The sequence below is a fragment of the Qipengyuania sp. 902 genome (assembly GCF_051195295.1).
Classification (GTDB): domain Bacteria; phylum Pseudomonadota; class Alphaproteobacteria; order Sphingomonadales; family Sphingomonadaceae; genus Qipengyuania.
This window is the reverse complement of sequence record NZ_JBNJLJ010000001.1, coordinates 326,701-435,001: the sequence shown is the minus strand read 5'-3', so window position 1 is coordinate 435,001 and position 108,301 is coordinate 326,701. Positions and strand designations below refer to the sequence as shown.

General features: G+C 64.4%; 122 protein-coding genes and 2 tRNA genes (2 of these 124 running past the window's edge). 69 read left to right on the top strand and 55 right to left on the bottom strand.

Annotated elements, in window-relative coordinates; all coding sequences use genetic code 11:
- On the bottom strand, positions 1-43 hold the 5' portion of the coding sequence (locus ACSH0F_RS02125; protein WP_305931466.1) for a UrcA family protein. It extends 233 nt beyond the left edge of the window; only the first 43 of its 276 coding nucleotides appear in the window; it begins with the start codon at positions 41-43; the stop codon falls past the left edge of the window.
- A 478-nt stretch (positions 44-521) separates the two neighbouring features.
- Here ACSH0F_RS02125 and guaA point away from each other — a divergent pair, with 478 nt between their 5' ends.
- From guaA to ACSH0F_RS02100, 5 genes are all read left to right on the top strand, one after another.
- Positions 522-2,096: a glutamine-hydrolyzing GMP synthase gene (guaA, locus tag ACSH0F_RS02120; protein ID WP_305931467.1), complete on the top strand. Its 1,575-nt coding sequence runs from the start codon at positions 522-524 to the stop codon at positions 2,094-2,096.
- 79 nt (positions 2,097-2,175) lie between these two features.
- Positions 2,176-2,622 carry a CHRD domain-containing protein gene (locus tag ACSH0F_RS02115; protein WP_435199444.1) on the top strand — a complete coding sequence of 149 codons (447 nt, stop codon included), beginning with the start codon at positions 2,176-2,178 and terminating at the stop codon, positions 2,620-2,622.
- A 14-nt stretch (positions 2,623-2,636) separates the two neighbouring features.
- The gene (locus ACSH0F_RS02110; RefSeq protein WP_435199442.1) at positions 2,637-3,353 is read left to right on the top strand and encodes an endonuclease III domain-containing protein; all 717 of its coding nucleotides are present in this window, start codon (positions 2,637-2,639) and stop codon (positions 3,351-3,353) included.
- A 46-nt stretch (positions 3,354-3,399) separates the two neighbouring features.
- A complete protein-coding gene (locus ACSH0F_RS02105; RefSeq protein WP_435199440.1) occupies positions 3,400-4,704 on the top strand; it encodes an NRAMP family divalent metal transporter in 1,305 nt (434 codons plus the stop codon).
- A complete protein-coding gene (locus ACSH0F_RS02100) occupies positions 4,701-5,357 on the top strand; it encodes an endonuclease III domain-containing protein (protein ID WP_435199438.1) in 657 nt (218 codons plus the stop codon). The genes ACSH0F_RS02105 and ACSH0F_RS02100 overlap by 4 nt, the downstream gene beginning before the upstream one ends.
- Here ACSH0F_RS02100 and ACSH0F_RS02095 read toward each other — a convergent pair.
- The 4 genes from ACSH0F_RS02095 to ACSH0F_RS02080 all read right to left on the bottom strand — a co-directional run bounded on the left by ACSH0F_RS02095 (position 5,347) and on the right by ACSH0F_RS02080 (position 8,193).
- Positions 5,347-5,898, bottom strand: a complete 552-nt coding sequence (locus ACSH0F_RS02095; protein ID WP_435199436.1) for a DUF924 family protein — start codon at positions 5,896-5,898, stop codon at positions 5,347-5,349. The two genes, ACSH0F_RS02100 and ACSH0F_RS02095, sit on opposite strands and share 11 nt — an antisense overlap.
- A gap of 13 nt (positions 5,899-5,911) precedes the next feature.
- Positions 5,912-6,331, bottom strand: coding sequence for a hypothetical protein (locus tag ACSH0F_RS02090; protein ID WP_435199433.1), 420 nt, complete (start codon positions 6,329-6,331; stop codon positions 5,912-5,914).
- Between the two features lie 77 nt (positions 6,332-6,408).
- On the bottom strand, positions 6,409-7,830 hold the full coding sequence (gene tldD, locus ACSH0F_RS02085) for a metalloprotease TldD (protein WP_435199431.1): 1,422 nt from the start codon (positions 7,828-7,830) through the stop codon (positions 6,409-6,411).
- 102 nt (positions 7,831-7,932) lie between these two features.
- Positions 7,933-8,193, bottom strand: coding sequence for a zinc-finger domain-containing protein (locus ACSH0F_RS02080; RefSeq protein WP_435199429.1), 261 nt, complete (start codon positions 8,191-8,193; stop codon positions 7,933-7,935).
- A 55-nt stretch (positions 8,194-8,248) separates the two neighbouring features.
- Here ACSH0F_RS02080 and ACSH0F_RS02075 point away from each other — a divergent pair, with 55 nt between their 5' ends.
- Positions 8,249-9,187 carry an ABC transporter ATP-binding protein gene (locus tag ACSH0F_RS02075; RefSeq protein ID WP_305931474.1) on the top strand — a complete coding sequence of 313 codons (939 nt, stop codon included), beginning with the start codon at positions 8,249-8,251 and terminating at the stop codon, positions 9,185-9,187.
- 18 nt (positions 9,188-9,205) lie between these two features.
- On the opposite strand, the gene ACSH0F_RS02070 is transcribed toward ACSH0F_RS02075, so the two are convergent.
- On the bottom strand, positions 9,206-9,394 hold the full coding sequence (locus ACSH0F_RS02070; protein ID WP_278329240.1) for a hypothetical protein: 189 nt from the start codon (positions 9,392-9,394) through the stop codon (positions 9,206-9,208).
- Positions 9,395-9,533: 139 nt separating this feature from the next.
- On the opposite strand from ACSH0F_RS02070, the gene nadB reads away from it, so the two are divergent.
- A complete protein-coding gene (gene nadB, locus ACSH0F_RS02065) occupies positions 9,534-11,129 on the top strand; it encodes an L-aspartate oxidase (protein ID WP_435199427.1) in 1,596 nt (531 codons plus the stop codon).
- Between the two features lie 227 nt (positions 11,130-11,356).
- Positions 11,357-11,848, top strand: a complete 492-nt coding sequence (locus ACSH0F_RS02060; protein WP_435199425.1) for an energy transducer TonB family protein — start codon at positions 11,357-11,359, stop codon at positions 11,846-11,848.
- 78 nt (positions 11,849-11,926) lie between these two features.
- Here ACSH0F_RS02060 and ACSH0F_RS02055 read toward each other — a convergent pair whose 3' ends face one another.
- The 4 genes from ACSH0F_RS02055 to ACSH0F_RS02040 all read right to left on the bottom strand — a co-directional run bounded on the left by ACSH0F_RS02055 (position 11,927) and on the right by ACSH0F_RS02040 (position 13,543).
- Entirely contained in the window at positions 11,927-12,157 is a 231-nt protein-coding gene (locus ACSH0F_RS02055) for a hypothetical protein (protein ID WP_435199423.1), read from the bottom strand.
- Positions 12,158-12,344: 187 nt separating this feature from the next.
- Positions 12,345-12,614, bottom strand: a complete 270-nt coding sequence (locus ACSH0F_RS02050; protein ID WP_435199421.1) for a hypothetical protein — start codon at positions 12,612-12,614, stop codon at positions 12,345-12,347.
- 25 nt (positions 12,615-12,639) lie between these two features.
- Entirely contained in the window at positions 12,640-13,104 is a 465-nt protein-coding gene (locus tag ACSH0F_RS02045) for a hypothetical protein (RefSeq protein ID WP_435199419.1), read from the bottom strand.
- Between the two features lie 109 nt (positions 13,105-13,213).
- Positions 13,214-13,543 carry a PilZ domain-containing protein gene (locus tag ACSH0F_RS02040; protein ID WP_435199417.1) on the bottom strand — a complete coding sequence of 110 codons (330 nt, stop codon included), beginning with the start codon at positions 13,541-13,543 and terminating at the stop codon, positions 13,214-13,216.
- 149 nt (positions 13,544-13,692) lie between these two features.
- Here ACSH0F_RS02040 and ACSH0F_RS02035 point away from each other — a divergent pair, with 149 nt between their 5' ends.
- The 3 genes from ACSH0F_RS02035 to ACSH0F_RS02025 all read left to right on the top strand — a co-directional run bounded on the left by ACSH0F_RS02035 (position 13,693) and on the right by ACSH0F_RS02025 (position 18,008).
- A complete protein-coding gene (locus ACSH0F_RS02035) occupies positions 13,693-14,580 on the top strand; it encodes an alpha/beta fold hydrolase (RefSeq protein ID WP_435199415.1) in 888 nt (295 codons plus the stop codon).
- A 307-nt stretch (positions 14,581-14,887) separates the two neighbouring features.
- On the top strand, positions 14,888-15,385 hold the full coding sequence (locus tag ACSH0F_RS02030; protein ID WP_435199413.1) for an energy transducer TonB family protein: 498 nt from the start codon (positions 14,888-14,890) through the stop codon (positions 15,383-15,385).
- Between the two features lie 604 nt (positions 15,386-15,989).
- The gene (locus ACSH0F_RS02025) at positions 15,990-18,008 is read left to right on the top strand and encodes a ribonucleoside-diphosphate reductase subunit alpha (RefSeq protein WP_435199411.1); all 2,019 of its coding nucleotides are present in this window, start codon (positions 15,990-15,992) and stop codon (positions 18,006-18,008) included.
- 99 nt (positions 18,009-18,107) lie between these two features.
- Here the strand turns inward: ACSH0F_RS02025 and ACSH0F_RS02020 are convergent, their stop codons facing one another.
- The 3 genes from ACSH0F_RS02020 to ACSH0F_RS02010 all read right to left on the bottom strand — a co-directional run bounded on the left by ACSH0F_RS02020 (position 18,108) and on the right by ACSH0F_RS02010 (position 20,240).
- Positions 18,108-19,322, bottom strand: a complete 1,215-nt coding sequence (locus ACSH0F_RS02020; protein WP_435199409.1) for a GGDEF domain-containing protein — start codon at positions 19,320-19,322, stop codon at positions 18,108-18,110.
- A 153-nt stretch (positions 19,323-19,475) separates the two neighbouring features.
- Positions 19,476-19,718 (bottom strand): DUF2171 domain-containing protein, encoded by a 243-nt coding sequence (locus tag ACSH0F_RS02015; RefSeq protein ID WP_435199407.1) that lies wholly within the window; start codon positions 19,716-19,718, stop codon positions 19,476-19,478.
- A 219-nt stretch (positions 19,719-19,937) separates the two neighbouring features.
- Complete coding sequence (locus ACSH0F_RS02010; RefSeq protein ID WP_435199405.1) at positions 19,938-20,240, bottom strand: hypothetical protein; 303 nt, start codon at positions 20,238-20,240, stop codon at positions 19,938-19,940.
- 209 nt (positions 20,241-20,449) lie between these two features.
- On the opposite strand from ACSH0F_RS02010, the gene ACSH0F_RS02005 reads away from it, so the two are divergent.
- Complete coding sequence (locus tag ACSH0F_RS02005) at positions 20,450-21,514, top strand: ribonucleotide-diphosphate reductase subunit beta (protein ID WP_435199403.1); 1,065 nt, start codon at positions 20,450-20,452, stop codon at positions 21,512-21,514.
- A 1-nt stretch (position 21,515) separates the two neighbouring features.
- On the opposite strand, the gene ACSH0F_RS02000 is transcribed toward ACSH0F_RS02005, so the two are convergent.
- Both ACSH0F_RS02000 and ACSH0F_RS01995 read right to left on the bottom strand, forming a co-directional pair.
- Positions 21,516-22,418, bottom strand: coding sequence for an Abi family protein (locus ACSH0F_RS02000; protein WP_435199401.1), 903 nt, complete (start codon positions 22,416-22,418; stop codon positions 21,516-21,518).
- Between the two features lie 253 nt (positions 22,419-22,671).
- Complete coding sequence (locus ACSH0F_RS01995) at positions 22,672-23,259, bottom strand: thermonuclease family protein (RefSeq protein WP_435199399.1); 588 nt, start codon at positions 23,257-23,259, stop codon at positions 22,672-22,674.
- A gap of 61 nt (positions 23,260-23,320) precedes the next feature.
- On the opposite strand from ACSH0F_RS01995, the gene ACSH0F_RS01990 reads away from it, so the two are divergent.
- Complete coding sequence (locus tag ACSH0F_RS01990) at positions 23,321-23,776, top strand: DUF1294 domain-containing protein (protein WP_435199397.1); 456 nt, start codon at positions 23,321-23,323, stop codon at positions 23,774-23,776.
- Positions 23,777-23,860: 84 nt separating this feature from the next.
- Positions 23,861-24,154 (top strand): zf-TFIIB domain-containing protein, encoded by a 294-nt coding sequence (locus ACSH0F_RS01985; RefSeq protein ID WP_435199395.1) that lies wholly within the window; start codon positions 23,861-23,863, stop codon positions 24,152-24,154.
- A 23-nt stretch (positions 24,155-24,177) separates the two neighbouring features.
- Here ACSH0F_RS01985 and ACSH0F_RS01980 read toward each other — a convergent pair whose 3' ends face one another.
- The 5 genes from ACSH0F_RS01980 to ACSH0F_RS01960 all read right to left on the bottom strand — a co-directional run bounded on the left by ACSH0F_RS01980 (position 24,178) and on the right by ACSH0F_RS01960 (position 26,251).
- Positions 24,178-24,606 (bottom strand): MarR family winged helix-turn-helix transcriptional regulator, encoded by a 429-nt coding sequence (locus ACSH0F_RS01980; protein ID WP_435199393.1) that lies wholly within the window; start codon positions 24,604-24,606, stop codon positions 24,178-24,180.
- Positions 24,606-25,265, bottom strand: a complete 660-nt coding sequence (locus ACSH0F_RS01975; RefSeq protein WP_435199391.1) for a hypothetical protein — start codon at positions 25,263-25,265, stop codon at positions 24,606-24,608. Before ACSH0F_RS01975 ends, ACSH0F_RS01980 begins: the two co-directional genes overlap by 1 nt.
- 45 nt (positions 25,266-25,310) lie before the next feature.
- Positions 25,311-25,637, bottom strand: coding sequence for a thermonuclease family protein (locus tag ACSH0F_RS01970; protein ID WP_435199389.1), 327 nt, complete (start codon positions 25,635-25,637; stop codon positions 25,311-25,313).
- Between the two features lie 189 nt (positions 25,638-25,826).
- The gene (locus ACSH0F_RS01965) at positions 25,827-26,030 is read right to left on the bottom strand and encodes a hypothetical protein (RefSeq protein ID WP_435199387.1); all 204 of its coding nucleotides are present in this window, start codon (positions 26,028-26,030) and stop codon (positions 25,827-25,829) included.
- Positions 26,027-26,251 carry a hypothetical protein gene (locus ACSH0F_RS01960; RefSeq protein WP_435199385.1) on the bottom strand — a complete coding sequence of 75 codons (225 nt, stop codon included), beginning with the start codon at positions 26,249-26,251 and terminating at the stop codon, positions 26,027-26,029. Before ACSH0F_RS01960 ends, ACSH0F_RS01965 begins: the two co-directional genes overlap by 4 nt.
- Before the next feature lie 112 nt (positions 26,252-26,363).
- Between ACSH0F_RS01960 and ACSH0F_RS01955 the strand changes: the two genes are divergently transcribed.
- From ACSH0F_RS01955 to ACSH0F_RS01930, 6 genes are all read left to right on the top strand, one after another.
- Positions 26,364-26,657: a hypothetical protein gene (locus ACSH0F_RS01955; protein ID WP_435199383.1), complete on the top strand. Its 294-nt coding sequence runs from the start codon at positions 26,364-26,366 to the stop codon at positions 26,655-26,657.
- Positions 26,658-26,734: 77 nt separating this feature from the next.
- Positions 26,735-27,640: an acetylglutamate kinase gene (gene argB, locus ACSH0F_RS01950; RefSeq protein WP_435199381.1), complete on the top strand. Its 906-nt coding sequence runs from the start codon at positions 26,735-26,737 to the stop codon at positions 27,638-27,640.
- 80 nt (positions 27,641-27,720) lie between these two features.
- Positions 27,721-28,014 (top strand): YggT family protein, encoded by a 294-nt coding sequence (locus ACSH0F_RS01945; RefSeq protein WP_278329263.1) that lies wholly within the window; start codon positions 27,721-27,723, stop codon positions 28,012-28,014.
- Positions 28,011-28,910: a bifunctional methylenetetrahydrofolate dehydrogenase/methenyltetrahydrofolate cyclohydrolase FolD gene (folD, locus tag ACSH0F_RS01940; protein WP_435199379.1), complete on the top strand. Its 900-nt coding sequence runs from the start codon at positions 28,011-28,013 to the stop codon at positions 28,908-28,910. Before ACSH0F_RS01945 ends, folD begins: the two co-directional genes overlap by 4 nt.
- The gene (locus ACSH0F_RS01935) at positions 28,907-29,647 is read left to right on the top strand and encodes a hypothetical protein (RefSeq protein ID WP_435199377.1); all 741 of its coding nucleotides are present in this window, start codon (positions 28,907-28,909) and stop codon (positions 29,645-29,647) included. Before folD ends, ACSH0F_RS01935 begins: the two co-directional genes overlap by 4 nt.
- Positions 29,644-30,267 (top strand): MarC family protein, encoded by a 624-nt coding sequence (locus tag ACSH0F_RS01930; RefSeq protein WP_435199375.1) that lies wholly within the window; start codon positions 29,644-29,646, stop codon positions 30,265-30,267. The genes ACSH0F_RS01935 and ACSH0F_RS01930 overlap by 4 nt, the downstream gene beginning before the upstream one ends.
- A 105-nt stretch (positions 30,268-30,372) precedes the next feature.
- On the opposite strand, the gene ACSH0F_RS01925 is transcribed toward ACSH0F_RS01930, so the two are convergent.
- Both ACSH0F_RS01925 and ACSH0F_RS01920 read right to left on the bottom strand, forming a co-directional pair.
- On the bottom strand, positions 30,373-30,990 hold the full coding sequence (locus ACSH0F_RS01925; RefSeq protein ID WP_422785403.1) for an LON peptidase substrate-binding domain-containing protein: 618 nt from the start codon (positions 30,988-30,990) through the stop codon (positions 30,373-30,375).
- Positions 30,987-31,901: a tetratricopeptide repeat protein gene (locus ACSH0F_RS01920; protein ID WP_435200519.1), complete on the bottom strand. Its 915-nt coding sequence runs from the start codon at positions 31,899-31,901 to the stop codon at positions 30,987-30,989. The genes ACSH0F_RS01925 and ACSH0F_RS01920 overlap by 4 nt, the downstream gene beginning before the upstream one ends.
- A gap of 195 nt (positions 31,902-32,096) precedes the next feature.
- Between ACSH0F_RS01920 and ACSH0F_RS01915 the strand changes: the two genes are divergently transcribed.
- Both ACSH0F_RS01915 and ACSH0F_RS01910 read left to right on the top strand, forming a co-directional pair.
- Positions 32,097-32,171 (top strand) — tRNA-Gly (locus ACSH0F_RS01915).
- Between the two features lie 122 nt (positions 32,172-32,293).
- On the top strand, positions 32,294-34,474 hold the full coding sequence (locus ACSH0F_RS01910) for a TonB-dependent receptor (RefSeq protein WP_435199372.1): 2,181 nt from the start codon (positions 32,294-32,296) through the stop codon (positions 34,472-34,474).
- A gap of 6 nt (positions 34,475-34,480) precedes the next feature.
- Here the strand turns inward: ACSH0F_RS01910 and ACSH0F_RS01905 are convergent, their stop codons facing one another.
- The 5 genes from ACSH0F_RS01905 to mtnP all read right to left on the bottom strand — a co-directional run bounded on the left by ACSH0F_RS01905 (position 34,481) and on the right by mtnP (position 41,937).
- A complete protein-coding gene (locus ACSH0F_RS01905) occupies positions 34,481-35,656 on the bottom strand; it encodes a saccharopine dehydrogenase family protein (protein ID WP_435199371.1) in 1,176 nt (391 codons plus the stop codon).
- Between the two features lie 99 nt (positions 35,657-35,755).
- Complete coding sequence (gene dcd / locus ACSH0F_RS01900; RefSeq protein WP_278329269.1) at positions 35,756-36,310, bottom strand: dCTP deaminase; 555 nt, start codon at positions 36,308-36,310, stop codon at positions 35,756-35,758.
- 59 nt (positions 36,311-36,369) lie between these two features.
- Positions 36,370-39,504: a bifunctional proline dehydrogenase/L-glutamate gamma-semialdehyde dehydrogenase PutA gene (gene putA / locus ACSH0F_RS01895; RefSeq protein ID WP_435199368.1), complete on the bottom strand. Its 3,135-nt coding sequence runs from the start codon at positions 39,502-39,504 to the stop codon at positions 36,370-36,372.
- Positions 39,505-39,559: 55 nt separating this feature from the next.
- Positions 39,560-41,068 carry a glycerol-3-phosphate dehydrogenase gene (gene glpD / locus ACSH0F_RS01890; protein WP_435199366.1) on the bottom strand — a complete coding sequence of 503 codons (1,509 nt, stop codon included), beginning with the start codon at positions 41,066-41,068 and terminating at the stop codon, positions 39,560-39,562.
- Positions 41,065-41,937 carry an S-methyl-5'-thioadenosine phosphorylase gene (mtnP, locus tag ACSH0F_RS01885; RefSeq protein ID WP_435199364.1) on the bottom strand — a complete coding sequence of 291 codons (873 nt, stop codon included), beginning with the start codon at positions 41,935-41,937 and terminating at the stop codon, positions 41,065-41,067. Before mtnP ends, glpD begins: the two co-directional genes overlap by 4 nt.
- 193 nt (positions 41,938-42,130) lie before the next feature.
- Between mtnP and ACSH0F_RS01880 the strand changes: the two genes are divergently transcribed.
- Entirely contained in the window at positions 42,131-44,911 is a 2,781-nt protein-coding gene (locus ACSH0F_RS01880) for a phosphoenolpyruvate carboxylase (RefSeq protein ID WP_435199362.1), read from the top strand.
- 59 nt (positions 44,912-44,970) lie between these two features.
- Positions 44,971-46,308, top strand: a complete 1,338-nt coding sequence (locus ACSH0F_RS01875; RefSeq protein ID WP_435199360.1) for a patatin-like phospholipase family protein — start codon at positions 44,971-44,973, stop codon at positions 46,306-46,308.
- Positions 46,309-46,340: 32 nt separating this feature from the next.
- Here the strand turns inward: ACSH0F_RS01875 and ACSH0F_RS01870 are convergent.
- Positions 46,341-46,428 (bottom strand) — tRNA-Leu (locus ACSH0F_RS01870).
- A gap of 112 nt (positions 46,429-46,540) precedes the next feature.
- On the bottom strand, positions 46,541-47,422 hold the full coding sequence (locus tag ACSH0F_RS01865; protein ID WP_435199358.1) for an MJ0042-type zinc finger domain-containing protein: 882 nt from the start codon (positions 47,420-47,422) through the stop codon (positions 46,541-46,543).
- A gap of 156 nt (positions 47,423-47,578) precedes the next feature.
- Between ACSH0F_RS01865 and ftsE the strand changes: the two genes are divergently transcribed.
- The 4 genes from ftsE to ACSH0F_RS01845 are packed head-to-tail and all read left to right on the top strand — an operon-like array spanning position 47,579 to position 50,448.
- Positions 47,579-48,304 (top strand): cell division ATP-binding protein FtsE, encoded by a 726-nt coding sequence (gene ftsE / locus ACSH0F_RS01860; RefSeq protein WP_435199356.1) that lies wholly within the window; start codon positions 47,579-47,581, stop codon positions 48,302-48,304.
- Entirely contained in the window at positions 48,301-49,233 is a 933-nt protein-coding gene (locus ACSH0F_RS01855) for a cell division protein FtsX (protein ID WP_435199354.1), read from the top strand. The genes ftsE and ACSH0F_RS01855 overlap by 4 nt, the downstream gene beginning before the upstream one ends.
- Entirely contained in the window at positions 49,230-49,760 is a 531-nt protein-coding gene (locus ACSH0F_RS01850) for a YdcF family protein (RefSeq protein ID WP_435199352.1), read from the top strand. The genes ACSH0F_RS01855 and ACSH0F_RS01850 overlap by 4 nt, the downstream gene beginning before the upstream one ends.
- A 7-nt stretch (positions 49,761-49,767) precedes the next feature.
- A complete protein-coding gene (locus ACSH0F_RS01845; RefSeq protein ID WP_435199350.1) occupies positions 49,768-50,448 on the top strand; it encodes a lysophospholipid acyltransferase family protein in 681 nt (226 codons plus the stop codon).
- 7 nt (positions 50,449-50,455) lie between these two features.
- On the opposite strand, the gene ACSH0F_RS01840 is transcribed toward ACSH0F_RS01845, so the two are convergent.
- A complete protein-coding gene (locus ACSH0F_RS01840; protein ID WP_435199348.1) occupies positions 50,456-51,241 on the bottom strand; it encodes an enoyl-CoA hydratase-related protein in 786 nt (261 codons plus the stop codon).
- A 118-nt stretch (positions 51,242-51,359) separates the two neighbouring features.
- Here ACSH0F_RS01840 and ACSH0F_RS01835 point away from each other — a divergent pair, with 118 nt between their 5' ends.
- The 6 genes from ACSH0F_RS01835 to ACSH0F_RS01810 all read left to right on the top strand — a co-directional run bounded on the left by ACSH0F_RS01835 (position 51,360) and on the right by ACSH0F_RS01810 (position 57,591).
- The gene (locus ACSH0F_RS01835) at positions 51,360-52,448 is read left to right on the top strand and encodes a CaiB/BaiF CoA transferase family protein (protein ID WP_435199346.1); all 1,089 of its coding nucleotides are present in this window, start codon (positions 51,360-51,362) and stop codon (positions 52,446-52,448) included.
- A 27-nt stretch (positions 52,449-52,475) separates the two neighbouring features.
- Entirely contained in the window at positions 52,476-53,894 is a 1,419-nt protein-coding gene (locus tag ACSH0F_RS01830) for an aldehyde dehydrogenase family protein (RefSeq protein ID WP_435199344.1), read from the top strand.
- Positions 53,894-54,346: a MaoC family dehydratase gene (locus ACSH0F_RS01825; protein WP_435199342.1), complete on the top strand. Its 453-nt coding sequence runs from the start codon at positions 53,894-53,896 to the stop codon at positions 54,344-54,346. Before ACSH0F_RS01830 ends, ACSH0F_RS01825 begins: the two co-directional genes overlap by 1 nt.
- Before the next feature lie 52 nt (positions 54,347-54,398).
- Positions 54,399-55,055: an exopolysaccharide biosynthesis protein gene (locus ACSH0F_RS01820; RefSeq protein ID WP_435199340.1), complete on the top strand. Its 657-nt coding sequence runs from the start codon at positions 54,399-54,401 to the stop codon at positions 55,053-55,055.
- Between the two features lie 80 nt (positions 55,056-55,135).
- The gene (gene ftsH / locus ACSH0F_RS01815) at positions 55,136-57,094 is read left to right on the top strand and encodes an ATP-dependent zinc metalloprotease FtsH (RefSeq protein WP_435199338.1); all 1,959 of its coding nucleotides are present in this window, start codon (positions 55,136-55,138) and stop codon (positions 57,092-57,094) included.
- A 215-nt stretch (positions 57,095-57,309) separates the two neighbouring features.
- Complete coding sequence (locus ACSH0F_RS01810; RefSeq protein WP_435199336.1) at positions 57,310-57,591, top strand: hypothetical protein; 282 nt, start codon at positions 57,310-57,312, stop codon at positions 57,589-57,591.
- Here the strand turns inward: ACSH0F_RS01810 and ACSH0F_RS01805 are convergent.
- Entirely contained in the window at positions 57,588-58,667 is a 1,080-nt protein-coding gene (locus ACSH0F_RS01805; protein WP_435199334.1) for a DUF3667 domain-containing protein, read from the bottom strand. The two genes, ACSH0F_RS01810 and ACSH0F_RS01805, sit on opposite strands and share 4 nt — an antisense overlap.
- A gap of 110 nt (positions 58,668-58,777) precedes the next feature.
- Here ACSH0F_RS01805 and ACSH0F_RS01800 point away from each other — a divergent pair, with 110 nt between their 5' ends.
- Positions 58,778-59,011 (top strand): DUF3072 domain-containing protein, encoded by a 234-nt coding sequence (locus ACSH0F_RS01800; RefSeq protein WP_435199332.1) that lies wholly within the window; start codon positions 58,778-58,780, stop codon positions 59,009-59,011.
- A 61-nt stretch (positions 59,012-59,072) separates the two neighbouring features.
- Here ACSH0F_RS01800 and rpoZ read toward each other — a convergent pair whose 3' ends face one another.
- On the bottom strand, positions 59,073-59,417 hold the full coding sequence (gene rpoZ, locus ACSH0F_RS01795) for a DNA-directed RNA polymerase subunit omega (protein ID WP_278329290.1): 345 nt from the start codon (positions 59,415-59,417) through the stop codon (positions 59,073-59,075).
- Between the two features lie 112 nt (positions 59,418-59,529).
- Between rpoZ and ACSH0F_RS01790 the strand changes: the two genes are divergently transcribed.
- A complete protein-coding gene (locus ACSH0F_RS01790; RefSeq protein WP_435199329.1) occupies positions 59,530-60,720 on the top strand; it encodes a phospholipase D-like domain-containing protein in 1,191 nt (396 codons plus the stop codon).
- Positions 60,721-60,723: 3 nt separating this feature from the next.
- Here the strand turns inward: ACSH0F_RS01790 and ACSH0F_RS01785 are convergent, their stop codons facing one another.
- On the bottom strand, positions 60,724-62,244 hold the full coding sequence (locus ACSH0F_RS01785; RefSeq protein WP_435199327.1) for a replicative DNA helicase: 1,521 nt from the start codon (positions 62,242-62,244) through the stop codon (positions 60,724-60,726).
- Positions 62,245-62,372: 128 nt separating this feature from the next.
- Here ACSH0F_RS01785 and ACSH0F_RS01780 point away from each other — a divergent pair, with 128 nt between their 5' ends.
- From ACSH0F_RS01780 to ACSH0F_RS01755, 6 genes are read left to right on the top strand one after another with little or no spacing between them, the layout of a single operon-like run.
- A complete protein-coding gene (locus ACSH0F_RS01780; RefSeq protein WP_435199325.1) occupies positions 62,373-62,876 on the top strand; it encodes a UPF0262 family protein in 504 nt (167 codons plus the stop codon).
- 4 nt (positions 62,877-62,880) lie between these two features.
- Entirely contained in the window at positions 62,881-63,606 is a 726-nt protein-coding gene (locus ACSH0F_RS01775; protein WP_435199323.1) for a glycoside hydrolase family 25 protein, read from the top strand.
- A gap of 10 nt (positions 63,607-63,616) precedes the next feature.
- The gene (locus tag ACSH0F_RS01770; RefSeq protein ID WP_435199321.1) at positions 63,617-64,021 is read left to right on the top strand and encodes a cytidine deaminase; all 405 of its coding nucleotides are present in this window, start codon (positions 63,617-63,619) and stop codon (positions 64,019-64,021) included.
- Complete coding sequence (locus ACSH0F_RS01765; RefSeq protein WP_435199319.1) at positions 64,018-65,037, top strand: S66 peptidase family protein; 1,020 nt, start codon at positions 64,018-64,020, stop codon at positions 65,035-65,037. Before ACSH0F_RS01770 ends, ACSH0F_RS01765 begins: the two co-directional genes overlap by 4 nt.
- A 55-nt stretch (positions 65,038-65,092) precedes the next feature.
- Positions 65,093-66,397: an amidohydrolase family protein gene (locus ACSH0F_RS01760; RefSeq protein ID WP_435199317.1), complete on the top strand. Its 1,305-nt coding sequence runs from the start codon at positions 65,093-65,095 to the stop codon at positions 66,395-66,397.
- On the top strand, positions 66,394-67,632 hold the full coding sequence (locus ACSH0F_RS01755; protein WP_435199315.1) for an amidohydrolase family protein: 1,239 nt from the start codon (positions 66,394-66,396) through the stop codon (positions 67,630-67,632). Before ACSH0F_RS01760 ends, ACSH0F_RS01755 begins: the two co-directional genes overlap by 4 nt.
- A gap of 18 nt (positions 67,633-67,650) precedes the next feature.
- Here the strand turns inward: ACSH0F_RS01755 and ACSH0F_RS01750 are convergent, their stop codons facing one another.
- Positions 67,651-68,007 carry a hypothetical protein gene (locus tag ACSH0F_RS01750; RefSeq protein ID WP_435199313.1) on the bottom strand — a complete coding sequence of 119 codons (357 nt, stop codon included), beginning with the start codon at positions 68,005-68,007 and terminating at the stop codon, positions 67,651-67,653.
- A gap of 99 nt (positions 68,008-68,106) precedes the next feature.
- On the opposite strand from ACSH0F_RS01750, the gene ACSH0F_RS01745 reads away from it, so the two are divergent.
- Complete coding sequence (locus ACSH0F_RS01745; RefSeq protein WP_278329301.1) at positions 68,107-68,295, top strand: hypothetical protein; 189 nt, start codon at positions 68,107-68,109, stop codon at positions 68,293-68,295.
- A 39-nt stretch (positions 68,296-68,334) separates the two neighbouring features.
- Here ACSH0F_RS01745 and ACSH0F_RS01740 read toward each other — a convergent pair whose 3' ends face one another.
- Positions 68,335-69,474, bottom strand: a complete 1,140-nt coding sequence (locus ACSH0F_RS01740) for a M14 family metallopeptidase (protein WP_435199311.1) — start codon at positions 69,472-69,474, stop codon at positions 68,335-68,337.
- Positions 69,471-70,082, bottom strand: a complete 612-nt coding sequence (locus ACSH0F_RS01735; protein ID WP_435199309.1) for a hypothetical protein — start codon at positions 70,080-70,082, stop codon at positions 69,471-69,473. Before ACSH0F_RS01735 ends, ACSH0F_RS01740 begins: the two co-directional genes overlap by 4 nt.
- Before the next feature lie 131 nt (positions 70,083-70,213).
- Here ACSH0F_RS01735 and galE point away from each other — a divergent pair, with 131 nt between their 5' ends.
- The 3 genes from galE (at position 70,214) to ACSH0F_RS01720 (ending at position 72,225) form a co-directional block, all read left to right on the top strand.
- Positions 70,214-71,227, top strand: coding sequence for a UDP-glucose 4-epimerase GalE (galE, locus tag ACSH0F_RS01730; protein ID WP_435199307.1), 1,014 nt, complete (start codon positions 70,214-70,216; stop codon positions 71,225-71,227).
- Positions 71,228-71,390: 163 nt separating this feature from the next.
- Complete coding sequence (gene ykgO / locus ACSH0F_RS01725; protein ID WP_050599643.1) at positions 71,391-71,516, top strand: type B 50S ribosomal protein L36; 126 nt, start codon at positions 71,391-71,393, stop codon at positions 71,514-71,516.
- Positions 71,517-71,619: 103 nt separating this feature from the next.
- A complete protein-coding gene (locus tag ACSH0F_RS01720) occupies positions 71,620-72,225 on the top strand; it encodes an HAD-IA family hydrolase (protein ID WP_435199304.1) in 606 nt (201 codons plus the stop codon).
- Between the two features lie 83 nt (positions 72,226-72,308).
- Here ACSH0F_RS01720 and ACSH0F_RS01715 read toward each other — a convergent pair whose 3' ends face one another.
- Positions 72,309-72,650, bottom strand: coding sequence for a CC_3452 family protein (locus ACSH0F_RS01715; RefSeq protein ID WP_435199302.1), 342 nt, complete (start codon positions 72,648-72,650; stop codon positions 72,309-72,311).
- Between the two features lie 186 nt (positions 72,651-72,836).
- Between ACSH0F_RS01715 and ACSH0F_RS01710 the strand changes: the two genes are divergently transcribed.
- Together ACSH0F_RS01710 and ACSH0F_RS01705 are read left to right on the top strand one after the other, a co-directional pair.
- Entirely contained in the window at positions 72,837-73,391 is a 555-nt protein-coding gene (locus tag ACSH0F_RS01710) for a winged helix-turn-helix transcriptional regulator (protein WP_435199300.1), read from the top strand.
- A 40-nt stretch (positions 73,392-73,431) separates the two neighbouring features.
- Positions 73,432-73,713: a hypothetical protein gene (locus ACSH0F_RS01705; RefSeq protein ID WP_435199298.1), complete on the top strand. Its 282-nt coding sequence runs from the start codon at positions 73,432-73,434 to the stop codon at positions 73,711-73,713.
- Here ACSH0F_RS01705 and ACSH0F_RS01700 read toward each other — a convergent pair.
- The gene (locus ACSH0F_RS01700; protein WP_435199296.1) at positions 73,689-74,489 is read right to left on the bottom strand and encodes a hypothetical protein; all 801 of its coding nucleotides are present in this window, start codon (positions 74,487-74,489) and stop codon (positions 73,689-73,691) included. The genes ACSH0F_RS01705 and ACSH0F_RS01700 overlap by 25 nt on opposite strands.
- A gap of 141 nt (positions 74,490-74,630) precedes the next feature.
- On the opposite strand from ACSH0F_RS01700, the gene ACSH0F_RS01695 reads away from it, so the two are divergent.
- Complete coding sequence (locus ACSH0F_RS01695; protein WP_305931540.1) at positions 74,631-74,978, top strand: hypothetical protein; 348 nt, start codon at positions 74,631-74,633, stop codon at positions 74,976-74,978.
- Between the two features lie 10 nt (positions 74,979-74,988).
- Here ACSH0F_RS01695 and ACSH0F_RS01690 read toward each other — a convergent pair whose 3' ends face one another.
- Complete coding sequence (locus ACSH0F_RS01690) at positions 74,989-76,497, bottom strand: YifB family Mg chelatase-like AAA ATPase (protein WP_435200517.1); 1,509 nt, start codon at positions 76,495-76,497, stop codon at positions 74,989-74,991.
- Between the two features lie 161 nt (positions 76,498-76,658).
- On the opposite strand from ACSH0F_RS01690, the gene ACSH0F_RS01685 reads away from it, so the two are divergent.
- From ACSH0F_RS01685 to yihA, 6 genes are all read left to right on the top strand, one after another.
- The gene (locus tag ACSH0F_RS01685; RefSeq protein ID WP_435199293.1) at positions 76,659-77,600 is read left to right on the top strand and encodes a hypothetical protein; all 942 of its coding nucleotides are present in this window, start codon (positions 76,659-76,661) and stop codon (positions 77,598-77,600) included.
- Positions 77,601-77,721: 121 nt separating this feature from the next.
- Entirely contained in the window at positions 77,722-77,856 is a 135-nt protein-coding gene (rpmH, locus tag ACSH0F_RS01680; RefSeq protein WP_278327865.1) for a 50S ribosomal protein L34, read from the top strand.
- Positions 77,857-77,943: 87 nt separating this feature from the next.
- On the top strand, positions 77,944-78,327 hold the full coding sequence (rnpA, locus tag ACSH0F_RS01675; RefSeq protein ID WP_435199291.1) for a ribonuclease P protein component: 384 nt from the start codon (positions 77,944-77,946) through the stop codon (positions 78,325-78,327).
- Positions 78,324-78,533 carry a membrane protein insertion efficiency factor YidD gene (gene yidD / locus ACSH0F_RS01670; RefSeq protein WP_278327863.1) on the top strand — a complete coding sequence of 70 codons (210 nt, stop codon included), beginning with the start codon at positions 78,324-78,326 and terminating at the stop codon, positions 78,531-78,533. Before rnpA ends, yidD begins: the two co-directional genes overlap by 4 nt.
- A gap of 69 nt (positions 78,534-78,602) precedes the next feature.
- Entirely contained in the window at positions 78,603-80,375 is a 1,773-nt protein-coding gene (yidC, locus tag ACSH0F_RS01665) for a membrane protein insertase YidC (RefSeq protein WP_435199289.1), read from the top strand.
- Entirely contained in the window at positions 80,375-81,019 is a 645-nt protein-coding gene (yihA, locus tag ACSH0F_RS01660) for a ribosome biogenesis GTP-binding protein YihA/YsxC (protein WP_435199287.1), read from the top strand. Before yidC ends, yihA begins: the two co-directional genes overlap by 1 nt.
- Here the strand turns inward: yihA and ACSH0F_RS01655 are convergent.
- The 3 genes from ACSH0F_RS01655 to ACSH0F_RS01645 form a co-directional block, all read right to left on the bottom strand.
- Positions 81,016-81,234 (bottom strand): hypothetical protein, encoded by a 219-nt coding sequence (locus ACSH0F_RS01655; RefSeq protein WP_435199285.1) that lies wholly within the window; start codon positions 81,232-81,234, stop codon positions 81,016-81,018. The genes yihA and ACSH0F_RS01655 overlap by 4 nt on opposite strands.
- An 82-nt stretch (positions 81,235-81,316) precedes the next feature.
- The gene (locus ACSH0F_RS01650) at positions 81,317-81,529 is read right to left on the bottom strand and encodes a cold-shock protein (RefSeq protein WP_435199283.1); all 213 of its coding nucleotides are present in this window, start codon (positions 81,527-81,529) and stop codon (positions 81,317-81,319) included.
- A gap of 217 nt (positions 81,530-81,746) precedes the next feature.
- Positions 81,747-82,166, bottom strand: coding sequence for a VOC family protein (locus ACSH0F_RS01645; protein ID WP_435199281.1), 420 nt, complete (start codon positions 82,164-82,166; stop codon positions 81,747-81,749).
- A 106-nt stretch (positions 82,167-82,272) separates the two neighbouring features.
- On the opposite strand from ACSH0F_RS01645, the gene ACSH0F_RS01640 reads away from it, so the two are divergent.
- From ACSH0F_RS01640 to ACSH0F_RS01620, 5 genes are read left to right on the top strand one after another with little or no spacing between them, the layout of a single operon-like run.
- Positions 82,273-82,932 (top strand): glutathione S-transferase family protein, encoded by a 660-nt coding sequence (locus ACSH0F_RS01640; protein WP_435199279.1) that lies wholly within the window; start codon positions 82,273-82,275, stop codon positions 82,930-82,932.
- Positions 82,932-83,801, top strand: coding sequence for a S1/P1 nuclease (locus ACSH0F_RS01635; RefSeq protein ID WP_435199277.1), 870 nt, complete (start codon positions 82,932-82,934; stop codon positions 83,799-83,801). The genes ACSH0F_RS01640 and ACSH0F_RS01635 overlap by 1 nt, the downstream gene beginning before the upstream one ends.
- Positions 83,798-84,931 carry a succinyl-diaminopimelate desuccinylase gene (gene dapE / locus ACSH0F_RS01630; RefSeq protein ID WP_435199275.1) on the top strand — a complete coding sequence of 378 codons (1,134 nt, stop codon included), beginning with the start codon at positions 83,798-83,800 and terminating at the stop codon, positions 84,929-84,931. Before ACSH0F_RS01635 ends, dapE begins: the two co-directional genes overlap by 4 nt.
- 24 nt (positions 84,932-84,955) lie before the next feature.
- Positions 84,956-86,194 carry a dicarboxylate/amino acid:cation symporter gene (locus ACSH0F_RS01625; protein ID WP_435199273.1) on the top strand — a complete coding sequence of 413 codons (1,239 nt, stop codon included), beginning with the start codon at positions 84,956-84,958 and terminating at the stop codon, positions 86,192-86,194.
- A gap of 9 nt (positions 86,195-86,203) precedes the next feature.
- Positions 86,204-86,602 (top strand): GFA family protein, encoded by a 399-nt coding sequence (locus ACSH0F_RS01620; RefSeq protein ID WP_435199271.1) that lies wholly within the window; start codon positions 86,204-86,206, stop codon positions 86,600-86,602.
- Positions 86,603-86,606: 4 nt separating this feature from the next.
- On the opposite strand, the gene nth is transcribed toward ACSH0F_RS01620, so the two are convergent.
- Genes nth through dapB form a run of 3 tightly spaced genes read right to left on the bottom strand, consistent with a single transcriptional unit; the run spans position 86,607 to position 88,329 of the window.
- Entirely contained in the window at positions 86,607-87,257 is a 651-nt protein-coding gene (gene nth, locus ACSH0F_RS01615; RefSeq protein WP_435199269.1) for an endonuclease III, read from the bottom strand.
- Positions 87,254-87,604, bottom strand: coding sequence for a hypothetical protein (locus ACSH0F_RS01610; protein ID WP_435199267.1), 351 nt, complete (start codon positions 87,602-87,604; stop codon positions 87,254-87,256). Before ACSH0F_RS01610 ends, nth begins: the two co-directional genes overlap by 4 nt.
- Entirely contained in the window at positions 87,601-88,329 is a 729-nt protein-coding gene (gene dapB / locus ACSH0F_RS01605) for a 4-hydroxy-tetrahydrodipicolinate reductase (RefSeq protein ID WP_435199265.1), read from the bottom strand. Before dapB ends, ACSH0F_RS01610 begins: the two co-directional genes overlap by 4 nt.
- Before the next feature lie 73 nt (positions 88,330-88,402).
- Between dapB and ACSH0F_RS01600 the strand changes: the two genes are divergently transcribed.
- Positions 88,403-89,104 carry an NAD-dependent deacylase gene (locus ACSH0F_RS01600; protein WP_435199263.1) on the top strand — a complete coding sequence of 234 codons (702 nt, stop codon included), beginning with the start codon at positions 88,403-88,405 and terminating at the stop codon, positions 89,102-89,104.
- Between the two features lie 41 nt (positions 89,105-89,145).
- On the top strand, positions 89,146-89,676 hold the full coding sequence (locus ACSH0F_RS01595; RefSeq protein WP_435199261.1) for a hypothetical protein: 531 nt from the start codon (positions 89,146-89,148) through the stop codon (positions 89,674-89,676).
- 58 nt (positions 89,677-89,734) lie between these two features.
- Here ACSH0F_RS01595 and ACSH0F_RS01590 read toward each other — a convergent pair whose 3' ends face one another.
- The 4 genes from ACSH0F_RS01590 to rpsT all read right to left on the bottom strand — a co-directional run bounded on the left by ACSH0F_RS01590 (position 89,735) and on the right by rpsT (position 93,197).
- On the bottom strand, positions 89,735-90,499 hold the full coding sequence (locus ACSH0F_RS01590) for a HesA/MoeB/ThiF family protein (RefSeq protein WP_435199259.1): 765 nt from the start codon (positions 90,497-90,499) through the stop codon (positions 89,735-89,737).
- On the bottom strand, positions 90,496-90,918 hold the full coding sequence (locus ACSH0F_RS01585) for a DUF983 domain-containing protein (protein ID WP_435199257.1): 423 nt from the start codon (positions 90,916-90,918) through the stop codon (positions 90,496-90,498). The genes ACSH0F_RS01590 and ACSH0F_RS01585 overlap by 4 nt, the downstream gene beginning before the upstream one ends.
- Positions 90,919-91,014: 96 nt before the next feature.
- Complete coding sequence (gene dnaA, locus ACSH0F_RS01580) at positions 91,015-92,427, bottom strand: chromosomal replication initiator protein DnaA (RefSeq protein ID WP_278327845.1); 1,413 nt, start codon at positions 92,425-92,427, stop codon at positions 91,015-91,017.
- Between the two features lie 509 nt (positions 92,428-92,936).
- Complete coding sequence (rpsT, locus tag ACSH0F_RS01575; RefSeq protein WP_278327844.1) at positions 92,937-93,197, bottom strand: 30S ribosomal protein S20; 261 nt, start codon at positions 93,195-93,197, stop codon at positions 92,937-92,939.
- Positions 93,198-93,416: 219 nt separating this feature from the next.
- Here rpsT and msrB point away from each other — a divergent pair, with 219 nt between their 5' ends.
- Positions 93,417-93,848, top strand: a complete 432-nt coding sequence (msrB, locus tag ACSH0F_RS01570) for a peptide-methionine (R)-S-oxide reductase MsrB (protein WP_435199254.1) — start codon at positions 93,417-93,419, stop codon at positions 93,846-93,848.
- 86 nt (positions 93,849-93,934) lie between these two features.
- Positions 93,935-96,106, top strand: coding sequence for a transglycosylase domain-containing protein (locus ACSH0F_RS01565; RefSeq protein ID WP_435199252.1), 2,172 nt, complete (start codon positions 93,935-93,937; stop codon positions 96,104-96,106).
- 72 nt (positions 96,107-96,178) lie between these two features.
- On the opposite strand, the gene ACSH0F_RS01560 is transcribed toward ACSH0F_RS01565, so the two are convergent.
- From ACSH0F_RS01560 to hflK, 3 genes are all read right to left on the bottom strand, one after another.
- The gene (locus ACSH0F_RS01560) at positions 96,179-97,711 is read right to left on the bottom strand and encodes a Do family serine endopeptidase (RefSeq protein WP_435200515.1); all 1,533 of its coding nucleotides are present in this window, start codon (positions 97,709-97,711) and stop codon (positions 96,179-96,181) included.
- Between the two features lie 152 nt (positions 97,712-97,863).
- Positions 97,864-98,697, bottom strand: coding sequence for a protease modulator HflC (hflC, locus tag ACSH0F_RS01555; protein WP_435199250.1), 834 nt, complete (start codon positions 98,695-98,697; stop codon positions 97,864-97,866).
- Position 98,698: 1 nt separating this feature from the next.
- Positions 98,699-99,883 carry a protease modulator HflK gene (gene hflK, locus ACSH0F_RS01550; RefSeq protein WP_435199248.1) on the bottom strand — a complete coding sequence of 395 codons (1,185 nt, stop codon included), beginning with the start codon at positions 99,881-99,883 and terminating at the stop codon, positions 98,699-98,701.
- A 75-nt stretch (positions 99,884-99,958) separates the two neighbouring features.
- On the opposite strand from hflK, the gene ACSH0F_RS01545 reads away from it, so the two are divergent.
- The 4 genes from ACSH0F_RS01545 (at position 99,959) to ACSH0F_RS01530 (ending at position 105,689) form a co-directional block, all read left to right on the top strand.
- Positions 99,959-100,921, top strand: coding sequence for an Mrp/NBP35 family ATP-binding protein (locus ACSH0F_RS01545; protein ID WP_435199246.1), 963 nt, complete (start codon positions 99,959-99,961; stop codon positions 100,919-100,921).
- Positions 100,900-103,200, top strand: a complete 2,301-nt coding sequence (locus ACSH0F_RS01540; protein ID WP_435199244.1) for a molybdopterin cofactor-binding domain-containing protein — start codon at positions 100,900-100,902, stop codon at positions 103,198-103,200. Before ACSH0F_RS01545 ends, ACSH0F_RS01540 begins: the two co-directional genes overlap by 22 nt.
- A 10-nt stretch (positions 103,201-103,210) precedes the next feature.
- Entirely contained in the window at positions 103,211-104,233 is a 1,023-nt protein-coding gene (gene hemH, locus ACSH0F_RS01535; protein WP_435199242.1) for a ferrochelatase, read from the top strand.
- Positions 104,234-104,294: 61 nt separating this feature from the next.
- Positions 104,295-105,689: a cytochrome P450 gene (locus tag ACSH0F_RS01530; protein ID WP_435199240.1), complete on the top strand. Its 1,395-nt coding sequence runs from the start codon at positions 104,295-104,297 to the stop codon at positions 105,687-105,689.
- Here ACSH0F_RS01530 and ACSH0F_RS01525 read toward each other — a convergent pair.
- Positions 105,686-105,847 carry a DUF1674 domain-containing protein gene (locus ACSH0F_RS01525; RefSeq protein ID WP_435199238.1) on the bottom strand — a complete coding sequence of 54 codons (162 nt, stop codon included), beginning with the start codon at positions 105,845-105,847 and terminating at the stop codon, positions 105,686-105,688. The genes ACSH0F_RS01530 and ACSH0F_RS01525 overlap by 4 nt on opposite strands.
- Before the next feature lie 56 nt (positions 105,848-105,903).
- Here ACSH0F_RS01525 and ACSH0F_RS01520 point away from each other — a divergent pair, with 56 nt between their 5' ends.
- Complete coding sequence (locus ACSH0F_RS01520) at positions 105,904-107,157, top strand: RsmB/NOP family class I SAM-dependent RNA methyltransferase (protein ID WP_435199236.1); 1,254 nt, start codon at positions 105,904-105,906, stop codon at positions 107,155-107,157.
- On the opposite strand, the gene ACSH0F_RS01515 is transcribed toward ACSH0F_RS01520, so the two are convergent.
- Complete coding sequence (locus ACSH0F_RS01515) at positions 107,136-107,954, bottom strand: hypothetical protein (RefSeq protein ID WP_435199234.1); 819 nt, start codon at positions 107,952-107,954, stop codon at positions 107,136-107,138. The genes ACSH0F_RS01520 and ACSH0F_RS01515 overlap by 22 nt on opposite strands.
- A 12-nt stretch (positions 107,955-107,966) precedes the next feature.
- Positions 107,967-108,301, bottom strand: the 3' portion of a protein-coding gene (gene msrA, locus ACSH0F_RS01510; RefSeq protein WP_435199232.1) for a peptide-methionine (S)-S-oxide reductase MsrA. Its footprint extends 208 nt past the window's final position; 335 of the gene's 543 nt are visible here — the last part of the coding sequence; its start codon lies off the right edge, out of view — the gene reads right to left on this strand; its stop codon occupies positions 107,967-107,969.

The following is a 108,301-nucleotide window of genomic DNA, read 5'->3' as shown; positions in this document are numbered from 1 at the left end:
GGCTGATGGCCGCAGCGGCGGCGGTAAGGATCATGCGACGCATAACTATCTCCACATTCGGTGAAAGGTGTGTCGCCTTTATTGTGAGCACCCTGATTGTGTTATGCGCCGATTGTGCAGCGCAGCGCGGCATGCTGCAATTGCGAAGTCGGCACGGGCGGCTGCACTTTGCGCAAGAGGCGCTTCGAGACGCGGCGCGGACACGGGGGGGGAGGGGAGAGGTTGTGTCGGCGGCCGCGTCTCTACTCGCTGCCATATCGCCTTGCCGTAGCGGCGGGCGGAGTTCGCCAGGCCGTATCGACAAGGAAGGCCAGTCCGGGCGGGCGCATAGGGGAGCGCGGGCCCGGCTGTTCCTGCTCCGGATCGGCGTCTAGGAGGACCGCCTCATCCGAATACAAGGCTGTAATAATATTTCAGTCGCGCGAACGAAAGTGAGAAAACGGCGATGAGCGTTGCGCTTTCCGCAAGTGCGAACGCCCGCCTCACTGGACTTGCTGAAACACGGCCTCTAACCGCCGCACATGGACGACGCGCACCTTCCCGATTCCATCCTCATCGTCGATTTCGGCAGCCAGGTTACCCAGCTGATCGCACGCCGTGTGCGCGAGGCAGGGGTCTATTCCGAAATCGCGCCTTTCACTCAGGCGGAAGAAGCATTCCACCGACTCAAGCCGAAGGGTATCATCCTGTCGGGCTCGCCCGCCGGTGTGCCCGACGAAGGCAGCCCGCGCGCGCCGGAGCTGTTGTTCGAGGCGGGCATTCCCATTCTGGGCATATGTTACGGTCAGCAGGTGATGAGCCATCAGCTCGGCGGCGAGGTCCGACCCGGTCACGAGACCGGCGAAGGCGGCGAATTCGGCCGCGCCTTCCTGACCGTTACCAAGCAATGCGCGCTGTTCGACGGTCTCTGGAAGGAAGGCGAGCGCCACCAGGTGTGGATGAGCCATGGCGACAAGGTTACAAAATTCGCGCCGGGCTTCGAGATCGTGGCAATTTCCGACGGCGCGCCCTTCGCGGTGATCGCCGATGAAAAGCGCAAGTTCTACGGCACGCAATTCCACCCGGAGGTCGTCCACACGCCCGACGGCGGCAAGTTGATCGCCAACTTCGTGCGCCACGTCTGCGGCCTCGCCGGCGACTGGACGATGGCCGCCTATCGCGAGACGAAAGTGCGCGAAATCCGCGAGCAGGTGGGCGACGGCAAGGTTATCTGCGGCCTATCGGGCGGTGTCGACAGCTCGGTCGCCGCGATCCTCATCCACGAGGCGATCGGCGAGCAGTTGACCTGCGTCTTCGTCGATCACGGCCTGCTTCGCCTCAACGAGCGCGAGCAGGTCGAGACGATGTTCCGCGATCATTACAACATCCCGCTGGTGGTGGTCGATGCCGAGGATATGTTCATGGAGGGCCTGTCCGGGACGACAGATCCGGAGGCCAAACGCAAGTTCATCGGCAAGACCTTCATCGACGTATTCGAAGCCGAGGCCAAGAAAGTCGGTGGCGCGGATTTCCTCGCCCAGGGCACGCTTTATCCCGACGTGATCGAAAGCGTCAGCTTCACCGGCGGGCCGAGCGTCACGATCAAAAGCCACCACAATGTCGGTGGCCTGCCCGAACGCATGAATATGCAGCTGGTCGAGCCGCTGCGCGAGTTGTTCAAAGACGAGGTCCGCGAACTCGGCCGCGAGCTGGGCCTGCCCGACATGTTCGTCGGCCGCCATCCCTTCCCGGGTCCGGGCCTTGCCATCCGCATCCCTGGCGAGGTCACGAAGGAACGCTGCGACATCCTGCGCAAGGCCGACGCGATCTATCTCGACGAGATCCGCAAGGCGGGGCTCTACGATGCGATCTGGCAGGCCTTTGCCGTACTGCTGCCGGTCAAGACCGTCGGCGTGATGGGCGACCACCGCACCTACGACAGCGTCTGCGGCCTGCGCGCGGTGACCAGCACCGACGGCATGACCGCCGATGTCTACCCCTTCGACGCGAGCTTCCTCACCGGCGTCGCAACGCGCATCGTCAACGAGGTGCAGGGCATCAACCGCGTGGTGTACGATTACACCAGCAAACCGCCCGGCACGATCGAGTGGGAGTGAGCTGATCAGAGAGGGCTGCATACGGAACGTCGCGAAGATCTCCCCGTTGCCTAAAAGCACCTTTGCCGGGAGATCAGATATGAAGTCCGTTGCCGTAACCCTTGCTGCCATCTCCGCGCTCGCCCTGGGTGGATGCGAAACAGTTCAGCAGACCTACACAGAGGCGATCTCGTCGACCTACGAAGCCGAGCTGCGCGGGGCAAACGAAGTGCACGCCGGCGATCCGGACGGATCGGGTACGGCGGAAATAAGCTTTGCCGACGAATTGACGCGGGTTTGCTGGGATCTCAACGATCTTAGCGGGCTGGGTCCCATCACCGGCGCCCATATCCACCGAGGTGCCGCAGGCATCGACGGGCCGGTCGTCCTGCCGCTCAAGCAGGCCACCGAGGGCGGCTGGCGCGGCTGCAGCAGTGACACGTCGTGGGTCCAACGCGCCTTCGACGAAGGCCTGTCGAACTATTACGTCAATGTCCACACGACGGAATATCCCAAGGGCGCGATCCGCGGACAACTGCGCCAGTAGGGCAGCAGTCCCGGTTGAACGGCCAACTTCCCCTCGGCCCAGATCCGCGCACCGAGACGCTGCACCGCCTGCAGGCACTGCTGGTCCAGCGCTTTGGACGGATCGAACGGGCGGCCGCCGGTTGGCGCGAGCCGGAGTGGGTGCTGGTGCAAGGGGTGATCGGCGCTCGGACCAAGTCGGAAGTGTCCAACGAAGCGACCGACCGAATGCTCGAACGATGGGGTAGCTGGGAAGCCGTGGCTGTTGCGCCGCTGGCCGACCTTCAGGCCGAACTCGCCACGCAGACCTATCCCAACATCGCTGCCGAGCGGCTCAAGGCGAGCCTTTCAGCCTTGATCGAGCGGCGTGGCGCGGTGGACCTCGCGCACCTTGCCGATATGGACACCGCGGCGGCAATGCGTTGGCTCGAGCAGCTTCCCGGTGTCGGGCGCAAGATCGCGGCAGGCGTGATGAATGCCAGCACGCTGGACCAGCGCGCAATCGTCCTCGACGGGCATCACACCCGTATACTGCAGCGCATGGGGTTGGTCCCGCCCAAGGCGAGCACCGACCGCGCCTTCGCGGTTATCATGCCGGTCATGCCGGAGGGATGGTCGGCCGCCGATTTCGACGAGCATCACCTGCTGATGAAGAAGCTCGGTCAGACCTGGTGCCGCCCGTCATCCCCCGATTGCGCGTCGTGCCCTGCGCAAGCGTTGTGTGAGACCGGCCGGGCGCGGATAGGCGCGTGAGCGCGGCCATTGCGCAGGCTGCACCTGCGCGGCACAAGCGGCAGCCATGACAAGGCTCGGATCGATCCTCCTGTGGTCCGCGATCGCTGCGGCTTTCATCGGGCCGGGGACGGTCACGGCGGCGGCGAGCGCGGGTGCCGGGCCCGGCATGGCAGTGCTGTGGGCGATCGTCTTTTCGGGCGTGGCGACATTCACGCTGCAGGAATTCGCCGGACGGCTGGCGATCGCGACCGGGGGCGACCTCGCTGCGGTATTGCGACGCCGCTATTCGCATGGCGCTGCCCGCCTCCTTGTACTGGCATTGGTGGCGGGTGCGGTGCTGCTCGGCTGTGCGGCCTATGAGGCGGGGAATATCCTTGGGGGGGTGGCAGGGGCGATGCTCGCCATCGACTTGCCCCGCAGCGTGTTGACGCTGCCGTTGGCGATTGCGGCGGTCGCGCTGCTCCTGCTCGGCTCGCCGCAACGGATCGCGCAAGCGATGGCGGTGTTCGTAGCGCTAATGGGGGCAGGCTTCCTGTTGGTCGCCGCGAGCCTTGCGCCGAGTCTCTCTGCTTTAGCGAGCGGAATCGTGCCCGATTTCTCGCTCCTCGAAGAAGAGGCTGCGCTGCTCACCATCCTCGCCCTCGTGGGCACCACGGTCGTGCCCTATAATCTCTTTCTCGGCTCGGCGTTGGCGCGGGGGCAGACGGTGGCGCAGATGCGCCTCGGACTCGCCATCGCCGTTGGGTTGGGCGCGCTGATTACGGCGGCGATCCTCGTAGTCGGCACCGCGCTCGATGGCGAACTCTCTTTCGATGCGCTGGCCGATACGCTGGAAGGGCAACTGGGCGAATGGGCGCGGACCGGGCTCGCGCTGGGCCTGCTCGCCGCCGGATTGTCCTCCGCGGTCACGGCTCCGCTCGCTGCTGCGCTGACTGCGCGCGGTTTGTTCGGGAATATCGACGATCCGCACTGGGCGGCGAAGGGCTGGCGCTTCCGCGGCGTGTGGGCAGCGGTCATCCTGATCGGGGCGGGATTCGGGATGGCCGATGTCAGGCCCGGACCGGCGATCCTCGCGGCGCAGGCGTTCAATGGTGCGCTGCTGCCGTTGGTCGCGCTGTTCCTGCTGGCAGCGATGAACGATCCGGGACTGCGGCGCGGCGCGGCGAATGGCCCGCTCGCGAATGTAGTGGGGCTGTTCGTGGTAGGGATCGCCTGCATGCTGGGACTGGTCGCGCTTGCCCGAGTGTTCGCGTCAGTGAGTGGGGCGGAGCTGCCCGACCCGGCGATCCTTCTGTCGGTCACGGGGATAATCGGTCTGCTGCTCGGTTTCGGCGCGATTGCCCTTCGTCCAACAAGAACTGCGCCGTGAGCCTGACGCTCAATCAGTCCGACGTCGAGATAGTCTACGAGCGGCTGCGCGAGGCCATGCCCGGCCGCACGCCGGGCGCCAAAGGCCCCAAGGGCCAGCCCGATGCCTTCCGCTCCTGCGTGTCCTGCATGCTGTCCGCGCAATCGCTCGATCGCAACACGGCGAAGGCGGCGCGCCAGCTTTTCGGGCTGGCGCAGACTCCGCAAGAAATGCTCGCGATGGACGAGCGCGACATCGCCGAAGCGATCCGGGCTTGCGGTCTCTACAACATGAAGGCGCGCAATATTCGGGCGTTCTGCAGCGCTCTGCTGGAAAAGCATCACGGCCGCGTGCCCGATACACGCGAAGGGCTGATGGCGCTGCCCGGCATCGGCCGCAAATGCGCCGATATCGTGCTCAGCTTCACCTTCGGGAAAGACGTGATCGCGGTCGACACTCATGTGCACCGCGTGAGCAATCGGATCGGCCTCACCGATGCGAAGACGGCGGACAAGACCGCGGCCCAGCTGGAAGAACGCTCACCCGAATGGGCGCTGCATGACGGGCATTTCTGGCTGATCCAGTTCGGCAAGCGCATTTGCACCGCCCGCGCGCCGAAGTGCGAGAGTTGCCCGGTATCGGACCTGTGCCTCTATTACGCAGCTACCAGCTGAAGCCGTCGGCAATCGCCTCTTCCTCGGCCTTGCTGCTTTCGCGCCCGAGTATATCATTGCGGTGCGGGAAACGACCGAAGCGCGCGATCATCTCGCGATGCGACCGGGCGAACTCGAGTGCGTCCGGCGCGTAGCGGGCAAACAGTTCGACCGATAAGTCCTGGTCGCGGATTTGTTCGCTGTGCATCAGCGGCATGAGCGCGAATTGGCGCTGGTCCTCGGTATAGTCTGCAAGCCAGCCACGCTCGATCACGTTATGGGTTATTGCCCGGGCTTGCGGGTCATGCGCAAAGGCCTGCACCGTATCGCGATGGATGTTGCGCGGTATTTGGTCGAATAGAATTATCGCGGCGAGCGCTGTTTGTGGATCGGCGAGAAACTCACCCGGTGCTCGCGTCGCCTGCCGCTCCAGTTCCTCGCCGAAGCGGTTTTCGAGCATCGCGTCGATGGCATCCGTCGGCGCGAACCAGTCCTCGCTGCCGAGCGTGTGGAACCACACATGCAATATGTCGCGCGCCCACGACGGCGCAGGTGTTGTCACGCGCGGGACTGCTTCAACCCTCGGCGTCTTCCGGCAGACGGTAGGGAATGAAATCGTCGAGGAAGATGATGCCCGAGAGGAACCCGCCAAAGCGTTCTACCGTGGTGATCTGATCGGTCCGGCACAGGCTGGAGCCGTCGAACTTCCTGATGACCATGATGTCGTCCGAATCGATCGATTCCGGCGTGCGCGTGTAATTCACCCAGATCGTACGGCCCTGTTTGTAGACCAGCGCCGTGTCGTCGATCTGCGTCAGATTGCGGCTGCCGATGGTGCGGATGCAGCGCTCCGGCTCACCGGCGACGCGGTCATCCAGCATCTTGGCAAGCTTGGCTTCGCCCCTGGTCAGTTCGCGATCGGCATAATCTTGCGCGGATGCCGGCGCAGCCAGCATGGTGAGAGCGGCGGTGGCTGCAAGGATGGGCTTCAACATGGCGAGTCTCCTTCAGAGGCGCGATATATACCGGTCAACGCCTGAACGGGCGATGAGTTCTGGCCCATGTGCGGACCCTATGCCGTTCCGCCCACGGTGAGGCCGTCGATCAGCAGCGTCGGCTGGCCCACGCCGGCGGGTACGCCCTGGCCGCCCTTGCCGCACATGCCGATGCCTTCGTCCAGGGTCATGTCGTCACCGATGCCGGTCACGCGGGTCAGCACGCTGGGCCCGTCGCCGATCAGCGTCGCGCCCTTGATCGGCGCGACGATCTTGCCCTTCTCGACCTTGTAGGCTTCGGTGCAGGCGAAGACGAATTTGCCGGAAACGATATCGACCTGGCCGCCGCCGAAGCTGGTGGCGTAAATCCCGTCGTCGACACGGCTCAGCAGCTCGGCGGGATCGTCCTCACCGCTCTGCATGAAAGTGTTGGTCATGCGCGGCATGGGGGCGTGCTGGTAGCTTTCGCGGCGGCCGTTGCCGGTCGGCTCCACGCCCATCAGCCGCGCATTGAGGCGGTCCTGCATGTAGCCCTTGAGAATGCCGTCCTCGATCAGCACGGTCTCGCGCGTCGGCGTGCCTTCGTCGTCGATGGTGAGAGAGCCGCGCCGTTCCGCGATGCTACCGTCGTCGATCACGGTGACGCCGGGCGCGGCGACACGCTCGCCGATCCGGCCGGAGAAGGCGCTGGTGCCCTTGCGGTTGAAGTCGCCCTCCAGTCCGTGGCCGACCGCTTCGTGCAGCAGGATGCCGGGCCAGCCGGGGCCGAGCAGGACGGTCGTCTCGCCCGCTGGCGCCTCGACGCTGTCGAGATTGACCAGCGCCTGGCGCACCGCCTCGTCCACGGCACGCATCCACTGACCTTCATCGAACAGCCGGTCGTAGAGGTAGCGGCCGCCGAAGCCGAAATTGCCGGTCTCGCGCCGTCCGTTCTGTTCGGTGACGACCGAGACGTTAAGGCGCACCAGCGGACGGATGTCGCGCGCGGTGAAGCCGTCGGCGCGGATGATGTCGATCGCGCTCCAGCTCGCCGACATGCCGACGCTGACCTGCGCCACGCGCGGATCCTTGGCCCGGGCGACGGCGTCGATCTTCTCCAGCAGCGCGACCTTTTCCGCGAACGGCACGAGGTCGAGCGGGCTGGCATCGGTGTAGAGATGGCGATTGGTGCGTTCGGGAGGGGCGGCATGGGGCGCTTTGGTCGCGTCGAGCAACTGCAGCGTCTCGCCTGCACGCGAGATCGCCGCGGCGCTGATCTCGTTGGCGTGCGCGAAGCCGGTCGTCTCGCCCGACACGCCGCGCAGGCCGAAGCCCGAATCGCGCGAATAATCCGCCGTCTTCAGCCTGCCGTCGTCGAAGGCGAAGGTCTCCGACGCCATGAATTGCAGGTAGAGCTCGCCATCGTCGCAAGGCTTCAGCAGGCGCGCGGTCAGGGCCTGCGCATCTTGCGGATCGATCTGGTTGTAGAGCAGGGCGTGTGGATCGTTGGGGTCGGTCATTCACCCCATGTAGGCACTAGGTCGTCCCAGCGAAAGCTGGGATCGCTGTCAATCAGGCGCAATTCCTAAAGCGATCCCAGCTTTCGCTGGGATGACTATCATCTACCGATGCCCCGGATCGGCACCCTCGGAAATGTCCATCAGCGTCGACTGGTCCACCCCGTCGGCCGGGCCGCCTTCGAGGACGAAGCGCCGGTCGCAATAGCCGCAGTCGACATAGCCGCGCTCGTCGATCTCCAGCCACACTTTCGGATGGCCGAGCGCGATCGGCTTGTACCGCTCGCCGCTGCGAATGTCGGTTGCACCGTCGCACCACACGCGGCGCGTGGTGACCTTGGACACTTCGGGAGGAGGCAGGCTCATGGGTCTGGGCCGATAATGGGTTTGACCGAACCGCTCAAGAGCCTAGGTGACCCGCATGAGCACACCGCCCGCAATCCGCATCGACAATCTCGTCAAGGAATATGCCTCGCCGGGGCCGGGCGAGCCGCCGAAGCTGGCCCTGAAGGGCGTGAGCTTCGATGTGCCGCAGGGCGGCATCTTCGGACTTCTGGGGCCGAACGGGGCGGGCAAGTCCACGCTGATCAATATCCTCGCAGGCCTCGTCACAAAGACCGAAGGCAGCGCCGAAATCTGGGGTTTCGACATCGGCGAGAACCCGCGCAATGCGAAGCGCAGCATCGGGATCGTCCCGCAGGAGATCGTCTTCGATCCCTTCTTCACGCCGTTCGAAGTGCTGGAGAACCAAGGCGGCTTTTACGGTATCCCCAAGTCAGAACGCCGTAGCGAGGAACTGCTGCGCGCGGTGCACCTGTGGGACAAGCGCGATGCCTATGCGCGCACGCTGTCGGGCGGGATGAAACGTCGCCTTCTCATCGCCAAGGCCATGGTCCATTCGCCGCCGATCCTCGTGCTCGACGAGCCGACTGCCGGTGTCGACGTGGAACTGCGCCGCCAGCTGTGGGAGCTGGTGAACGAGCTGAATGCCGAAGGCGTCACGGTGGTGCTCACCACACACTATCTCGAGGAAGCCGAGCAGCTGTGCGACCGGATCGCGATCATCAACCACGGCGAGCTGATCGCAGAGAAACCGACCCGCGAACTGGTCGGCATGGCGCGCGAGAAAGTGGTCGCTGTCACGGTCGACAAGGACCTCGGCGGACCGATCATGGAAGAGGCCTTCGTGCGTGCCGAAGTCGTCCAGCCGCGCAAGCTGGAAATCACCTACGACCGCGACAAGGCGAGCGCGGGGCAGGTGCTATCGATCGTGCAGTCGCACGGCTATGCGATCGAGGACGTGACGACGCGCGAAGCCGATCTGGAGGACGTCTTCGTCCAGCTGACCGGCTCCGGCTGATCCAATCCGAATGTCGGCTTAGTAGATCGCCTGGCGACCCAGGCCTGCATCCTTGACGCGCATGGCGGCCCAGTGATGCGGTTCGACTTCTTCCATCGGCGTCTTGCAGCAGCGGCAGCGGCCGAACTGTTGGCCTCCAGCGCGCTTGATGCCCTCGCGATCGACAGAGTGCTTTCCGAACGCGCAAGCGATTTGACCCAGTTTCATATGTGCGTGACCCTCCAGTCCACTTTTTGTCTTTCCCCTGTCGAGTCGCGCCTTAACCATAGCGCCTGCCCAGTTCAGCCCTCCTGCGCCGAGTCGTTCCTCGCTTGCCGCGTGGCGAAGCCTTGGGCATGACGCGCGCATGACAGAACCCCACGACGTCCTCATCATCGGATCGGGCGCCGCCGGCCTGACGGCTGCATTGGCGCTGGCGGAGCACAAGAAAGTGTTGGTCCTCGCCAAGGGCACGCTCGAGAGCGGATCGACCGCCTGGGCGCAGGGCGGCATCGCAGCGGTGCTCGATGCGGGCGACACGTTCGAGGATCACATTCGCGACACGATGGTGGCAGGCGCGGGGCTCAACGATCTCGAAACGGTCGAATTCGTAATCGAACGTGCACCGGCGGCCATCGACCGATTGTGCGAGCTGGGCGTGCCGTTCAATCGCGAGGCGATGGACGAAGGTGGCGATCTCCACCTCACCCGCGAGGGCGGCCATTCGCACCGCCGGATCGTCCATGTCGACGATGCCACCGGCTGGGCGGTGCAGGCCGCCTTGCTGAAAGCGGCGGAGGAGAATCCGAACATCACCCTGCTGCCAGGCCAGAGCTGCATCGACATGATAACCGGACGCAACCAGGTGGAGTATTCGGGGTCCGGCCGCGTCTGGGGCGCCTATGCGCTGGACGAGGAAAGCGGCGAAGTCGTCGCCCATGTCGCGCGGGCCACCGTGCTGGCGGCGGGCGGGGCGGGCCGTGTCTACCTGTTCAGCACGGCCCCTCGCGGCGCGACGGGCGACGGCATCGCCATGGCCTGGCGGGCGGGCGCGCGCGTCTCAAACATGGAGATGATGCAGTTCCACCCGACCTGCCTCTACAACCTCGAGGTCAAGAATTTCCTTATCACCGAGGCGGTGCGCGGCGAGGGCGGGCGGCTGGTCAACCCGGACACGGGCGAGCGCTACATGGAAAAATACGATGCCGAGCGCATGGAGCTTGCCCCCCGCGACATCGTCGCGCGCGCCAACGACGACCAGATCAAGCGCCACGGCCTCGACTATGTCCATCTCGACATCAGCCACGAGCCGCCCGAGTTCGTGAAGGAGCATTTCCCGACGATCCACGAAAAGCTGCTCAGCCTCGGCATCGATATGACCAAAGGGCCCATCCCGGTGGTGCCGGCACAGCACTATACCTGCGGCGGAGTGAAGATCGGCCTCGATGCGAAGACCGACCTGCCCGGCCTGTGGGCGGCGGGTGAATGCACCGAGAGTGGCCTCCACGGTGCGAACCGGCTCGCGTCCAATTCGCTGCTCGAATGCTTCGTGTTCGGCGAGGCCGCGGCCAAGGATATCCTCGCATGCTGGGACAAGCTCGACGATCCGCCGGAAATCCTGCCGTGGGACGAAAGCCGTGTGACCGATTCCGACGAGGAAGTGGTCATCAAGCAGAACTGGACCGAAATCCGCCGCTTCATGTGGAATTACGTCGGCATCGTGCGGACGACCAAGCGGCTGGAACGCGCCGCCAACCGGATCGAGATGCTGCGCCAAGAGGTGGAGGACTATTACGGCAGCTTCCGCGTCACGACCGATCTGATCGAACTGCGCAACCTGCTCGAGTGTGCTGCGCTGATCGTGAAAAGCGCGCTGCGGCGACACGAGAGCCGAGGCCTGCATTTCATCCTCGACTACCCCGAAACGTCGTCCGTCGCCCGCGATACGGTGCTGGTGCCCTGATGTATGCACCTCGTCGACTACGAGTGTAATTCGAAGACCCTAGTTTACGCTTTAGCGATGCTCGATGGCATTCCTTTGCGCGAAGTGCTGTTTCTCTGACCGAGGCAGTCGCATGTGGCGGCTGCCCCGATCGACCATCCAAGCCCATGCACGAGCGTTACGGGACTGTGCTCGGCTTCTGGTCCCACATGGCCGGTCATCCTGGTTCCCCCAAGGAGGATGATCCGATGAAGACTATTGTACACTTGACTTTCGCCGCAGCCGCTTCGGCTGCCATTCTCGCCGCCCCGGTCGCGGCCGGACAGGACGACGGCATCGTCGTGACCTCGCCTGCCGCCATGACCGAATGGATAGCGGATATGAACGCCCAGCTCGACCGCCAGCTGATCCGATCTGACGGGCACCGCAATCCGGGCGTGATGAGCGCCATCGTGCAGCTTCGCTTCACGCTCGATGAAGCGGGCAAGCCGACAAACCTTCAGACCCTCCACCATTCAGGGTCACGGCGCGCTGCTCGCGTTGCAAAAATGGCTGTGCGCAATCTGCGTGGCTTCGACCGGGTTCCGGTGACCGGTGCATCGGACGCGACTTATCAGGCCAACCTCGTATTCGCTCGTAATTCGGGCGAAGGCGAGACGCTCAAAGCCGAGCTGGCCGATCTGGAAAGAGTGCGCCTCGCTGCCGGTGACGGCGCGGATGTCATCATGCTCGGCGGCTGATCGCAGTCGGCCCCGACACCAAAAGCCATGGCCGCGCCCTTGATGGGGTGCGGCCATGGCATGTGCGCGGACCTGGGATTACAACGAACCGCGCGAGCCGAGCAGATCCTCGAAAGGATCGGGATACGGCATGATCGCCCCGTCCGTCGTCCAGTCGTCACCACTGTCGCCGAGCGGATCGGTGCCGCCCGAGACATCGTCGAGCGACGCCGGATCGAGTTGTTCGATCCGCGCCTTGGCCGCGTCCGCGGCATTGGCGATGACCGAAGCGAGCTGTGCCTGGCCGAGCCGTGCTGCCTTGCTTTTCATGATGGTTCTCCTTCCATTGCTGGCCCGGAGATGGATTGAGCACGCACCAGCCGTCCGGACCCACGGCAGGGCGAAAATCTTGGAGCGCTGCTTTGGCGCAACCCCACTTCGCCGATCCGCAGCCTGCAAAGAAAAGGCGGGGACCGCGGCCAAGGGAGGCCGCGATCCCCATAGGCTCACGGGTTCGTTAGAACTCCGACGAATCGCCCCCGTTGAGGAAGTCGAGCCAGGGATCGGGTTGGGTCGGTGCCATACCGTCGGTAACGACATCGCCGATGTCGCCCACGCCTGGAAAGATGGAGCCGCCGGTGGGGCTGGATACAGGTTCGACGCCACCTGCGACGGCGTCGAGCGTCGCGCCATCCAGCTGAACGATGCGTGCTTTCGCGAGATCGCCGGCCTGGCCGAGGGCTGCTGTCAGATCGGCGCTGTCGAGACGCCCTGCCTTCTTCGTCATGGTAGTTTCCTTTCTACGACCCGGATCAAGCGGTGACCCGTTCCCTGCGGTCCGGGGGGCCGACAGGCGAGGGTGTTGCGTGAACATGCGGCGAGACTGCGTCGCTCTTCTTGCGGCGCGTCACGATCTGGGGGCAGCGCAGGCAGCTCGCAGTGCCGTTTTCGGCAAACCAGCGGCAGGTTGCGCGCAGGGTGCAGCCAGGTGCGACATCGACGACCGGTTGCAGGCGCTTGATGATTTCGCGTCCCAACCCGCAGCCGCCCTCTTTCCATTGTCCGCAGCCCTTGTTGGCGCAGGGTGCGGCGAAGCGGAGCGCATGGCCGGGATCGACGCCGAGCTGTTCGGCGTCGAAATCTTCCGGCAGATCGACGCCCTTCTCGACATAGGAGACGCGGGGCGGGCCTTTTTCCTCGAGCACGACGCCCAGCAGACGCGCTTCGGGATGCTGGTGTGGCGCGCTGGGGCAATCCAGCTGCTTTTTTTCGGCCATGGCGATTCTCCCCGATGTCAGTTCCAGGGAGCGAGGCTAGCGAGACGGCAGCCGGCGAAAATACGCCAGCGGGCCTAGTCGATCCGTCCTAGTGCGATTGGGGGAAGGGCTATTGCGAGGTCGACGGGCCCGGCACGTTCCAGTCCGAACGCAGCGGCCAGTCGTCTAGCGCAAAGCTGCGCACCACCGACAGGGGCATGGGCTGGAGGAAGAAAATCCCCATGCTCTCTCCCAATTGCCATGCCACTTCGCCGGAGACGGCAAGGTCGGCCGTCAGTTGGATAGTCACCGGCGCTCCGATGTCGCCGGGCAACGCGCCACCCTCGATCATGCAATCGGACTGCGACAAGTTTCGCATCGTGCAAAGAGTGTCGACGCCGGCGATGGTTGCACGAACGGTCTCGCGCGTCTGGCTGCGGTCTTCTTTCCTGCGGTCCATTGATCGTAAGGTCCTGGATCGAGGCTCACAGCCGCGGAGTGACGCACTTGGCTGGAAAAGGCTTGTATACGTGCGACATTCGCGATGGACTTGGCGGGACGTTTCGGCTGAAAAGGCTCGGAAAGAATTAGAAATCAGGGGAACGAGGCATGCCCAAGGCACAGGCGAACGGGATCGAAATCCATTACGAGGAACATGGGGATCCGGCCGCGGATCCGATGCTGCTGGTCATGGGCTTCGGCGCGCAGCTGATCTTGTGGCCCGACGAGCTGGTCGAAGCGCTGGCCGGACATGGCTTCCGCGTGATCCGCTACGACAACCGCGACATCGGACTCAGCGAAAAGTTCGACGGGGTGAAGGCGCCGGGCATCCTCAAGATGACGCTGCTGACCAAGCTCGGCTTCACACCCAAAGTGCCCTATACGCTGGCGGATATGGCGGACGACGGGGTCGGCCTGCTCGATGCGCTGGAGATCGACCGCGCGCATATCGTGGGCGCCAGCATGGGTGGAATGATCGCGCAACATGTCGCCGCTCGGCATTCGCAGCGCTGCAAATCGCTAACGTCGATTTTCTCGACCACCGGCAATCCCAAGCTGCCCGCCGCGAAGCCCGAAGCCTTGAAAGCGCTGGTGACGCGGCCGAAGAGCATGGAGGAAGAGGCGCTGGTCGATCACGGGGTGATGCTCGCCCGCACCATCGGTTCGCCCGGATACCCGTCCGACGAGGAGCGCCTGCGGAACCGTGCGCGGGCGAGCGTACAGCGCAGCATCTATCCCGAAGGACCGACCCGCCATCTCTCGGCGATCGTCGCAGATGGCGACCGCCGCGAGATGCTCAAGGATGTCTCCGTTCCGACCCTCGTCATGCATGGCGAGGACGATCCGCTGGTGCCGGTCGAAGGCGGGCGCGATACCGCAGCCGCGATCCCTGGCGCGAAGCTCAAGACGATCCCCGGCTGGGGTCACGACTTGCCGCTGGAGCTGGTCGACGAGGTGGCGGAGGCCATTGCATCCCACGCCCGTGCCGCCGCTTAGCGAGTCGCTCGCAAGACGCCATTCGAGCCGGTCACTTTGAATGCCGTTGCGGGTTCAAAATTGTTAACCACAGCGCGGAAAGTGCTTTCGCTCGTTATATAGTTGCAACTTTGTATAGATCCGACATGTTAATATGACCCGATTTTGACATTAGTAGCGATTCATGTATTCACGAAGACGTCGCGAGCGTCCGCAGAAGCCTCAACGCTGATCGACCAAAGACCGCTATCGCTATAAAACAAGGTTTGTCGCACTTCGTGTGATACTCTCTTCGGCCGATCATCCTCTATACGTAAAGGATGATCCCATGAATAAGCTTTCCATATTCGCCATGTCCGTTGCCGTCACGGCATCGCTGCTGGCCACGCCGCTGGCGTCGCAGGAGATCGTCGTGTCACCTACCTCGCCCAGCGAGTTCGCGGATAATGTGCAGAAGGATCTGGACCGGCACCTACGACAGATACGCGTTTCACCCCAATCGGCTCCAAGCGGTGCCGCGAGTGTGCGCTTCACCGCCGGTGTCGACGGACGCCCGGAAAACGTGACTATCTATCGCAAGTCCGGCTCATCCCAGGTAGACCGGGCGAGCCGACGCGCAGTCTCGCGACTTACCAGCCTTTCACCATTGCCGCGGGGCAGTGCGAACGGCCAGGTCATTCAGGCGAACATCATTTTCGCCAATAACGAGAAGCAAGCCGAGCGGCTCTCGCGCCAATTGGCGCGCGAAGAAAGTCGTCGGCTCGCGTCGTCCCCGGCGGAGCGCAGCGTCCTCGCGCTGACGGTCGGGGGGCCCCCTGTCTCCTGACGACGATGCGATTACCGTCTCGGTACGGGGCGGTGTTCGTCTGCGGGAACGGTGTCCCGTGCCGGGGTCGCCATTTTGAATCGAACGGTTGCGGGCTCTGCTTCGGCGGGGCCCGCCTTTTGGACAGCTGCGGGGCCGCACGATTCAAAAATTGCGCCCCCGGATTCGAATGAATCGCAAGGGCGATGCATCCTTTTTGCCCGCAAAATTTTTTTCGCAGATTCATTTTCCGGCTTGCGGGGGTCGCCAGCCCAGCTTTCTCCACGCGTCGCGGCGTTGCAGCAAGGTAGGACACCCGGCTTCCAGCTGCATCCGCGCCATTAAATCTTCATTCACCCTCTTGCGTGCGAGTCCCGCCTGATTCAGTATCTAGTAGTCGGGCTACCGGGGGTACCCACAAGACCTAGCATCGAGGGCGCCCATCCCCATATGGGATGTGCGCCGCGTCCGCGCCGGTCTGTGGGTAAAAAAGGGATAAGTTTCCGCCCTGCGACCGGCGAAAATTGGTAGGCGTGTTTCTGGCTCGCCGACTCGAACACAAGCGGAACACGCGCCCGAGCATGCGACGACCAGCAGCCGGGCCCAAACGGCGGGGCTGACCACGATGGATTTCAAGAGCGGGGACGATATTGCGATGGAGATGGACCTGGATGTGCGCGACTCCACCGACGATGCGACCACGGCCGAAGCCGGAAAGGCAGTGAGCATGGATAAGGGCGATACGGGCAGCGATGCGCTGGTCAGCGAAGCCGCGGGCGAAGCGCTCGCCGGCGCGATGAAGGCTGCCACGCAGAAGGAAGATTCGAAGAAGGTCCTCGATCGCCGCTTCGACGTGCAGATCGACGAGAGCCGCGACGAACTGCTGACCGAATTCGGCAAGGAAACGCTGACCGATCGCTACCTGCTGCCCGGTGAGAAATACCAGGACCTGTTCGCCCGCGTCGCCGACTATTTCGCCGACGATGCCGAGCACGCGCAGCGCCTTTACGATTACATCAGCCGCCTGTGGTTCATGCCGGCAACCCCGGTGCTGTCGAATGGCGGCACCACGCGCGGCCTGCCGATTTCCTGCTATCTCAATTCGGTGTCCGACAGCCTCGACGGCATCGTCAACACTTGGAATGAGAATGTCTGGCTCGCCTCCAAGGGCGGCGGCATCGGCACCTATTGGGGCAATGTCCGCGGCATCGGGGAGCCGGTCGGCCTCAACGGCAAGACCAGCGGGATCATCCCGTTCGTTCGGGTCATGGACAGCCTGACGCTCGCGATCAGCCAGGGCTCGCTGCGCCGCGGTTCGGCCGCCTGCTATATCGACATCACCCATCCGGAGATCGAGGAGTTCCTCGAGATCCGCAAACCCTCGGGCGATTTCAACCGCAAGGCGCTGAACCTGCACCACGGCGTGCTGGTGACCGATGCCTTCATGGAAGCCGTCCGTAACGGCGAGGAATTCGACCTCGTATCCCCGCGTGACGGATCGGTCCGCAAGACCGTGGATGCGCGCAGCCTGTTCCAGAAGCTCGTCGAAACCCGCCTGGCCACGGGCGAGCCCTATATCGTTTTCTCCGACACGGTGAACCGGATGATGCCCAAGCATCACCGCGAATTGGGCCTCAAAGTCTCGACCTCGAACCTGTGCGCCGAGATCACCCTGCCGACTGGGATCGACCACCTCGGCAACGATCGCACGGCGGTGTGCTGCCTCTCCTCGCTCAACCTCGAGAAATGGGACGAGTGGAACGAGGACAAGACCTTCATCGAGGACGTCATGCGCTTCCTCGACAATGTCCTGCAGGACTATATCGACCGCGCGCCGGACGAGATGGCCCGCGCGAAATATTCCGCCATGCGCGAACGCAGCGTCGGCATGGGCGTGATGGGCTTCCACTCCTTCCTCCAGGCCAAGGGCATCGGCTTCGAAAGCCCGATGGCGAAGGTCTGGAACCTCAAGATGTTCAAGCACATCAGCGGCAAGGCGGAAGAGGCGTCGCTGGTGCTCGCACAGGAACGCGGCGCCTGCCCCGATGCGGAAGAAATGGGCGCGATGGAGCGCTTCAGCTGCAAGATGGCGATCGCGCCGACCGCGTCGATCAGCATCATCTGCGGCGGCACCAGCGCCTGTATCGAGCCGATCCCGGCGAACATCTATACCCACAAGACGCTGTCCGGCAGCTTCGTGGTCAAGAACCCGTATCTGGAAAAGATCCTCGACAAGAAATCGAAAAACTCGACTGCGGTCTGGAATTCGATCCTCGAGCGGGGCGGCAGCGTCCAGCATCTCGACTTCCTCAGCGCCGAGGAAAAGGCCGCGTTCAAGACCAGCTTCGAGATCGACCAGCGCTGGCTGCTCGAATTCGCTGCCGACCGCGCGCCCTATATCGACCAGGCCCAGTCGCTGAACCTGTTCATCCCCGCCGATGTCGACAAGTGGGACCTGATGATGCTGCACTTCCAGGCATGGGAGAAGGGCATCAAGTCGCTCTACTACCTGCGTTCCAAGAGCGTGCAGCGCGCCGGTTTCGCCGGCGGCGTCGAGGCGGACAACACCGCCGATGCCGCGAAATACGAACTGGCCGCCGGCGGCGAGCAGACCGATTACGAGGAATGCCTCGCCTGTCAGTAGGCTTGTCCAGCCATCTGGCTGCAAGATCGATGAGGGGGCCCGGCGGTTTCGACCGCTGGGCCCTTGTCGCATGAACGGCCCGGTAGACCGGAAACCCGATTAGCCGACCAGCTCGTCCATCGCGGCATAGGCCACTTCGACCCGGTTCCGCCCGTTCTGCTTGGCGCGGTAGAGCGCCTCGTCTGCCCGTGCGATCAGTTGGCCCATCGACTGGCCACCCCGCCCCCGGGCCATGCCGATGCTGATATTTACCGCGCAAGGCTTTCGCTGACCGGTCTCTATGCTCAGGCTGGCGACGGCCTCGCGCATCTCTTCGGCAATGGCTTCCGCATCGCGCCCGCCCTGTTCGTGTAGGATGGCGATGAACTCCTCACCCCCGAACCGGGCGATATGTCCGCCGTGGTGTTCGATACAGCGCTCCAGTTCGCGCGCGACTTCGACCAGGCAGCTATCGCCGATCTGGTGGCCGAAGCGATCGTTGAAGTGCTTGAAGTGATCGACATCAACCATCAGCAAGGCCGTCGACCCTGCAGACCGGTCGATATACTCGTCCTCGAACACCCGCTCCAGGCTGCGGCGGTTAGGTAGCCCGGTGAGCGGATCGCTCTCGGACAGTTCGCGCAGCATTGCGTTGCTTTGTTCCAGGTCCTCGCGGTCGAAACGCAATTGCAGGCTGAGCAGGAAGCTGCGCGATTCCATGTGCCAGTTGCGTATCGCCAGGAGCAACCCTCCGATTCCTGCTATGGCCCCGGCGGCGAAATGATGGATGAGCAGTTCGGGAGGGATCGGTTCGGGAAAGAAAGCTGCGAGGCTGCTTGCGAGGAAGAACACCAGAGCCACGCGCAACTTGTGCGCGATCGACATCGGCAGCACGAACAAGGCGGCCAGCATGGTGACCACGATCGCCATGCTGTAGCGCGCGATATCGGCGGGCGTGCCGTGGGCCGCGACCCACATGGCGACTGCGCCGAAGATCGACAGGGCAACGGTCGTGGCGATATTCGCAATGGCGACCCGGCCGCTCCGCGCGGCCCACAATCCAACGACCGTCAACGGACCGATCGTACCCACCCTGACGGCAAGCGCCGTCCATGCGAGATCGCGAACGATCAGCCAGTCGGTGAGGAAGGCCACGATAGCGAGACCGAAGCCGAGCTTGAGGACGAAGGCGAGCTCGACCAGCATCTGCGCCTTGCGATCCGCAAACCATTGCTTGCGCAACGGCTGCGGCCACTCGCCCAGCAGCACCGGCTGCGCCAGCGCGGCGGTGACCATCGGACGCAGGGCCGGATCGAGGACGGATTTCTCACCCATTGCGCCCGGTCATGCCAGCACCGAATTAATTCGGTACTCGGAAAGCTGGTAATGAATTTCCTAACGCCGCGTTCAGCACAATAGGAAACCCCGCCAGCCCAAAGGACCGGCGGGGTTCTGGCGATCCACGATAGATCGCGGTAAGATTTTGAATCAGGCGTTCATGGTCGCCTTGTTGCCGAGACCTTCGGGAATGCGTGCGCTTTCCTTCAGGTAGATGCGATTGTCATCGATCTTCTCGACATCTTCGAGCGAGAGGAAGTGGTGCATGCTGTCCGAACTGTCCGACTTGGTCAGCTTGATCTTGTCATCCTGAACGCCATCGACAGTGCCGACATGCTGGCCTTCCGAATTGGCGACTTCCATATGTTCCTTGATACGTAGCATCTCAAACATGGTATTCCTTTGTTTCGAATGGGTTATGCCTAAATAACGGGTATCTAGACGCGCCGTTCCTCGGCTCGTCGGCGCTGCGGCACGGCTCATTGATCAACGTGTTGAGCAGGCAAAAAAGTAGCGCCCCGCCTCTGGTGGAGGCGGAGCGCCGGGGGTGCGGAACATGTCCCGCAAAAGGGGAAACCGGGCCATGCCCGCACTTCCCGAAATTGATTACGCTTAACTGCCGTTCAGCGGCCGATTGGCGTCGGCGCGGGCGCGCTCTGCCTCGTTGTCCGAGGTTTCGCCCGGCTGAGCCGCGTCGTAGACGTCGGAGTTCAGCGAGTTCTCGAGATCGCCTTCGGCTTCCGCCTGTTCGCTCGTGCCGTTTTCGTTGCGCGCATTGCCATAGCCCATCTGGGCCTCGTCATCGTTCGTCGGCGCTTGATTCTTGCGCGATGCGTCCTTGGCTTCCTTATCCTGCCATTCGCCATCGGCATTGTTATGGACGGTGCGTTGGTCGTCGGGGGCGTACTCACCCATGGGATATCTCCTTCACCGACCCAACGGACGCGGCCCCCGCACCGTTCCGCCACTCGTCGCACGCCGGCGCGGTTCGTCGCATTCGCCACGGCTCGGGACTTATCCCCGCACGCTCCCATCTTATCCCCGCCGAATCATCCCCTCTTGCCTTCGAATCCCGCCTGTGATTCCCTATATGAGTCGTTCACGCGGAACCCGGAGATCACAAGATGTCGTTGCTCGAAGCCCGAAAGACCTACAAGCCCTTCGAATATCCGTGGGCCTACGACTTCTGGAAACGCCAGCAGCAGATCCACTGGATGCCCGAGGAAGTGCCCCTGGGCGAGGATTGCCGCGACTGGGCGCAGAAGATCACCGAGCACGAGCGCAATTTGCTCACCCAGATCTTCCGCTTCTTCACCCAGGCCGATGTCGAGGTGCAGGATTGCTATCACGACAAGTACGGCCGCGTGTTCAAGCCGACCGAGGTGAAGATGATGCTCACCGCCTTCTCCAACATGGAGACGGTGCATATCGCGGCCTACAGCCATTTGCTCGATACGATCGGCATGCCCGAAAGCGAATATTCCGCCTTCCTCGAATATGAGGAAATGAAGGACAAGCACGATTACCTGCAGGTCTTCGGCGTCGACACGGACGAGGATATCGCCCGCACGCTGGCGGCGTTCGGCGGCTTTACCGAGGGCATGCAGCTGTTCGCCAGCTTCGCCATGCTGATGAACTTCCCGCGTTTCAACAAGATGAAGGGCATGGGGCAGATCGTCAGCTGGTCGGTCCGCGACGAGAGCCTGCATTGCGAAGGCATCATCCGCCTGTTCCACGAATTCGTGCGCGAGCGCGATTGCTACACCAAGGCGGTGAAGGAAGACATCATCGATATCTGCCAGAAGTCGGTGCGGCTGGAAGACAACTTCATCGACCTCGCCTTCGAAATGGGCCCGGTCAGCGGGATGACGCCGAAGGAAATCAAGAAGTACATCCGCTACATCGCGGACTGGCGGCTGGGCCAGCTCGGCCTCCAGCCGATCTACATGGTGGACGACCACCCGCTGCCCTGGCTCGCCCCGCTGCTCAACGGCGTGGAGCACGCCAACTTCTTCGAACAGCGCGCGACCGAATATTCCAAGGGCGCGACCAAGGGCGACTGGAACACCGTGTGGTCCAGCTTCGACAAGCGCAACAAGGCCAAGGCCGCGAACGAGGAAGAGGCCGCCGGCGAAGACGGCCCGGGCCTGTTCGGCGACGAGGCCGTCGGGAGCGTGGCGGCGGAGTGAGTTAAGCTTGGCCTAGTTTTCTACGAAGCACTGTTGGAAGCCACTGCCAAGCTTGCTTCGTTGCTAATTGGGCCTGCCAAATCGGCCGTTCGCGCCAATCATGCGGAAAGCCCATAGCAGCTTGCTGAGAGGGAGATCGCGTTTCAACCAAAGCGCGGACCCGCTGTGGGAAGGTAGTGTCAGGACTTTGATGCTTAAGCGTGCGAGCGAGGATGACTAGCACGTTGTAGATAGAATTACGGGGTTGATGCTGGCTACCTGAGCGATCGATATCCATGTCGCTCCGCATCTGGCGTATGTTTGGCGCTCTTTTGACCGTCTTCCTGTTCCACAACCTACTGTGGTGTGCACAGATGTTACGGACATAGGACAGGAGCTGGAGTGTTCCTTCTAATACTTCCTTATTTGGCAGACCAAGATCTTTGGCTAGAACATCCTTCATTCGATTGTCTGCGGTGGCTTTGACCCAAAATGATAGCTCACCCAGCGTCATTAATTCAGTGACGTGCCATAATGATGGAACAAAGGGGTCAGAGTATTTCTTCAGGTAATGTTCGACGAAAACCTCACTGCTATCTTCTGCGGTTTTGGCGATCTTGGCAAACATTCGCGCATGTTCGAAACCGTCGTGAAAGTTTCGCGCATTTGCGTGGGCGTGGCTCCCATGGGCAAGCGATAGGAGGTTAGTCCACCGAGCACGGACCGCAATCTCAAAACGGTCAACGGCCTCAATGACCAGAAGCCGTAACTTCCGATCGAAAACATAGATGTCAACGATATCTGAGAACGGAGTGTTTGGGGGAAACTGCTTTGACCTCGTTTGGCCCATCTTGGGGGGAAGTTCGAGGGGCAGCCAGTACGCGCTCAGTCGATAATACCCTACGGTGCGCAGCCATCGCCGCATTAGATCCTCATCGCCAATTATTCCTCAGTTTCGCAACAGGGAAATTTGATCGGCGATGGTTGTAGGTGCGTGATTATATTGCAAAAAGAAAAGCCCCCTTAGTTTCCCAAGGAGGCTTCTCTTAAGTAACCCCCCGGTTCTGGGCAAGCTTTCGCTCTAGGCCTGGGGGTGTTGTTGCAAGCGATGTATGGCGCAGATTCCTACAAGTCAACCACATGGTAAGTTTGCCGATAAGCTATTAGCAACTTTCAGCTCAACACCACCCCCCTCTCCATCCGCCCCAATAGCCCCGCGCGCCGCCTTCGGTGCGCATGAAGTCCGCCAGCCGGTCCTCGCTGCCGTCGGGGCGGATGCGGGTGAGGGTGCGCAGGGCCCGGCCGTAGCGGTCGGTGGGATTGTCCAGCCGGGCGGTCATTTCGAAGGGGCCGCGATTGAGCCAGCCTTGCAGGGCGACGGTCGAGGCTTCGGCCTGCGCCGCCTCCGCCGGGCACTGGGCATCCCGCTCCGCCGTGTCGATGCCGACCACGCGCACGCTGGTCTGCCCCATCTTGAACGTGTCGCCGTCGATCACGCAGTAATAGCCGCGGCCCGACCCGCAGCGGGTGAAGCGCCCCTCGATCACCTGCGGCTCGCTCGACAGGAAGCCGGGCGCAGGCACCACACCGGGCAGGGCGAATATGTAGGACAGCGTCGCCAGCACGATCAGCAGCACTAACGGCCGCACCGCCACCCACGCATCCATCCATCCCGACCGCCGCCGCCGCTTGAACCGCGCAGGCCGCACCTCGCGAGCCTTGCGCGGCCTGCGCCGTTTCGGATCGAAGCGGAGAAGCTTTCCCATGGCGCAAAGCGATAGCGAAGGTAGCACGCTTTGCTAACCACTCGGCATTAGTCTCGCCGCAATGCTCGAATACGCCGTCTATTACCTGATCGCGATCAACTTCCTCGCCTTTGCCGCCTTCGGCTGGGACAAGGCGCAGGCGGAAAGCGGCGGCTGGCGGGTGCGCGAGTCCACCCTCGTATCCTTCGCATTCTTCGGCGGCCTGCCCGGTGCGCTGGCCGGGCGCGCGCTGTTCCGCCACAAGACGCGCAAGAAGTCTTTCACCGACAGCCTCTATGGGGCTGCCTTTGCAAGCTGCGCATTGCTGGAATTGGGTTGGTACGTCGTAAGCAGTGCCCCGGAGCCGCTCACGCCCGAACAGCAGGCCCACCGCGAAGCGGTCATGGCCAGCGCCTACTACCCCGGCTGCGACCAGGTTCGCGCGGCCTGGAGGGCTCCGCTACGCTATGGCGAACCTGGCTATCGCAGCGACATGGACGGCGGCGGCGACGGGGTCGCCTGCGAGCCGCATTACTGAGCGGGCAGCCGCTTTTCCACATCTGGCCAGTTGATCGCCGGCTTACGACTCCCATCTCGGGATCATAAGCAGGAGAGATCACCGATGCGTACCGAAAGCGAAGTCGCTGCCATGCAATGCCCCGTTTGCCGCGTTCCGCTGGCCATGAGCGACCGGCAGGGGATCGAGATCGACTATTGCCCGCAATGCCGGGGCGTATGGCTCGACCGGGGCGAACTCGACAAGATCATCGAACGCAGCGTGCCGCAGGCCGCGCCCCAGCAGCGCCCCGCGCCGAACTATGCCCAGCACGGCGGCCAGCGCCATTCGGGCTATGGTCACGGCTATGGCAAGCCGCACAAGCGTAAGAAGAGCTTCTTCGAGGAACTGTTCGACTAGGTCACCTGACCTTTCCGGAGGCCTCACCGCTCTCTGTCAGGCGGGGGCATCCGGCTTTCCAGTTTGCCTTCGGCTTCCTCCATCTTGCGAAGAGCCACGGCGCAATGCTGCAAGCCCTTTGCCGTAAGGATCAGGTTGATGCGCCGCTTGTCCGATGTGTCGCTAGACCGGTAGACGAAGCCGTCCGCCTCGAGCCTTGCAATGCTTCTGAGAGCGGTTGTGGTCGAGACGATCGATCCATGTGCTGCGTCGGAGATGCTCAGAACCTTGTTCCGCGCGAAACTGGTGAACACATCGAGCAGGATTTCCCACGGCCCTTCATCGAAATATCCTCTCGGGAAGACGGACACCCGTGCATCGCGCCGGGCAAGCACCCTCTCAGCCAGATGCAACAGCGCGAACAGGGCATCGTCCGCAAATTCGTTGGATTCTTCTATTGGCAAATCGACCATCACCACCCCCAGGCGGGCGGCGGCGGGGTGACCGGCGTGCTCGCGTCGATCTCGACACGGAAAAGACGGGAGGGACCGTTCGCGCGCGTCAGCTGGTAGGCGAAGCGCGCGTCAGGATCGCTCGCCGGGTCGACCTCCATCCGCCAGACATTGGTGAGCGAGGCGTCCAGCCCCTCGCGCCGGAACAGCGCGATGCTTTCCGCATCGACCGGAAAGTCCTGCCCGCGCGCAGTGCCGCTGCCGAGTTCCGTCGTCCCGCCGTAGAAGGTCACCGCATCGGGCTCGCCATCCTCGTGGCGGTGGTCGTGCTTGAGGGTCAAGCGCGTGGTCGTGGCTTGCGCGGCGTTGGCGATCGTCTCGCGAGTCACGATCCATGTGCGGCTGCGATTCCAGACAGGCTGTTCCATTGCCGTTTCCATATCGCTTTCGACATGGAAGGCGATGGCCACGCGGTCTTCGCTGCACTCGGCCCAATGGGCGATCATGCGCTTGCCCGCCCAGTCGGCATCGCGCACATTGTCGCTGGCAAGGCCGCCCTCATAGGCGTTTCCGCAATGGCTCGACAGTGCCTGCCAGAACCGGCCCTGCGGCGTTTCGCGCGAGCCGGTGGTGGCGCAGGCGGCGAGGAGGAGGGCGGCGAGGGGAGCGAGATGTCTCATAGCGACGGTTGCTAGCAGACCGCGCGCCGTCCGGCCCATATTTTTCTACACGGCTTCTTCGCACCAGTCGCGCCGCTTGCTGCCCCAGGGCCGGGCGAGCCCGTCGCGCACCAGTATGGCGCCCAGACTCTCGCCATCGCGGGTCACGACGCGCAGCTTGCGGCCGAAGCGATCCTCATCGCGCCCGTCTGCTGCGGCTGTCAGCGAGAAGGCACTTCGATTGAGCAGCGCCCGCATCCGCTGCGTGGCGAGCGCGCCAAGCCGGGCTTCGCGCGGGCAGCGAGGGCGGGAAACTTCGGACGTGTCGATATCGGCGATGCGGATCTTGGTACCGTCGAGCCAGATCGTGTCGCCATCGACTACGCAAGTCACCCGTGGCGAAGTGCAAAGCGGGAACTGTGCGGCGATCGTGCGGCTTGGTCAGCCGCCAGCGGTGCCGGGGCGGGGTGGGCGAGGCAGGCAAGGGCGAGCGGCATGACAGGGCGAAGCATCGCTCGCCTGTTCCGCGGATCGCTGCGCTCCCTCTATCCGCAAGACTACGTAATGCGGCGCTGCGCGTGCCTAAAACAGCAGCGTTTCGGGATCGGGCATCGGCTCGCGCCGCTGGGCCTTCAGCAGGCTCATGACGCTGCGGACACCGAACCAGATGGCGATCAGGGGAAACAGCAGAAAGCCGATCAGCACAACACTGAGCAGGGCTGCCACCAGGCTGGCAACGAAGCCGAACCAGAAGGTACGGATCAGGTAGGTGTAATGGCTCGTCATCCACGGTTCGTGCGTCTCGCCCTTCCACACATGCGCGAGACGATGCCGACAAGGCCGGTGATACCGGTGAGGAAGCTGGCGAGATAGAGCAGGCTCACGATGGTCGGGCGATTGGCATCGAAGCCATTGCCGCTCGCCGGTCTCCGCTCGCGCTGGCTGGCCGGCACGCCGTCGCCGAACTTGACACTTCCCCGGTCTTGCTGGGTCTTCCCTTCGTCCATCGATCGCCCTCCCTGCTCGGACAGACTACCGCCCCCTTCGGCCATTGCAAGGCTGGCTCCGGAACGTCGGCGCGGGTTCGCTCATTGGTATGCAAACAGTGGAGACCCGAGAATGACCGATCCCGTTCCCGATACCAAGCCGCACACCCGCTGGATGTGGGTGGGCATCATCGTCCTGCTGGCCGTGGCGGCGGTCATCATGTTCCTCAATCCCGATGGCGACGAGACGGTCGAGACGATCCCCGACGCGGCGATAACGACGCAGGAAGAGCGGCTGAACCAGCCCATTCGCGAGGATGCGGACGTGTCGGGCGTGACGATGGAAGGCGAAGATCCGATGCTGGGTGACGAGGTCATCGTGGCCGAGGGCGACGAGCCTGCTGCAGAAGCGCCTGCCACCGAGTAACGCGAGCCCACGCAAACGGGCTTCCCCCTGTAGCCGCGCCCCGCTAGGGCACGGCTGCATTCAGGAGGCTCCCCATCATGGCCGGTGACACTGCGGCAGGCCGCGACATCTACGCAAAAGCGGAAACGCTGATAGAGGCGCTGCCCTATTTCCAGCGCTATGCGGGGCGCAGCTTCGTGGTGAAATACGGCGGCAACGCCATGGGCGACGAGCGCGCCGCGCGCGAGTTTGCCGAGGACGTCGTGCTGCTGAAGGCCGTCGGGATCAACCCGGTGGTCGTCCACGGCGGCGGCCCGCAAATCGGCGCGATGCTAGAGAAGCTCGGCGTCGAGACGACCTTCGTCGACGGGCTTCGCGTGACCGACAAGCAGACGGCTGACGTCGCCGAAATGGTGCTGTCGGGCGCGATCAACAAGGCAATCGTCGGCTCCATCGCGCGCGCCGGCGGTAAGGCGATCGGCATCAGCGGCAAGGATGGCGGGCTCGTAACTGCGAAGAAGCTGGCGCGGACGGTCAAGGATCCTGACAGCAATATCGAGAAAGCGCTCGACCTCGGCTTCGTCGGCGAACCCGCAAAAGTCGATACCACGGTGCTGGAAACCGCGACGGCGGCGGGCATGATCCCGGTCGTCGCGCCGATCGGCGTGGGCGAGGACGGACATACCTATAACATCAATGCGGACACCATGGCGGGCGCGTTGGCGGCGGCCCTCGGCGCGGCGCGCTTGCTGCTGCTGACCGACGTGACCGGCGTGCTCGACAAGCAAGGCAATCTCCTGACCGACCTGACCCCTGCCGATATCGCCCGTCTGCGCGACGACGGCACGATCAGCGGCGGGATGATCCCGAAGCTGGAGACCTGCGTGAGCGCGGTGGAGGCGGGCTGCGAAGCGGCCGTCGTCCTCGACGGGCGGGTGCCGCATGCCATGCTGCTCGAATTCTTCACCGCGCGCGGTGCAGGTACTCTAGTCAGCGCGGGCTAGACGCCATACAAGGCTTGGCGCAGGGTGCGTCAGGCGTGTAGGACACCGGCCATTGGCCGCCACAAGGGAAGAAGGGTTCGATGCAGGCTCTGCTCACCATTTACAACATCATCTCCATGCTCGCGAGCGCGCTGATAATGCTGGTCATCATCCAGTTCATCATCGGCCTGCTGTTCGCCTTCAACGTGGTCGGGCGTAACGAATTCCTCATGAGCTTCTACGACGCCATTAACCGGCTGCTCGACCCGCTCTTCCGGCCGATCCGGCGCTTCATGCCGAACACCGGGACGATCGACTTCTCGCCGCTGGTGCTGATCCTGCTGGTCAATGTGGTGCTGATCGTGCTCGACGGCATCATCCGGGGCATGGCGTGAGCGAAGCGCAGGTCATCGATGGCAAGGCCTTCGCTGCCAAGCTGCGCGAGCGTGTGGGTGAGCAGGCGGCGAAGTTCGAGGCCGCAAGCGGGCGCAAGGCCGGCCTCGCCGTAGTGCTGGTGGGGGAGGATCCGGCCAGCCAGGTCTATGTCCGCTCCAAACACAAGGCGACCGTGGCAGCGGGTATGGAAAGCTTCGAGCATCGCTTGCCTGCGGATACCAGCGAAGCGGACCTGCTGGCGCTGGTCGAGCAGCTTAACGTCGATCCGGCGGTGGACGGCATCCTCGTGCAACTCCCGCTGCCGGACCATCTCGACGAGCAGGCGGTGATCGCCGCGATCAGTCCGGACAAGGATGTCGACGGCTTCCACGTGACCAATGCGGGCCGGTTGGCGGTTGGCCAGAGCGGCTTCGTGCCCTGCACTCCGCTCGGCTGCATGATGCTGTTGACCGACCGGCTCGGCGATCTGTCGGGGCTGGAAGCGGTGGTGATCGGCCGCTCGAACATCGTCGGCAAGCCGATGGCGCAGCTGCTGCTCGACGCCAATGCCACGGTGACCATCGCGCATAGCCGCACGAAGGACCTGCCGGGCGTGGTCAAGCGCGCCGACATCGTGGTCGCTGCGGTCGGGCGCGCGGAAATGGTCAAGGCGGAATGGCTCAAGGACGGCGCGACCGTGATCGACGTCGGCATCAATCGCCTCCCGCCTGCCGAGGGCGCGGATAAAGGCCGGCTGGTCGGTGATGTCGATTATGCCGGCGCGCAAGGCGTCGCAGGCGCAATCACTCCGGTGCCGGGCGGTGTCGGACCGATGACTATCGCCGTCCTGCTCCGCAACACGGTGGTCGCGGCGTTTCGCAACGAGGGGCTGGACCTACCCGAGGGCACGATATGAGACTTGCCGTGCTCGCCATCGCACTGGCGCTGGCGGGGTGCACCAGTCGATCCTATTCGGACGATGAGTACCAGCGGCTTATGCGCTCGGCGCCGGGGGCCGCCCAGCCGAGTCGGATCGTCGCGCGCGAAAGCGAGATGCTGCGGGCTGTGCAAGACGAGGGGCGGTTTTCTGCTTCGCTGGAATTTGCCGGATCGGGCGCGAAGGTGCTTTCGGCATCCGGCGAGCGCTTGGCAGCCGAGTATGTGCCCGGCCTCGACGACAGCGAAAGGGTCGCCGCCTGGTCGCCCGGTTTGGTCTGGATGAGTTGCGATGGTGACTTTGCGGTCAGCCAGGGCCGCTTTCAAAATGCAGCCGGCGATGTCGGCAGCTATCTGACCGCATGGCAGCGCGCTCGCGACGGAGACTATGAGTGGCTGCACAACGCAGCGGCGCTCGACGATCCCCAGCCGCCGCGTGAAGCGAACTCCGCCGTGTCCGATCCGAATGCGATCGTGGTCGAAGGGCTGGAGTCCATCGATGGCAATGTGAGCGATTGCACCGCGCCGACGAGCGCTGCGCCGCCCGTGGCCGAGAATTTGGCAACGACGAACTCGCCGGACGGCACGCTCTCATGGCGATGGGGCTATTCCGGCTCTGCGCGCATCTTCCGTCTCTACGCCCTCACCGGAGGCGAATGGTCGCTGGTCCTTGACGAACGCTGGCCCTCCGATTTGCGAGCAACCGCCACACAATGACCGCTCTCTTCCTCTCCGCCTTCATCACGCTGTTCGTGGTGATCGATCCGCCGGGCTGTGCGCCGATCTATGCCGGGCTGACCAAGGGCGCGACCTCTGCGCAGCGCCGCAACATGGCGATCCGCGCCTGCGTGATTGCGGCGGTCATCCTGCTGGTCTTCGCGCTGTTCGGCGAACAATTGCTCGGCGCGCTGCATATCGAACTCGACAGCTTCCGCATCGCGGGCGGGTTGATGCTGTTCTGGATCGCTTTCGAGATGGTGTTCGAAAAGCGGACACAGCGGCGCGAGGATCGCGCGCAAAAAGTCGCGGCCACGCCCGAGGTCGAGGATGTTTCGGTCTTCCCGATGGCGATTCCGATGCTTGCAGGCCCCGGCGCAATCGCCGCCATCATGCTGCTGATGAACGAGGCGCAGGGGCTGGAAGGCACGCTGACCGTGCTCGGTGCACTTGGCGCAGTGCTGATCATAACCATGCTCGCCCTGATCGCCGCCGGGCCGCTGATGCGCCTGTTCGGCGACAAGGTGGAGGCCGCCGTTACCCGTGTGCTAGGCGTGCTCTTGGCCGCGCTCGCCGCGCAATATGTGATCGACGGACTGCGCGGAAGCTTCGGGCTCTAAATAAGGCCCCGAGCCGGAAGGCGAGGCAAGGGCGACCGCGCGCCCGCAGCGGGTGCAGCTTGCTGCACGTCTAGCGAGGACCGACCGGCGGATGCCGGTTGGCAATTATTGCAATGTCACAATCTCGTCGCCGTCGTCGCGCAGCGCGAAAAACTGCATCAGCTGGATCATCAGCTCGCACCGCTGCGACAGGTTCGGGGCCTCGAGCAGCGCCTGCTTGCTGGCCGCATCGAAGGGTATGATCTGCGCGACGCCGTTGATCAGCGTCTCGTCGTCGAGCCGCTGGACCGAATCCCAGTCGACCGAATAGCCCTGCAGATCGGCGAAGCGGCGAGCCTCGAACTCGAAGCTGCCGCGCTCCACGCTGGAGAGGAATTCGTTCTCCGGGTCGTCGAGGATTTCCGCCTCGACCTGGCGGAAAGAGGTGGTGACCTCTAGCTCTTTCAGCACGCGGAAACGCGCTTCGCCGTCGAGCACGATGTTGTAGCGCCCGTCCTCGAGCGCCTCGACATCGGCGATCCGGCCGACACACCCGATGTCGTAGAGCGGCGCGCGATCGGCAGAGCGTTGCGGCTGGATCATGCCGATCAGCCGATCCTTGGCAAGCGCGCTTCCGACCAGATCGCGATAACGCGGCTCGAAGATATGCAGGGGAAGCTGCAGGCCCGGAAACAGGATCGCGCCGGGCAGAGGGAAGATGGATAGCCGCTTCGTCATCGTCATCCGAAAAGCAGCTTCGAGAGCCGCCTGCGCGTTGCGACCACCCACGGGTCTTCCAGCCCGACCGCTTCGAAGATCTGCAGCAGCTTGGCCTTGGCCGCGCCGTCGGTCCATTCGCGATCGGTCTTGAACATGGCAAGCAGCTCGTTGGCAGCCGCATCGCGATCACCGGCGGCGAAGGCGGCCTCGGCATAGTCGTAGCGCGCTTGCATGTCGCCGCCTTCGGCCTTGGCTTTCAATTCGGCGAGTTCACCATCGTCGACCTTGTTGCCGGCAAGCTCGAGCGCGCTTTTCGCCTGCTCGATCTGCGGGTCCGACGCGACAGCCGGATTGGTCTCGGCGGCCTGCAGCGCAGCCTGCGCGGTCTCCACTTGTCCGGCCTGCACGAGTGCGCGCACAAGCCCCGCATGCGCTGCCGCATTGTCGGGCGCCATTTGCACGACCTGCCCGAAAATGCCCGCCGCGCGCTCCGCATCGCCTTCTGCCAGCACCTGCTCGGCCATTTCGACGAATTGCATGACGTCCTGCTGCTGCGGCTGGCCGCCGTCGGCATCGCCGGCCTGCACGGGAATCTGCGCAAGGATCTGGTCGAGCGTCTGCTTCAGCTGCGACTCGGTGCGGGCATTGGTCAGGTCGGCGACCGGCTGTCCCTGGAACATCGCATAGACGGTCGGGATCGACTGGACCTGGAACTGCGCGGCAATGAACTGTTCCTTGTCGACATCGATCTTACGCAGCTCCACGCCCTTGTCGGCATATTCCGTCGCCACCTTCTCGAGCAGCGGGGCGAGCGCCTTACACGGGCCACACCATTCGGCGAAGAAATCGAGAATGATCAGCTTCGACATCGAGGGTTCGACGATGTCCTGCTTGAAGCGGTCGACCGCCTTCTGCTCGTCGATGCTCAGACCCATGCTTGCCACGTTATACCACCTGTTTGCGTTATCCGGAGTGCGCCTTATGTGGGCATTCGCGCGCCAATGTGAAGGAGCAGGGGCCAAGCGACAAGCCTGTCGCAAATTCTGCGTTTTTTGGGCTTGCGGGACTCATGACCCGCTGCTAGTTGGCCACCTCCCCACCGGGCCATGCGGTTCGGCGAGCGTCAGTGAGCGGGCGTAGCTCAGGGGTAGAGCACAACCTTGCCAAGGTTGGGGTCGGGCGTTCGAATCGCCTCGCCCGCTCCATTTTGCTCCAGCGACTAAGTTCGATGCGACGACCGATGCGGTTCGTCGTGTGGTGGCGTGCATTCGTCCAGACCTGCCGGTTTCGGGTTGCAACGTGAAATGCAGACGCTATTGGGCCGGTTATGTTGTATCATCATCACCGCATCGCTCTCCTTCTGTCGTCCGTCGCATTCGTCGGGACCACGCCCGCAATCGCACAAACGGCGGGCCAGCCTCCCGAGACCGAAGCGGCCGATCCGGACCGGACAGACGACGTGCACGACCGTCGCCGCGATACGCAGAACGTCATTATCGTCAGCGCGCAGGGGCTGCGCCAGTTCGATCTGCTCGCCGGGACGAGCGTGGTCGAGGACGTTGAACTCCAGCGCAATCTCGACGGTCAGCTGGGCGAAGTTCTCGCCTATCTTCCCGGCGTGTCCGCAACCGGCTTCTCACCCGGTGCCTCGCGTCCGGTCCTGCGCGGCTTCTCCGGAGAGCGAGTGAAAGTGCTGGTCGACGGGGTCGGCGCGATCGACGTATCCAATACGTCCGACGACCACGCGGTATCGATCGATCCCTTGAACGCCGAGAGCATCGAAGTGCTGCGCGGCCCGGCCGTGCTGCTGTTCGGCAGCCAGGCGATCGGCGGCGCAGTCAATGTTATCGACAAGCGCATCCCGCGCCGCGTTCCCGACGAGCCGGTCCATGTCGATGCGCTCGTTCGTGCGGACACGGCGACCGACTTGCGCGAAGCGGGCGCGTCGGTCGATGTACCCTTCGGTCAGACCGGCCTCGTCGCACACTTCGGCGGTAGCTGGCGCGAGACCGGCGACCTGGAAATTCCCGGCTTCTCGGTCGCACCGGCCCTTCGCGCCGAATTGCTCGAGGAAGCTGCCGAGGAAGAAACCGAAGGCGAGTTCGAGGAGGCGGACGAGCTGCGCGAAGCCGCCGATCAGCGCGGGTTCGTGCCCAACACCGCAAGCGAGACCTGGTCTGCGAACGTCGGCCTCGCCTTCATCGATGGCGATAGCACGCTGGGCGCATCCTTCGGCATCTACGACACCGCCTATGGCATTCCCGGTCGCCCCGGCGCCGGTCACCATCATGGCGAGGAAGAGGGCGGCGAAGAAGAGGAAGGCGAGGAAGAGGGCGAAGAACGCGTCAGCATCGGCCTGCGCCAGTATCGCGCCGACCTGCTGGCAGATCTCGCCCTGGGAGACGGTTTCTTCGAGCGCATGAAGCTGCGCGTCGGCTATTCCGATTACACCCATACCGAATTCGAAGGCGACGAGGTCGGCACGGTGTTCGATGTCGGCGGGGTCGAAGCGCGGCTGGAAATCGTCCAGAACACGCAAGGCCGCTGGCGCGGATCGATGGGCGCGCAATATTACGCCCGCGATTTCGATGCCGAGGGGGTGGAGGCCTATGTCGCGCCCAACCGGGCCGAGCAATATGCGCTGTTCGCGCTGCAGGAATACGGCAATGGACCGCTGCAACTGGAAGGCTCGGCGCGCTTCGAGACGACATCGGTAGACTCGGTCCCGCTCGGCATCGAGCGCAATTTCGATACACTCTCGGGTGCGGTCGGTCTGGCTTACGACGGCCCCGAAGCGTTCCGCGCGGGCGTCAACGTCTCTCGCGTCGCCCGCGCCCCGAGTGCGGAAGAGCTCTTCTCCAACGGTCCGCATATTGCGACGCAGGCATTCGAAATCGGCGACCCCGACCTCGTCACCGAACGGGCATGGGGCGGCGAAATCTATGCGCGTGGCCGGCTGGGCCGCGCCGAATTCAGCGTGGCGGCTTACCGGAGCTGGTTCGACAACTACATCTACCTGTCCGAAACCGGCTTCGAGGAAGACGATCTGCCGGTGTTCGAATATCTCCAGCAGGATGCGACCTACACCGGCGTCGAGGCCGAGCTGGCCTACACCTTCTTCGACAATGGCGACTGGAGCTTCGGCACCGAGCTGACCGCGGAATATGTCCGTGCCAAGCTGGACGATGGCAGCAACGTCCCGCGTATCCCGCCGCTCGGCCTGTCGGGCGCGCTGGAAGCGTCGAGCGAAGCCATTGACGTGCGTGCCGAAGTCGAATGGTACGACGGGCAGGACGATGTCGCAGCCTTCGAGACGCCGACCGACGGCTACACCTTCGTCAACGCCTCGGTCGCCTGGCGTCCGTTGCGGGCGACCCCGGCGGTGTCGCTGCTTCTGCAGGCAGACAATATCTTCGACGTGACCGGTCGCCGCCACACCAGCTTCACGAAGGACTTCGTGCCGCTGGCGGGGCGTAACATTACCGCAAGCGTGCGGCTTAGTTTTTAAGCGAGGTCAGTCCTCGACGGCGAAGGTGAGTTCGGCATGGTCGCGCAGCCGCTCGACCAGTTTCTCGCCGAGGAAATAGCCCGGGGTGCCCACGCCGCCTTCGCCGTCGATTTCGAGTAAGGCCATGCCGGTTTCGGCCAGCATCCGGCTGGTCGAGCCGTAGCCGGGGTCGTACTTGCCCTTCACGCCGTAGTGCAGCGTCTGGCCGTCCGGCATCTCGGCCACGAACAGTAGGTCGTAAAAGCCGTTTTCGCGCTCTTCGGGAGTCGGTCCCTCACCGGGCTTGGGCGGTTTGGCGCCGAAGGGGTTCTTCATCATGTCGGCTGCCGCCTTGGCCGCCGCTTTGCCCGCGTCGCCGGGGCTGGTGAGGACCATCTCGTCGTAGCGGAAATCGGTGCCCCAGGGATGGCCGAGCAGGAAGTTGGTGCGGTGGACGTTCTTGGTGTTGATCGGGGCCATGACGAAGGGCGCGGCCCATTTGCCGAGACTCTGTTCGTAACGCGGGATCATGCCGTTGGGCTGGTCGGGCCCTTCGAAACCCGGCGTCAGGCCGAAACTGCTGGTGAGGATCGGGACGAGCTTGGGGTTCTTCGCCACCGCCTTCATCGTCTCGGTGAGGCTGGCGACAGTCCCGCCCGACGCGCTGCCGGCCATCCCGCGCACGCGCCCTTTCACGCGCGGTGCGGCGGAGCCGAACCGCTTCTCGGCCTCCTTCTGCGCCATCAGCACGCCGAGATCGAAGGGGATGGAGTCGAAGCCGGACGAAAAGCAAATGCGCGCGCCGCTGGCCTTGGCGGCCTCCATGTGCTCGTCGATCTTCTGCCGCATCCAGACCGGCTCGCCGCACAGGTCGGCATAGTCGGTGCCGGCCTTGACGCAGGCCGCGACAAGCTCGTCGCCGTAGAGCTGGTAGGGGCCGACGGTCGTCAGCACGACCTTGGTGCGGTTGCACATCGCCTCGAGTCTGGCCGGATCGGACGCATCGGCGACGATCATCGGCGTGGTCGAAGGGGCGCCGATCTCGTCGCGCACCGCCGTCAGCTTGTCTTCGCTGCGGCCCGCCATCGCCCATTTGGGGCTATCGTCGCGGGTGCCGTATTCGCGAAAGAAATGCTCGGCGACGAGGCGCCCGGTGTAACCGGTTGCGCCATAGACCACGATGTCGAATTCCCTGTCGGCCATGTTTCTCTCCCATCGTCCCAGCGAAAGCTGGGATCGCTTTCGATTTGGCTGGAGCGGATTGAAGAGCGATGCCAGCTTTCGCTGGCATGACGCAAGGGGCTAGAGCCGCGGTAGGGTGACTCCGCGCTGGCCCATATATTTGCCGGCCCGGTCGGAATATGTGACTTCGGGCCGCTCATTGCCCTGCAGGAACAGGAACTGGCACGCGCCTTCATTGGCGTAGATTTTTGCGGGCAGCGGTGTGGTGTTGGAAAATTCCAGCGTCACATGGCCTTCCCAGCCCGGTTCCAGCGGGGTGACGTTCACGATAATCCCGCACCGCGCATAAGTGCTCTTGCCGAGGCAGATGACCAGCACGTCCTCCGGGATGCGGAAATATTCGACAGTGCGCGCCAGCGCGAAGCTGTTGGGCGGGATCACACAGACGTCGGTATCGCGATCGACGAAGCTGTTGCTGGCGAAATCCTTGGGATCGACGACCGCGCTGTCGACATTGGTGAAGATCTTGAATTCGGGCGCGACCCGCGCGTCGTAGCCGAAGCTCGACAGCCCGTAGGAAATGCACCCCTCGCGTCGCTGCGCCTCCACGAAGGGCTCGATCATGCCCTCGTTCGTCGCCTTGTCGCGGATCCACTTGTCGGAAAGAATCGCCATGCCGCGACGATTCCCGAGCCGCGCCTTCACGGCAAGCGGCCCGGGAATTTTATCCGCTTCTAGCTGGCCAGCAGCGTCGCGTTTCCGCCTGCCGCGGTTGTGTCGATGCAGACCACGCGCTCGGTCGCGAAGCGGGCGACATAGTGCGGTCCGCCGGCCTTGGGTCCGGTGCCGGACAGGCCTTCGCCGCCGAAGGGCTGGCTTTCGACCACCGCACCGATCTGGTTGCGGTTGACGTAGAAATTGCCGACCTTCGCGCGGCTTTCGACGAAGGCGCGCGTGTCGTCGTTGCGGCTGTGGAGGCCAAGCGTCAGGCCGTATCCGGTCGCATTGATGTCTTCCACCACGCGGCCGAGATCGCTCGCCTTGTAGCGCACGACATGGAGGATCGGGCCGAAGTTCTCGCGCTTCAGGTCGAGGATCGAATCGAGCTCGATGATGGTCGGCGCGACGAAGCAACCAGCGGCTGCCCCGCGATGGAGGCGGCGGCGCCAGACGTTGCTGCTGCCCTTCTTGCGGCGCGCGACGTGGCGTTCGAGCGAGCTTTTCGCGTCGGGATCGATGACCGGGCCGATGTCGGTGGCGAGGTGTTCGGGATTGCCGATGTGCAGCGCTTCGAATGCGCCGCGGATCATGGTCAGCATCTCGTCGTAGACGTCCTCCTGGATATGGAGGACACGCAGGGCCGAGCAGCGCTGGCCCGCGCTCTGGAACGCGCTGGCGACGACATCGCGCGTCACCTGTTCGGGCAGCGCGGTGGAATCGACGATCATCGCGTTCTGCCCGCCGGTCTCGGCGATCAGCGTGGCGATCGGCCCGTCGCGCGCGGCGAGGCTGCGATTGATCGCCTGCGCGGTCTGGGTCGAGCCGGTGAAGGCGACACCGGCGATGCGCGGATCGGAGGTGATAAGCTCTCCGACTTCGCCTGCGCCCGGCAGCAGCTGGAAGGCTTCCTCGGGAATGCCGGCCTCGTGGCACAGACGCACGGCGAGCGCCGCAATCAACGGAGTCTGCTCGGCGGGTTTGGCCACCACCGTATTGCCCGCAGCCAGTGCGGCGGCGGGGGTGCCGATGAAGATCGCCAGCGGGAAGTTCCACGGGCTGATGCATGCGAAGACGCCGCGACCGTTCAGGGTCAGGCGGTTTTCCTCACCCGTCGGGCCGGGCAGCGGCATGGGCCCGCTGAACTGGCGGCGCGCCTCGTTTGCATAGAAGCGCAGGAAGTCGACCGCCTCGCGCAGCTCCAGCACGGCATCGAGCAGTGTCTTGCCCGCCTCGCGCTGGCAGAGTGAGAGAAACTCGTCGGTATGCTCCTCGAACAGGTCGGCTGCGGCTTCCAGCAGCAGCGCGCGCTTTTCGCCACCGAGCGCGTTCCAGCCCGGCTGGATATCCTCGGCGCGCGTGATTGCTTCCTCGACCTCGAAGTCTAATGCGTCGCGGCGCGTGCCGACTTCGGCGGAAAGATCGTGCGGCTTGTTGATCGGGGCGATTTCACCCTCCGCACCCGAGCAGAAGGTCGGCTCCGCGCGCCAGTGCTTGCGGTCGAGCTCGGCCAGACGGCCCAGCAGGGGTTCGAGCACCAGCGGGTCCGACAGATCGATGCCCGCCGAATTCTTCCGGTCCGGGAAGATGTCTTCCGGCAGCGGGATCGTCGGGTTGCGATAGGGGTCGAGCGCGGACAGCTCGGCGACCGGATCGGTAGCCAGATCTGCCGCCGGAACGCCGGCATCCGCCATGCGATTGACGAAGCTGCTATTCGCCCCGTTCTCAAGCAGGCGGCGGACGAGATAGGCGAGCAGGTCCTTATGCGTGCCGGTGGGCGCATAGATGCGCACATTGGTCCGCCGGTTGCCCTCCATCTGCGCAAGCGCGCCATAGACTTCCTCGCCCATGCCGTGCAGCCGCTGGAATTCGAAGGTTTTCCCCTCTCCCATCGCCTTGATGGAGCCGATCGTATAGGCATTGTGCGTCGCAAATGCAGGATAGATCGCATCGTTTGCGGCGAGCAATTTGCCCGCGCAGGCAAGGAAGCTGACGTCGGTCGCGATCTTGCGGGTGAAGACCGGGAAGTCGCTTAGCCCGCCGACATGGGCGAGCTTGATTTCCGTGTCCCAATAGGCGCCTTTGACGAGGCGCACGAAGAATTTGCGATCGTGCTTGCGAGCAAGGCGCGCGACCCATTCGCACAGCGGTACGCCGCGCTTCTGATAGGCCTGGATCGCCATGCCGAAGCCTTCCCAGCGGGTGCCGTCGGCGCGGGTGAACAGGCTGTCGTCGCGTGCCAGCGCTTCGATGATGTCCATCGACATCTCTAGCCGGTCGGCTTCCTCGGCATCGATGGTGAAATGGATATTCGCATCGCGCGCCATTTCCGCCAGGTCGCGCACGATCGGCAGGAGGTCGGCGATGGCGAGATCGGCATGCATGAAGGTGTATTTCGGATGCAGCGCCGACAGCTTGACCGAGATTCCGGGCGAAGTCGCGAGATTGCCGGTGGACTCGCGCGCCAAGCGCTCGATGGCCTTCTGGTAGTTGACCCGATATCGCTCGGCATCGGCATAGGTCATGGCCGCCTCGCCCAGCATGTCGAAACTGTGCGTGAGGCCGCGGGCGCGTTCCGGCGCGGCGCGCTTCAGCGATTCCTGGATCGTCCGGCCATAGACGAACTGGCCGCCGAGGATGCGCATGGCCTGCAAGGTGGCCTTGCGGATCACCGGCTCGCCGAGGCGATTGACCGCACCCTTGAGTGTGCGGCGCATGCCCTTCTGCGCTTCTTCCGGGCGCTCCAGCACTTCGCCCGTCAGCATCAGCGAGAAGGTGGCGGCGTTGACGAAGGTGGAAGAGCTTTCGCCCATGTGCTCCGCCCAGTCGATATCGCCGATCTTGTCGCGGATCAGCGCGTCGGCGGTGGCCGCATCGGGCACGCGCAGCAGCGCTTCGGCAAGGCACATCAGCGCCACGCCTTCTTCTGTCGCCAGACCGTATTGATGGAGGAAAGCATCGATGCCCGAGGCCTTGCGCTTGCGCGCATCCTCGATCAGCCGGATCGCAATGCCCGCAGCCTCGTCATGCAGTTTGGATGCCCGCGACGCTTCGGCGAGACGCTGAGCGACGCAGGCGTTCTCTTCGGCGCGATAGGCGACGCGCACATCGTTGCGGGAAATAGACTTGGGGGCTGGATCTTTCAGGGCCATTCGACTCGCTTATGGTCAGAGGAAGCGCCCCACTTGGACCTGCAACCTCCTGCTTTCAAGCGAAGTCGGCGGTTTGCGTAGCGTTGGCGGCCATCCACTCGCCCACCCGTGCCTGCGCATCGGCGGGCAGGTGCAGCCCCAGCTTGCTGCGCCGCCAGAGCACGTCTTCGGCGGTGCGCGCAAATTCGTGGCGCACGAGGTAGCGGAGCTCCGCCTCGTAAAGATTTGCGCCGAGGCATTGCCCCAGGTCGTCGAGGCTTTCGGCGCCTTGCAGGATTTGCGCCAGACGTGTCCCATAGGCGCGGGCCAGTCGCAGCAGCATCTCCGGCGGCACGAACGGGTAGTGCTCGCTCGATTGCCAGAGGAAGCGAGCGAAATCGCCGTCCTCGAACTCCCCGCCCGGCAGCGATGCAGTCGCAGTCCACGGCTCGCCGGGAACGGTCATCGCTTCGCCCAGCTTCTCCAGCGCATGCTCGGCCAGCTTGCGGAATGTGGTGATCTTGCCGCCGTAGATCGACAGGATCGGTGCACCGCCGTCGGCCTCCAGCTCGAAGACATAATCGCGCGTGACCGTGCTGTTGCTGGCCGCATTGTCCTCGTAGAGCGGGCGCACGCCGGAATAGGTGGAGACGATCTCCTCGCGCGCCACCTGGCTGACGAAATAGCGCGAGGCGGCCTCGCAGAGATAATCGATTTCCTCAGCCGCAATGCGGACCTCGTCGAGATCGCCTTCGTAGAGCAGATCGGTGGTGCCGATCAGCGTGAAATCCCGCTCGTAGGGGATGGCGAAAACGATCCGGCCATCTGGCTGCTGGAAGATATAGGCATGCTCGTCCGGGAAGCGCCGCGAGAGGACGATGTGGCTGCCCTTGACCAGCCGCAGGTGCGAAGGTGTGCTGCTGCCGAGCGCGGCCTCCGCGAGCCGGTCCACGAAAGGTCCCGCCGCATTCACGACGGCTCGCGCCTCTATCTCGCGGTCCCCTCCCGGTGCCTGCAATGTCGCCCGCCAGCCGTCCGCCGATCGCGCCAGCGCGGTGCATTCGGTGCGGGTCAGCACGGTCGCGCCGCGTGCCTCGGCGTCCATCGCAGCGAGCAGGACGAGGCGGGAATCCTCGACCCAGCAGTCGGAATATTCGAAGCCTTTCTTCAGGCGATCCTGCAGCACGCCGCGGTGCGGCGGCACGGTCAGGTCGACCGCCTTGCTTCGCGGCAAGCTCATCCGCCCGCCGATATGATCGTAGAGGAACAGGCCGGCGCGCAGCATCCAGCGCGGGCGCATGCTCGGTTCGTGCGGCATCACGAAGCGCAGCGGCCAGATGATATGCGGCGCGGCCCGCAGCAGCACTTCCCGCTCACGCAGGGATTCCGCCACCAGCCGGAATTCGTACATTTCTAGGTATCGCAGGCCGCCATGAACCAGCTTCGTGCTAGCCGAAGAAGTATGCGAGGCGAGATCGTCTTTCTCGACCAGCAGCACGCGCATGCCGCGTCCCGCCGCATCGCGCGCGATGCCCGCGCCATTGATGCCGCCGCCGACGACCAGCAGGTCGTAAGCTTGGCTCATCCCCTGCCCAGCAGGCGGCCTGCCACCGCATCCAGCTTGGCGACCAGCGCCTTGTCGTGTTTGTCCGGGGCCGTAATCACCGCGTCGGCGAGCGCCTGGTCGATCGGCGAGGGATTGCGCTTTTTCGGCAGGCCTTTGCAGAAAATCTCGACCGCCTTGCGCGCGATGGCCGCATTGGCATTCATCTGCTTGACGATCTCCGCGACATCGACGCTTTCCGCATCGTCACGCCAGCTGTCGTAATCGGTGACCATGGCAAGCAGGGCGTAGGGCAGCTCCGCTTCCCGCGCGAGTTTCGCTTCGGGCATGCCCGTCATGCCGATAACCTCGGCGCCCCAATGCCGGTAGAGCTTGCTCTCCGCGCGGCTGGAGAACTGCGGGCCCTCCATAGCCAAGTAAGTCGCTCCCTCGCTGCAGCCGCCGCCTGCTTTCTCGACCGCCTTGAGCGCGTGTTTCGACAGGCGCGGGCAGACCGGTTCGGCCATGCTGACGTGGGTCACGAAACCGTCGCCGTAGAAGCTCGACGGGCGGCCCTTGGTGTTGTCGATGAACTGGTCGACGGTCACGAAGCGGCCGGGCGGCAGCTCTTCGGACAGCGAACCGACCGCGCTGATCGCGAGAATGTCGGTGCAGCCCGCCCGCTTGAGCGCATCGATATTGGCGCGCGCGTTGATGCTCGATGGCGCGATGCGGTGGCCGCGCCCGTGCCGGGGCAGGAAGCGCACGCGAACATGGCCGATCGTGCCGCACAGTATTTCGTCCGACGGCTCGCCCCAGGGCGACTTGACCGAAATCCACTGCGCATCCTCGAGCGCATCCATCGCATAGAGCCCGGAGCCGCCGATAATTCCGATGGTCCAGTCGCTCATGCCCGTCGTTCCATTGCTTGCATCATGCGCGCATCGGTGAAGCTTCGTACCCGCGCTGTCCAGCCCCTTGCGGACCTTGCTGCAACCAGTGCGCGCCGCATGCGTATTCATGGACAACGGGGGCGCGCCCGCCTTGACTTGCGCGGCGCATTCCCGCCGAACGGATCGCGATTTTATGCCGGAGGACACCCGAATGCCCGACCAGACGCTTGCCATCACGCTTGCTGGCCTCAGCGAGAGATTGCAGGAGCTTCATCGGCAGACGGCGCTGACCCCGCTGTTCAATCCCGTGTTCCAGCTGTCGCTCGACCTGTCGCGGCGGCTCGAGCGGGACGAGATCGGCATTGCGGACCTCTCCAAGCTGATCGAGGAACTGGAAGCCAAGTCGCTCGATGCGCGGGCCGAGCGGCTCCGCTGCCTCGTTGTGCCGGAAGAGGCCGAACAGCGGCTCGATCGCCAGACCTGGGCGGATGGCGAGTTCGACGCGTTCCGCAATTTCTGGGAGCACCCGCACATGCATGCGGTGTTCACCGCGCATCCGACCTTCCTGCTCACACCGGATCAGTCCGCTGCGGTGGCGCAGGCGGCCTCGCACGGGGGCGGAATTGCGCCCGGCAAGAGCGGGGAGCGGCCCGAGATCACGCTGCGTTACGAACACGAGAGGGCGATGTCCGCCATCGCCAACGCGCAGGATGCGCGCGACCGCATCGTGAGCGAAGCGCTGGATACCGCGCATGAAAAATGGCCGAGCCGCTGGTTCGATTTCACCCCCCTGCCGTTTCGCTTTGCGACCTGGGTTGGCTACGACATGGATGGCCGGACCGATATCAAGTGGTATACCTCGATCGCTTTCCGCCTTGCAGAGAAAGCGCAGCGGCTGGGGCGCTATGCTGCGCAACTGGAAGCGATCGACGACGACCACGAATTGCTCGGGACGCTGCGGGCCGCGGCGACGCGGACGCAGGCGAGCGCGGACGAGTTCGCCGGAGACCTTTCGGACGCGGGCGACCTGTCGGCAGCGGCCAACCGGCTGACCGAGGACGACGAAGGCAAACTGCTGTCCCTGCGCCAGACCATCGCGCAGCTCGAAGGCGAGGCGGCATCCTCCACCGCGGAAAAAGCCATCGCCCTGCGGACCCTCACTGCGGCGATGCGCGCCGACGGGCTCGGCATGGGGTGGATTCACTTCCGCGTGAACGCCAAGCAGCTGCACAATGCGATCCGCACGCGGCTGGGCGACGCGGCGGACATCGACCTCGGCAGTCGCGGAGCGCTTGCCGCTTTGCGCGAACTGATCGCCAACGTGAAACCTGCCAGCGCCAACTTTGCCAGCCTCGCGGTCGAAAGCTCGACTGCCGTGCGGCAATTCCTCGCGATGACACAGATCCTCAAGCACATCGACGCCGATGCGCCGATCCGCATGCTGGTGGCCGAATGCGAACAGCCCGCGACCGTGCTCGCCGCGCTCTATTTCGCCAAGCTGTTCGGGATCGAGGACAAGGTCGACGTCTCGCCGCTGTTCGAGACCGAGACCGCGCTTGAACACGGCGGCCGTTTCCTCGACGCGCTGCTGGCCGAGGACGAATATCGCACATACGCCAAGCGCCGCGGTCGGATCGCCATCCAGACCGGATTCTCGGATGCTGGGCGCTTTGTCGGGCAGATCCCGGCCAGCCTTGCGATCGAGCGCCTGCAAGGCCGCCTGGCGCAGGCGATGGAGAATAACGGGCTGGCCGATGTCGCCGCGCTGATCTTCGATACGCATGGCGAGGGGATGGGCCGCGGCGCGCACCCCTCCAGTTTCGAGGACCGGATCGAATGGCCGCTGTCGTCCTGGTCGCAGCGCCGGTTCGCGCGCGCGGGTATCCGGTTGGAGCCGGAGGCAAGCTTCCAGGGCGGCGATGGCTATCTGTTCTTCGCCACGCCCGAGTTGGCCCTCGCGACGCTGACCAAGATCGTCGAGCACACGCCAGCGCACACCGATGCTGAAGTGCCGACCGATCCCTTCTATCGGCGCACCGACCTCAGCCTCGATTTCTATCGCGCGATCAAGGAACATCAGCGCGACCATCTGGAAAGCCGCACCTACAGCCGCGCCGTGACAGCCTTCGGCCTCGGCCTGCTGAACAAGACCGGCAGCCGCGTATCGCGCCGCCAGTCGGACCTTTCCGCCGATCGCGAGATGAGCTTGCGGCAGATCCGAGCGATCCCGCATAATTCGATCCTCCAGCAACTCGGCTATCCGGTGAATATCATCGCCGGGATCGGCAGCGCGGCGGAAGGCAATATCGAGGATATCGCCACGTTGCTCAACGAAAGCGAGCGCGGGCGGCAGATCATGCGGCTGGTCCGCGCCTCCAATTCGCTCGCCAGCATCAAGACCGTGGCTGCCTATGGCGAGCTGTTCAATTCGGCGTACTGGGCGAGCCGGCCTTACCGCGGGACCGAAGATCACCTTGGCGAGGCCTGCGAGGCGCTGGCGGAATATCTCATTTCGGACGATCGCAACGGTGTGTTCCGTCGCCTCGCCTCGCGCCTGCGTGTCGACGCGCTCAAGCTCCACCGCCTGTTCGAACTCGTGCGCAACGAGGAGCCGCATCCGGATCGCGAGAATGTGCGCCGGATCATCGGTGTGCTCCAGGCCGTGCGCCTCGCACTGCTCCAGCATATGTTCCTGAAGGCGGTCTCGGTCCCTGCCTTCAGCCGGGCGAACGACATCAGCCGGACCGACGTGCTGGAAATGGTCTTCTCCCTCCGCATCGACGATGCGCTGGCGCAACTGCGCCGCGCCTATCCGGTCAGCTTCCCGCGTAAGGATGATTTCAACATGGACGAGGCGGGTGAGTATCCCCGCGGACAGGGCGAAGGCTATGCCGACATCCGCGAACGCTATATCAACCCGATCGACGATGCCTATGCGCTTTGCCTGCGCATTTCGACCTGCATCGCCAATGAGTTCGGCGCGCACGGCTGATTGATTCGCCAGCGGTTTGGCCTATCCTGCCCGAAATCCATCGGGTGGGGGACCGGATTGTGATCGATATTCTTATCTGCATTGGCGCAGTAACGCTGGGCCTCGCCCTTATTCTTGCGATTGCGTTCAAGATCGTGCGGCGGGGCGCGCTGACTTTCGAGATCGACGGTTTCTACACCCATGTGATGGACGGGGATCCCGGCCCGATCATCCGCGATGTCCAGCGCGACGCGACTGCCGTGCTGGAATGCAAGCTCGACGATCCGATGAGCTGTTCCATCAAGGAAGCGGTGGAATGCCATGTCGAGGCCGAGGCGCCGGAGTGCAACGTGCTTTTGCTCTCGGGCGGCGGCCAGTGGGGCGCTTTCGGCGCGGGGTTGTTCAAGCGATTGAGCGAACAGAGCGGGGCGAAGGAACTGGGCCTCGAAGGGATCGGCGTGATCACCGGTATCTCGACCGGTTCGCTGCAGGCGCTAATGATGATGGTGGCGCTCGATCCCAAGCAGACGCCCGTAATGCGTCGTCATGCGATCGACCGGCTGGTCTGGGGCTATTCGCCCGAGAAGGAGAGCGAGGTCGTGCGCCATACGGGCCTCGCGCTGGTGCCGTTCTTCGGCTCGGCCGCAGGCACCGCGCCACTGCGCAAGCGGATCATCGAAGCGCTGTGCCCCGATGGCGACTGCAGACTGGTTGAAGCGATCGGGAACTCCAGCATCGCAGGCTACGCTGGCTTCGTCGAAGCCGACGACGGCAGCTTCCGCTACGCCGATTTGCGCGAACTGGTGAACAAGGCGCCGAGCCTGGAGAAAGCGGCGGAGGCGCTGGCGGCAGCCACCATGGCATCGTCGGCCATGCCGGTCTTCCACCAGCAACTGCGGGTGGCCGGATCGGACGGCAAGGCAGTGTCGCTATACGACGGCGGGGTGCGGCGGTCGGTCTTCTTCGACCGGACCATGGCGATCGTCGATCGGCAAGTGCGCAAGGAGATGGCGTCGCATGGAGTGACCAAGGCCTCCACTACGTCGCAGGAAAACTTTGCCGAGGAATATCGCAAGACCGCGCCCAAGGTTTACGTCGTTCGTAACGGGCCGACGGTGCGCAAGCCTGCGCCCGAGCTTAATCGCAAGTCCGGTCCGCTCAAGAATGGCCAGCGCGGGTACGACCTGCTCGTCAACGAAAGCGAGATCGGCGCGATCGCTGCGCTGCGCCTTGGCAATCCCTATGGCGAGATCCTGCTGACCACGGCCGACATGTACGATACCTTCCCGAGCACTGTCGGCGAGAACTTCAAGGACGACGAGATGTTCAAGCCCGCCTTCATGGCGCGGCTGCGCGACCTCGGCCGGTTCAAGGCTGATCGCAAGGACGGCCCCTGGTGGGCGCTCAGCACGCTCTGAAGGTAAGGATCGGGTATGCGGACAAAGACTGTTGGTGCGGTCGAGAAGACTCGAACTTCCACGGGTTATTCACCCACAACGACCTCAACGTTGCGCGTCTACCAGTTCCGCCACGACCGCACACAGTCTGCATCGGGAGCGCGTGAATCGCACGCCGTCCCGCCGGTAGGAGCGCGCCATTAGCAGCGCCGCCACGCCCTCGCAAGCATGTTTGTGAGGTGGTTCGGCCCGCTCAGCGCGGGGCCCAACCGATATCCGCGAAGACGGCCGATTTCGGCACGTCGGTCACGGCCTCGTTGATCGTCATTTCCTCGCCCGGAGCCAGCGTCGGCTGTGGCGGGTTGACGACCCAGCTGTAAACCTGCCGCTCCCGCTGGTCGAGCAGCACGATCAGGATCGGCGGGACGTTGCGGCTTTCGCGCGCAGTGTTGCTCACCACGATCTTCGCGCCGAAGAATTCCGTGCCGTTGGGCAGTGTGCGCCGCTCCTGCTCCTCGACCGGAAAGGACAGTTCGAGATCGGGCTGCGCCTGGCCGAACAGCGGCTTCGACACCGGCACCCAGTCCGGCAGGCCGACGTAATTCACCGTGAGGATCGTTCCTACCGCCAGCAAGGCGAAGACCGCCGCGGCGATCGTCCACATCTTGGTGATGTTGCGGCGCGGGCGGAACGGCGGGGCATGGTCGAAGCTGGACGCGCTGTCGTCCGTATCTTGGGGTTCGGGCGCGGGCGGCAAATCGTCCTGCACCTCACCATAGGGTGGTTCAGCCTCGTCGAAATCCGGCCCGTCGCGCTGTTCCTTTGCTGCAGGGGCGGCACCGCCATAGCTGACGTCCGAGGCGGCGGTGGCTGGTGCGTCCGCATTCGTGGTGGCCGGCTGGGGGACAGGCGCGGGCTCGGGGGCCGGTCTCGGAGCCGGAGCCGGAGTTGGCGTGGCGGCAGCAGGGGGAGGCGGCGCAGGCACCGCAGCGGCCGCTGCGATCTGCTCTGCGTCGGGTCCGTCCTGGTACCAGCTGTGCTTGCATTTCGCGCAGCGCACCGTCCGGCCTTCGATCCCGATGGCGCTATCGGGCACCACATATCGGGTCGAACAGGCGGGACAGGCGATGATCATGGTGAATGCCTGCTTAGGGCGGCAGGCGAATCACGACAAGCGAGAGGCCTGTTCGCAACCCCGCAGGGCGGCTTTTTTCCACATCGATGCGCGGTTATAGGCCTTGGCGACCATGAAAGGCGCCATCAAACCTCTCTCGATCCGGGCCGAACGCGCATGAGCGCCCCGGAAAGCGAGATCGTGCAGTTCGACAATGTCGGCCTGCGCTACGGCACCGATCGCGAAATTCTCTCGAACATTTCCTTCACCCTGTTTCCGGGGCGATTCTATTTTCTCACCGGGGCGAGCGGGGCGGGCAAGACCTCGCTGCTCAAGCTGCTTTATCTCGCGCAGCGCCCGTCGCGCGGGGCGATCCGCATGTTCGGTACCGACGTGATTACCCTGCCGCGCGAGCGGCTGCCAGCCTATCGCAGGCGAATGGGCGTGGTATTCCAGGATTTCCGGCTGGTCGATCACCTGAGCGCTTTCGACAATATTGCGCTGCCGCTGCGCGTGTCGGGCGTGCGCGAAGCCGATCTGCAGGGGCCGGTCACCGACATGCTCGAGTGGGTCGGGCTGGGCCACCGCGCCGAAGCGCGTCCGGCGACGCTGTCTGGCGGCGAGCAACAGCGAGTCGCAATTGCCCGCGCCGTTATCGGACGCCCGGACATGCTTGTGGCCGATGAGCCGACCGGCAACGTCGATCCGGAAATGGCCCTCAAGCTGATCCGCCTCTTCGAAGCGCTCAATCGCCTGGGCACGACGGTGGTGGTCGCAACGCACGACGTCCACCTCATTCGCAAAGTGCCGGATTCGCTCATTATGCGGCTCGACAAGGGCACGCTCGCCGACCCGACGGGTGCCTTGCGCTATCCGCCCCGACGGGTCGAGGCTGGGCGATGAAGCGCCCCCCAGTCGTCACGCGCGCAGTCGAGCGCGGACTCTCGCCCTTCCGCGGGAAGCGGGCGGCACATCTTCTGCCGCGCGCCCGGTTGGGTGGGCCGATGCCCTGGGTCATCGCGATCATGGTCGCCATCACGGTCCTCGCGACGGCTGGCGGGCTGGCGCTCTCCAATCTCGTGGCGCGCGCGAGCGGAGATCTCGCCAGTAGCGCGACGGTGCAGATCGTCGACCCCGATCCCCGCACGCGTAGCGCGCAAGCGGAGGCCGCGCGCGATCTCCTTGCTTCAGATCCGGTCGTCGTGAGTGTCGCTGTTCTCCCCGAAGATGAGGTAGAGGCCTTGCTCGAACCTTGGCTTGGTGCCGGGGCCGAGGACGATGCCCTCCCGATCCCGGCTTTGATCGAGTTGCGTTTGCGCGACGGCTCGAGCGAAACGGAACTGGCCCGGCTCGCCGATCTGTTGGCAGAGGCTGCGCCCGACGCGCGGATCGATGCCCAGTCGGACTGGCTTGCGCCAGTGCTCTCCGCCCTTTCCACGCTGCGCTGGATGGCGTTCGGCCTCATCGCCCTGCTTGCCTTCACCGGCGCAGCCGCCGTCTGGCTGGCAGCCCGCAATGCGCTCGGCTCCAATCGCGACACGATCGAAATCGTCCATCTGCTCGGCGGAAGCGACGACCAGATCGCGCGTATCTTCCAGCGCTCGATCCTGCTGGATGCGCTGGTCGGCGGTTTGCTTGGCCTGTTGGCCGGATTTGCGGCCGTGCTGCTGATGGGGGCGCAGTTCGCGGTACTCGATTCTGGTCTCGTCGCGGGTGGCGGGCTTGATCGGCTCGACTGGATGCTGCTTGCGCTGGTTCCGCTTTTCGCCATCGCGATTGCCGTCTACACGGCGCGCATGACCGTCCTCTCGTCCCTCAGGAAGATGCTGTGATCCTGCGTTTCGTCGCTGCCGTAGTCCTTGTCTATGCTTTCGGATTCATTGGATTTGCGATGACGCTGCCCCAGCCGCTCGCCGGTGAGCCGACCGACGCGGTCATCGTCCCGACCGGCGGTCCCGGGCGGATCGCGCGCGGTCTCGATATCGTCGATCGGGGCCTGGCCAAGGAATTGTTCGTATCCGGCGTCGATCCCGAGGTGACGACGGAAGAGTTCGCCGCCGAATTCGACGTGTCGTCGAGAACGATGGATTGCTGCGTCACGCTGGGCCGCCTTGCGGTCGATACCCGCAGCAATGCGGGAGAGGCGGCGGAATGGCTCAAGGAGCACGACTTTTCCTCCGTCCGCCTCGTGACCACGGATTGGCATATGGCCCGTGCGGCCAATGAATTCAGCGGAGCGCTGCCGGATGGCACGGTGATCGAAAAGGATGCAGTGGTCTCTTCGCCCGAGCTTGCAACGCTGTTTCTCGAATATAACAAGCTGATTGCGGCGGCAGTCTCGCAAGGCCTACCCGTCTGACGCTGTCATGCGATACTTGCGCAATTTCGCCTTCTATCCGGCCTTCTACCTCGGTTCGCTGTTGATTACGTCTGCGTCGCTGGTCGCCCTGCCGTTCAGCGTCGACCGGTTCCGCTATTTCGTACGTATGTGGTCGAACTGGCAGCGCTGGTGCCTGACGCACCTGCTTGGCTGCGAGATCGTGATCGAAGGCAGCGGCCCGCTCGACGAGCCGGTGCTCTACGCGATCAAGCACGAGAGCTTTTTCGAGGCGATCGATGCGCCTGCGCTGTTCGACACCCCCAGCGTATTCGCGAAGGAGGAGCTATTCCGCATCCCGCTCTGGGGTCGTGCGGCCGCTGCGTTCGGGCTCGTCCCCGTGCAGCGCAATGCCGGCGCGCGGGCGCTGATGCAGATGATCCGCTCGGCCAAGGCGCTGGTGGCGGACGGGCGGCCGCTGGTCATCTTTCCCGAAGGCACCCGCGTTCCGCACGGCGAAGCCAGACCGCTTCAGTCGGGCTTTGCGGGACTTTACAAGATGCTCGGCCTGCCGGTCGTGCCGGTGGCAGTCGATAGCGGGCCGGTCTATCACCGCGGCCTGAAAAAGCCGGGCCGGATTACCTATCGCTTCGGCGAGCCGATCCCGCCGGGTCTCCCGCGCGACGAGATCGAAGTCCGCGTGCGCGAAGCGATCAACGCGCTGAACTGACCGCGGCTCAGGACCCGGTGAATGCGGCCTTGCGCTTCTGCAGGAAGGCCATACCGCCCTCCATCGCGTCCTTTGTGCCGCCGGCGATCTTCTGCGTTTCGGCTTCGGCGCGAAGCGTGCTGCCGAAGTCGGACTGTAGCCCGTTGCGCAGCGTCTGCTTCATCAGGCCGAGCGCCACGGTCGGCCCATTGGCTAATCTTTCGACCAGGGCATTGGCCTCGTCCATCAGCGCATCGTCCTCGACGCATTTGTAGATCAGGCCGATCCGCTCGGCCTCCTCGCCGTGGATTTTCTCGCCCAGCATCATCATCCGCGTTGCCTGTGCCGTGCCGACGAGGCGCGGGAGCATCCAGCTCGATCCGCCATCCGGCACCAAGCCGATATTGACGAAGGCCTGCAGGAAATAGCCGCTCTTGCCGGCCAGCACGAAATCGGCCGCCAGCGCGATCGAGCAGCCGACACCGGCGGCAGGCCCCTGCACGGCCGAAACCACCGGCACCGGCAGGCTGGCAAGCGTCTGCACCATCGGATTGTAGTGCTGGGTCAGCGAGCGGAATGCGCCTTCGCCACCGGTGATCGAACGTTCGCCGCGCGCAGAGAGGTCGGCACCCGAACAAAAAGCGCGACCTTCGCCGGTCAGCAGGACGGCGCGCGCATCGTCCAGATTGCGGATCGCGTCGAAAATCTCGTCTGCCATTTCGGGCGGGCAGGCGTTGAGGCGTTCCGGTCGGTTGAGCGTGACCTTGAGGACATTGCCGGTCTTTTCGGTTTTGATCGTCTGGTAATCGCTCATTGGTCGGCCTCTCTCGTCTCGTTCGTTGCGGTTTCGCGGTCTGCGCAATCGCGTTCGTAATTGCAACCCATCGCGCAGCTTGGCATGCAGGTTGCAAAGCGAGAGGAGAAATACGCATATGACCGATACCGCTAGCCACGGCCCGCTCACCGGCCTCAAGGTCGTCGAATTCCAGGGAATCGGGCCAGGCCCGCATGTCGCCATGCTACTCGCCGACATGGGGGCCGAGGTCGTGCGAATCGAGCGGCAGGGCTACCAGCCGATGAACCCAGTGGTCGAACGCGCGCGGCACCGCGTCGCCGTTGATCTCAAGAGCGAGGATGGTAAGCAGTTCTGCCGCGATGCGCTGGGGAAGGCCGACGTGCTGATCGAAGGATTCCGGCCCGGTGTGATGGAGCGGCTCGGCCTCGGTCCCGATGCGCTGCTCGAAGCCAATCCGCGCCTCGTCTATGGCCGCATGACCGGCTGGGGGCAGGATGGGCCGCTGGCGCAGGCGGCCGGGCACGACCTCAACTATATCGCTATCACCGGCGCGCTCGACGCGATCGGCAAGAAGGGCGATTTGCCCATCCCGCCGCAGAACCTGGTCGGCGACTTCGGCGGCGGGTCCATGTATTGTGCGCTCGGCATCCTCGCCGCGCTCCACGAACGGGAGCGTAGCGGGAAGGGGCAGGTGGTCGATGCAGCGATCGTCGATGGCGTGACCAGCCTGATGAGCTTCTTCTTCGGCCAGCCGCCCAGTTCGATCCGCACCACCGAACGCGGCACCGGCCTGCTCGGCGGCGCGGCGCATTTCTATCGCTGCTACGAATGTGCGGACGGCAAGGAAATCAGCGTCGGCGCGATCGAACCGCAGTTCTATGCCGAATTGCTCCAGCGCGCCGATGCGCCGGAAAAGCTGCGCGACGGACAGATGAACCCGTCAAATTGGGACGATTACACGCAAGACCTAGCCGCCATGTTCAAGACGAAAACGCAGGCCGAATGGGTCGAGCTGCTCGAAGGTACCGATGCTTGCTTCGCCCCGGTCGTGCCGATGGACGAGGCGCGCGAGCATCCGCACATGAAGGCGCGCAATGCCTATGTCGAACACGGCGGGCGCTGGCATACCGCACCCGCACCGCGTTTCGACCGGACGCCGAACACCATCCGCGATGCGGCGCAGGACGGTGAAGAGGTGGTGGCGCGCTGGCGCGAAGGGGGCTAGTGGCTGCGCGCATAGAGGAGATACCCCATGCGCGACTGCACCAAGTTCTACATCGACGGCCAATGGGTCGATCCGGTCACGGAAAACACCCAGCCGGTCGAGAACCCGGCGACCGAAGACACAATCGGCCACATCAGCTTCGGCACCAAGGCCGATGTCGACAAGGCCGTCGCCGCGGCACGCCGTGCATTCGAGAGCTTCTCGCAGACGAGCAAGGAAGAGCGGCTCACGCTGCTGCGCGCGATCCAGGCCGAGATCGATACCCGCAAGGAAGAGCTCGCCACCGCGGTCAGCGACGAGATGGGCGCGCCGATGAGCCTCGCCAATGGCCCGCATGTCGGCCTGCTCGCCGGGCACTGCGCGAAGGCCATCGAAGTGCTTGAGGGGTTTTCGTTCGAGCGGCAGGATGGTCCGACGCTGCATGTATGGGAGCCGGTCGGCGTGGTCGGCATGATCACCCCGTGGAACTGGCCGCTGAACCAGATCGCCTGCAAGGTTTTCCCCGCGCTGGCGACCGGCAATACCATGGTGCTGAAGCCGAGCGAGATCGCGCCTTTCAACGCCTATATCTTTGCCGAGATCATGGATGCGGCCGGCGTTCCGGCAGGCGTGTTCAACCTCGTCAACGGCGACGGGCCGGGTGTGGGCGAGGCGATCAGCGGTCATCCCGATATCGACATGGTCAGCTTCACCGGATCGACCCGTGCGGGCGTGCTGATCGCCAAGAACGCCGCCGACACGGTCAAGCGCGTGGCGCAGGAACTGGGCGGGAAAAGCCCCAATATCGTGCTCGACGACAGCGCTTTCGCCAAATCGGTCGCAAAGGGGACCGTCGGCATGATGGGCAATTCGGGCCAGACCTGCACCGCGCCGAGCCGCATGCTGGTGCCGCATGCGCGCATGGAAGAGGCCAAGGCGGCCGCCAAGGAAGCCGCCGAGGGCGTGATGCCCGGCGATCCCAAGGGCAATGCCGCCATCGGTCCGGTGGTCAGCCGCACGCAGTGGGACAAGATTCAGGGCCTGATCGAAAAGGGTATCGAGGAAGGCGCGACGCTGGTCGCAGGCGGCCCCGGCAAGCCCGAGGGGCTGGAGACCGGCCACTACGTCAAGCCCACTGTCTTCGCCGATGTCGACAACAACATGACCATCGCCCGCGAGGAAATCTTCGGGCCGGTCCTGACCATCATCGGTTACGAGGACTACGACGATGCGATCCGCATCGCCAACGACACCGAATACGGCCTCGCCAGCGCAATCACCGGCGAGGATATCGAACAGGCCCGCAGTCTCGCCAAGCGCATCCGCGCAGGCCGGGTTGCGATCAATGGCGGCTACGACATGAATGCGGCCTTCGGCGGCTACAAGAAGTCGGGGAACGGCCGCGAATGGGGCGAGTGGGGCTTCCACGACTTCCTCGAAGTGAAAGCCGTGATGGGGCATAGCTGATGGCGGGCCGGCATTTCGACGAATGGCAGGTGGGTGACCGGATCGAGCACGAGATTCGGCGCACCGTCACCGAAACGGACAATCTGCTCTTCACCACCATGACGCACAATCCGCAGCCGCTGCATCTCGATGCCGAGGCGGCGAAGGCAAGCGAGTTCGGCCAGATCCTCGTCAACGGCACCTTCACCTTCTCGCTGATGGTGGGACTCTCCGTCGGAGACACCACGCTCGGCACGCTGGTCGCCAATCTCGGTTACGACAAGCTGGTGATGCCCAAGCCCGTGTTCATCGGCGATACCCTGCATGCGACGAGCGAGGTGATCGGCCTGCGCGAAAGCAAGTCGCGGCCCGGATCGGGCATCGTCACTTTCGTGCACGAGGCGATCAACCAGCGCGGCGAAACCGTCTGCCGGTGCGAGCGTTCGGCCTTGTTGAAGTCCGCAGCTACCTGACAGCGAACAACTTTTTCGCTTCTTGCGTGTTATGGGCGCTGAGGAGAGCAGGATGAGCAAGGAGGAGCCCGAGGGCGTCGAGGAAGTTCTCGGACAGCTCGACGACCTGACGACGAAGTCGGGCAAGGTCTGTATCAGCGACGTGCTCGACGATTTTGGCGGGCGCAGCTTCGGCCCGTTCATCATGCTGTCGGCGCTGCTCGAGCTAACTCCGGTGGGCGGTATTCCCGGCGTTCCGACCTTCCTGGCCGCCCTGATCGCGCTCGTGGCCCTGCAGCTCCTCATCGGAAAGGAGCACATATGGATGCCCGGCTTTCTCCAGAACCGGGCGGTCGAAAGCAAGAAACTGCACAAGGGCATCGCCAAGCTGCGTGGCATCGCGCACTGGCTCGACGAACACAGCCACGGGCGGCTGAAACCGATGACGCAGGGCGTGTGGGTCAAGATCGCCGCGCTTGTGGTGATCTTGCTGTGCATGACCGTCCCGCCGCTCGAAGTCCTTCCGTTTGCCAGTAGCGGACCCATGCTGGCGATTGCCGCGATCGGCCTGGCGCTGACAGTGCGCGACGGCGTCGTCATGCTGATCGCCTTGGCGCTCGGCATCGCGGCGATCGGAGGGGGCACCTATTACTACTACGCCTCCGACGAGGAAGAGAGCAGCGGCGAGACGGCGATGACTTCCAATGTGATCGAGCATCTCTCTGCCTGAGAGCGAAAATATCGCGGGCGCAGTCAACTTGCCATTCACCGCAGCGATCCTACATTACCGGCGATGAAAGGATTCCGCGCATGAGCGACCAGAACACTCCGCCCGAGCCCGAGGGTAATGGCCCGAACCCGTGGGTGAAAAGCCTGATGGTGTGGGGCGGTATCTTCCTTGCCCTGCTGATGGTGGTGTCCGCCTTCGGTGGCGGGGGCCAGGGCAGCGGCGCGCAGATCCTTTATTCCGACTTCCGCAGCAAGGTGGCCGAAGGATCGGTCGCCTCGGTGCAGATCTCGGACACCCAGATTACCGGTGAGATGAAAAACGGCGAAGCGTTCACGACCATGCGCGTCCCCGACGATGGATCGCTGACCGAATTGCTTAACGAGAACGGAGTGCAATATACGGGCAAGGAAGCCGATAGCGGCAATATCCTGCTCTATGCGCTGATCCAGATCCTGCCCTTCATCCTGATCCTCGGCATCGCGGTGTTTGCGCTGCGCCAGGTTCAGAAAGGTGGCGGTGCTGGCGGCGCGATGGGCTTCGGCAAGTCCAAGGCCAAGCTGCTGACCGAACGCCAGGGCAAGGTGACCTTCGACGACGTTGCCGGTATCGACGAGGCGCGGGAGGAACTGGAAGAAATCGTCGAGTTCCTGAAAGACCCCAGCCGCTTCTCCAAACTGGGCGGCCAGATTCCCAAGGGTGCGCTGCTGGTCGGCTCGCCCGGGACCGGCAAGACGCTGCTCGCCCGCGCCATTGCAGGCGAGGCAGGCGTGCCTTTCTTCACGATTTCGGGTTCTGACTTCGTGGAGATGTTCGTCGGCGTCGGCGCGAGCCGTGTGCGCGACATGTTCGAGCAGGCAAAGAAGAATGCGCCCTGCATCCTCTTCATCGACGAGATCGACGCCGTCGGTCGTAGCCGTGGCCATGGCCTCGGCAACTCGAACGACGAGCGCGAGCAGACGCTGAACCAGCTGCTGGTCGAGATGGACGGGTTCGAGGCCAACGAGGGCATTATCATCATCGCGGCGACCAACCGCCCCGATGTGCTCGATCCCGCTCTGCTGCGCCCGGGCCGCTTTGACCGCCAGGTCGTGGTGCCGGTGCCGGACATCGACGGGCGCGAGAAGATTCTTGCCGTCCACATGAAGAAACTGCCGCTGGCTCCCGACGTGAACCCGCGCACGATCGCGCGGGGCACTCCGGGGTTCTCGGGCGCAGATCTTGCGAACCTCTGCAACGAAGCTGCGCTGTTGGCCGCGCGCCGCAACAAGCGGCTCGTCGCCATGCAGGAATTCGAGGACGCGAAGGACAAGGTCATGATGGGCGCGGAACGTCGCTCCATGGTCATGACCGAGGACGAAAAGAAGATGACCGCCTATCACGAGGCCGGCCATGCGCTGGTTTCGCTGAACGAGCCGGCATCGGACCCGATCCACAAGGCAACCATCATTCCGCGCGGACGCGCACTGGGCATGGTCATGCGCCTGCCGGAACGGGACAGCTACTCCTATCACCGCGACAAGATGCATGCGAACCTCGCCGTCGCCATGGGCGGCCGCGTGGCGGAAGAGATCATCTTCGGCCACGACAAGGTTTCGAGCGGCGCGTCGGGCGACATCCAGTACGCCACCGACCTTGCCAAGAACATGGTCACCAAATGGGGTATGTCCGACAAGCTCGGCCCGCTGCAGTACGAGCAGAGCCAGGAAGGCTATCTCGGCATGGGCCAGACCGCGCGGACGATGTCGGGCGCCGAAACCAATAAGCTGATCGACGAAGAGATCAAGCGGCTGGTGGAAGAGGGCTTGAAGCGCGCGACCGACATCCTGACCGAGCAGGAAGATAAACTCCACCTGCTCGCCCAGGCGATGCTCGAATACGAAACGCTGACCGGCAAAGAGATCGATCAGCTGATGAAGGACGGCAAGCTCAACCGTCCGGACGAGCCGAAGGGGCCGATTTCGGTCAAGCCGTCTGCCGGGGCTGCAGTCCCGAAAGCCGGCAAGAAGTTCGGCGGCGGGGCTGCGCCGCAGCCGGGCTGATCCGCCGACAGATTGCCAGGCGTTTTTGGCATTCAGCAAACATCATAGAAGGCTCCGTTCCTGATCCAGGGACGGAGCCTTTTTCCATGCACACTTGCTTTGTGAAGGGCCGCGCTGATCCGCGAATATCCCTGCCGATCCCGGCCTCCCCGGAAACGCGAAAGGCAATTCGCGCGTTATAGGGCCAGAACACCAGGATTTATGAGGAAATCGCCATGAACCGTCTCGCCATAGCCAGCCTTGCCGCCGTCGCTCTCACGGGCGTCACTGCCTGCTCCGAGCAAACCCAGCAGGATGCCGCGCGTACGGCCGATCTCGCCGAGGACGATGCGCAGGCAAACCTCGAAGTTGCCGGGGAAGCGATCGAGGAAGGGGCGATCGAAGCCTCCGACGCGGTGAGCGAGGGAGCGGCAAACTTGCACGACAATTTGGAAGCTGGCGACACCGAGGAACCCGGACCCGCCCCGATTACCGGCGGCGAACCGGCGCGGGACTAGAACGCTCCCAGCAGAAGAAGCAGTTGCAGGAAAAGAACGGCGACGATGTTGATGAACACCATGAGCACCGTCAGTCGCCAGATCGCCGATCTGCGGCGCAAGTCGTAGGCTCCGCGCAATTGCTTGTAGATATGTATCGGAGGAACGAAGGCGATCATCGTGCCGTAAAGCCATTCGGGCGCGCCGATCTTCACCAGCACCGAAATCACGATGAACAGCAGCGACATGAAGGCGATCGAATAGGTCACGAAGATTGCGTGGTCGTATGCTCCGAAGCGTCGCTTCCAGAAGAAGAGCAGCCACACGAAGGGCACCGATAGCGGGATCAGAAGCCAGCTGAATTTGTAGCTGTTGGCCTGCAGCTTGTAGAGCATGAGGCCGGGGTTGCTGCGCCATTTTTTCACGATCCCCTGATCGATCAGATCGATACCGGTCAGGTTGATCGACTGGCTTTGCCGGTTTCCCTCCTTGTCGCGGAAAGCATAGTTCTCGCCGGCATCAATGGCTTCGATGGCCGTGGCCAAACCGTCGATCTGGTCGTCGATCTCGGCAAGGCGCTCGGGATTGCTGTCGCCGAGTGCACCGCGTTCCTGCTCGAGGGCGGCTTTCGCCTCGACCGCCTTGGCCCGCGCGGAAAAGCCTGCCTGATCGATATCGCTCGGCGCGGTCAGGCCGACGACCTGGAATACGGCGAACATCAGGAAGATAGAGAACAGGAACAGGGCCATCGGGCTGACGAAGCGCTTGCGTTCGCCTTCGATATAGCGCCGGGTGAGTTCGCCGGGCTTGAACGCCAGCATCGGCAAGGTCTTCCACGTTTTGCCTTCGAAATGATGCGCACCGTGCAGCAGATCGTGCATGAATGCGCCGAGCGTGCGGTGCAGATGCGCTTTTTGCCCGCAGGAGTGGCAGTGACTGCCAATCAGCTCGGTGCCGCAATTGAGGCAGGCACCTTCCGTGAAATGCCCGTCCTCCAGCTCGCGGTGTTCGGGCTGGGCCTGGCTGCTCTTGCCGACCGCTTTTGCAAACAGGCCGCCCTCTACGGCCGTGCCGAATGCGTCACCGATTTCGCTCATGCCCACCTCCGGCACCCGTCATAAGAAACCGCGGGCCGCAGGTCATCCCTCAACTTCAACAGGAACATTTTGGGAACATCGCTGTTGGTTCGGCAAAGGAGAATTCCATCATGACTGCAACGAAGCCAGCCGAACGTCCCAAGACCGACCCCGTCTCCAATGCGGAGAAGGATCCCGACAACTGGACCACCGGCGATGAACGCATGACCGGCGCGCAAGCAAGCTATCTCAAGACCCTGTGCGAAGAAGCCGGTTGCCCTGATCGCTACGATCCCGAGTTGACCAAGGCCGACGCATCTAAGTTGATCGACGAATTGCAGGCCGAAACCGGGCGCGGGCAATAACCTCCAAACGAAAAAGGCCGCCCATGAGGCGGCCTTTTCATTCGTACACTGTATTCTGCAATCAGCCGTCGTAATCGGCACCGATCGAGGTGGAGCGGGTCGGCGCCGAAGCGGTGATGCGCAGGGCTTCGGCCGACTGGCTGAGCGAGCCGACCTCATCGATCTCGTCATCGTCGTCCGGCAGGATCTTCTGCAGATTGGTGACCGCTGCTTCCTGCAGGTCCTTCGGCTTGACCGACTGCTCGGCAATTTCGCGCAGGGCGACGACCGGGTTCTTGTCGCGATCGCGATCGATGGTCAGTTCCGCACCGCCGGAAATTTCGCGCGCGCGCTGGGCAGCCAGCAGGACGAGATCGAAACGGTTGGGGACCTTATCTACACAGTCTTCGACGGTAACGCGCGCCATGGGGCACTCCGATGCAAATCAAGTGATTCCGGGAAAGAGCGCGACATAGGTGCGGCGCGGCTTTTCGTCAAGGAATTGCGCCGCGCCGCCAGCCGTTCTAGGCCGGTAGCGCATGGGGAGCGATCAACACTACGCGCAGCAGGATGCGCAGGTTGTCTGGCAGGACGACGAGCCCTTCCATGTCGAAGCGCAGGGGCATAGCCTCACCATCTACCCCGCAGGCGAAGATCGGCTCCAAGCATTGGTAGAGATGATAAACGGCGCGCAAAGCTCGCTCAGGCTGTTCTACTACATGTTCGTCGACGACGAGATCGGCACCCGTGTTCGCGATGCGCTGGTCGAAGCGGCCCGGCGCGGGGTTTCGGTCACGTTGATCGTTGACGGCTTCGGCGAAGACGTGGCCGAAGATTTCTTCGATGGCTTCAAGGAAGTCGGCGGGCAATACGACCGCTTCATGGCCAAATGGTCGCGCCGCGCGCTGATCCGCAATCACCAGAAGATGGCGATCGTCGACGAAAAAGTCGCGATGATCGGCGGCTTCAATATCGAAAAGGCCTATTTCGAAGGCCCGGAAGCGAACGGCTGGCACGATCTGGGCGTGAAACTGGAAGGCCAGGCGGTCGAGCAGCTCCTTGCCTGGTGGGACGAGCTGGCCGACTGGGTGGCACAGCCGCGCGCGCAGTTTCGCTCCATCGTTAGCAAGGTCACCAAGTGGAGCCCGCCAAAAGGGCCAGTACGCCTGTTGATCGGCGGGCCGACCAAGGGCCTGTCCAGCTGGGCGCGCTGCGTTTCGGAGGATCTCGAGAAGGGCGACTGCCTCGACATGGTGATGGCCTATTTCTCGCCCTCGAAGAAAATGCTCCGGCGGATCGGACAGACCGCTCTGCGAGGCGAGGCGCGGCTGGTGATGGCCGCCAAATCCGACAATGGCGCGACCATCGGCGCGACCCGCTCGCTTTACCATTACCTGCTCAACAAGAACGCCAAGATCTGGGAATTCCGCCCCTGCAAGCTGCACATGAAGCTGCTGGTGATCGACGATGCGGTCTATCTCGGCAGCGCCAATTTCGACATGCGCAGCCTCTATGTGAACCTGGAACTGATGCTGCGGATAGAGGACGCGGACTTCGCCGACCGCATGCGCGACTTTATCGCGCAGCATCACACCGCGTCAAAGCAGATCACTGCTAAAGAGCACCGCAAGCATTCGACGCTGTGGAACCGCATCCGCTGGAACCTCAGCTGGTTCCTCGTCGCGGTGGTCGACTACAACGTGGCGCGCAGGCTCAATCTCGGCCTGTGACCTCTAGTCGTAATCCTCGTAATTGCGCACGTCGGGGCTACTGAACTTGGTATACTCGCTGTGGAACAGCAGCGGCACATTGCCGGTCGAGCCGTGACGTTGCTTGGCGACGATCAGCGTCGCCTTGTTGACCAGCTCCAAATGGCGAGCCTCCCATTCGGCATATTTCATGCGCACTTCCTCGGAGGAGGTTTCGTCCGGCGTGTCGGGCTTGGTGGCGTTGTGATAATATTCGGCGCGGAAAATGAACCACACCATGTCGGCATCCTGCTCGATCGAGCCGGATTCGCGCAGATCGGCGAGTTGCGGGCGCTTGTCCTCGCGCTGTTCGACCTGGCGCGATAGCTGCGACAGGGCGATCACCGGAACATGCAGCTCCTTGGCGAGCGTCTTGAGACCGCGGCTGATTTCCGAAATCTCGTTCACCCGGTTGTCGCTCGCGCGGCCCGAGCCTTGCAGTAGCTGCAGGTAATCGACCACCACAAGCCCGATATCGTGCCGGCGCTTCAGCCGACGCGCACGGGTCCGCAATGCACCGATGGTCAGTGCGGGCGTGTCGTCAATATACAGGGGAAGATCGGTCAGTTCCTGGCTGGCGAATGACAGGCGCTGGAACTCCTCGCGGCTGAGCTTGCCCGAGCGCAGCTTCTCGCTGGAAATCTCCGCCTGTTCGGCCAGGATACGTGTGGCGAGCTGGTCGGCACTCATCTCCAGGCTGAAGAAGGCCACGCCCGCGCCGGGGGAATCCGCGCGTTCGATCCCGTCGCGCTCGTCGCGCATCAGGCGTGAAGCGGCGTTGAAGGCGATATTGGTCGCGAGCGAGGTCTTGCCCATCGCCGGACGACCCGCAAGGATCACGAGGTCCGAATTGTGGAGACCGCTGGTCTTGTCGTTGATCGTGTCGAGGCCAGTGGTCTTGCCCGAGAACCTGCCGCCCGAATTCATCGCCGCCTGTACCACCTGCAATGCGCCGAACGCGGCGGTACGGAAGCTTTGCGCTTCGCTGCCGGTGCTCGCCCCTTCGGCCACGCGATAGAGATCGGCCTCGGCCTGCTCGATCTTGCGCAACGGTTCTACCTCGTCCGACGTATCGAGCGCCCCTTCGACCAGCGTGCGGCCGACGCTGACCAGTTGGCGCAGCAGTGCGAGATCGTAGATCTGGTCGGCCAGTTCGCGCGGGTGCAGCAGGCCCTGACCGTCGGCGGTAAGCTGCGCCAGATAGGTCGTGCCGCCAAGCTGCTTGAGCGCTTCGTCGCTTTCGAAATAGGGCTTAAGCGTAACCGGCGTCGCCACCGAATTGCGGTCCAGCAGCTTGAGCACCCGCTCGTAGATCCGCTGGTGCACCGGCTCGTGGAAATGATCGGGGACCAGCGGGGTGGTAAGTTCCTCGATTACCTTGTTGTCGATCAGCACCGCGCCGAGAAACGCAGCCTCCGCCTCGAGGTTGGCGGGCAGCTGCGTGCCCTTGTCCGCCTTGTCGGCAGTCGAATCGTCGGCGGGGAAGAGGAGATCGGTATCGGCCATCGGGTCCTGATGACGGGCTGGGCCCCCTGCTGGCAAGTTGCAATGCAGTCACTTGGGCTGTGGATATCGGGGACTATTCGCCAAGCCCTTGCCCCGGCCCGCATAAACCTGCGAAAGCGGGCGCAAGCATGACCGATTCCGCTTCCACCAGTTCCGATCACCGCATCGCCAAGGTCGACCTCGACGAGGAGACGATCATCTGGCGCAACGCCGATATCGAGCAGGAGAGGAAGATCGCGATCTTCGACCTGATCGAGGAAAACACCTTCAAGCCGCTGCGCGCAGCCGAGCGCGGGGCGAGCGGCCCCTACCACCTGCGGCTGGCGGTACGCGACGGGCGGCTGTTGATGACGATCGCTGATACGAAGGACGAGCTGCTCGAGGAACTGCTGCTCGGCCTGGCCCGCTTCCGCCGCCCGATCCGCGAATATTTCGCCATTTGCGACAGCTATTACCAGGCGATCCGTAAGGCCACGCCGGCCGAGATCGAGACGATCGATATGGCCCGCCGAGGGGTGCACAACCGCGCGGCCGAGCTGCTGCTGGAGCGGCTGGAAGGCAAGATCGAAACCGACTTCGCCACAGCACGGCGGCTGTTCACGCTGATCTGCGTGCTGCACATCAAGGGCTGATCGGGTGGCTCGCGGCAAGCGCAAACGCAAGGCGAAGCGGCAGGGACTGTCCGGCGGTGCCAAGGCGGCGCTGTTCCTGTTGTTCATCGTCGGCATCGGCTTCGCGTATTTGTGGTACGACCGGCGCGACTGGCGCCCGGACGAGGCGGAATGGCCGGATCAGGGGGCCATCATTGCCATCAGCGACGGGCCGGTCGCTTTCGACACGCTGAAGGGGTTGGGAGCCAGCTTCGCCTATCTCGAGGCCAGCGACGGCAGCGAGGGCCGCGATATCGCCTTTGGACAGAATTTCTCGCGGGCAAGGGCGGCAGGTCTCGAGGTCGGCGCCGCGCATCGCTTCGATCCTTGCGAGGTGGCGGACGGGCAATCGGCAAATTTCGTTACGATGGTGCCGCGCGATGCGAGCCTGTTGCCGCCGGCCATTCTGCTGGAACGCACGGCAGCGGACTGCCCGGAACGAGTCTCCGAAGCGGCGGTCCAGAGCGAGCTGATGACGCTGGTCAACCAGATCGAGGCGCATTCCGGCAAAGCCGCGATCCTCGCGCCGACCGAAGAATTCGAGGAAGCCTACGGCGTTTCGCGCCGCATCGACCGGCAATTGTGGCTCACCAGTAGCTGGTTCGAACCCGAATATGGCGCGCGGCCCTGGCTGATGTGGACAGCCAACCGCTGGTACAAGAGCGAGGCTGCGGATTCGCCGCTCCGCTGGGTCGTGGTGCGCCCCCTGTGACGAGGATGAAATGACCGACGACGACCTGATCGCAGCTGCGCGCGGCGCTGCCGAGCATTCCTATTCGCCCTATTCGCAATTCGCGGTGGGAGCGGCGCTGCGCTTTGCCAACGGCAGCGTGGTGACCGGAACCAATATCGAAAACGCCAGCTATGGCCTGGCGTTGTGCGCGGAGACGGTCGCGGTCTCGAAGGCCATGGCCGATGGGGCTCGCGGCGGGCTGGAAGCGGTCGCGGTGACCGGCCCCGGCGCCGCGCCGATTACCCCGTGCGGTCGCTGTCGCCAGGTGCTCAACGAATTGGCGCAACTGGGCGGCACCGACCCCGAGATCTTGTGCGTGGGTCCGGACAGCGTGCGTCGCGTTCGGCTGTCGCAACTGCTGCCCGACGCGTTCGGACCGGCCAGCCTGGTATGATCGACCGGCGGCAGGTGCTCGGCAGCATGGGCGGCGCGCTGCTTGCCACTGCACTGCCTGCCCCAGTGAGCGCCGCCGTCGCACGAAAAGCGCCGCGCTTGCGCGTCGGCGACACGGTCGGCCTCGTCGCGCCGGCCAGCGCGCTGACGCTGCCGTGGGAACTCGACCGGGCGCAGCACTGGATCAGGGGGATGGGTCTGGTGCCCAAGCTCGGCCAGCATGTGCGCGAGCAGAACGGGTATCTTGCCGGGACCGACGCGCAGCGGGCCGAGGACTACATGGCGATGGTCGCCGATCCGGACGTGCGCGGCATTTTTGCCGTGCGTGGCGGCTGGGGCGGGGCGCGTATCCTGCCGCTGCTCGACTGGGATGCCATACGCGCCGATCCCAAGCTGTTGATCGGCTATTCGGATACGACCGCGTTGCATCTCGCGATCGCGGCGCGGGCGGGTTTCCCGACGATCCATGGCCCCAATGCCGCCAGCCGGTGGGAGCGGGAAAGCTGGGAAAGCCTGTGGCGGCTGGCCTTCGCTGCGGACACGCCGGTGCTGGGTGGTGCCCAAGCCGAGCAGGCAAGCGGTCGGGCCGGGCGGACGATCGCCGGTGGCACGGCGAGGGGCCGCTTGCTCGGCGGAAACCTGACCATCCTCTCGACCCTGATGGGCACGCCGTGTTTGCCCAGCTTCGACGGCGCGGTGCTGTTTCTCGAAGACGTCAACGAGGACGTCTATCGCGTTGACCGGATGCTTCAGCAGCTGCGGCTGGCGGGCATACTCGGCAAGCTGTCGGGCATCGCGTTCGGCCAATGCACGAGGTGCGAACCCGAAACGCAAGAGCAGTCCGGTTTTACGCTCGACGACATTCTCGACCATCATCTCGGTGCGCTCGGCATCCCGGTCTTTACCGGCGCGAATGTCGGCCACGTCACCAACCAGCTTGCCATGCCGCATGGGGCGCAAGTCGAGCTCGATGCCGATGCGCGTACGCTCCGCCTGCTGGAGCCGGTCGTCGCCTGATCGGGCTTGCGGGGGCGCGATCCGGCGCTAGTGTGGTGCGTCGAGGGAGTGTTTCATGATTTCAACCGCAATTCGCACAGGCGCTATCGGCGCCTGCTCTGCATTGGCGCTTTGGGCTAGCGTTGCTCAGGCGCAGGAACGGGCCGTGGCTTTCGAAGGCGCGACCATTCATACCATGGCCGGCCCAGCGCTCGACGATGCCACGTTGGTGGTCGAGGGCGGCAAGATCGTTGCAGTGGGCACCAATGTGGCCGTTCCCCCCGATGCCGAGCGCCGCGATGCGAGCGGCATGGTTATCATGCCGGGTATTGTCGATACGCACTCGCACATCGGCTCGGTAGCGGGTGCCGACAGCAGCTCGCCGATCCAGCCCGAAGTGCGCGCCATGGATTCGATCAATCCCCGCGATGCCAGCATCGCCAAGGCACGCTCTGGCGGGGTCACGACGGCCAATGTCATGCCCGGCTCGGGCTGGCTGGTGAGCGGGCAAACCTTCTACATGCGCCTGCGCGATGGCGAGACGATCGAGGATATCGCGTGGTTCTTCCCGGACGGTTCGGTGATGGGCGGCTTGAAGATGGCCAACGGCACCAATCCGATCCGCGAGACGCCCGGTTTCCCGACCACCCGCGCCAAGTCCGCTGCGCTGGTCCGCGCTGCCTTCACCGAGGCAAAAGCCTATTGCGGCGGCGACAAGAAGACAGTCGATCTCGGCAAGGAAGTGCTGTGCGAAGTGCTGTCGGGCAAGCGGCTGGTGCATCACCACACGCACCGCGCCGACGACATCATGACCGTGCTGCGCTTGCAACGCGAGTTCGGTTTCAAGGTGCTGATCCAGCACGGAATGGAAGCCTGGAAGGTCGCCGAGGAACTGGCGGCGGCCGGTATCCCTGTCTCCAACATTCTCGTCGACAGCCCGGGCGGCAAGCTGGAAGCGCAGGAATCGCGGCTCAATACCGCCGCCACGCTGGAGCGGGCCGGCGTGCTGACCTCGCTGCATTCCGATGACGGCATCATCGATTCGCGCCTCATGTTCCGCCAGGCCGGCATCGCCGTGCGGGGCGGGATGAGCCGAGAGGGCGCGCTGCGGGCGCTCACCATCAATGGCGCGAAACAGCTGGGGCTGGACGATCGCGTTGGCAGCCTCGAAGTCGGCAAGGACGCCGATTTCCTCGTGCTCTCTGGCGATCCGCTGTCGGTCTATACCGATGTAATGGAGACGTGGGTCGAAGGGGAAAAGCTATTCGACCGCACAACCGAGGAAGGCAAGCTGCTGGCCGAAGGCGGCTATGGCGCGGGCAGCCCGATGGCGCTCTCGCATCACCACTGGGAAGCAGCCGAAGCGGAGACCGGCCAATGATCAAGCATATCGCCAAATCGCTCGCCGCAGCCGTCCTTGTGCTGGCCCCCACCCATCTCGCCGCGCAGGATGTCGCCGTGCGCGCCGAAACGCTGCACACCATGGATGGCGCGGCGATCAACGACGGTATCGTCGTGATCCGCGGCGGCAAGATCGTAAGCGTCGGCCCCGCTGCCAGCACCGGTGTGCCCGAAGGTATGGAAGTGCTGACCGCCAAGGTGGCGACGCCCGGCTTCGTCGATGCGCGCACGGTGGTCGGCCTTGCCGGCTATCTCAACCAGTTCGACGACCAGGACCAGCTTGACACGGGCGCTGCGCTCCAACCGCAGCTGCGCGCGATCGACGGCTATAATCCGGACGAGACGCTGGTCGATTGGGTCCGCTCTTTCGGGGTCACCACCGTCCATACCGGCCACGGGCCCGGCACGGTCGTTTCCGGCCAGACCATGGTGGCCAAGACATGGGCCAAGACGGCCGATGTGGCGGCGATCGTCCCGCGCGCGATGATCGCAGCCAATCTCGGACCCAATGCGCTCGACAGCGACAAGGGCCCCGGCACGCGGCCCAAGCAGATGGCGCTGCTCCGCGCCGCGCTGACCGCGGCGCGTGCGGGGCAGGTCCCGGACGAGGCGCAGAAGAGGCGCGCGCAGGAGGAAGAAAACGACCTCGGCACGATCAAGCTCGATGTCCGCGTCTGGCGGGACGTACTGGCGCGCCGCGTGCCGCTGATGGTCACCGCCAACCGTTCGCAGGACATCATGAGCGCGCTGCGCCTCAAGGAAGAGTTCGACATCGATCTGGTCATCGACGGCGGGGCTGAAAGCTATCGCCTGCTCGACCAGTTGCGCGAGGCCGGGGTCACCGTGATCCTGCACCCGACCATGGGCAGGCACTATGGCGACATGGAGAACGCCAGCTTCACGACCGCTGCCACCCTGCGCGAAGCGGGCATCCCATTCGCGCTGCAATCCGGCTACGAGGCCTATGTGCCCAAGACCCGCGTCATCTTGTGGGAAGCGGGCTGGGCGGTGGCCAACGGCCTGGCGCCCCAGCATGCGCTGGCCTCGATCACGATCGACGCGGCGCGTGCCATCGGCGTGGGAGAGCGGGTCGGCTCGCTCACCGTCGGCAAGGATGGCGATGTCGTGCTGTTCGATGGAGACCCGCTGGAATACACCAGCCATGTCACCGGCGTCGTGATCGACGGGCGCGTGGCGAGCCGGGAGGTGCGCTGAACCGAGCGCCGGTCCGGCTCAGTTCTCCTTGCAGCGGATCCAGTGGGTCTTCCCGGCCCAGGTGACCTGCCCGTCGTAAGTCCAGCCATTGCGCTTCGTGCGCATGACCAGCAGCGTGCTCATCATGTCGGCATCGGTGAGTTCGAGGCGCATTTCCTCGTCGTCCAGCCACCATTGCGGCGCTTGGACGGCGATCTTCTTGCCATCGACCCACAGATGTTTGGCGACGATCGGTGCGCCGGGGACGTGACCGAAGCCGATGGAGACCTTGATCTCCGGTTTCGCTGCCGTCGTACAGAGAAGACCGCCGGTCGCGGCTGCCGGACTGGCGGCGAATGCAGCGGTCATTGCGGCGATGGATAGTGACTTACGCATTGACCCACAGTGCCATGCGCTAGCTGAATTTTCGCTGTCCGGAATTAACCATTGCGTACCGCCTGGTGCACTAGCCTCACCGCATCAGGAGATGATTCGATGAAATTCGTGAAACTGGAATCGCGCGGCGGCAATTACCTCGTCGTCGCCAGCAATATTGCATGGCTCAGAACTGCCGAGAACGGCCAGACCAATGTCGGCATGGTCGGCGGCCAGCCGCTGCTCGTCACCGGGTCCATCGAAGAGGTCGCCCAGAAAGTACTCGACGGCATCGCCGCCGCCGCTTGATTCCAAGGCCGGGGCTGCATCGCGGCAGCCCGGCCCACCTCAGCCCTTGTCGCTATCCAGCCATTCGAGCAGGCTGGCAAGGCAGTCGCGCGCCAGCATCTTGCACCGCTCAGGGCTCCATCCCTGCTCGGGCTCGGGGCTGGCCGGATTGTCCTTGTAAGGCATTTCCAGGGTCATCGCCGTCGCGCCGAAGCGCTCGGCGACCTGATTGGTGCTCATCGACAGATTGGCCTTGCCCGGTGCCGACTTGGTATAGCCCTGCTCGGTCTGGAAATCGGGCGTGCGCCGGTCGAGAATGCGCTCGTACAGATAAAAGCGTTCACCGTGCTCGTCGGTCCAGCTGGGGATACCCTCGTATCCGGCGAGGAAGGCGACCGGGATCGCTTCGTCGCCATGCACGTCCATTGCGAAATGCACGCCGGTCTCGTCCATCGCATTGCGGATGGCGAGCACTTCGGGGCTCTTTTCCGCAGTCGGATTTTCCCATTCGCGGTTGAGATTGGTGCCCACCGCATTGGTGCGCAGGTGCCCGCGTTTCGATCCGTCGGGATTGGCATTGGGCACGACATGCAAGCGGCAGCGCTGGCGCAGTAGGCGGCCGACGCTGTCGGTGGGGTCGGTCAGCAATTCGAGCGCGCCTTCCATCCACCATTCGGCCTGCGTCTCGCCCGGATGCTGGCGCGCATAGAGCCACACCTGCGTCTCCCCTTCGCCCATCGACAGGCAGTCGATCGGCTGCCCGTCGAGTGTTGTGCCGAGGCGCTTGTAATGCACGCCCTCGCTAGATGCGGCTTCGGCAACGAGATCGTGGTGACGGTCCATCGAATAGGGCGTGAAATAGGCGAAATAGGCAATGTCGCTGGCGGGGGTGTAACGGATCGTCAGCGTGCCGTTGTCGGCACTTTCGTCCCAGCTCGATGCCGCACGGCCCCAATAGTCGCGATCTTCCGACACGCAGGCATCATATTGCGGCCAGCCGCCGGGATAGGCGCTTTCCTTGAGGCCTGTAATCTTCAGTTCGAGCTCGCGCCCCGCAGCGCCGCTGACGCGGAAGTGGAACCACTGCGCAAATTCGCTCTGGTGGTCCTTGCGGATAGCCAGCTTGGCACTGGCGCCGTCGACGGACAGGACTTCGATATTGCCGCTGTCGAATGCGCAATCGATATGGATGTCGTTCACTCGGGTACCTTCACTTCGATCGTTTCGCCATTGTTGCCGGGAAACTCCCGGAACAGCGCGGAGGCGACCGTCTGGGCGTTCGCCGTGCCGCGCGCAAGGGGTGAGTCTTCCGGCGGGCTGAAATCCGCACGGCCTTCCCACAAGCTCGCGCCGCTCGCGGCTTCGCTGATGCGGACCGACAGTTCCGTGCCGAGCCGATCCTTCTCGCCCCCGCCAAGATTGATGCCGATCCCGACGCCCACGCCCGAACCATAATAGCCGCCCGTTCGCCCGCCGACGCCGACGCTGACGGGGCTGCGGCGGCCGTTCGATCCGATGACGTAACCGTCGACACCGACCTGGGCGATCTGGCTGGCGCTGGCGCGGTCGGTCTCGACATAGCCGAGCGCGACGAGTTCGCGCGCCACGGCGGCCTTGTAGGGCGCCATGGCCAGGCTGTCGCCATCGGTGCCGGGCATGGTCTCAACGAAGATGGTACCCTGGCCGAGCCGGGCGGCACTGTCGGGAGCGACGAAGCGGGTCACTTCGACCGGACCCGGCGGTGTCGCACATCCAGCAAGGGCAAGCGCGGCGCACAGGCCGCTTACGGAGATCATCGGTTTCATCATGCGATCCTTTCACGTCTCGTCGCCAGACTGCGACAGTTGCCCAACGCATGGGCAGAGCAATCCGCTCCGGGACGTGGCGGCAGGCTCTCTAGAGCGTTGCCGTTACCAATTCGTATGCTAGGGCGCGGGCGATGGACAGCGCAGACAAAATTCCCGTGCTGGTGACCGGCGGGGCAGGCTATATCGGTAGCCACGCGGTGCTCGGCCTGCGCGATGCAGGTTGGCCTGTGGCGGTGATCGACAACCTCTCGACCGGCTCTGCCTTCGCGGTACCGGAAGAGGTGCCGCTCTATGAAGGCGACATCGCCGACACGATCCTGCTGGAGCAGATTTTCCTCGAACAGGGAATCGGTGCGATCATGCATTTTGCCGGATCGATCATCGTGCCGGAGTCGGTCGAGAACCCGCTCAAGTATTACGACAACAACACGGTGAAAAGCCGCGCGCTGATCGAGGCTGCGATCGATGGCGGGGTCGGGCATTTCATCTTCAGCTCGACCGCCGCGACCTATGGCACGCCCGATGTCGAGCAGGTGAGCGAAGACACGCCGAAGCAACCGATCAATCCCTATGGCTGGTCGAAGCTCATGACCGAGCAGATGTTAGCCGACGCCAGCGCAGCGCATGATTTCAACCATTGCGCGCTGCGCTATTTTAACGTCGCCGGTGCCGATCCCGAAGGTCGGACCGGCCAGTCGACCGCCGGCGCGACGCATCTGATCAAGGTCGCCTGCGAGGCGGCAACCGGCAAACGCGATCACATCGCGGTCTTCGGCACCGATTTCGAGACGCCCGACGGCACCGGCGTGCGCGACTATATCCATGTAAGCGACTTGGCGAAGGCGCATCTGATGGCCCTCGAGACATTGATCGCGCAGCCCGACCGCTCGCTGACGATGAATTGCGGATATGGCCGCGGGTTTTCGGTGCTCGAAGTGCTCGACGCAGTGGACCGGGTGACCAACCAGACCATCGACCGCCGCATGCAGCCGCGCCGCGCGGGCGATCCGGGCAAGCTTATCTCGGATCCCTCTCGCATTCGAAAGACGCTCCCGTGGAAGCCGCAGTTTGCGGATCTCGATACGATCGTGAGCCACGCGCTGCAGTGGGAACGGCGGCTGGCGGAGATCAGGGGAGAGGGGTAAGGGCTTTTGTAACGTGCGGTCAGGACATCCGTCCTGACCTTGCCTGTTCCATCCCACGCCCCCAATCACCCTTGACCGGAATCACCCCTGCCGCTAACGGGCGCCCTTGAATTTGCCGCGTCGGGGCTTATCTCCGGCGCGTATTTATTTGACGAGACAAATCATGAAGATCCGCAACAGCCTCAAGTCCCTCAAGGGCCGCCATCGCGATTGCCGCGTCATCCGCCGTCGCGGGCGCACCTATGTGATCAACAAGACCAACCGCCGATTCAAGGCCCGCCAGGGCTAATTCGGCGCGCTGCCGCACCGGCAGCGTGGTTGTTCAAGGCCGGCCCGGCCCCGCAGGGGGTACGGGCCGTTCGCATTTGGGCTAAGCGCATGAAGGTGATGCAATGACCGTGGAAGCCGTCGTATTCGATGTCGGGCGCGTGCTTTACCAATGGCAGCTGTCGCATTTGTTCGAGCGGATCGTCGACGATTCCGCGCGCCTGGACTTCCTGCTTTCCGAGGTCGTGACCGAAAAATGGCATTTCGAGCATGATCGCGGCCGTGCGCTGGTCGATATGGTGCCCGAGAGGATCGCGCTCTACCCAGAATACGAAGCCGAGATCCGCGCCTATGCGACGCGGTTCAACGAGACGATCCCCGGCCCGGTTCCCGGAAGCATCGAACTGGTCGAGCGATTGGCGGCGCGCGACGTCCCGCTGTACGCGATCACCAATTTCGGCGCCGAATTTTGGGCGCGCTTCCGGCCGACTGCGCCGGTGTTCGAGCGGTTCCGCGACATCGTGGTGTCCGGCGAAGAGAAGCTAGCGAAGCCCGATCCCGCAATCTTCGATCTCGCCCGCAAGCGCTTCGGTCATGACGCAGGGGCGATGCTGTTCATTGACGACAATGCGGCCAATATCGCGTCGGCCAGAGAACTTGGTTGGCAGGTCCACCATTTCAGCGATGCCGCGAAGCTTGAAGTCGATCTCACCGCGCGAGAGTTGATCTGACATCAGGAAAAAGGGCCCCCACGATGACGCGGGGGCCGATGAGTAGTCCCCACGATGGAGAGGGCGGGGAGGGACGGGAGGGATCAGCCGTTGCACTTCGCCAGCTTGTCGTCGGCCAGCGCTTCGCCCTTGGCGGTGAAGCCGGCGATCTCGCCGACATCGCGCTGGAGTTCGCGACACATGCGCATCGGGCGGGAAGTGCCTTTGACGGCGATGCAGGTAGTGCCGTTGCACTGCCAGGCGACGCCGCCGGCGACGATCACGCGATCCTTGGCCGGCTGAGCCAATTCGGCGGTGTAGAACGGTGCGTTGGGGGCGGCGGTGGCGGGCGCGGGTGCAAGCGCCGCACCGAAGCTGGCGGTGGTCCAGGCGACGGCACCGACGATGGCACCAAGATTGACCGAGCGGGGGAGGGAGAGGGTCATGAGAGGGTCCTTCAAAAGTTTCAGTTCTGATCAACCGGGCTTGCCATTCGAACTATCAGGTTTCAAAAAGCAACCAGTTGCGAATAGCCACCTATGACTTTAAGTTGCATGTAGCAACCTATGTTTTGAAATATTTTGGATTTGCGGCAATTTGCGCTAGATAGGTTGCAAGAAGGGAACTGATCTATGGGCGATATCCGCGAACCGCTGCGCGAACTGACCGAATGCGGGCTGCCGCAGGCGCTCGAAGTCATGGGGGAGCGCTGGTCCTTCATGATCCTGCGCGCCAGCTTCAATGGCCTGCATCATTTCGAGGAGTTCCTCAGCGAGCTCGGGATCGCCCGCAACATCCTCTCCAATCGTCTCGCCAAGCTGGTCGAGAACGGCATCCTCCGCCGCGATCCCTGCCCGGATGATCGCCGCAAAATCGAATATCGGCTGACCGACAAAGGCTTCGACCTGCTGCCCGCCATGGTGGCGCTGCGGCAGTGGGGCCAGAAATACGGTGCCGAAGTGGTGGAGAACCCCGTACTCGTAGACGAGCGGGATCGTCTGCCGATCGGCCCGACTTCTATCCTCAGCCACGATGGCCGCATCCTCGGCCCGCAGGATCTCGCCCTGGTCGAACGCTCCGATCTCGGCGTGCGTGCCGATGGAAGCCAGGCGGACCAGGAGGGTTCCCTCGGCCTTGGCGAGGTAATCGACATCGAAAGCCTTCGCCGCGCCAAATCCGCCGCCTGAGCGCACGCACGACGGGCGCTATATTGTCGTTCGCGGCCGCTTGTGGCGCGCGAGCAATCCGCACCTGCCGGAGGACGAGCGCCAGCGGCACGTGAATGCATTGATGGATGCGCGCCGTGCGGTCGGCGCTGCCAAACGCAACGGCGATCCCGCTGCGGAAAAAGCCGCGCGCGCGAAAGTCCACCAAGCGAAAGTCGCGCTTGGCGAACGCGGAAGGGTATGGTGGGACGACGGCGCTCCCGACTACAACCGCCACCTGCTCAAGAATACGCCCTATGCCGACGAGGACGACGCGGATCAGGGCTCGCGCCGCAGCTCGTAGTCTATCCGGATGCGTACCCACTCGCCCACCTGCGGCTGCCCGGCGATCTGCGGTGGGCGGACCTTGAACTGCCACGCCGCCGCCAGCACCGCCCGCCCGATCTGCGAGCCGCTGGGCCATTCGTCGACCAGAACGCAGTTCTCGACCCGGAATTGCGGCGCGGTCTGGCAATTGATCAGGCCCCAGCCGGGCCCACTGGCCGTCGAAAGATAGCCTGCCAACTCTCCATTGGTCGGCTCGCGATACCAGCGCGCGGCATAGAGCGGTTCGCCGTTTGGCCCGCTCCCGGCAATGCGCTGCGAATCGCCCGGTCGCGGCGTGAATGCCGGACCGATCGGACCTGCGCGCTGCCTATTTTGTGCCTGCGGTTGCTGCGCGAGATCGAAGCTCGGTGAAGACGCTGGTGCGGTCCGCAGCAGGGCAGGCGGCGGGGTCGGCTGCGGAACGGGCTGGTCGGGTACAGGCTCCGGCGGGGACACTTGCGATTGCGCTGTCGCAGGGGCGGGCGCGGGCTCCGCCAGTGCTTCGTCGGCCTCTTCCCGCGCATCACCCACATCGAAGGTGGACACCGCGTCCCGCATCGGCACCGGATCGCGGTTCACCAGTCCGAGCGACAACAGCAGAAGCAGCAGCAGGGCTTCCAGCAGGAGCGCGAACACCAGGCCGCCAGCCTTGCGCCGCGCATCGTCATCGAGCGCGTGCCACCAGTCGCGCAGCCGCGAGATCGCGCCGTATGACGCCCTTCGCTCGGCGGGTTCGGTGGGGGCGAGAGGCATGAGGTTCAGGAAAACAGCAGGTGTTGCGTGACGTCACATGCCAGCGTGGCTGCGTGACGTCATCGTTAAAGTGATCTCAACCCGTCGCCCCTAGTGCAGAGTCGTATTCGCGAATCTGAATAACTAGGCCGGACCAATTTCGTGATCGATATCGAAGTTCAGAACGAGACCCACCAGACGGTGTTCACCATCAAGGCCGTCACCGTGCCGCGCATCGGCGAAGGCATCCGCCTGCAGGAGCCGGGCGGCAACTGGGCCTCCTACGACGTGCTCGACGTGTGGTACCAGAAGGCCGAATACGGCGACGTCTGGCTCCCCTATGTCCACGTCCGCATGACGCCCGACGAGCTGAAAGCCGTCGAGATGGCGAAATCGAACCCGATGGTTGACAAGGCTCAGCAGGTTCCGATCGAGGACTTCCTGAAGAAGTTCGAAGGCGACCACGAGCACGAGACGGTCAAGCTCAACCTCGACATGACCGAGGATTGACCGCTCCCCCTCAAGCCCGCGGCGCCTGCCTGCGATAGCTAAGCGCTTCTGCCACATGGATGCGACCGACCTGCTCCGCTCCGGCGAGGTCGGCGATGGTGCGGGCGACTCGCAGCATGCGCGTGTAGCTGCGGGCCGAGAGGCGCATGGCGGTGGCGGCCTGCATCAGCAATTGGCGGCCCGGTTCGTCGGGGGTGGCGAAGGTCTCGAGCGCGTCGCCGTCGAGGTCGGAATTGCTGCGCACGCCGGTCTGCTCTGCGCGGGCGGTCTGGCGTTGACGGGCGGCCAGCACCCGCGCGGCGACCTCTTCACTGCCCTCGGCGGGCGGCGGCAGGGCGAGGTCTGCGGCGCTGACGGGATCGACCTCCACATGCAGGTCGATGCGGTCGAGCATCGGGCCGCTGACCTTGCTCTGGTAATCGGCGGCGCAGCGCGGCGCGCGGCTGCAGGCGAGCGCCGGATCGCCGAGATGGCCGCAGCGGCACGGGTTCATCGCCGCGATTAGCTGGACGTTGGCGGGGAATGTTACATGCGCATTGGCGCGCGCCACATCGACCGATCCGATCTCCAGCGGCTGGCGCAGCGAATCCAGCACGGCGCGCTGGAACTCGGGTAGCTCGTCGAGGAACAGCACGCCCAGATGCGCGAGGCTCACCTCGCCCGGCTTCACCCGCAGGCCGCCGCCGGTCAGTGCCGCCATGCTGGCCGAATGGTGCGGCGCGCGGAACGGACGGGCGCGGCTGATGCGGCCTTCCTCCAGCGTTCCGGCGACCGATTGCACCATGCTGACCTCCAGCGCCTCGGGGGGCGTAAGAGGCGGCAAGATGCCCGGCAGGCAGCTCGCCAGCAGCGATTTGCCTGCACCCGGCGGACCGATCATCAAGAGGTTGTGCCCGCCGGCCGCGGCGATCTCCAGCGCGCGCTTGGCAGTTTCTTGGCCCTTGACCTGTTTCAGGTCCGGCCCGCGCGCAGGCTCCTCCACCTCGCCCCGTTCGGGCGGGGGCAATTGCTGCGTGCCTTTCAGATGGTTGAGCAGGCTGGCGAGATCGGGCGCTGCGCAGATCGGCACCTCGCTTGCCCAGCGGGCCTCCGCTCCCTGCGCTTTCGGGCAGATCAGCCCGCAATCGGCCTCACTCGCATGGATGGCCGCCAGCAACACACCGGGTGAGGGCACGATCCGCGCATCGAGCGCCAGCTCTCCCACGGCAATCCATTCGGTCAGCTGCTCTGCATCGGTCACACCCATCGCCGCCAGCAGCGCCAGCGCGATCGGCAGATCGTAATGCGAGCCTTCCTTGGGCAGGTCGGCGGGCGAGAGATTGATGGTGATCCGCTTGGGCGGCAAGGCGAGGCCCATGCTGGATAGCGCGGCGCGCACTCGCTCCTTGCTTTCGCCCACCGCCTTGTCCGCCAGACCGACGATGTTGAATTTGGGCAGGCCGGGCGCGACCGAGCACTGCACTTCCACCGCGCGCGCTTCCAGCCCCAGATAGGCGACCGTCCGAACCAGAGCTACCAGCGTTAATCCCCACCGCGTGACGTACCGGGCGGGGATGGCCAGAACGGATTGATTTGTCGAGGGGAAACCCGGTCCATCGTGGTGGAGAACGAAAAGCGTAAAGACGGTCTTCACCAATCACTTTGGCAGTTCGGCAAGACCCGCGCGCACACAGCGGCGACATGCTTCGCATCCTCGCTTCGCTGCTATCGCTTGTCGGACTGGCGCTGTCCGGTCCCGCAGCGGCGCAGTCGCTGGGGCTGGTGGCCATGCCGGTCGTGTTCGTATCGACGCCGGTGGTGCAGCCGATCGAGGGCGCGCCGTTCTACGATTCGCGCGAGGGGCAAAAGGTGCTGGCCGAGGCCGTCGCGCTTCCCGCGCCGCTCCCGCCGCGCCGCGGTGCGGACTTCATCGGGATCCGCCCGCAGGCGGAGCTGTCCGTGTCGGACGCGCCGCGCTGGCAGGCTCCGCATGCCATCGACCGCAGCCGCCGCGACTATCGCCGGGGAATCGCCCGCTTCGGCCCGTTCCTCGTGCTCGACCAGCGCCGCGTGGCCTTGCTGGGCGAAACGGACCGCGCAACGCCAGCTGCCTTTGCTGCCATGCTGCGCGACTTCCCCGGCCTCGCGCAGATCGACATGGTCGAATGCCCCGGCACGCAGGACGATATCGCCAATATGAAGCTCGGCCGGATGATCCGCTCTGCGCGGCTGGTAACCCATGTGCCGACCAATGGCTCGGTGCGGTCGGGCGCAGTCGAACTGTTTCTCGCCGGTGTCGAGCGCGACATCTCCGACGGTGCCGAATTCGCCGTGCACAGCTGGATGGACGATTACGGCCGCGAGGCTTCCGATTTCGCTGCCGATGCGCCGGAGAACCGCAAGTACCTCGCCTATTATCGCGAGATGGGGATGAGTGAGGGGCAGGCGCGCGCCTTTTACGACTTTACCAATTCGGTCCCGCATCGCTCCGCGCGCTGGCTCGGCGCGCGCGACATGCGGCGCCTGACCGCTGCGGGTCTGCGCCACGCGAACGAAATGCGCGAGCCCAAGCCCGTCCCGTCTGCTCGCGAGGCGGCAGAACCGGCGCCGAAACTCACCTATGCGGCCATGACTTTTTCTTGACGCGCAGCGCCCGTGTGGGTATGCGCGCGCCATTCAAGCGGTCACCCCGCCCGGGTGGCCCTTTTTATTGGTGGCAGCCGGATGGCGCCGCCGGACACTGTAAGACTTAAGGACCTATCCGATGAAGCGGACTTTCCAGCCCTCGAACCTCGTGCGCCAGCGTCGCCACGGTTTCTTCGCACGCAAGGCGACTCCGGGCGGCCGCAAGGTCCTCCGCGCCCGCCGCGCCCGCGGCCGCAAGAACCTCTGCGCGTGATGTGATCCGCTGCGCTCCCGGCGCGGCGATCATCCGGTAGTTGCAAGCGGGCTCCCAACGGGGGCCCGTTTTGCGTATCTGGCATCCATGCACCCGAGCATCTCCGTCATCCGCAAACGTAGCGATTTCCTTGCGGCGAATCGCGGGCTGCGCGTGGCGCGCCCGGGCTTCGTCCTGCTCGCTCGGCCCAACGACGGGCAGGGGAAGCGCTATGGCATCACGGTTACGAAGAAGATCGGCAATGCCGTGGTGCGCAACCGCATGAAGCGGCGCTTTCGCGAGCTGCTATGGAGCGCGCTGCCGGACAGCGGCCTGCCAGATCACGACCACATACTGATCGGCCGCGAAGGCGGGGTCGAACGCGACTTTGCGCAGCTGCGCGAGGAACTCGGCGCAGCGCTCACCCGGGCTGCCGAGGGCAAGGGCGATGCCGCGCGCGGTCCGCGCAAGCGCCGGAGTCGCCGGGCGTGAAGCACATCTTCATCTTCATCGCGCGCCTGTGGCAATGGGGGCCGAGCCGGATCCTTCCGCCGACCTGCCGCTATGCGCCATCATGCAGCGAATATGCCGTGCAGGCGCTGGGCAAATACGGTGCGATCAAGGGTGGATGGCTGGCGCTTAAGCGTATAATGCGCTGCCACCCATGGGGCGGGCATGGCTACGACCCGGTGCCCTAGCGCCGCTGTCTTGACTATATAACACACCTCCCCAAATACCGAACACGACTGACTACGACGGGACCGACCTTGGAAAACCAGCGCAATCTGATCCTGGCGATCGCTCTTTCCTTCCTGCTGCTGATCGGGTGGGATTATGCGATGCAGTATTTCTACCCGCAGCCGGAAGAGGCGCTGGTGGAAGAGGTCGCCGATACGCCGGCCTCGCGCGCTGCCGAGGCCACGCAGCACTCGCGCACTGGCGGACTGGTCGATCCAGCATTGCAGGCGCAGGAGGAAGTCGATGTTGCGCGGGCTCTCGCCTCGCCCGACCGCCTGCCGATCGACGCGCCGCGCGTGGCGGGTTCGATCAACCTGCGCGGCGGCTTGATCGACGATATCGTCCTCAAGGATCACACCGAGACGACGGATGAAGACAGCGGCCCCGTCCGCCTGTTCTCGCCCAACGGAACGCCCGCGCAATATTTCGCGCAGTTCGGCTGGGTCGGCTCGAATATCCGCGTGCCCGGCGTGCAGACGTTGTGGGAGGCGGATGGCGAGCGCCTGACGCCCGAGACACCGGTGACGCTGAGCTGGAACAATGGCCAGGGCCTGACCTTCGAAGTCACCTATGCCATCGACGACAATTACATGATCACGGCCGAGCAGGCGGTCAGCAACACCTCCGGCAATCAGGTCGTCGTCGAGCCCTTCGGTCTCGTCAATCGCACCAGCCGCACCGCCAGCCAGGATATCTTCAACGCGCATTCGGGCCCGATGGGCGTGTTCGGCGACACGGCCGACTACGATGTCGATTACGAGGACGTGGACGAGGCAGGCGTCGTGCGCCCGCAGGGCCGCACGCGGTGGGCGGGCTTCGCCGATATCTACTGGCTCGCCGCCCTTGTCCCGCAAGATGGCAGCGCACCGGCGACCAGCTATCGCGCGCTCGGCAACGAAACCTATCGGGCCGATGTGATCTACGAGCCGATGACCGTTCCGGCCGGTCGCAAGTTCACCACCACCTCGCGGCTTTATGCGGGCGCGAAAGAAAGCGTGGTGCTCGACCAGTATCAGGATGCCGGAATCGAGAAGTTCGGTTTCGCGATCGACTGGGGCTGGTTCCGCTGGTTCGAAAAGCCGATCCTGTGGCTGCTGCGCACGCTGTTCGACGCGGTCGGCAACTTCGGCGTCGCCATCATCATCCTGACCGTCATCGTGCGCGGCCTGATGTTCCCCATCGCACAGAAGGGCTTTGCCAGCATGGCCGCGATGAAGGCCATCCAGCCCAAGATGAAGGAGCTGCAGGAGAAGTATAAGGACGACAAGCCGAAGCAGCAGCAGGAGATCATGGAGCTCTACAAGCGAGAGAAGGTCAATCCGCTTGCCGGCTGCCTGCCGATGCTGCTCCAGATCCCGGTGTTCTTCGCGCTCTACAAGGTGCTGATCCTGGCGGTCGAGATGCGGCACGAGAAATTCGCCTGGATCGACGACCTCTCAGCGCCCGATCCGGCCAACCTCGCCAATGCGCTGGCCTATGTCGGCATCGATGTGCCCGGCTGGCTGATGATCATCTTCGGCCTCGGCGTACTCGCCGTGCTGCTGGGCTTCACCATGTGGCTGACATTCAAGCTCAATCCCAGTGCGATGGATCCGATGCAGCAGAAGATCTTCGACATCATGCCGTGGATCCTGATGTTCGTGATGGCCCCGTTCGCGGCGGGCCTGCTGCTCTACTGGGTCACCTCCAACGTGCTGACGCTGGCACAGCAGAAATATCTCTATTCCAAGCATCCGCAAATGCGCGCGATGATCGAGGAAGAGAAAAAGAAGAAGGCGGCCGAGGCGGCCAAGGCCACCTGATGGACGAGGCCGAACTCGAGACGCTGGAAAAGCGCGCGACCAAGCTGTTCTCGGGCCGGGTGGAATTCCTGCTGTCCGCGCCGCAGCTCAAGTTCCTGCCCGAGCCGGACGTGCCGGAAATCGCCTTTTGCGGGCGGTCGAACGTCGGCAAGAGCACGCTGCTCAATGCGCTGACCGGTCGCAAGGCGATTGCGCGCGCGTCCGTCACACCGGGGCGCACGCAGGAGCTGAACTTCTTCGAAGTTGGTGATCCGACGCTGTTTCGCCTCGTCGATATGCCGGGCTACGGCTTCGCCAAGGCGCCGGTGAAGGTGGTCGAGCGCTGGAAGAACCTCGTGAAGACCTACCTGCGCGGCCGCGCGGTGCTGGCCCGAACGCTGGTCTTGGTCGATGCCCGCCACGGTCCGAAAGAGGTCGATCGCGAGATGATGACGATGCTCGACGAAGCAGCGGTCGGCTATCGCGTCGTCCTGACCAAGGCGGACAAAATCAAGGCGAGCGAACTCGAAAAGGTCGTCGCCGCGACCGAGGCGGAAGCGCGCGAGCATGTCGCCGCCTATCCGGAAATCCAGGTGACCAGCGCGGAAAAGGGCATGGGCATCGGCGCGCTTAGAGCAGCGGTGCTGGCCGACGCGGGCGTTTAGCTGGACGCGATCGCTTCTGCCGCAGCACGCTTTTCGGCGCTAACCTGAAGCGCCTTCTCGCGTTGCGTCTTTACCTTGCGCGCCTGAATCGCGAGGCCGCGCCAGGTTTGTTCTGCCCGCAGGCTGCGTTCCCGGACATTATCGAGAGTAGCGGCCTTGGCTTCCGCAGCGGCCTCTTTTGCGCGCGCGTCGTAGAATTCGAATGTCTGGCTCATGCTCGATCTCTCGCCGGAGGGAAGGTGTGCGAAATTCCCCCGCACGCACACGATGCGCGTGCGGGGGATGGTCTTGTCGGCCTTAGTCGGCAGCCGAGAGGTTCACGGCGCTGGCCTTGCCATTGCGGCCGGTCTCGACTTCGTAGTTGAGACGCTGGTCCTTATCGAGCGACTGCATGCCTGCGGCCTGCACGGCGCTGATGTGGACGAAGCTGTCGTCCGAGCCGTCGTCGGGCTGGATGAAGCCATAGCCCTTGTCGGCGTTGAAGAATTTGACTGTTCCGGTCTTGCTCATGATGGTTCCTTTCAAGAACGCATGGGTTTCTCTCGCCGCGACATGCGGCGTGGTCGTGCTTAAAATCGTCCGATGAAAGGAAGTCGAAGTCTGGGTTGCGCCTGCACACGCGGGGGGGTGTCGGGCGGTCGTCAAAAGCCGAAGTCCGTCGCATAATTCGACGTCAGCGAGATCGCCCTAGCACGGCACTTGGCATTTACCTAATTGGCATTGGTCGTCAGGTCGCAAACAGCATCGCGTCGTCGGCGAAAGCCTTCATTTCCAGCGCGTTTCCGCTGGGATCGCGGAAGAACATCGTCGCCTGTTCGCCGGGCTGGCCCTTGAAGCGGATGGTCGGTTCGATGGCGAAATCGACATTCGCCGCGCGCAGCCGCTCGGCGAGCGCCTGCCAGTCATCCATCCGTAGGACGATCCCGAAATGCGGCACCGGCACGCCATGCCCGTCGACATGGTTGCTCGCCCGATCGCCCGATCCGCCCGGCGCGAGATGGGCGACGATCTGATGGCCGTAAAAGTCGAAATCGATCCACTCGTCGCTACTGCGCCCCTCGGCGCAGCCCATGGTCTCGCCATAGAAGCGGCGGGCTTCGGCGAGGTCGTCGACGGGAAAGGCTAGGTGGAAGGGGCGCAGGCTCATGCCGCCCGTCTAGCCCAGCCGTCGTTCGTCGCAAAGCCACTTCGTTCAGCCTCGACACTGCCAAGCTGAACCTCTACCGCGCAGGCGAAACAGGTGGGACACGCGCATGAAACTCGTCATCGGCAACAAGAACTATTCCAGCTGGAGCCTGCGCGGCTGGCTCGCGGCCAAGCAGTCGGGCCTCTCCTTCGAAGAGATCGTGGTTCCGCTGTTCGGCGAGAACTGGGAAGCCGACAAGCAAAGCGGCGAAATTCGCCCGTCGAGCGGCAAGGTCCCGCTGCTGTGGGACGACGAGGTGGTCGTGTGGGACAGCCTCGCCATCCTTGAATATCTTGCCGACAAGGTCGGGCGCGACCGCTTCTGGCCCAAGGACGATGTGGCGCGCGGCATGGCGCGATCGATGGTCGCCGAAATGCATTCCAGCTTCCAGGCACTGCGCGGCGAATGCCCGATGAACGTGCGCAAGCGCTTCGACGAGTTCGAGCCGAGCGAGGCGTGCACGGCCGACATCATCCGCATCCTCGGCCTGTGGGCGGAAGCACGCAGCCGCTTCGGCAGCGGCGGCCCGTTCCTGTTCGGCACCTTCGGCGCGGCGGATGTGTTCTTCGCGCCGGTGGTCAGCCGCTTCATCAGCTACCAGATCGCCGTCCCCGGCTTCGCCGCTGCCTACATGCAGGCGCTGTGGGAGCATGAGTGGATGCAGGGCTGGATCGAGGCCTCGGAAAACGAGGAGTGGGTGATCGAGCAATACGAGACCGTCGGCTGATGCGGTTCGTTGCTATTCTCGCGGCGCTGCTCGCGCTGTTGCCGGCACAGGCGAAAGCCTGGGGCTATTACGCGCACACCGTTACGGCCGAGATCGCCGAGGCGAATGTCGAACCCGAAACGCGCGCCAAGATCGAGCGGCTGCTGCGCGCCTCGCCGCAACTGGGCACGCCCGACTGCCCGCTCGCCAGCATCGAGGACGCAGCGGTGTGGCCCGATTGCCTGCGCGGGGCCTACTGGCGCTGGGGCTATACCTTCGCCTGGCATTACCAGACCGAGCCGATCACCGAGGAATACAGCGCCCGCAAGAACTGCTCCGGGGGCGCCTGCGTCAGCGCGCAGGTGGAGCGCAACCAGCGCATCCTCGCCGACGAGAGCCTGCCCGACAATGTCCGGCTGGAAGCGCTTGCCTTCATGGTTCACTTTATCGGCGACATTCACATGCCGCTGCATTCGGGCGACAAGGACGATCGCGGTGGCAACGATCGCACCGCCGCCTATGGCATCGTGCCGGGGCTGAATCTGCACTGGGTGTGGGACGGGCCACTGGCGGAGCGCGCGATCAGCGGCGATCCGCCGGTCGTGCGCCGTTATTCCGCCGCCGAGCGCGCCGAGCTGGCGGGCGGCCGCGCGGCGGACTGGGGCCGCGAGAGCTGGCAGCTTTCGCGGGACTTCGTCTATCCGCAGGCCTTCGGCTGCAATCCCTGCGACGGCGAGCTGCCCGACGAAACCGTGCTGTCGCAGGACGTGCTCGACCGCTCGATCCCCATCGCCCGCCGCCGCGTCTTGCAGGCCGGCCTGCGCATGGCGGAATATCTCGACGAGGCCTTCGCGCCCGGCCCGCTGCCCGAGCAGGAGCGGGACTCATGAGCGCGCTCGACCTTGCGAAGCAGCTGATGGCTGCGCACAGCGTCACGCCCGCGCGCGGGCAGGTGTTCGATGCGATGGAAGCCATGCTGACGCCGCTCGGCTTCGAGGTTACGCGCTTCACCCGTGGCGAGGGCGAACAAGGCACGCCGGAGGAAGCGGTCGAGAACCTCTTCGCGATACGGCGCGGGCCGGCAGGCTCGAGGCATTTCGCTTTCGCCGGGCACCTCGACGTGGTGCCGCCCGGCGACGGCTGGATCAGTGACGCCTTCGAGCCGGAGGAGCGGGGCGAATTGCTCTACGGGCGCGGCGCGGTGGACATGAAGGGCTCGATCGCTTGCATGGTCGATGCGGTGGCGAATGTGCCGGCCGAAGCCGGGACGATCAGCTTCATCATCACCGGCGACGAGGAAGGCCCGGCGCTCCACGGCACGCGCGCGCTGATTGATTACATGAAGGCCGAGGGCATCCGGCCCGACCTGTGCCTCGTCGGCGAGCCGACATCGGTAAACCGGCTCGGCGACATGATGAAGATCGGGCGGCGCGGTTCGGTGAACATCTGGCTGGAGGTCCAGGGGACGCAGGGCCACGTCGCCTATCCGCACCTTGCCGACAATCCGATCCCTAAGCTGGTCGCCATGCTGGCGGAACTGGACGCCCTGGTGCTGGATGAAGGCACCGACTGGTTCCAGCCGAGCAATCTCGAGATTACCGAGATCGACATTCCCAACCATGCGCACAATGTAATCCCGGCCAGGGCCAAGGCGCGCCTTTCAATCCGCTTCAACGATACGCATTCGGGCGCCTCGCTGTCTGAGAAAATCGGTGCGATTGCGGAGAAGCACGGCGGCACCGCGCTGCCGATCATCTCGGGCGAGCCCTTCCTGACGCCGCCCGGCGAATTCAGCGATATCATTGCCGGTGCGGTGAAGGCGGAAACCGGGATCGATCCCGAGCCCTCCACCACCGGGGGAACCTCGGACGCGCGCTTCCTGCGTGCCGTATGCCCGGTGATCGAATTCGGACTCTGCAACGCAACCATGCACAAGCGCGACGAGGCTGTAGCCATCGAGGACCTTTCGACGCTAAGCCGCATCTATGCGCGCATCGCGAAGGACGCGCTGGCCCCTTAGAGGCCGAGTTGGGGAGGGATCGCCGTGCTGAAGACCTGGTTCGAAATTCCGCTGTGGCAGCGCGTCATCACCGCGCTCATCCTGGGCGTGCTGACCGGCTGGGCCTGGGGGCCGGATGCGGAAAGCATCAAGTGGATCGGCGATTTCTTCATCAAGGCGATCAAGATGCTGGTCGTCCCGCTGATCTTCTTCAGCCTCGTTTCCGGCGTGGCGGCTATCGGAGACTTGCGGAAGCTCGGCGCGGTCGGCGGGCGGGCGATGATCCTGTTCGTGGTGACGGGGCAGATCGCAGTATGGCTCGGCCTCGGCCTCGGCACGGTGCTCGCTCCGGGGGCGGGCGTCGATACCAGCGCGATCCAGCGCGGCGAGACGCCGGTGCCCAACGAGACCACGGCGGTCGACATGATCCTTTCCATCGTGCCCGAAAGCCCGGTGCAGGTGATGGCAGACGTAGCGGTGCTGCCGCTGATCGTCTTCTCGCTCCTGATCGGCATCGGCATTTTGATGGCGAAGGAAGAGGGCGTGCCGGTCCAGAAGGTGTTCGATAGCGGCGCGGTGATCATGCAGAAGGTCACCATGATCGTGATGGAGCTCACCCCGTTCGGCGTCTTCGCGCTGATGGCCTGGGTGGCGGGTACGCTGGGGCTCGATGCGCTGGTCAGCCTCGCCAAGCTGGTGGGCCTCAACTACCTCGGCTGCCTGCTGATCATCGCCTTCATCTATGGCGGCATGATCAAGTTCCTCGCCAAGCTGCCGGTGCGCGATTTCTTCCGCGGCATCGTCGATGCGATGGCGGTGAGCTATTCCACCGCCAGCTCCAATGCGACGCTGCCGGTGACCTTGCGCTGTGCGGAGCGCAATCTGGGCGTCTCGAACTCGGTCGCGGCCTTCGTGATCTCGCTTGGCGCGACGATCAACATGAACGGCACCGCGATGTATCTCGGCCTCGCCACGCTGTTCGGCGCGCAGATCTTCGGCGTCGACCTGTCGATGGGCGACTATTTCCTGATCTCGATCCTCGCGACGCTGGGCGCAGTCGGGGCGGCGGGCATTCCGGGCGCGGGCCTCATCATGATGGCTCTGGTCTTCGGCGCGGTCGGCGTGCCGCTCGAGACGATCGCCTTCGTGGCAGGCGTGGACCGGATCATGGACATGATGCGCACCACAACGAACGTCAGCGGCGACGCCGCTGTGGCAACGACGGTGGCGGTGATGACGGGTGAAATCGACCGGGGCGAGATGGTCTCGGCGGATGATGTTTAGGATGACGCAATGACATTGGAATGCCTGTGCGGGCAGATGTCGATCAGCTTCGATGGCCGCCCCGATTTCGTTCACGAATGCAATTGTACGCTCTGCCGGAAAAGCGGGGCGCAGTGGAGTTATCTCGCTCCTGATGCGGTGAAAGTGAATGGCGAGACGACTGGTTTTCGGCGCGCCGATAAAGCTATGCCTGCTGCCGAAACGCATTCCTGCAGCAAGTGCGCCGCGACCACCCACTTCGTCCTCACGGAGGCAGTGATCTCCGAGCATGGGAATACGATGATGGGCGTGAACATGAGACTGGCCGACGCTGCCAACTTGCGGGGTATGGAAATACGGTATCCGGATGGCGCTGCGTGGGAGGGAGCAGGCGAGTTCGGCTACGTCCGCAGTTCTTCGACGCTCTGAAGGGTCACCGCCCCTTCGGCTTCTCCAGCACTTTTGTCCGGTAACTGCACAGATCCACCACATTGCATCGCCAGCACTCGGGCGTGCGCGCCTTGCAGACATAGCGGCCATGCAGGATCAGCCAGTGATGCGCCCCTAGCCGGAAGGGCTGGGGCACGCGCTTTTCGAGTTTCGCCTCGACCTGCTCGGGCGTCTTGCCCTTGGCGAGGCCGGTGCGGTTGCCGACGCGCAGGATATGCGTGTCGACCGCGAAGGTCTCCTGACCGAACCAGCAGTTGAGCACGACATTGGCTGTTTTGCGGCCCACGCCGGGCAGCCGCACGAGGTCTTCGCGCGTGTCGGGAACCTCGCCGCCATACTCGTCGACCAGCAACTGGCTGAGCGCGATCACGTTCTTGGCCTTGGAATTGAACAGGCCGATGGTCTTGATGTGTTCTTTCAGGCCCTCCTCGCCCAGCGCCAGCATCTGCTGCGGCGTCTCGACCTCGCGGAATAACGCGCGCGTCGCCTTGTTGACGCCGACGTCGGTGGCCTGCGCGGAAAGCGCCACGGCCACCACCAGCTGGTAGGAATTGCCGTATTCCAGCTCGGTCTCGGGCGAGGGATTGTCCTCGGCGAGGCGGCGGAAGAATTCGAAGATCTGGTCCTTGGTCATCGTTTGCTGGCCGTCCGGATAAAGGGGAAGGCCGCGACGCTCCACAGCACGCCCCAGACGATCATCCGCCCGCCATGGGCAGCCTGGAGGTCCGGGTTCGACAGGAACGGCAGCGCCAGAGCGACGAGCACCGCCAGCATTACTCCGAAGCTGATCAGTCCGAGCTGCCACGGGGCCGGAGTCTGCACCAGCGACGCATACCCTGCGGGAAGCCCGACCACCGATGCCAGGCCTGCCCATAGCGGCCAAGAATAGGCCACGCCTGCCTCCGGTATGCTCATCACGTAACCGATCGCACTGAACAGGATGGCCAGCGCCAGGCCGCAACCGATGGCGAAACCCTTCAAAGCCCCAGCACCTGCTCCATCGTGTAGCGGCCCGGCTCCCGACCCTTCAGCCAGTCGGCAGCCTTGACCGCGCCTCGGGCAAAGATTTCCCGGTTCTCGGCGCTGTGGGAGAGGGTGATGCGCTCCTGCTCGCCCGCCAGGATCACGCTGTGCTCGCCCGCCACGGTCCCTCCGCGCAGAGCCGCGAAGCCGATTGCCCCGCGCTCGCGCGCACCGGTCTGCCCGTTGCGACCGCTCTCGCGGTTCGTGGCAAGATCGATCCCGCGCCCTTGCGCCGCAGCCTCGCCCAGCAGGATTGCAGTGCCGCTGGGCGCATCGACCTTGCGGCGATGGTGCATCTCGACGATCTCGATATCCCAGTCCGGCCCGAGCCGCGCGGCGGCCTCCTGCACCAGATGCGCCAGCAGGGTCACACCGAGCGAGGTATTGCCTGTTTGCAGGACCGGTACCGCCCGCGCGGCATGGTCGATCGCTTCGTGATGGCTCTGTTCCAGCCCCGTGGTCCCGATCACGATCGGCACGCCCGCGCCGATCGCTGCGTGGAGGTTCGCCTGCAGCGCTGCCGGGGCGGAGAAGTCGACCAGCACATCGCTCACATCGGCCAGATCGCCCACGTCGTCGCCCTTGTCGACGCCGCCGGCATAATCATGGCCCGAGGCCTCGATCACGCGCCGCAGCACCTCGCCCATGGCGCCCTTGCTGCCGATTACGCCGATATTCGCCATTGGTCCTCGTCGCCCTACCGCTTCGCTGCTTGAGGGCGGTTGATCGCCTCACTGCCTTCGCTACTTGAGAGGAATGGCTGAAATACGCAACATCGTGATCCTGACCGGTGCGGGGATATCGGCCGAGAGCGGCATCGACACCTTCCGCGCCGAGGGCGGGTTGTGGGAACAACACAAGGTCGAGGACGTCGCCACGCCCGAAGGCTTCGCGCGCGATCCCGATCTGGTGCTGCGCTTCTACGACATGCGGCGCGAGGCGATCCAGACGAAGAGGCCCAACCCCGCGCATGACGCGCTCGCCCGACTGGACGAGCACTGGGAGGGCAACCTCCTGATCGTCACGCAGAATGTCGACGACCTGCATGAGCGCGCCGGCGCGAAGCGGGTGTTGCACATGCATGGCACCCATCTCAACGCCTGGTGCACCGCTTGCGATGCGAAGAACCCGTGGACCGGCACACTTGCGGACCGTCCGCCATGCCCCGCCTGCGGGACGAATGCGCTGCGACCCGATGTCGTCTGGTTCGGCGAGATGCCTTACGAGATGGAGCGCATCTACTCTGCGCTTCGCACTGCGGACCTGTTCGTCAGCATCGGCACCTCCGGCGCGGTCTATCCCGCCGCCGGTTTCGTACGCGATGCGCGCAGCCTGGGTGCGCGCACGCTGGAACTCAATCTCGAGCGCAGTCAGGGTTCGGGCTGGTTCGACGAAAGTAGGCAGGGCAGGGCGAGCGAGCTGGTTCCCGAGTGGGTCGACACGCTGCTGGATAAGTGAGGCCTGTCGGAACGCTTGAGCGGCGACGGAATTCCAGCCCCATGAAGCAGATTGCTAGCGCTGCCGCACTCGCCCTGACTCTCGCCGCCTGTTCCGGTCAGGAGCCGGCCGCCGAGCCCGAAGCCGATATGGCCGACGCGACGCCGAGCGCCTCGGCAAACGACAGCGAGATTGAGGACATGTCCGCCGGCGATGCGGACGCTGCCATGGATGCAATGGAGCGCGACGATGCCACCGATGGCTCTACGGCAAACGCCAGCGCGCGCAGCGAGGTGCAAGCGATCCCGGCGGCTTTCCGCGGAATCTGGGCGACCTCTCTCGAAAACTGCTCCGCGCGCAGCTTCTACCGCGTGACGGTGAAGGACGACCGCGTGAATTTCTTCGAGGACGGTGGCTTTGCCAGCGATATTCGAGTGAACGGCAATGCGCTCGCCGTGACCTACCCCTTCGAGAATCCGAACGGCGAAACCGAAAACCACGTGGTCTATTTCGCCCGCGAGACGGAGGACGGCATCCGCATCCGACAGGGCGGCGGGGAAAGCCAGACTTATGTCGCCTGCCCCGATCAATAGGTCGGCGGGCGCTCGATGATTTGCCTGTAGTGCTTACCGCAATTCTGCTGCCTGCGTTTCAGGAGCACCCCTTGCAGGCAGGATCCTTTGCAATCGCGAAACTGCGCATGTCTGGCTTGAGTCCGTCGAGCAGGTAGACCCTCCCCCAGTCTATGTCCGGCATGTTGCCCGACGGCCCCAGCAACGCTCGCACTGCCTGTAGCGCGGCGAAGGTCGCCGCCCAGCCGGCCATCGCGCCCAGCATGCCTTCCTCGGCGCAGGTGTCGCAGTCCTCCGCATCGAAGGCGTCGCCGACGAAACAGCGATAGCAGGCCTCGGTCGGCAAGTGACCCGCGAATGCGCCGACCTGGCCCTGGAAGCGGCCGACGGCGGCCGACAGCAGCGGCACGCGCTCGGCCACGCAAGCATCGGAAATCGCCAGGCGGGTCGCGAAATTGTCCGTCCCGTCGAGCACCAGATCGGCCCCGACGACGAGGCGATGCGCGTTCTCGCTGGTAATGCGCCGGTCACTGATCGTCACGTCGAGCGCGGGGTCGAAAGTGCTTACCCAGCGCTTGGCGATCACCGCCTTGCCGTGGCCGATGTCGCGCGTGTTGAACAGCGTCTGGCGCTGCAGGTTGCTCGCCTCGACCTTGTCGTCGTCGACTAGTGTTAGCCGGCCAATCCCTGCCGCGGCGAGATATTGCAGCGCCGGCGAGCCAATCCCTCCGAGGCCGACGAGCACGAGGTGCTTGCCAGCCAGCGCCACCTGCCCGGCGCCGCCGATCTCGGGCAGCACGATATGGCGAGCAAAGCGGTCGAGGCGATCTTCCGACAGGCTCATCCGGCAGCGTCCTCGTCGGCGGCGGGGAGGCGCTCTTTGCGAAACCCGTGCATCCCGTTCCACCATTGCATTCCGATCACCGCGCCTTTCGACGGCTGGAGCAGGGCAACCAGCATTACGACGGCCACCGGGATGATGATTGCGACGATCGCCATTGCGCCCAAGGCCAGTTCGGCGACGAGGAAAATCAGCACCGGAGCGAGCAGGTGGCCGGTCACGAACAGGGCGATATAGGCCGGGAAATCGTCCGCCCGCTGGCCCGAAATGTCGAGCTTGCAATGCGCGCAGTCATCAACCGGTTTGAGCCATTTGCGGAACAGCGTGCCTTCGCCGCAGCGCGGACACCGGCAGCGCGCTCCGCGCCAGAGCGTTTCGGCGAAGGAAGCAGGCAGGGCGTAGCGCGATGGGTCGGAGGCCATGACCGCCCTTTGGCCGCTCGCACGCGCGCTGTCGACAACCCTGTGCAAAGGGCTGTCAATCAGACATGCATAACCTGTGGGTACGGAGGGGAGCGATCAGCTCTCCAGCTGGCGCAGCAGGCTGCGCACATCGCCGTCCATATCGGCATCGCGCTGGCGCAGATCCTCGATCAGCCGCACGGCATGGATCACGGTCGAATGATCGCGTCCGCCGAACTTGCGCCCGATTTCGGGATAGCTGCGCGGCGTCAGCACCTTGGAGAGATACATCGCAACTTGCCGCGGGCGAACCACGGCGCGCGCGCGGCGCTTGCTGCTCATTTCACTGCGGTCGATGCGATAGAACTGGCACACGGTCCGCTGGATTTCGTCGATCGTGATGCGGCGGCGATTAGCCGACAGGATATCGGTCAGCTGTTCCTCAGCCAGCTGGAGCGAGACTTCCTGCCCGGTCAGCTGGGCATAGGCGATCAGCTTGTTGAGGCCGCCGACCAGCTCGCGCACATTGCGCGTGATCGTGCGGGCGAGGAAGTCGAGCACGTCCTCGGGCACCTGGAGCGGTGCGAACTTGGTGAGCTTGGAGTGCAGGATTTTCTTGCGCAGTTCGATATCTGCCGCCTGGATGTCGGCGACGAGGCCCATCGAGAGGCGCGAGAGCAGGCGCGGCTCGACCCCGTCGAGCGCCTGTGGTGCCCGGTCTGCGGCGAAGACAAGGCGCTTGCCTTCGGCCAGCAGCGCATCGATCGTGTAGAGCAGTTCTTCCTGCGCCGAAGCCTTCCCAATGATGAACTGGATGTCGTCCACCAGCAGCAGATCGAAGCTGCGCAGGCGCGCCTTGAATTCCAGCATCTGGTTGGCTTTCAAGGCCTGCACGAACTCGACCATGAAGCGTTCGGCACTGCAGTAGAAGATGCGGCTGCGCGGATGGGCCTGCAGGAAAGTGTGGCCGATGGCGTGCAGCAGGTGCGTCTTGCCCTGTCCGGTCGCGCCCTTGAGGTAGAGCGGGCTGAACTGCGGCTTTTCCGTCGCGCTCATGCGCTGGGCTGCGTTGAAGGCGAGGATGTTGGCTTCACCGGTGATGAAGGCGGCGAAGGTCAGCGAGGGGTCGAGGCCGACGCTGGAGGTGAAGCCGCGGTCGCCCAGCGTGTCGGCGCTGATCGCCATCATCGAACTGTCGGCACCGTCATTCGCCGGGCGGCGACCGTCCGAATGCAGACGCAGGTCGGCGACCTGGCGGCGGCCCGGGTGTACCTGAATGTTGACGTGGCGCACGTCGCTGCACGCGATCTTCCAGGCAAGGCTCAGCCGGTCGGCGAAGCGGTCCTTGACCCAATTGGCGCTGAATTCGGTCGGCAGGAAGAGGTCGAGCGTGCCGGTTTCCTTGTCGATCCCGCCGACCTGGATCGGTTTGATCCACTGACTGTGAAGCTGATGCCCGAGATCCTTGCGCAGGCCCTGGCTGATGTCCGACCAGTCGGCCGCCAGGTTTACAGCTTCACTATCTTCCATGAAATCGTCCCGATTTTTCTGTTTTGCTTTTGTCGCGTCGGCACCCTTGCCCATAGTCACAAACTTCCCCCAAGCGCGGAAGCGCATCGGCCTCCGCGATCCTATAGTTCCCGTCGCGTGAAAGGGAGCGGACAAAGCTTCGCCCCACCCCGGAATCGGTGTTTTCCGGAGGTTCCCCTCTTGCAGTTCGTATGTGAGGCGCGGGCTGTCCCGTCCCGTGCCGGTGAAGATGTTTTAGGCAGGCGGGCGAATGAGTCGCAAGGGGGATAACTGCAATAAATCGGAAATAATCTTGTTGACTCGCCGCAAGCCCGCAGGCTGCCGTTCAAGCACCTGATTTACCTTCGTTTGGCTTCGTTGTGGCAGGCGAATCGCAGGAATCTCTAGCCTTGCTTGACGGTTCGATTGCGGCGTTGCGACGTAACGTGACCAGGATGCAACAAGGGGTCCGCGCGCGATGCGGCGGACCCCTGTCGAATTGCTACCGGGCGGGCCCGAAGGCCGGCGAATCAGAGCGCGGCGACGCGCTTGCTGAGACGGCTCATCTTGCGAGCGGCCGTGTTCTTGTGCATCACGCCGCGGGCTACACCGCGAGCAAGCTCGGGCTGCATGGTCTTGAGCGCGTCCTGCGCGGCCGACTTGTCGCCGCCTTCGATCGCCACTTCGACCTTCTTCACATAGTTGCGAATGCGGCTCATGCGGGCGCCGTTGATTTCGGCACGGCGTTCGTTGCGGCGGATGCGCTTCTTGGCTTGCGGCGTATTGGCCATATCTGTCCTCGTCAGGCCGCGCCGAAAGTCTGCGCGGCGGAAAATCTCGTCTGGGCGTTTCGAAAAGGCAGCCCATGGGCCGCCGGAAAGCGGCGCACTTAGCTGCGCTCCCCCGAATCGTCAAGCAATTGCTTGGCGCATGCCAGGCTGCGGCGGAACGCTGGTCTGCCCTGTCTGTTTGCCTAGATAAGAGCAAACGAAGCGAAGGGAAGACCGCCAGTGACAGAAAAGACGATCCGCAGCGACGCCGAATGGCGTGAGAAGCTGACGCCCGAGCAATATCACGTGCTGCGCGAGGCCGGCACCGAACGCGCCTTCACCGGCAAATACGACAAGCATTACGACGAGGGCGAGTATTACTGCGCCGCCTGCGGACAGAAGCTGTTCGAGAGCGACGACAAATACAACAGCGGCTGCGGCTGGCCGGCCTTCGTTGCGCCGGCGGAAGGCGACGCGGTCGACGAGCACCGCGACACCAGTCACGGCATGATCCGCACCGAAGTCACCTGTTCCAATTGCGACGGCCATCTCGGCCATGTCTTCCCCGACGGTCCGCGCGATCGTGGCGGCATGCGGTATTGCATCAACAGCGCCGCGCTGACCTTTGAGCCGGAAGACGGTGAGGATGCTGCCTCGGAAGGGCAGAAATAGCCCACCGTTCAGCGGGGGTTATCCCTCGCCATGCTTGATTGTGGCCGATATAGGGCGGCAAGCAGACAAGGGATGTCCCGCAAGGTATGGACAAGAGAGGTAGCCGCCGGAAAAAAGCGGCGCGCAGTGAAACGGCCCGTCGCGCCGCAGCCGACAAGCCGCAGGGCCGCTTCGGCTCCTGGTTAAAGCGGCTGGCCGTCTGGGGTGGTGCGCTTGCGCTTCTCGGTGCCTTGTTCATTGGCCTCGCTGTGGCCTTCGCCGTGCGCTCCATGCCGAGCTATTACCAGCTCAAGGCCACGCAGAACGCCCAGACGATCGTCGTGCGCGCGCGCGACGGTACCGAAATCGTCGAACTCGGCCCGTCCTTCGGCCAGTGGCTCACCCATGACCAGATCCCGCAGGTGATGAAGGATGCGATGATCTCGGTCGAGGATCGTCGTTATTATTCGCATTTCGGTATCGATCCCTATGGCCTGACCCGCGCGGTTTACGAAGGCGTCACCGGCGACGACCGGATTTCGGCTACCTCCACCATCACGCAGCAGCTCGCCCGCAACGTTTTCCTCAACAACAACCGCTCGCTCGACCGCAAGGCGCGCGAGGCGATCCTGGCGTTGGCGCTGGAATGGAAGTTCTCGAAGGAGCAGATCCTCGAGCTCTATCTCAACAAGGTCTATTTCGGCGGCGGGGCCTATGGCGTCGATAGCGCCAGCCGCAAATTCTTTAGCCATCCGGCGACCGATCTCTCGGTTGCCGAGGCCGCCATCATCGCCGGGCTGGTGAAAGCACCCAGCCGCTATTCACCCACCGCCGATGTCGATGCCGCCGTGGGTAGAGCCAGCGTGGTGCTGCGGTTGATGAAGGAGCAGGGGCGCATCCCGTCCGATGTCACCGTCGATCCCTCGGCGGTCAGGCTCAAGGAGGAGAAGGGTCAGAATTCGGTCCGCTACTTCACCGACTGGGCGCTGCCGCAGCTCGATATGTTGCTACCTGAAACTTTCGAACCGATCGAGGTCTGGACTACGCTCGATGTCGGCATGCAGCGCGCGGCGACCGCAGCCATCCAGGGCAATACGCCCGGCGGCGCACAAGGTGCGCTCGTCAGCCTCGACCGCGACGGGGCGATCCTCGCGCTGGTGGGCGGCACCGATTATGTCGAGACGAGCTTCAACCGTGCCACCGATGCGTTGCGCCAGCCGGGGTCGAGCTGGAAGCTGTTCGTCTATCTGGCCGCGCTGGAAGCGGGCTACACTCCGGGCGACCGGGTGGTCGATACCCCGGTCACTATCGACGGGTGGAGCCCGCGCAATTCCAGCGGGCGCAATGTCGGCGAAATCGACCTGCGCACTGCTTTTGCGTATTCGATCAACACGGTGGCGGCACAGCTTGGCAATGAAGTCGGCTTCGGCACGGTCGCTTCGATGGCGCGGCGCTTCGGCGTGACGACGCCGATCAACACCTATCCCTCCATGGTGCTGGGATCGAACGAGGTGCGCCTGCTCGACATGACGCGCGCCTTTGCGGCGATATCGGCCGAAGGGCAGTCGGTCGAACCCTATGGCATCGTGAAGGTGACGACGGCCGAGGGCGAGTTGCTCTACCAGCACCAGAATGCGCGGCGCAGCCAGCTGGTGCCCGACTATGTCGCGGCGGGTATCACCGACCTGCTGCAGACCGCCGTCAACACCGGCACCGGCCGTGCGGCGCAGATCGGGAGGCCGGTCGCTGGCAAGACCGGCACGACCAGCTCAAACAAGGACGGCTATTTCGTCGGCTTTTCCAGCGGGATCACCACCGGCGTTTGGATGGGGCGGGACGACAATGCGCGGGTCGCAGGCTTGCAGGGCGGCACCGCGCCTGCGCGCGCCTTCGCCGCCTATATGCGCTATGCCGTAAAAGACCGGCCAGTCGAGGAATTCGACACCGATTTGCAATTGCCCGAATGGCAGCTGGAGCCGGACGATGAATACATGCTCGGCGATCCGGACGACTATTACTTCATCGACGAGCAGGGCAATCTGATCGAGCCCGGCCGCGAGGACGGCGAGCGGCGCGATCCCTTCGGCGACGCTTTCCCGCAGCCCGGCGATGGCGACCGTCCGCGTCAGCCGCAGGCACCGCAGCAGCCCGGACGCGGCGCCGATGGCGCACCGCAGGCGGTGGGAGACGATTTCCTCGACGAGGCGACCGGGGGTGCATCGCGCGGAACCCCGCGACCTTCACCGAGCCCGACGGTAACGGTCATCCGGCCTCAATAGATAGAGCAGACAGCAAAAGGGCCTCCCGCCATTTCGGCAGGAGGCCCTTTCTATTTCCATGCGCGAGGAAGCTTAGCGCAGCCGTACCGCGACATATTGCGGCGGACGGCCGCTGCGCTGGACACGCAGAAGCACCGCTTCACGGCCCTCGCGCTCGGCTTCATTCACGATGCCCTCGAGCTGAGAGAGCGTCGCGACCGGGCGGTAGTTGGCCGAAAGGATAATGTCGCGGCGCTGGAGGCCCTTGCGGGCAGCGTCGGAGTTAGGGTTCACGCCGGCAACGGCGAGGCCCTGCGTATCGGCGCTCACACCCAGCTGGCGGGCGATCTGCGCCGTGATCGGCAGCAGCTGGAGGCCGAGCCGTTCTTCGATCACCTCGTTCTCGCCCGGCTGCATCTCTTCCTCGTCGTCCATGTCCGGATCGAACATCTGCTGCTGGCGCAACTCATCTTCGCTCGGGCGCTTGCCGACGGTCACATTGATCCGGCGGCGTTCGCCATTGCGGATCAGCTCGATCGGAACGGTGGTGCCCGGCGCGATGTTGGCGACCAGGAAGGACAGGGTCTGCTCAGGCGTCACTTCGCGATTATTCACGCGCGTGACGATATCGCCGGCTTCGAGGCCCGCACGATCGGCAGCCTGGCCCGACTGGACCGACTGGACGATCTCGCCGCGATTGCGTTCGAGCCCGAGCGAATCGGCCACGTCGTCGCTGACAGGCGCGATATTGACGCCGAGATAGCCGCGTTCGATCTCAACCCCGTCGCGCAGCTTCTGGATGATCGGTGCGGCGATTTCCGCGGGAATGGCAAAGCCGATGCCGACGCTGCCGCCGGAGGGCGAGAAGATGGCGTTGTTGATGCCGATGACATTGCCCTGCATGTCGAACAGCGGGCCGCCCGAATTGCCGCGATTGATGGCGGCATCGGTCTGGATATAGCGGTCGTAGGCGCCGCCCGAACCGGTGTTGCGCTGGATCGCGGAGACGATCCCGCTGGTCACCGTGCCGCCGAGGCCGAAGGGATTGCCGATCGCGACCACCCAGTCGCCCGGGCGCGCCTGGCGGCTGTCGCCGAATTCGACATAGGGGAAGGCCTCGCGCCGGTTGACCTTGAGCACGGCAAGGTCGGACTGCGCATCGGTACCGACGAGTTCCGCCTCGTATTCGGTGCCGTCGGGCATGGTCACGGTGATCTCTTCCACCGTGCCGCGCCCGGTCGGGCTGACGACGTGGTTGTTGGTGACGACATATCCGTCTGCCGAGATGATGAAGCCCGAGCCGAGCGACTGGCCCTCGCGATACTGCGGCTCGCCCGGTTGCTGCTGGCCGCGACGACCGAACAGCCCTTCGAAGGGTGTGCCGGCGAAGGGGTTGGCATTCTGCTGCACTTCGATCCGCTGGCGGGTCGAGATATTGACCACGGCGGGCTGCAGCTGCGCGGTCAGTTCGGCAAAGCTTTCGGGGGCACCGGCGAGCGGGACCACGCGGGCCATCTGCGCATCGTCGTTCTGGGCCACCTGGGCACCTGCCGGATAGCCGGTTGCCAGCGTGATCGCGGCACCTCCGACCAAAAGGGCACTCGTTACGGAATAGGCATATCGCACGGGCTTCACGTCCTTCAAATCCTCTTCACTACTGTCGCGCGGCGCATCCGCTCGGTGAACCTACCGAGCAGCGGGCTGCGGGTTCCTGCCTGCAAGACTGCGCTGCGGCGCTGAATGCCGTTTGAACGGCGCGGGGCACGCTCGACGAACGGTCAACGACGTCCGCGGAACTGCCGCAGATATTCATTGTCGGGCGACAGGATGATGTTGCTTTCCGCCCCGCCGTTCTCGGCGGCGAAAGTGGCGTCATAGCTCTGCATGGCGCGGTAGAAATCGTAGAACTCCGGATCCTTGCCGAAAGCATCGGCGTAGATGGAAGCGCTTTCGGCATCGGCATCGGCGCGAATGATCCGCGCGTCGCGCGAACCCTGCGCACGGATCGTGCGCGCTTCGCGTTCACGGTCCGATTCCATGCGGCGGAAGGCCGATTGGAGCGGTGCTTCGGGCAGGTCGGTGCGCATGATCTTCACGTCCACCACCTCGGCCCCGTACTGGCGGGCCTGACGGTCGAGGTTTTCCCGCACATTGGCGAGGGCCGAGCCGCGTTCTGCCGTCAGCATCGACTGGAAGGTGCGGCGGCCCAGTTCCTGGCGCAGGACCGAGTTCAGGATCGGCTCCAGCGCGTTGCGGACGCCGTCGGTCGTGCCGGCGCGTTCCACCATGCGCACCGGATCGACGATCCGGAAGCGGGCATAGGCATTCACCAGCAGGCGCTGCTGGTCGGCGCTCAGCACTTCCTCATCGTTCATTTCGAGGTCGAGCAACCGCTTCTCGATCCGACGCACCGAATCGACGAAGGGCACGCGCAAGTAGATGCCTGCATTGCTGGAGCCGTCGGGCGTATTGACGGTGCCGATGGGATTACCCGTGCGGATAACGACCGCCTGCTCTTCCTCGGGCACCACATAGGCGCTGAGCATCAGGGCGATGATTGCCAGTCCGATGACGATCAGCGTGTTGCGGTGGTCTTGCACGAAAGTGCTCATCTTACTGGCCCTCCGGCGCGGTTACGGTGGTCGAGGGCTGCTGCTGTTGCTGCGACTGGTCGGCCCGGCGACGGATTTCGGGAAGCGGGAGATACGGCGTCACATTGTCCGTCTCCACGATGGTCTTGGGCGTCTGGCTCAGGACCCGCTCCATGGTTTCGTAATAGAGGCGCTGGCGCGTCACTTCGGGGGCGAGGCGATATTCCTCGTACACCTTGTCGAAGGCTTCGGCTTCACCCTGCGCCTGGGCCAGCACCTGCTGCGCATAACCACGGGCCTGGTTGCGGTTGGCGTCGGCATTCTGTTCGGCCACCTGCACGTCGCGGAAGGCATCGACCACCTGTGCGGGCGGATCGGCTTTCTCGATTTCGACACCCAGCACGCGGACGCCGGCACGATAGCCGTCGAGCGTGCGCTGCATGCGCTCGCGCACATCCTGCTCGATGGCCGCACGGCCCTGGCCCGAGAAGGTTTCGTCCAGCTCCGTCTCCGCGACCGAGGCGCGCATCGCGGCTTCGGCGGCTTCCTTCACAGTTTCAACGGGGTCGACCACGTTGAACTTGAAGGCCGCGAGATCACTGATGTTCCAGCGCACGATATAGCTGAGGTCGACGAGGTTCTGGTCGCCTGTCAGGATCAGCTTCACCTGGCTGTCACTGCCCGGAATGCGCTCGGTCCGCACGCCCTGCACGTCTTCCACGTCCACGATTTCGATCGGGAAGGGGGCGGAGAAATTCAGGCCGGGATCCATCGTCCGGGTAAAATTGCCCAGCGTCTTCACCACCGCCTGCTGCTGCGGCCCGACGAGATGCACGCTGGTCGCGATCAGGCCGAGGGCGATGATGCCGACGACTGCGATCGGGAACCAGCTCTTGCCCCCGGGGCGCTGCGGAAAGCGGAAGTTCGGCCCACCGGGGCCGCCGCCGCCGCTGCGGCGCGGGCCTTCGGGGCCGCGGTTCTTGAAGATGTCCTCGATATTGGGCGAGCGGCGGCCGTCATTGCCGCCGGAGCCGGGCGGAAGCCACGGATTACGCGGCCCCCGGGTCTTGTCCCCGTTCTTGCCGTCGCCATCTCCCGTAGGCTCGTTCGAGCCGCGGCCCGGACCGCCATCCTTGTCGCCCCACGGACTCTTCTTGCCCGCCATCGCCAGCCAAATCCTGTTGGTGAACCCGTCCAATGTTCTCATGCCATTCTTTATAGGTGTGGTTTGGCGGAAAAACAGGGTTGAACGGCGCTTTTTGATGATACAGCAGCGCTGCCCATGAGTTCGACCGATCCGAAAGCGCTGTTTCCCGAAGCGATTGCAGCGCGCGTTACATCCCTCGCCATCGCAAAAGGCCGCGCCATCGCCATCGTCGATGCCGCCGGGTTGGGCGGAGGCGAGCGCGAGGCATTGGAAACTGACATCCGCGAAGTGCTGGAAAAGCGGGATGATGTTGCGGAGGTCCGCGTCGCCATGATGGCGGAGCGAACCACGCGCAAGCTGATCGCCGTGGGTAGCGGCAAGGGTGGGGTCGGCAAGTCGACGCTGACCGCCAACCTTGCGATCGCGCTCGCCCGCAGGGGTCGCAAGGTCGGGCTGGTCGATGCAGATATTTACGGCCCTTCGCAGCCGATGATACTGGGCAATCAGGGCCAGAAACCGGTGGCGCGCGAGGAGAAGCTGGAGCCTGTGCCGAGCAAATACGGCGTGCCGGTGCTCTCGATGGGGCATCTGGTCGAGCCGGGCCGCGCGATCGCCTGGCGCGGGCCGATGGCAGGTGGCGCGCTGACCCAGCTGGTCGATGCGCATTGGGGCGATACGGAGCTGCTGCTGGTCGACCTGCCGCCGGGCACCGGCGATGTGCAGCTCACCATGTTGCAGAAGTTCAAGCCGGCCGGAGCGGTGCTCGTCTCGACGCCGCAGGACCTTGCGCTGATCGATGCCGCGCGGGCCGGACAGCTATTCGATCAGGCAGGCGTCCCGGTCATTGGCCTCGTGGAGAACATGGCAGGCTATGCCTGCCCGCATTGTGGTGAAGTATCCGATCCCTTCGGCAAGGGCGGGGTGGAAGAGGCTGCCGGGCGGCTCGAACTGCCGTTCCTCGGCCGCATCCCGCTCGACCTCGCCATTCGCGAAGGCGGGGATAGCGGTGCGCCGCCGGCCGCGACCGACGATCCGCTGGCCCAGCCCTTCCACGACATCGCCGCGAAGCTCGACGCATGGATTGGCGCGAAAAGCTGAGCGATTTGCCCGTCACCCGGCGCCAGCTGGTGGCCGGGGCGGCAGTTGGCGGCGGTCTTGCCGTCGCCTGGTGGCTATGGCCGCGGCATTATGGCAGCCCGCTGACGCCCGGTCGGGGAGAGCGTGATTTCGGCGGCTGGCTCACCATCGGGACCGATGGCATCGTTACCGTGGCCGTGCCGCAACTCGAAATGGGGCAGGGCGTCACGACGCTGCTGGCGCAGGTGGTCGCGGTGGAACTCGGCGCGGACTGGCGGCAGGTCGGGGTGGAGCCGGTGCCGCCGGCCGGACTCTATGCCAATGTCCCGCTGGCTGCCGAATGGGCGGAGATGTGGTCCAACCTTCCGTCGCTCGCGGATGAGCCAGGCAGCCTGCTTGCGGAGAATTTCGCACGTGGCAACCGCTTCATTGCCACCGCCGGTGGGACATCTCTGGCAGCTTTCGAGCTACCCATGCGCGAGGCCGCCGCCAGCGCGCGAGCAATGCTGGCCATGGCCGCCGCCGACCGCTGGGATACCGAGTGGGAAGAGTGCGAAGTCGAAGGCGGCCTGGTCCGCTATGGCGAGAACACCGCGAGGTTCGGTGAACTGGTGCTGGAGGCCGCCGAATTCGACCCGCCCGATCCGGCGCCCCTGCGCGTGGAACCGGCCGCCGAAGCGCCTGCCGAGATCGATTCCGATACGCCGCTCGCTTTCCCGCGGCTCGACTTGCCGGCCAAGGTCGATGGCAGTTTCCTGTTCGCGGGCGACATCCGCCTGCCGGGGCTGGTTTATGCCTCGATCCGCCATGCGCCGACCGGTTCGCAGGAGCTCAGCCGCTTCGCCGAGGACGCGGTCGTGGGTATGCGCGGGCTGGTCGGCGTGGTGCGCTCGAAGCGCTATCTGGCAGTGGTGGGCGAAAGCTGGTGGATCGCCGAACAGGCGCTGAAGCGACTCGCGCCGGTCTTCAGCGGCCCGCCTCCGGTGGAGAGCGCCGAGGTAGAAGTCTTGCTGGACGAAGCAATTGGAACGGTCGAGCCGGAAGCGATAGCGAGCATCGGGGACGCCAACGGTCTGCTCGCCAAGCCGGACCTCGAAGCGCGCTATTCGATCGCACCGGCCGTGCACGCCAGCATCGAAACGGCGACGGCGACGGCGCGGCTGGAGGACGGCAAGCTCGAACTGTGGATCGCCTCGCAGGCACCCGAACTCACCCGGCGCGCGGCGGCGAAGGCGGCGGGCATCTCGGAGCGCGATGTGGTGCTCTACCCCACCGCCGCCGGGGGCAGCTTCGATGCGCGGCTCGACAAGCGCCACGCGATCGAAGTGGTGCAGATCGCCAAGGCGATCGGCCGCCCGGTCCAGCTGATGTGGCCGCGGGTACAGGAATTTCAGGCCGTCCCGCCGCGCACGCCGGTGGTCACGGAACTGGCAGCGGCGTTCCAGCCGGCGACCGGCGGGCGGATCGTCGCCTGGCGCACGCAGCTCGCCATGCCGGCGACCATGCGCGAAACGGGCCATCGGTTGTTCGACAATCTGGTTCCGGAAGCCGCCATGCGCCGCGCGGCGGGCCAGGCCGATGCGCTCGCCTGCCGGGGCGCGGTCCCGCCCTACGGCATCGCCAACATCGCGGTGGAGCATTTGCCCGTTCGCATCGACCTGCCGACCGGCCCGATGCGCGGCAATTCGGCTGCCTACACCGCGTTCTTCACCGAATGCTTCATGGACGAGCTGGCCGAGAAGGCGGGCCGCGATCCGCTGCTCTACCGTATGGATATGCTCGGCCAGTCGCCGCGCATGGCCGACGTGCTGCGCCGCGCGACGCAGATCGCGAATTGGGACGGCGGGCGGCGCGGTACGGGGCAGGGGCTGGCGATGGTCCGTATGGACGCGATCGGAGGCGCGACGGGGCGCATCGCCTGCGTCGCGCAAGCCGCGCTCGGCGAAGGGGGGCTGCGCGTGACGCGGCTCCACGCCGCGGTCGACATCGGCCGCATCGTCAATCTCGACATTGCCCGCCAGCAGATCGAAGGCGGCCTCCTGTTCGGCCTCTCGCTGGCGACGGGGTCGAGCGTGAATTACATCGAGGGCAAGCCATCGCCCAACCGCCTTGCCGCGCTCGGCCTGCCGACGCTGGCCGATAGTCCGGTGATCGAGGTCGCCTTCGTGCCAAGCGATGCCGACCCCTTCGACCCGGGCGAACTCGGCACCGCCGTTGCCGCGCCTGCGATTGCCAACGCCCTCTATTCTGCTACCGGCATGCGCTTCCGCCGCCTGCCGCTCCTGTCGGAAGGCCTGTAAGGAGAGCCCGTTGACCTGGCGCGAACAGCAGTTGCCTCCCGAACACCCGCCCGTGAGCTCGGGCGGGGTGGGCGTGCTGCTGGTCAATCTCGGCACGCCCGATGCACCCGACACCGCCTCGGTGAAGCGCTATTTGGGCGAGTTCCTGTCCGACAAGCGCGTGGTCGAAATCCCCGGCATCGTCTGGCAGCCGATCCTGCGCGGGATCATCCTCAACACACGGCCGAAGAAGAGCGCTGCAGCATACCGGAAGGTCTGGACGCAGGAAGGCTCGCCGCTCGCGGTCATCACCCGCCAGCAGGCCGAGGCGATGCAAGCCCGGCTGGGCGAAAGCGTCCGCGTCGACTGGGCGATGCGCTATGGCACGCCGTCTATTCCCGAGCGCCTGCAGGCGATGATGGACGCCGGCTGCGAGCGGATCGTGCTCGCACCCATGTATCCGCAATATAGCGGCGCGACGACCGCCACCGTGGTCGACAAGGTTGGCGACACTCTGCGCGACATGCGCTGGCAGCCCGCCATGCGCACCATGCCGCCCTATCACGACGATCCAGTGCATATCGAAGCGCTGGCCAAGGATATTTCGCGCCAGCTCGATGCGCTCGACTTCGAGCCCGAAGTGCTCATGCTCAGCTTTCACGGCATGCCCGAACGCACCTTGCACCTCGGCGATCCTTATCATTGCCAGTGCCGGAAAACTTCGCGGCTGCTGGAGGATGCGATGGCGCGCTCGAACCTGCGCTTCGTGACGACCTTCCAGTCACGCTTCGGACCGGCCAAATGGCTCGAACCCGCGACCGACGATACGCTCCAGAAAGAGGCCGCAGCCGGCACCAAACGGCTCGCGGTGGCGATGCCGGGTTTTTCCGCCGACTGCCTCGAAACGCTGGAGGAAATCGCGATGGAGGGGCGCGAAACCTTTATGGAAGGCGGCGGCGAGAAATTCGCTGCGCTGTCCTGCCTCAACACCTCCGATGCCGGGGTCGATATGCTCGAAGCATTGCTGCGCCGCGAACTTTCCGGCTGGTGTTAGCAGACTGGAAAGATGGGTTTCGATAGGCTACTGACATCACGGTAAGTAGCAGGAAAAGACCTTGGCCACTCTCGCACCGCATCAACCCGCCGAACTCACCCATTGGTCCGACGGCCGCCTCGGCGAACGCGATCTCGCGCACATCCCCGGCGACGGAGGCCTGCCGCTGGTCGGCAACACCTTCCGCATGCTGGCCGATCCGCATGGTTTCACCCGCCGCATGGTCGAGCAATACGGCCACGTGTATCGCACCAAGGCCTTCGGCGGCTGGCAGATCGCCATGATCGGCGCCGATGCGAACGAGTTGATGCTGTTCGATCGCAACCGCAGTTTCTCCTCGGAGCAGGGCTGGGGGCCGATCCTCGACAAGCTGTTCCCGCGCGGCCTCATGCTGCTCGACTTCGATCACCATCGCGCCGACCGCCGGGCGCTATCGATCGCCTTCAAACCGGGGCCGATGCGGCACTATTCCGGCAGCCTCAACCGCGGAATCGCGCGGCAGGTCGAGGCTTGGGGCGAAGGCGAGATGACCTTCTACCCTGCCATTAAGGAGCTGACGCTGGATCTTGCCGCCGACAGTTTCATCGGCATCGAATGGGGCCCCGAAGCGGACAAGATCAACACCGCCTTCATCGACATGGTGCAGGCCAGCGTCGCCCCGGTGCGCAAGTCGTTGCCGTTCACGCAGATGAAGCGCGGGACCGACGGGCGCGCTTTCCTGGTCGACTGGTTCACGAAGGAGACCCACCGCCGCCGCGCCGAAGGGGGCGGGCAGGACATGTTCAGCCAGTTCGCCACCGCCACGCATGACGACGGCAGCCTGATGCCGGTCGACGAGGTGGTCGACCACATGAACTTTCTGATGATGGCCGCGCACGACACGATCACCTCGTCCGGCACCTCGCTGGTCATGCAGCTCGCCAAGCACCAGGACTGGCAGGAGAAGCTGCGCCAAGAAATCGAGGCGGTGACCGGCGGCGTCGATGCCAACGGCAAACCGCGCGATCTGGCTTACGAGGATCTGGGCAAGCTCGAGCTGACCGAGATGGCGTTCAAGGAAGCGCTGCGGATGATCCCGCCGGTGCCCTCCACCCCGCGGCGTGCGCTGCGCGAGTTCGAGTTCGGCGGCTATGCCATCCCCGCCGGCGCGCATGTTGGGATCAATGCGCATTACGTGCATCACATGGAAGAGCACTGGGATCGCCCGCATGATTTCGAGCCGCTGCACTTCACGTCCGACAAGGTGAAGGAACGGCACAAATACGCCTGGATCCCCTTCGGCGGCGGCGCGCATATGTGCCTGGGCCTGCATTTCGCCTATATGCAGATCAAGATCCTGATGGCGCAGTTGCTGCCGCGCTATCGCATCGAACTGGCCGATGGCGAGCCGGAGTGGCAGCCGTGGCCGATCCCCAAGCCCAAGGACGGGCTGAAGATCAGGCTGGTTGCTCTTTAACTGAAATCGATCGCGATGCCGTCCTTGACCCAGTCGCCATAGCGGGTGGGGCTGAGGTCTTCGTCGTTCTCGACCTTTTGCGGCTCTGGCGGCGGGTCGGTGGTCCAGTGGGACGGCTTCTCGAAGCCTTCGGGCCGTTTGGTCGCGCGATCGGTCATGTAAAGGAAATGCGCGCACTGGCGCTAAGTTTCAAGCAGGGGTAGAGGCGCGGGCGATGGCCCAACCCACCGGTATCCACGCGCGCCGCGCCTCGCTTCGCCTGCTCGATGCCGTGTTGCGCCGGGGCGAGACGCTCGACATCGCCTTCGCCGCCGCCACGAAGGACGTGCGCAAGTTCGAGGACAAGGCACTTGCCCGCGCGATCGCCAGCGAGAGCCTGCGCTGGCTGGTCGATCTCGATGACTTGATCGACAGTGCGACGAAAAAGCCGCTGCCCGATGATGCCAAGGCGCGCATGGTGCTGCGCCTGATGCTCGCCCAGTGGCTGCGGCTCGACACGCCGCCGCATGCCGTGGTGGCGACCGGGCTCGACCTGCTGTCGGGCGGGCCGCGCAGGTTGGCACATGGTGTGTTTTCGACGCTGACGAAGCGGGAAGCGCAATTGGCGGATGCGCCGACCCTGCCTGCCGATGTCGCCGCGCGCTGGGGCGAGCGGGCTCCGGCGATCGCAGCCGGTCTCGCCGAGCCGCCGCCGCTCGACCTGACCCTGCGCGACCCGGAACAGACCGCGCATTGGGCGAACCAGCTTTCTGCCGACAGCCTTATGCCCGGTCACCTGCGCCTGCCGCGCGGCGGCAATGTGGAGAAGCTGCCGGGCTTCGCGGAAGGGGCATGGTGGGTGCAGGACCTTGCAGCCTCGCTGCCCGCGCGTCTCCTCGGGCAGGGCGAGGGTCGGCACGTGCTCGATCTGTGCGCAGCGCCGGGCGGCAAGTCATTGCAACTGGCTGCGCAGGGCTGGCAAGTGACTTCGCTCGACATCTCGAAGCGCCGTCTCGAACTGCTGCGGGCAAATTTGAACCGCACGGGCCTGAAGGCAAGCATCGTTCGCACCGATGCCCTGACGTGGGAGCCGAAGCACAAATACGATGCCATCCTGCTCGATGCTCCCTGCACCGCAACCGGCACCGCGCGCCGCCATCCCGACGTGATCCACCGCATCGGTCCGCGTCAGATCGAGGAAATGGCTGAGCTGCAATCCGCACTGGTCGAGCGCGCCCAGGGCTGGCTGAAACCCGGCGGAACTCTGGTTTACGCCACCTGCTCGCTGGAGCGGGAGGAGGGCGAGGATCAGGCTTCGGCGATCACGCTGGCAACCGATGCGATCCGCGCCGACGAGCTTCCCGAGAGCATCGTACCGACGAGCGAGGGCTGGCTCCGCACCGATCCCGGCATGCTGGAGGATCAGGGCGGACTGGATGGCTTCTTCATCGGGCGGTGGAAAGCGGATCAGGCCTCAGCGAGCGCATAGCGGATATCCGTGCAGTCGTGGCCGGCTTGCCGGACGCGCATCGCGACCTCGCTGTCACCTCTACCTAGCAATTCTATGGTGAAAGGACTGCCGAGTTCGACATAGTGCCGGAAGGCCATTTCGGCGCTTGTGACGCGGAAGGGCTGACCCTCGCGTGTCAGGCTGACGAACTGCCGCGCCACTTCTGCGAGGTGGGCGGAGTTCACATGGTCGCCCGAGCCGTCGAGCCAAGGGTGATGTGGCGTCATGCTATTGGCAGTGTCGAGCAAGCCATGAGCGGTGCCATTGTCGAGCGGGCCGAGCAACGGCCGCTCATCTTGGGCAAGGCCGAGAAGCGATGCATCCGCATAGGCGAAGTCGTCGGAACTGCTCTTCGGCGCAGCCACCTTGTCGCCCTTGCGCCACGCCTCGAAGTCGCGGGTGCGGAAAACCACGCCGCGACCGTCGAGCCGACAGATGTGGCGCCCCTCGGCATCCGCGAAGTCGATCGAGAAGCTCTCTTTCCCGTCGATCGTCGTGCGGCGGTAGGTCCCGCTGGCATAGGTCCCGACATCGGGATCGCCGCATTCCCAGCGCGTCCAGGTGAGCGCGGACCACTTGTCGGGGTCCCAATTGCCGAGCGCCGCGGCGCATTCCACGCTCACCCAATAGCTCAGCGCCTGAATCGCGCCGGGATGGTGCGGGTGGAGCGCTGTCCAGGGCCAGGCGCCCGCATCCCGCGAGCAGGCGAACTCTACGCTGCCGTCATCGAGGACGACATGGTCGCCGGTAAACGCCTTGCCATGCGGTCCTGGCATCGGGCCTGTCGCTCAGGCGTCTTCCTTCAAATATTTCTGGAAGCTCTTGCGCAGCTTCATCAGTTTGGGCGGGATCACCGCCTGGCAATAGGGGTTCCGCTGGCCTTCGCCTTCCCAGTATTCCTGGTGGTAGTCCTCTGCCGGATACCAGTCGCCGGTCTCGATCGTCGTGACGGCGCTCTGGCCCTCGTGCTCGGCGTTCCACCGCTCGATAGCCGCTTGCGCCTCGGCATGCTGGGTGTCGTCGAGCGGGAAGATCGCGCTGCGATATTGCGTGCCGATGTCGCCGCCCTGGCGGTTGAGCTGGGTCGGGTCATGCGTGCCGAGGAACACGTCGTAGAGCTGGC

Bases quoted from the DNA above. Each gene is read 5' to 3' on its own strand.
- guaA (WP_305931467.1), top strand. From the start codon at position 522: ATGGACGACGCGCACCTTCCCGATTCCATCCTCATCGTCGATTTCGGC.
- ACSH0F_RS02115 (WP_435199444.1), top strand. From the start codon at position 2,176: ATGAAGTCCGTTGCCGTAACCCTTGCTGCCATCTCCGCGCTCGCCCTG.
- ACSH0F_RS02105 (WP_435199440.1), top strand. From the start codon at position 3,400: ATGACAAGGCTCGGATCGATCCTCCTGTGGTCCGCGATCGCTGCGGCT.
- ACSH0F_RS02090 (WP_435199433.1), bottom strand. From the start codon at position 6,331: ATGTTGAAGCCCATCCTTGCAGCCACCGCCGCTCTCACCATGCTGGCT.
- tldD (WP_435199431.1), bottom strand. From the start codon at position 7,830: ATGACCGACCCCAACGATCCACACGCCCTGCTCTACAACCAGATCGAT.
- ACSH0F_RS02080 (WP_435199429.1), bottom strand. From the start codon at position 8,193: ATGAGCCTGCCTCCTCCCGAAGTGTCCAAGGTCACCACGCGCCGCGTG.
- ACSH0F_RS02075 (WP_305931474.1), top strand. From the start codon at position 8,249: ATGAGCACACCGCCCGCAATCCGCATCGACAATCTCGTCAAGGAATAT.
- ACSH0F_RS02070 (WP_278329240.1), bottom strand. From the start codon at position 9,394: ATGAAACTGGGTCAAATCGCTTGCGCGTTCGGAAAGCACTCTGTCGAT.
- nadB (WP_435199427.1), top strand. From the start codon at position 9,534: ATGACAGAACCCCACGACGTCCTCATCATCGGATCGGGCGCCGCCGGC.
- ACSH0F_RS02060 (WP_435199425.1), top strand. From the start codon at position 11,357: ATGAAGACTATTGTACACTTGACTTTCGCCGCAGCCGCTTCGGCTGCC.
- ACSH0F_RS02055 (WP_435199423.1), bottom strand. From the start codon at position 12,157: ATGAAAAGCAAGGCAGCACGGCTCGGCCAGGCACAGCTCGCTTCGGTC.
- ACSH0F_RS02050 (WP_435199421.1), bottom strand. From the start codon at position 12,614: ATGACGAAGAAGGCAGGGCGTCTCGACAGCGCCGATCTGACAGCAGCC.
- ACSH0F_RS02045 (WP_435199419.1), bottom strand. From the start codon at position 13,104: ATGGCCGAAAAAAAGCAGCTGGATTGCCCCAGCGCGCCACACCAGCAT.
- ACSH0F_RS02040 (WP_435199417.1), bottom strand. From the start codon at position 13,543: ATGGACCGCAGGAAAGAAGACCGCAGCCAGACGCGCGAGACCGTTCGT.
- ACSH0F_RS02035 (WP_435199415.1), top strand. From the start codon at position 13,693: ATGCCCAAGGCACAGGCGAACGGGATCGAAATCCATTACGAGGAACAT.
- ACSH0F_RS02030 (WP_435199413.1), top strand. From the start codon at position 14,888: ATGAATAAGCTTTCCATATTCGCCATGTCCGTTGCCGTCACGGCATCG.
- ACSH0F_RS02025 (WP_435199411.1), top strand. From the start codon at position 15,990: ATGGATTTCAAGAGCGGGGACGATATTGCGATGGAGATGGACCTGGAT.
- ACSH0F_RS02020 (WP_435199409.1), bottom strand. From the start codon at position 19,322: ATGGGTGAGAAATCCGTCCTCGATCCGGCCCTGCGTCCGATGGTCACC.
- ACSH0F_RS02015 (WP_435199407.1), bottom strand. From the start codon at position 19,718: ATGTTTGAGATGCTACGTATCAAGGAACATATGGAAGTCGCCAATTCG.
- ACSH0F_RS02010 (WP_435199405.1), bottom strand. From the start codon at position 20,240: ATGGGTGAGTACGCCCCCGACGACCAACGCACCGTCCATAACAATGCC.
- ACSH0F_RS02005 (WP_435199403.1), top strand. From the start codon at position 20,450: ATGTCGTTGCTCGAAGCCCGAAAGACCTACAAGCCCTTCGAATATCCG.
- ACSH0F_RS02000 (WP_435199401.1), bottom strand. From the start codon at position 22,418: ATGCGGCGATGGCTGCGCACCGTAGGGTATTATCGACTGAGCGCGTAC.
- ACSH0F_RS01995 (WP_435199399.1), bottom strand. From the start codon at position 23,259: ATGGGAAAGCTTCTCCGCTTCGATCCGAAACGGCGCAGGCCGCGCAAG.
- ACSH0F_RS01990 (WP_435199397.1), top strand. From the start codon at position 23,321: ATGCTCGAATACGCCGTCTATTACCTGATCGCGATCAACTTCCTCGCC.
- ACSH0F_RS01985 (WP_435199395.1), top strand. From the start codon at position 23,861: ATGCGTACCGAAAGCGAAGTCGCTGCCATGCAATGCCCCGTTTGCCGC.
- ACSH0F_RS01980 (WP_435199393.1), bottom strand. From the start codon at position 24,606: ATGGTCGATTTGCCAATAGAAGAATCCAACGAATTTGCGGACGATGCC.
- ACSH0F_RS01975 (WP_435199391.1), bottom strand. From the start codon at position 25,265: ATGAGACATCTCGCTCCCCTCGCCGCCCTCCTCCTCGCCGCCTGCGCC.
- ACSH0F_RS01965 (WP_435199387.1), bottom strand. From the start codon at position 26,030: ATGACGAGCCATTACACCTACCTGATCCGTACCTTCTGGTTCGGCTTC.
- ACSH0F_RS01960 (WP_435199385.1), bottom strand. From the start codon at position 26,251: ATGGACGAAGGGAAGACCCAGCAAGACCGGGGAAGTGTCAAGTTCGGC.
- ACSH0F_RS01955 (WP_435199383.1), top strand. From the start codon at position 26,364: ATGACCGATCCCGTTCCCGATACCAAGCCGCACACCCGCTGGATGTGG.
- argB (WP_435199381.1), top strand. From the start codon at position 26,735: ATGGCCGGTGACACTGCGGCAGGCCGCGACATCTACGCAAAAGCGGAA.
- ACSH0F_RS01945 (WP_278329263.1), top strand. From the start codon at position 27,721: ATGCAGGCTCTGCTCACCATTTACAACATCATCTCCATGCTCGCGAGC.
- ACSH0F_RS01935 (WP_435199377.1), top strand. From the start codon at position 28,907: ATGAGACTTGCCGTGCTCGCCATCGCACTGGCGCTGGCGGGGTGCACC.
- ACSH0F_RS01930 (WP_435199375.1), top strand. From the start codon at position 29,644: ATGACCGCTCTCTTCCTCTCCGCCTTCATCACGCTGTTCGTGGTGATC.
- ACSH0F_RS01925 (WP_422785403.1), bottom strand. From the start codon at position 30,990: ATGACGATGACGAAGCGGCTATCCATCTTCCCTCTGCCCGGCGCGATC.
- ACSH0F_RS01920 (WP_435200519.1), bottom strand. From the start codon at position 31,901: ATGGGTCTGAGCATCGACGAGCAGAAGGCGGTCGACCGCTTCAAGCAG.
- ACSH0F_RS01910 (WP_435199372.1), top strand. From the start codon at position 32,294: ATGTTGTATCATCATCACCGCATCGCTCTCCTTCTGTCGTCCGTCGCA.
- ACSH0F_RS01905 (WP_435199371.1), bottom strand. From the start codon at position 35,656: ATGGCCGACAGGGAATTCGACATCGTGGTCTATGGCGCAACCGGTTAC.
- dcd (WP_278329269.1), bottom strand. From the start codon at position 36,310: ATGGCGATTCTTTCCGACAAGTGGATCCGCGACAAGGCGACGAACGAG.
- putA (WP_435199368.1), bottom strand. From the start codon at position 39,504: ATGGCCCTGAAAGATCCAGCCCCCAAGTCTATTTCCCGCAACGATGTG.
- glpD (WP_435199366.1), bottom strand. From the start codon at position 41,068: ATGAGCCAAGCTTACGACCTGCTGGTCGTCGGCGGCGGCATCAATGGC.
- mtnP (WP_435199364.1), bottom strand. From the start codon at position 41,937: ATGAGCGACTGGACCATCGGAATTATCGGCGGCTCCGGGCTCTATGCG.
- ACSH0F_RS01880 (WP_435199362.1), top strand. From the start codon at position 42,131: ATGCCCGACCAGACGCTTGCCATCACGCTTGCTGGCCTCAGCGAGAGA.
- ACSH0F_RS01865 (WP_435199358.1), bottom strand. From the start codon at position 47,422: ATGATCATCGCCTGTCCCGCCTGTTCGACCCGATATGTGGTGCCCGAT.
- ftsE (WP_435199356.1), top strand. From the start codon at position 47,579: ATGAGCGCCCCGGAAAGCGAGATCGTGCAGTTCGACAATGTCGGCCTG.
- ACSH0F_RS01855 (WP_435199354.1), top strand. From the start codon at position 48,301: ATGAAGCGCCCCCCAGTCGTCACGCGCGCAGTCGAGCGCGGACTCTCG.
- ACSH0F_RS01845 (WP_435199350.1), top strand. From the start codon at position 49,768: ATGCGATACTTGCGCAATTTCGCCTTCTATCCGGCCTTCTACCTCGGT.
- ACSH0F_RS01840 (WP_435199348.1), bottom strand. From the start codon at position 51,241: ATGAGCGATTACCAGACGATCAAAACCGAAAAGACCGGCAATGTCCTC.
- ACSH0F_RS01835 (WP_435199346.1), top strand. From the start codon at position 51,360: ATGACCGATACCGCTAGCCACGGCCCGCTCACCGGCCTCAAGGTCGTC.
- ACSH0F_RS01830 (WP_435199344.1), top strand. From the start codon at position 52,476: ATGCGCGACTGCACCAAGTTCTACATCGACGGCCAATGGGTCGATCCG.
- ACSH0F_RS01825 (WP_435199342.1), top strand. From the start codon at position 53,894: ATGGCGGGCCGGCATTTCGACGAATGGCAGGTGGGTGACCGGATCGAG.
- ACSH0F_RS01820 (WP_435199340.1), top strand. From the start codon at position 54,399: ATGAGCAAGGAGGAGCCCGAGGGCGTCGAGGAAGTTCTCGGACAGCTC.
- ftsH (WP_435199338.1), top strand. From the start codon at position 55,136: ATGAGCGACCAGAACACTCCGCCCGAGCCCGAGGGTAATGGCCCGAAC.
- ACSH0F_RS01810 (WP_435199336.1), top strand. From the start codon at position 57,310: ATGAACCGTCTCGCCATAGCCAGCCTTGCCGCCGTCGCTCTCACGGGC.
- ACSH0F_RS01805 (WP_435199334.1), bottom strand. From the start codon at position 58,667: ATGAGCGAAATCGGTGACGCATTCGGCACGGCCGTAGAGGGCGGCCTG.
- ACSH0F_RS01800 (WP_435199332.1), top strand. From the start codon at position 58,778: ATGACTGCAACGAAGCCAGCCGAACGTCCCAAGACCGACCCCGTCTCC.
- rpoZ (WP_278329290.1), bottom strand. From the start codon at position 59,417: ATGGCGCGCGTTACCGTCGAAGACTGTGTAGATAAGGTCCCCAACCGT.
- ACSH0F_RS01790 (WP_435199329.1), top strand. From the start codon at position 59,530: ATGGGGAGCGATCAACACTACGCGCAGCAGGATGCGCAGGTTGTCTGG.
- ACSH0F_RS01785 (WP_435199327.1), bottom strand. From the start codon at position 62,244: ATGGCCGATACCGATCTCCTCTTCCCCGCCGACGATTCGACTGCCGAC.
- ACSH0F_RS01780 (WP_435199325.1), top strand. From the start codon at position 62,373: ATGACCGATTCCGCTTCCACCAGTTCCGATCACCGCATCGCCAAGGTC.
- ACSH0F_RS01770 (WP_435199321.1), top strand. From the start codon at position 63,617: ATGACCGACGACGACCTGATCGCAGCTGCGCGCGGCGCTGCCGAGCAT.
- ACSH0F_RS01765 (WP_435199319.1), top strand. From the start codon at position 64,018: ATGATCGACCGGCGGCAGGTGCTCGGCAGCATGGGCGGCGCGCTGCTT.
- ACSH0F_RS01760 (WP_435199317.1), top strand. From the start codon at position 65,093: ATGATTTCAACCGCAATTCGCACAGGCGCTATCGGCGCCTGCTCTGCA.
- ACSH0F_RS01755 (WP_435199315.1), top strand. From the start codon at position 66,394: ATGATCAAGCATATCGCCAAATCGCTCGCCGCAGCCGTCCTTGTGCTG.
- ACSH0F_RS01750 (WP_435199313.1), bottom strand. From the start codon at position 68,007: ATGCGTAAGTCACTATCCATCGCCGCAATGACCGCTGCATTCGCCGCC.
- ACSH0F_RS01745 (WP_278329301.1), top strand. From the start codon at position 68,107: ATGAAATTCGTGAAACTGGAATCGCGCGGCGGCAATTACCTCGTCGTC.
- ACSH0F_RS01735 (WP_435199309.1), bottom strand. From the start codon at position 70,082: ATGATGAAACCGATGATCTCCGTAAGCGGCCTGTGCGCCGCGCTTGCC.
- galE (WP_435199307.1), top strand. From the start codon at position 70,214: ATGGACAGCGCAGACAAAATTCCCGTGCTGGTGACCGGCGGGGCAGGC.
- ykgO (WP_050599643.1), top strand. From the start codon at position 71,391: ATGAAGATCCGCAACAGCCTCAAGTCCCTCAAGGGCCGCCATCGCGAT.
- ACSH0F_RS01720 (WP_435199304.1), top strand. From the start codon at position 71,620: ATGACCGTGGAAGCCGTCGTATTCGATGTCGGGCGCGTGCTTTACCAA.
- ACSH0F_RS01715 (WP_435199302.1), bottom strand. From the start codon at position 72,650: ATGACCCTCTCCCTCCCCCGCTCGGTCAATCTTGGTGCCATCGTCGGT.
- ACSH0F_RS01710 (WP_435199300.1), top strand. From the start codon at position 72,837: ATGGGCGATATCCGCGAACCGCTGCGCGAACTGACCGAATGCGGGCTG.
- ACSH0F_RS01700 (WP_435199296.1), bottom strand. From the start codon at position 74,489: ATGCCTCTCGCCCCCACCGAACCCGCCGAGCGAAGGGCGTCATACGGC.
- ACSH0F_RS01685 (WP_435199293.1), top strand. From the start codon at position 76,659: ATGCTTCGCATCCTCGCTTCGCTGCTATCGCTTGTCGGACTGGCGCTG.
- rpmH (WP_278327865.1), top strand. From the start codon at position 77,722: ATGAAGCGGACTTTCCAGCCCTCGAACCTCGTGCGCCAGCGTCGCCAC.
- rnpA (WP_435199291.1), top strand. From the start codon at position 77,944: ATGCACCCGAGCATCTCCGTCATCCGCAAACGTAGCGATTTCCTTGCG.
- yihA (WP_435199287.1), top strand. From the start codon at position 80,375: ATGGACGAGGCCGAACTCGAGACGCTGGAAAAGCGCGCGACCAAGCTG.
- ACSH0F_RS01655 (WP_435199285.1), bottom strand. From the start codon at position 81,234: ATGAGCCAGACATTCGAATTCTACGACGCGCGCGCAAAAGAGGCCGCT.
- ACSH0F_RS01650 (WP_435199283.1), bottom strand. From the start codon at position 81,529: ATGAGCAAGACCGGAACAGTCAAATTCTTCAACGCCGACAAGGGCTAT.
- ACSH0F_RS01645 (WP_435199281.1), bottom strand. From the start codon at position 82,166: ATGAGCCTGCGCCCCTTCCACCTAGCCTTTCCCGTCGACGACCTCGCC.
- ACSH0F_RS01640 (WP_435199279.1), top strand. From the start codon at position 82,273: ATGAAACTCGTCATCGGCAACAAGAACTATTCCAGCTGGAGCCTGCGC.
- ACSH0F_RS01635 (WP_435199277.1), top strand. From the start codon at position 82,932: ATGCGGTTCGTTGCTATTCTCGCGGCGCTGCTCGCGCTGTTGCCGGCA.
- dapE (WP_435199275.1), top strand. From the start codon at position 83,798: ATGAGCGCGCTCGACCTTGCGAAGCAGCTGATGGCTGCGCACAGCGTC.
- ACSH0F_RS01620 (WP_435199271.1), top strand. From the start codon at position 86,204: ATGACATTGGAATGCCTGTGCGGGCAGATGTCGATCAGCTTCGATGGC.
- nth (WP_435199269.1), bottom strand. From the start codon at position 87,257: ATGACCAAGGACCAGATCTTCGAATTCTTCCGCCGCCTCGCCGAGGAC.
- dapB (WP_435199265.1), bottom strand. From the start codon at position 88,329: ATGGCGAATATCGGCGTAATCGGCAGCAAGGGCGCCATGGGCGAGGTG.
- ACSH0F_RS01600 (WP_435199263.1), top strand. From the start codon at position 88,403: ATGGCTGAAATACGCAACATCGTGATCCTGACCGGTGCGGGGATATCG.
- ACSH0F_RS01595 (WP_435199261.1), top strand. From the start codon at position 89,146: ATGAAGCAGATTGCTAGCGCTGCCGCACTCGCCCTGACTCTCGCCGCC.
- ACSH0F_RS01590 (WP_435199259.1), bottom strand. From the start codon at position 90,499: ATGAGCCTGTCGGAAGATCGCCTCGACCGCTTTGCTCGCCATATCGTG.
- ACSH0F_RS01585 (WP_435199257.1), bottom strand. From the start codon at position 90,918: ATGGCCTCCGACCCATCGCGCTACGCCCTGCCTGCTTCCTTCGCCGAA.
- dnaA (WP_278327845.1), bottom strand. From the start codon at position 92,427: ATGGAAGATAGTGAAGCTGTAAACCTGGCGGCCGACTGGTCGGACATC.
- rpsT (WP_278327844.1), bottom strand. From the start codon at position 93,197: ATGGCCAATACGCCGCAAGCCAAGAAGCGCATCCGCCGCAACGAACGC.
- ACSH0F_RS01565 (WP_435199252.1), top strand. From the start codon at position 93,935: ATGGACAAGAGAGGTAGCCGCCGGAAAAAAGCGGCGCGCAGTGAAACG.
- hflC (WP_435199250.1), bottom strand. From the start codon at position 98,697: ATGAGCACTTTCGTGCAAGACCACCGCAACACGCTGATCGTCATCGGA.
- hflK (WP_435199248.1), bottom strand. From the start codon at position 99,883: ATGAGAACATTGGACGGGTTCACCAACAGGATTTGGCTGGCGATGGCG.
- ACSH0F_RS01545 (WP_435199246.1), top strand. From the start codon at position 99,959: ATGAGTTCGACCGATCCGAAAGCGCTGTTTCCCGAAGCGATTGCAGCG.
- ACSH0F_RS01540 (WP_435199244.1), top strand. From the start codon at position 100,900: ATGGATTGGCGCGAAAAGCTGAGCGATTTGCCCGTCACCCGGCGCCAG.
- ACSH0F_RS01525 (WP_435199238.1), bottom strand. From the start codon at position 105,847: ATGACCGATCGCGCGACCAAACGGCCCGAAGGCTTCGAGAAGCCGTCC.
- ACSH0F_RS01520 (WP_435199236.1), top strand. From the start codon at position 105,904: ATGGCCCAACCCACCGGTATCCACGCGCGCCGCGCCTCGCTTCGCCTG.
- ACSH0F_RS01515 (WP_435199234.1), bottom strand. From the start codon at position 107,954: ATGCCAGGACCGCATGGCAAGGCGTTTACCGGCGACCATGTCGTCCTC.